This is a genomic window from Peribacillus sp. FSL E2-0159 (assembly GCF_038643155.1).
Classification (GTDB): Bacteria; Bacillota; Bacilli; order Bacillales; family DSM-1321; genus Peribacillus; species Peribacillus simplex.
On record NZ_CP152053.1, the window covers coordinates 666,887 to 782,229 of the forward strand.

General features: G+C 39.4%; 113 protein-coding genes, 2 pseudogenes and 2 riboswitches (1 of these 117 cut by a window edge). Of the genes and pseudogenes, 81 read left to right on the plus strand and 34 right to left on the minus strand.

All coding sequences use genetic code 11. The annotated features are described in order from the left end of the window. Positions 1 to 14 precede the first annotated feature (14 nt). Entirely contained in the window at positions 15 to 176 is a 162-nt protein-coding gene (locus tag NYE63_RS03290) for a hypothetical protein (protein ID WP_342604063.1), read from the plus strand. 51 nt (positions 177 to 227) lie between these two features. After that, positions 228 to 428, plus strand: a complete 201-nt coding sequence (locus NYE63_RS03295; RefSeq protein ID WP_342604064.1) for a hypothetical protein — start codon at positions 228 to 230, stop codon at positions 426 to 428. Between the two features lie 10 nt (positions 429 to 438). On the opposite strand, the gene NYE63_RS03300 is transcribed toward NYE63_RS03295, so the two are convergent. Then, positions 439 to 570: a hypothetical protein gene (locus tag NYE63_RS03300; protein WP_257790335.1), complete on the minus strand. Its 132-nt coding sequence runs from the start codon at positions 568 to 570 to the stop codon at positions 439 to 441. 375 nt (positions 571 to 945) lie between these two features. Here NYE63_RS03300 and NYE63_RS03305 point away from each other — a divergent pair, with 375 nt between their 5' ends. The 6 genes from NYE63_RS03305 to NYE63_RS03330 all read left to right on the plus strand — a co-directional run bounded on the left by NYE63_RS03305 (position 946) and on the right by NYE63_RS03330 (position 8,560). Next, complete coding sequence (locus NYE63_RS03305; RefSeq protein WP_342604065.1) at positions 946 to 2,136, plus strand: glycine C-acetyltransferase; 1,191 nt, start codon at positions 946 to 948, stop codon at positions 2,134 to 2,136. Between the two features lie 43 nt (positions 2,137 to 2,179). Continuing rightward, the gene (locus NYE63_RS03310; RefSeq protein ID WP_063234717.1) at positions 2,180 to 3,139 is read left to right on the plus strand and encodes an L-threonine 3-dehydrogenase; all 960 of its coding nucleotides are present in this window, start codon (positions 2,180 to 2,182) and stop codon (positions 3,137 to 3,139) included. Positions 3,140 to 3,468: 329 nt separating this feature from the next. Next, positions 3,469 to 4,863 carry an amino acid permease gene (locus NYE63_RS03315; protein WP_342604066.1) on the plus strand — a complete coding sequence of 465 codons (1,395 nt, stop codon included), beginning with the start codon at positions 3,469 to 3,471 and terminating at the stop codon, positions 4,861 to 4,863. A 180-nt stretch (positions 4,864 to 5,043) separates the two neighbouring features. Beyond that, entirely contained in the window at positions 5,044 to 5,337 is a 294-nt protein-coding gene (locus tag NYE63_RS03320) for an RNA polymerase alpha subunit C-terminal domain-containing protein (RefSeq protein ID WP_251431594.1), read from the plus strand. A 176-nt stretch (positions 5,338 to 5,513) separates the two neighbouring features. Beyond that, positions 5,514 to 6,434, plus strand: a complete 921-nt coding sequence (gene coaA, locus NYE63_RS03325) for a type I pantothenate kinase (protein WP_342604067.1) — start codon at positions 5,514 to 5,516, stop codon at positions 6,432 to 6,434. 620 nt (positions 6,435 to 7,054) lie between these two features. Further along, positions 7,055 to 8,560, plus strand: a complete 1,506-nt coding sequence (locus NYE63_RS03330) for a malate:quinone oxidoreductase (protein ID WP_342604068.1) — start codon at positions 7,055 to 7,057, stop codon at positions 8,558 to 8,560. A 224-nt stretch (positions 8,561 to 8,784) separates the two neighbouring features. On the opposite strand, the gene NYE63_RS03335 is transcribed toward NYE63_RS03330, so the two are convergent. Then, the gene (locus NYE63_RS03335) at positions 8,785 to 9,948 is read right to left on the minus strand and encodes an ion channel (protein WP_342604069.1); all 1,164 of its coding nucleotides are present in this window, start codon (positions 9,946 to 9,948) and stop codon (positions 8,785 to 8,787) included. A gap of 391 nt (positions 9,949 to 10,339) precedes the next feature. Here NYE63_RS03335 and NYE63_RS03340 point away from each other — a divergent pair. From NYE63_RS03340 to NYE63_RS03360, 5 genes and pseudogenes are all read left to right on the plus strand, one after another. Beyond that, positions 10,340 to 10,736, plus strand: a pseudogene (locus NYE63_RS03340) (hypothetical protein). Further along, a complete protein-coding gene (locus NYE63_RS03345; protein ID WP_342604070.1) occupies positions 10,648 to 11,985 on the plus strand; it encodes a YjiH family protein in 1,338 nt (445 codons plus the stop codon). The pseudogene NYE63_RS03340 and the gene NYE63_RS03345 overlap by 89 nt, the downstream one beginning before the upstream one ends. A gap of 698 nt (positions 11,986 to 12,683) precedes the next feature. Next, entirely contained in the window at positions 12,684 to 13,460 is a 777-nt protein-coding gene (locus tag NYE63_RS03350) for a transporter substrate-binding domain-containing protein (protein WP_251431608.1), read from the plus strand. 64 nt (positions 13,461 to 13,524) lie between these two features. After that, positions 13,525 to 14,169 (plus strand): amino acid ABC transporter permease, encoded by a 645-nt coding sequence (locus NYE63_RS03355; RefSeq protein WP_251431611.1) that lies wholly within the window; start codon positions 13,525 to 13,527, stop codon positions 14,167 to 14,169. Next, positions 14,166 to 14,900: an amino acid ABC transporter ATP-binding protein gene (locus NYE63_RS03360; protein WP_342604071.1), complete on the plus strand. Its 735-nt coding sequence runs from the start codon at positions 14,166 to 14,168 to the stop codon at positions 14,898 to 14,900. Before NYE63_RS03355 ends, NYE63_RS03360 begins: the two co-directional genes overlap by 4 nt. 246 nt (positions 14,901 to 15,146) lie before the next feature. Here the strand turns inward: NYE63_RS03360 and NYE63_RS03365 are convergent, their stop codons facing one another. Next, positions 15,147 to 17,654 carry an NEW3 domain-containing protein gene (locus tag NYE63_RS03365; protein ID WP_342604072.1) on the minus strand — a complete coding sequence of 836 codons (2,508 nt, stop codon included), beginning with the start codon at positions 17,652 to 17,654 and terminating at the stop codon, positions 15,147 to 15,149. 267 nt (positions 17,655 to 17,921) lie between these two features. Here NYE63_RS03365 and NYE63_RS03370 point away from each other — a divergent pair, with 267 nt between their 5' ends. From NYE63_RS03370 to argH, 5 genes are read left to right on the plus strand one after another with little or no spacing between them, the layout of a single operon-like run. Continuing rightward, the gene (locus tag NYE63_RS03370) at positions 17,922 to 19,148 is read left to right on the plus strand and encodes an ROK family transcriptional regulator (protein ID WP_342604073.1); all 1,227 of its coding nucleotides are present in this window, start codon (positions 17,922 to 17,924) and stop codon (positions 19,146 to 19,148) included. Beyond that, on the plus strand, positions 19,148 to 20,239 hold the full coding sequence (locus NYE63_RS03375; RefSeq protein WP_342604074.1) for an extracellular solute-binding protein: 1,092 nt from the start codon (positions 19,148 to 19,150) through the stop codon (positions 20,237 to 20,239). Before NYE63_RS03370 ends, NYE63_RS03375 begins: the two co-directional genes overlap by 1 nt. 15 nt (positions 20,240 to 20,254) lie before the next feature. Continuing rightward, entirely contained in the window at positions 20,255 to 21,367 is a 1,113-nt protein-coding gene (locus NYE63_RS03380) for an ABC transporter ATP-binding protein (protein ID WP_342604075.1), read from the plus strand. Next, positions 21,364 to 23,052, plus strand: coding sequence for an iron ABC transporter permease (locus tag NYE63_RS03385; protein WP_342604076.1), 1,689 nt, complete (start codon positions 21,364 to 21,366; stop codon positions 23,050 to 23,052). The genes NYE63_RS03380 and NYE63_RS03385 overlap by 4 nt, the downstream gene beginning before the upstream one ends. 15 nt (positions 23,053 to 23,067) lie before the next feature. Continuing rightward, positions 23,068 to 24,552 (plus strand): argininosuccinate lyase, encoded by a 1,485-nt coding sequence (gene argH, locus NYE63_RS03390; protein WP_342604077.1) that lies wholly within the window; start codon positions 23,068 to 23,070, stop codon positions 24,550 to 24,552. 595 nt (positions 24,553 to 25,147) lie between these two features. Here argH and NYE63_RS03395 read toward each other — a convergent pair. The 3 genes from NYE63_RS03395 to NYE63_RS03405 form a co-directional block, all read right to left on the minus strand. After that, complete coding sequence (locus NYE63_RS03395) at positions 25,148 to 26,626, minus strand: sodium:solute symporter (protein WP_342604078.1); 1,479 nt, start codon at positions 26,624 to 26,626, stop codon at positions 25,148 to 25,150. Next, a complete protein-coding gene (locus NYE63_RS03400; RefSeq protein WP_125161884.1) occupies positions 26,623 to 26,823 on the minus strand; it encodes a DUF3311 domain-containing protein in 201 nt (66 codons plus the stop codon). The genes NYE63_RS03395 and NYE63_RS03400 overlap by 4 nt, the downstream gene beginning before the upstream one ends. 290 nt (positions 26,824 to 27,113) lie before the next feature. Continuing rightward, positions 27,114 to 28,454, minus strand: a complete 1,341-nt coding sequence (locus NYE63_RS03405) for an amino acid permease (RefSeq protein WP_342604079.1) — start codon at positions 28,452 to 28,454, stop codon at positions 27,114 to 27,116. 205 nt (positions 28,455 to 28,659) lie between these two features. After that, positions 28,660 to 28,738: riboswitch (glycine riboswitch) on the minus strand. Positions 28,739 to 29,239: 501 nt separating this feature from the next. On the opposite strand from NYE63_RS03405, the gene NYE63_RS03410 reads away from it, so the two are divergent. Then, the gene (locus NYE63_RS03410; RefSeq protein WP_342604080.1) at positions 29,240 to 30,628 is read left to right on the plus strand and encodes an amino acid permease; all 1,389 of its coding nucleotides are present in this window, start codon (positions 29,240 to 29,242) and stop codon (positions 30,626 to 30,628) included. Between the two features lie 560 nt (positions 30,629 to 31,188). Further along, a riboswitch (ZMP/ZTP riboswitch) is annotated at positions 31,189 to 31,267 on the plus strand. A gap of 52 nt (positions 31,268 to 31,319) precedes the next feature. Continuing rightward, positions 31,320 to 32,912: an APC family permease gene (locus tag NYE63_RS03415; RefSeq protein ID WP_342604081.1), complete on the plus strand. Its 1,593-nt coding sequence runs from the start codon at positions 31,320 to 31,322 to the stop codon at positions 32,910 to 32,912. Between the two features lie 199 nt (positions 32,913 to 33,111). Here NYE63_RS03415 and NYE63_RS03420 read toward each other — a convergent pair. Next, a pseudogene (locus NYE63_RS03420) lies at positions 33,112 to 33,555 on the minus strand (hypothetical protein); the annotation flags it as partial. Positions 33,556 to 33,798: 243 nt separating this feature from the next. Here NYE63_RS03420 and NYE63_RS03425 point away from each other — a divergent pair. After that, positions 33,799 to 35,148 (plus strand): FAD-binding oxidoreductase, encoded by a 1,350-nt coding sequence (locus tag NYE63_RS03425; RefSeq protein ID WP_342604082.1) that lies wholly within the window; start codon positions 33,799 to 33,801, stop codon positions 35,146 to 35,148. 118 nt (positions 35,149 to 35,266) lie between these two features. On the opposite strand, the gene NYE63_RS03430 is transcribed toward NYE63_RS03425, so the two are convergent. Next, positions 35,267 to 35,479 carry a hypothetical protein gene (locus tag NYE63_RS03430; RefSeq protein WP_144550500.1) on the minus strand — a complete coding sequence of 71 codons (213 nt, stop codon included), beginning with the start codon at positions 35,477 to 35,479 and terminating at the stop codon, positions 35,267 to 35,269. 409 nt (positions 35,480 to 35,888) lie between these two features. Between NYE63_RS03430 and NYE63_RS03435 the strand changes: the two genes are divergently transcribed. From NYE63_RS03435 to NYE63_RS03515, 17 genes are all read left to right on the plus strand, one after another. Beyond that, positions 35,889 to 36,878, plus strand: a complete 990-nt coding sequence (locus NYE63_RS03435; protein ID WP_342604083.1) for a LysR family transcriptional regulator — start codon at positions 35,889 to 35,891, stop codon at positions 36,876 to 36,878. Positions 36,879 to 37,011: 133 nt separating this feature from the next. Then, the gene (locus NYE63_RS03440; protein ID WP_342604084.1) at positions 37,012 to 38,034 is read left to right on the plus strand and encodes an LLM class flavin-dependent oxidoreductase; all 1,023 of its coding nucleotides are present in this window, start codon (positions 37,012 to 37,014) and stop codon (positions 38,032 to 38,034) included. A gap of 74 nt (positions 38,035 to 38,108) precedes the next feature. After that, positions 38,109 to 39,443 carry an LLM class flavin-dependent oxidoreductase gene (locus NYE63_RS03445; protein WP_342604085.1) on the plus strand — a complete coding sequence of 445 codons (1,335 nt, stop codon included), beginning with the start codon at positions 38,109 to 38,111 and terminating at the stop codon, positions 39,441 to 39,443. Between the two features lie 38 nt (positions 39,444 to 39,481). Then, on the plus strand, positions 39,482 to 39,742 hold the full coding sequence (locus tag NYE63_RS03450) for a glutaredoxin (RefSeq protein ID WP_063234748.1): 261 nt from the start codon (positions 39,482 to 39,484) through the stop codon (positions 39,740 to 39,742). A gap of 136 nt (positions 39,743 to 39,878) precedes the next feature. Next, positions 39,879 to 40,412, plus strand: a complete 534-nt coding sequence (locus NYE63_RS03455; protein ID WP_342604086.1) for a GNAT family N-acetyltransferase — start codon at positions 39,879 to 39,881, stop codon at positions 40,410 to 40,412. 20 nt (positions 40,413 to 40,432) lie between these two features. After that, complete coding sequence (locus NYE63_RS03460; RefSeq protein WP_137015869.1) at positions 40,433 to 41,257, plus strand: amino acid ABC transporter substrate-binding protein; 825 nt, start codon at positions 40,433 to 40,435, stop codon at positions 41,255 to 41,257. Between the two features lie 32 nt (positions 41,258 to 41,289). Beyond that, positions 41,290 to 41,997 (plus strand): amino acid ABC transporter permease, encoded by a 708-nt coding sequence (locus NYE63_RS03465; protein ID WP_342604087.1) that lies wholly within the window; start codon positions 41,290 to 41,292, stop codon positions 41,995 to 41,997. Positions 41,998 to 42,017: 20 nt separating this feature from the next. After that, complete coding sequence (locus tag NYE63_RS03470) at positions 42,018 to 42,728, plus strand: amino acid ABC transporter permease (protein ID WP_342604088.1); 711 nt, start codon at positions 42,018 to 42,020, stop codon at positions 42,726 to 42,728. Beyond that, positions 42,725 to 43,495, plus strand: a complete 771-nt coding sequence (locus tag NYE63_RS03475) for an amino acid ABC transporter ATP-binding protein (protein WP_342604089.1) — start codon at positions 42,725 to 42,727, stop codon at positions 43,493 to 43,495. The genes NYE63_RS03470 and NYE63_RS03475 overlap by 4 nt, the downstream gene beginning before the upstream one ends. A 23-nt stretch (positions 43,496 to 43,518) precedes the next feature. Further along, on the plus strand, positions 43,519 to 44,028 hold the full coding sequence (locus tag NYE63_RS03480) for a GNAT family N-acetyltransferase (RefSeq protein WP_342604090.1): 510 nt from the start codon (positions 43,519 to 43,521) through the stop codon (positions 44,026 to 44,028). A gap of 14 nt (positions 44,029 to 44,042) precedes the next feature. After that, on the plus strand, positions 44,043 to 45,185 hold the full coding sequence (locus tag NYE63_RS03485) for an amidohydrolase (protein WP_342604091.1): 1,143 nt from the start codon (positions 44,043 to 44,045) through the stop codon (positions 45,183 to 45,185). Between the two features lie 452 nt (positions 45,186 to 45,637). Beyond that, positions 45,638 to 46,642: an LLM class flavin-dependent oxidoreductase gene (locus NYE63_RS03490; RefSeq protein ID WP_342604092.1), complete on the plus strand. Its 1,005-nt coding sequence runs from the start codon at positions 45,638 to 45,640 to the stop codon at positions 46,640 to 46,642. An 87-nt stretch (positions 46,643 to 46,729) separates the two neighbouring features. Beyond that, positions 46,730 to 47,563: a MetQ/NlpA family ABC transporter substrate-binding protein gene (locus NYE63_RS03495; protein WP_289323699.1), complete on the plus strand. Its 834-nt coding sequence runs from the start codon at positions 46,730 to 46,732 to the stop codon at positions 47,561 to 47,563. Positions 47,564 to 47,608: 45 nt separating this feature from the next. After that, positions 47,609 to 48,688, plus strand: coding sequence for a methionine ABC transporter ATP-binding protein (locus tag NYE63_RS03500; protein ID WP_283900694.1), 1,080 nt, complete (start codon positions 47,609 to 47,611; stop codon positions 48,686 to 48,688). After that, positions 48,630 to 49,280, plus strand: coding sequence for a methionine ABC transporter permease (locus NYE63_RS03505; protein WP_063234758.1), 651 nt, complete (start codon positions 48,630 to 48,632; stop codon positions 49,278 to 49,280). Before NYE63_RS03500 ends, NYE63_RS03505 begins: the two co-directional genes overlap by 59 nt. 35 nt (positions 49,281 to 49,315) lie before the next feature. Further along, the gene (locus NYE63_RS03510; protein WP_342605670.1) at positions 49,316 to 50,167 is read left to right on the plus strand and encodes a MetQ/NlpA family ABC transporter substrate-binding protein; all 852 of its coding nucleotides are present in this window, start codon (positions 49,316 to 49,318) and stop codon (positions 50,165 to 50,167) included. A 16-nt stretch (positions 50,168 to 50,183) separates the two neighbouring features. Next, positions 50,184 to 51,536, plus strand: a complete 1,353-nt coding sequence (locus NYE63_RS03515) for an LLM class flavin-dependent oxidoreductase (RefSeq protein ID WP_342604093.1) — start codon at positions 50,184 to 50,186, stop codon at positions 51,534 to 51,536. A 155-nt stretch (positions 51,537 to 51,691) separates the two neighbouring features. Here the strand turns inward: NYE63_RS03515 and NYE63_RS03520 are convergent, their stop codons facing one another. After that, positions 51,692 to 52,477: a glucose-1-dehydrogenase gene (locus NYE63_RS03520; protein ID WP_342604094.1), complete on the minus strand. Its 786-nt coding sequence runs from the start codon at positions 52,475 to 52,477 to the stop codon at positions 51,692 to 51,694. A gap of 18 nt (positions 52,478 to 52,495) precedes the next feature. After that, a complete protein-coding gene (locus NYE63_RS03525) occupies positions 52,496 to 53,347 on the minus strand; it encodes a GRP family sugar transporter (RefSeq protein ID WP_342604095.1) in 852 nt (283 codons plus the stop codon). 214 nt (positions 53,348 to 53,561) lie between these two features. On the opposite strand from NYE63_RS03525, the gene NYE63_RS03530 reads away from it, so the two are divergent. Further along, complete coding sequence (locus NYE63_RS03530) at positions 53,562 to 54,122, plus strand: thioredoxin family protein (RefSeq protein ID WP_342604096.1); 561 nt, start codon at positions 53,562 to 53,564, stop codon at positions 54,120 to 54,122. A gap of 198 nt (positions 54,123 to 54,320) precedes the next feature. On the opposite strand, the gene NYE63_RS03535 is transcribed toward NYE63_RS03530, so the two are convergent. Beyond that, positions 54,321 to 54,866 carry a helix-turn-helix domain-containing protein gene (locus NYE63_RS03535; protein ID WP_342604097.1) on the minus strand — a complete coding sequence of 182 codons (546 nt, stop codon included), beginning with the start codon at positions 54,864 to 54,866 and terminating at the stop codon, positions 54,321 to 54,323. 384 nt (positions 54,867 to 55,250) lie between these two features. On the opposite strand from NYE63_RS03535, the gene NYE63_RS03540 reads away from it, so the two are divergent. The 3 genes from NYE63_RS03540 to NYE63_RS03550 are packed head-to-tail and all read left to right on the plus strand — an operon-like array spanning position 55,251 to position 57,177. Beyond that, positions 55,251 to 55,490 (plus strand): PLD nuclease N-terminal domain-containing protein, encoded by a 240-nt coding sequence (locus NYE63_RS03540; protein ID WP_034305547.1) that lies wholly within the window; start codon positions 55,251 to 55,253, stop codon positions 55,488 to 55,490. Beyond that, entirely contained in the window at positions 55,487 to 56,392 is a 906-nt protein-coding gene (locus tag NYE63_RS03545) for an ABC transporter ATP-binding protein (protein ID WP_342604098.1), read from the plus strand. Before NYE63_RS03540 ends, NYE63_RS03545 begins: the two co-directional genes overlap by 4 nt. Continuing rightward, complete coding sequence (locus tag NYE63_RS03550) at positions 56,389 to 57,177, plus strand: ABC transporter permease subunit (protein WP_283900704.1); 789 nt, start codon at positions 56,389 to 56,391, stop codon at positions 57,175 to 57,177. The genes NYE63_RS03545 and NYE63_RS03550 overlap by 4 nt, the downstream gene beginning before the upstream one ends. 235 nt (positions 57,178 to 57,412) lie before the next feature. Here the strand turns inward: NYE63_RS03550 and NYE63_RS03555 are convergent, their stop codons facing one another. Further along, a complete protein-coding gene (locus NYE63_RS03555; RefSeq protein ID WP_342604099.1) occupies positions 57,413 to 58,804 on the minus strand; it encodes a hypothetical protein in 1,392 nt (463 codons plus the stop codon). A 230-nt stretch (positions 58,805 to 59,034) separates the two neighbouring features. Next, the gene (locus tag NYE63_RS03560) at positions 59,035 to 59,487 is read right to left on the minus strand and encodes a hypothetical protein (protein ID WP_342604100.1); all 453 of its coding nucleotides are present in this window, start codon (positions 59,485 to 59,487) and stop codon (positions 59,035 to 59,037) included. Between the two features lie 314 nt (positions 59,488 to 59,801). Here NYE63_RS03560 and NYE63_RS03565 point away from each other — a divergent pair, with 314 nt between their 5' ends. The 6 genes from NYE63_RS03565 to NYE63_RS03590 all read left to right on the plus strand — a co-directional run bounded on the left by NYE63_RS03565 (position 59,802) and on the right by NYE63_RS03590 (position 65,322). After that, a complete protein-coding gene (locus NYE63_RS03565) occupies positions 59,802 to 60,194 on the plus strand; it encodes a DUF2283 domain-containing protein (RefSeq protein WP_342604101.1) in 393 nt (130 codons plus the stop codon). Positions 60,195 to 60,540: 346 nt separating this feature from the next. Then, the gene (locus NYE63_RS03570; protein ID WP_342604102.1) at positions 60,541 to 61,605 is read left to right on the plus strand and encodes a C45 family peptidase; all 1,065 of its coding nucleotides are present in this window, start codon (positions 60,541 to 60,543) and stop codon (positions 61,603 to 61,605) included. A 218-nt stretch (positions 61,606 to 61,823) separates the two neighbouring features. After that, a complete protein-coding gene (locus NYE63_RS03575; protein ID WP_034305497.1) occupies positions 61,824 to 62,114 on the plus strand; it encodes a DUF3817 domain-containing protein in 291 nt (96 codons plus the stop codon). 178 nt (positions 62,115 to 62,292) lie between these two features. Then, the gene (locus tag NYE63_RS03580) at positions 62,293 to 63,060 is read left to right on the plus strand and encodes an ABC transporter ATP-binding protein (protein ID WP_342604103.1); all 768 of its coding nucleotides are present in this window, start codon (positions 62,293 to 62,295) and stop codon (positions 63,058 to 63,060) included. Next, positions 63,047 to 64,966, plus strand: a complete 1,920-nt coding sequence (locus NYE63_RS03585; protein WP_342604104.1) for an ABC transporter permease — start codon at positions 63,047 to 63,049, stop codon at positions 64,964 to 64,966. Before NYE63_RS03580 ends, NYE63_RS03585 begins: the two co-directional genes overlap by 14 nt. Before the next feature lie 5 nt (positions 64,967 to 64,971). Next, positions 64,972 to 65,322: a YxeA family protein gene (locus NYE63_RS03590; protein WP_342604105.1), complete on the plus strand. Its 351-nt coding sequence runs from the start codon at positions 64,972 to 64,974 to the stop codon at positions 65,320 to 65,322. Between the two features lie 58 nt (positions 65,323 to 65,380). Here the strand turns inward: NYE63_RS03590 and NYE63_RS03595 are convergent, their stop codons facing one another. Both NYE63_RS03595 and NYE63_RS03600 read right to left on the minus strand, forming a co-directional pair. Then, positions 65,381 to 66,781 carry a HAMP domain-containing sensor histidine kinase gene (locus NYE63_RS03595; RefSeq protein WP_342604106.1) on the minus strand — a complete coding sequence of 467 codons (1,401 nt, stop codon included), beginning with the start codon at positions 66,779 to 66,781 and terminating at the stop codon, positions 65,381 to 65,383. Beyond that, a complete protein-coding gene (locus NYE63_RS03600) occupies positions 66,778 to 67,488 on the minus strand; it encodes a response regulator transcription factor (protein WP_342604107.1) in 711 nt (236 codons plus the stop codon). The genes NYE63_RS03595 and NYE63_RS03600 overlap by 4 nt, the downstream gene beginning before the upstream one ends. 378 nt (positions 67,489 to 67,866) lie before the next feature. Between NYE63_RS03600 and NYE63_RS03605 the strand changes: the two genes are divergently transcribed. Continuing rightward, positions 67,867 to 69,042, plus strand: a complete 1,176-nt coding sequence (locus NYE63_RS03605; protein ID WP_342604108.1) for an MFS transporter — start codon at positions 67,867 to 67,869, stop codon at positions 69,040 to 69,042. Positions 69,043 to 69,115: 73 nt separating this feature from the next. On the opposite strand, the gene NYE63_RS03610 is transcribed toward NYE63_RS03605, so the two are convergent. The 7 genes from NYE63_RS03610 to NYE63_RS03640 form a co-directional block, all read right to left on the minus strand. After that, positions 69,116 to 69,853, minus strand: coding sequence for an amino acid ABC transporter ATP-binding protein (locus tag NYE63_RS03610; RefSeq protein ID WP_144527957.1), 738 nt, complete (start codon positions 69,851 to 69,853; stop codon positions 69,116 to 69,118). A gap of 29 nt (positions 69,854 to 69,882) precedes the next feature. Next, on the minus strand, positions 69,883 to 70,587 hold the full coding sequence (locus tag NYE63_RS03615) for an amino acid ABC transporter permease (RefSeq protein WP_342605671.1): 705 nt from the start codon (positions 70,585 to 70,587) through the stop codon (positions 69,883 to 69,885). After that, positions 70,571 to 71,395, minus strand: a complete 825-nt coding sequence (locus tag NYE63_RS03620) for an amino acid ABC transporter substrate-binding protein (protein ID WP_342604109.1) — start codon at positions 71,393 to 71,395, stop codon at positions 70,571 to 70,573. Before NYE63_RS03620 ends, NYE63_RS03615 begins: the two co-directional genes overlap by 17 nt. Positions 71,396 to 71,727: 332 nt before the next feature. Next, entirely contained in the window at positions 71,728 to 73,299 is a 1,572-nt protein-coding gene (locus NYE63_RS03625; protein ID WP_342604110.1) for an S-layer protein, read from the minus strand. A gap of 250 nt (positions 73,300 to 73,549) precedes the next feature. Further along, positions 73,550 to 74,023: a YjgB family protein gene (locus tag NYE63_RS03630; protein WP_342604111.1), complete on the minus strand. Its 474-nt coding sequence runs from the start codon at positions 74,021 to 74,023 to the stop codon at positions 73,550 to 73,552. A 266-nt stretch (positions 74,024 to 74,289) separates the two neighbouring features. Beyond that, positions 74,290 to 74,760: a DinB family protein gene (locus tag NYE63_RS03635; protein WP_342604112.1), complete on the minus strand. Its 471-nt coding sequence runs from the start codon at positions 74,758 to 74,760 to the stop codon at positions 74,290 to 74,292. A 376-nt stretch (positions 74,761 to 75,136) separates the two neighbouring features. Continuing rightward, positions 75,137 to 75,550: a GNAT family N-acetyltransferase gene (locus tag NYE63_RS03640; RefSeq protein ID WP_342604113.1), complete on the minus strand. Its 414-nt coding sequence runs from the start codon at positions 75,548 to 75,550 to the stop codon at positions 75,137 to 75,139. A 581-nt stretch (positions 75,551 to 76,131) separates the two neighbouring features. On the opposite strand from NYE63_RS03640, the gene NYE63_RS03645 reads away from it, so the two are divergent. The 4 genes from NYE63_RS03645 (at position 76,132) to NYE63_RS03660 (ending at position 79,622) form a co-directional block, all read left to right on the plus strand. Continuing rightward, complete coding sequence (locus tag NYE63_RS03645; protein ID WP_342604114.1) at positions 76,132 to 77,022, plus strand: TIGR01777 family oxidoreductase; 891 nt, start codon at positions 76,132 to 76,134, stop codon at positions 77,020 to 77,022. Between the two features lie 62 nt (positions 77,023 to 77,084). After that, positions 77,085 to 78,263, plus strand: coding sequence for an LL-diaminopimelate aminotransferase (locus NYE63_RS03650; RefSeq protein ID WP_342604115.1), 1,179 nt, complete (start codon positions 77,085 to 77,087; stop codon positions 78,261 to 78,263). Positions 78,264 to 78,674: 411 nt separating this feature from the next. Beyond that, positions 78,675 to 78,947 carry a phage holin gene (locus NYE63_RS03655; protein WP_342604116.1) on the plus strand — a complete coding sequence of 91 codons (273 nt, stop codon included), beginning with the start codon at positions 78,675 to 78,677 and terminating at the stop codon, positions 78,945 to 78,947. A 195-nt stretch (positions 78,948 to 79,142) separates the two neighbouring features. Continuing rightward, a complete protein-coding gene (locus tag NYE63_RS03660; RefSeq protein WP_342604117.1) occupies positions 79,143 to 79,622 on the plus strand; it encodes a C40 family peptidase in 480 nt (159 codons plus the stop codon). A gap of 87 nt (positions 79,623 to 79,709) precedes the next feature. Here the strand turns inward: NYE63_RS03660 and NYE63_RS03665 are convergent, their stop codons facing one another. After that, complete coding sequence (locus tag NYE63_RS03665; RefSeq protein WP_342604118.1) at positions 79,710 to 80,246, minus strand: GDYXXLXY domain-containing protein; 537 nt, start codon at positions 80,244 to 80,246, stop codon at positions 79,710 to 79,712. Continuing rightward, entirely contained in the window at positions 80,239 to 81,297 is a 1,059-nt protein-coding gene (locus NYE63_RS03670) for a DUF2157 domain-containing protein (RefSeq protein ID WP_342604119.1), read from the minus strand. Before NYE63_RS03670 ends, NYE63_RS03665 begins: the two co-directional genes overlap by 8 nt. A gap of 234 nt (positions 81,298 to 81,531) precedes the next feature. On the opposite strand from NYE63_RS03670, the gene NYE63_RS03675 reads away from it, so the two are divergent. The 8 genes from NYE63_RS03675 (at position 81,532) to NYE63_RS03710 (ending at position 90,950) form a co-directional block, all read left to right on the plus strand. Next, positions 81,532 to 81,852 (plus strand): PadR family transcriptional regulator, encoded by a 321-nt coding sequence (locus tag NYE63_RS03675; protein WP_061461705.1) that lies wholly within the window; start codon positions 81,532 to 81,534, stop codon positions 81,850 to 81,852. Further along, the gene (locus tag NYE63_RS03680) at positions 81,849 to 82,403 is read left to right on the plus strand and encodes a DUF1700 domain-containing protein (RefSeq protein ID WP_342604120.1); all 555 of its coding nucleotides are present in this window, start codon (positions 81,849 to 81,851) and stop codon (positions 82,401 to 82,403) included. The genes NYE63_RS03675 and NYE63_RS03680 overlap by 4 nt, the downstream gene beginning before the upstream one ends. After that, a complete protein-coding gene (locus tag NYE63_RS03685) occupies positions 82,396 to 83,190 on the plus strand; it encodes a DUF4097 family beta strand repeat-containing protein (protein WP_342604121.1) in 795 nt (264 codons plus the stop codon). Before NYE63_RS03680 ends, NYE63_RS03685 begins: the two co-directional genes overlap by 8 nt. Before the next feature lie 2 nt (positions 83,191 to 83,192). Beyond that, positions 83,193 to 83,381 carry a hypothetical protein gene (locus NYE63_RS03690; RefSeq protein ID WP_342604122.1) on the plus strand — a complete coding sequence of 63 codons (189 nt, stop codon included), beginning with the start codon at positions 83,193 to 83,195 and terminating at the stop codon, positions 83,379 to 83,381. Between the two features lie 180 nt (positions 83,382 to 83,561). Beyond that, positions 83,562 to 84,047: a PAS domain-containing protein gene (locus tag NYE63_RS03695; RefSeq protein WP_342604123.1), complete on the plus strand. Its 486-nt coding sequence runs from the start codon at positions 83,562 to 83,564 to the stop codon at positions 84,045 to 84,047. 50 nt (positions 84,048 to 84,097) lie between these two features. Then, positions 84,098 to 84,511: a GGDEF domain-containing protein gene (locus NYE63_RS03700; RefSeq protein WP_342605672.1), complete on the plus strand. Its 414-nt coding sequence runs from the start codon at positions 84,098 to 84,100 to the stop codon at positions 84,509 to 84,511. A 389-nt stretch (positions 84,512 to 84,900) separates the two neighbouring features. Further along, on the plus strand, positions 84,901 to 86,106 hold the full coding sequence (locus NYE63_RS03705; protein ID WP_342604124.1) for an MFS transporter: 1,206 nt from the start codon (positions 84,901 to 84,903) through the stop codon (positions 86,104 to 86,106). 173 nt (positions 86,107 to 86,279) lie between these two features. Further along, entirely contained in the window at positions 86,280 to 90,950 is a 4,671-nt protein-coding gene (locus tag NYE63_RS03710) for a hypothetical protein (RefSeq protein ID WP_342604125.1), read from the plus strand. Positions 90,951 to 92,013: 1,063 nt separating this feature from the next. Here the strand turns inward: NYE63_RS03710 and NYE63_RS03715 are convergent. Next, positions 92,014 to 92,940, minus strand: a complete 927-nt coding sequence (locus tag NYE63_RS03715; protein ID WP_342604126.1) for a hypothetical protein — start codon at positions 92,938 to 92,940, stop codon at positions 92,014 to 92,016. A 262-nt stretch (positions 92,941 to 93,202) separates the two neighbouring features. Between NYE63_RS03715 and NYE63_RS03720 the strand changes: the two genes are divergently transcribed. From NYE63_RS03720 to NYE63_RS03740, 5 genes are all read left to right on the plus strand, one after another. Next, the gene (locus NYE63_RS03720) at positions 93,203 to 93,433 is read left to right on the plus strand and encodes an excisionase family DNA-binding protein (RefSeq protein ID WP_342604127.1); all 231 of its coding nucleotides are present in this window, start codon (positions 93,203 to 93,205) and stop codon (positions 93,431 to 93,433) included. A 220-nt stretch (positions 93,434 to 93,653) separates the two neighbouring features. Next, entirely contained in the window at positions 93,654 to 94,673 is a 1,020-nt protein-coding gene (locus NYE63_RS03725) for an AI-2E family transporter (protein WP_283900768.1), read from the plus strand. A gap of 340 nt (positions 94,674 to 95,013) precedes the next feature. Further along, on the plus strand, positions 95,014 to 95,835 hold the full coding sequence (locus NYE63_RS03730; RefSeq protein ID WP_342604128.1) for a basic amino acid ABC transporter substrate-binding protein: 822 nt from the start codon (positions 95,014 to 95,016) through the stop codon (positions 95,833 to 95,835). Between the two features lie 78 nt (positions 95,836 to 95,913). After that, positions 95,914 to 96,570 carry an amino acid ABC transporter permease gene (locus NYE63_RS03735; RefSeq protein WP_342604129.1) on the plus strand — a complete coding sequence of 219 codons (657 nt, stop codon included), beginning with the start codon at positions 95,914 to 95,916 and terminating at the stop codon, positions 96,568 to 96,570. After that, positions 96,567 to 97,289: an amino acid ABC transporter ATP-binding protein gene (locus tag NYE63_RS03740; RefSeq protein ID WP_342604130.1), complete on the plus strand. Its 723-nt coding sequence runs from the start codon at positions 96,567 to 96,569 to the stop codon at positions 97,287 to 97,289. The genes NYE63_RS03735 and NYE63_RS03740 overlap by 4 nt, the downstream gene beginning before the upstream one ends. 63 nt (positions 97,290 to 97,352) lie before the next feature. On the opposite strand, the gene NYE63_RS03745 is transcribed toward NYE63_RS03740, so the two are convergent. From NYE63_RS03745 to NYE63_RS03755, 3 genes are all read right to left on the minus strand, one after another. Next, a complete protein-coding gene (locus NYE63_RS03745) occupies positions 97,353 to 97,724 on the minus strand; it encodes a hypothetical protein (RefSeq protein ID WP_342604131.1) in 372 nt (123 codons plus the stop codon). Between the two features lie 159 nt (positions 97,725 to 97,883). Beyond that, positions 97,884 to 98,765, minus strand: coding sequence for a LysR family transcriptional regulator (locus NYE63_RS03750; protein ID WP_342604132.1), 882 nt, complete (start codon positions 98,763 to 98,765; stop codon positions 97,884 to 97,886). 165 nt (positions 98,766 to 98,930) lie between these two features. Then, a complete protein-coding gene (locus NYE63_RS03755; protein WP_342604133.1) occupies positions 98,931 to 99,356 on the minus strand; it encodes a universal stress protein in 426 nt (141 codons plus the stop codon). A 164-nt stretch (positions 99,357 to 99,520) separates the two neighbouring features. Here NYE63_RS03755 and NYE63_RS03760 point away from each other — a divergent pair, with 164 nt between their 5' ends. The 5 genes from NYE63_RS03760 to NYE63_RS03780 all read left to right on the plus strand — a co-directional run bounded on the left by NYE63_RS03760 (position 99,521) and on the right by NYE63_RS03780 (position 104,868). Further along, positions 99,521 to 99,916 (plus strand): MerR family transcriptional regulator, encoded by a 396-nt coding sequence (locus NYE63_RS03760; RefSeq protein ID WP_342604134.1) that lies wholly within the window; start codon positions 99,521 to 99,523, stop codon positions 99,914 to 99,916. Positions 99,917 to 99,982: 66 nt separating this feature from the next. Next, on the plus strand, positions 99,983 to 100,750 hold the full coding sequence (locus NYE63_RS03765; RefSeq protein WP_342604135.1) for a 3-hydroxyacyl-CoA dehydrogenase: 768 nt from the start codon (positions 99,983 to 99,985) through the stop codon (positions 100,748 to 100,750). An 80-nt stretch (positions 100,751 to 100,830) separates the two neighbouring features. Next, entirely contained in the window at positions 100,831 to 101,976 is a 1,146-nt protein-coding gene (locus tag NYE63_RS03770; RefSeq protein WP_307264771.1) for an acyl-CoA dehydrogenase family protein, read from the plus strand. 27 nt (positions 101,977 to 102,003) lie between these two features. After that, the gene (locus tag NYE63_RS03775; RefSeq protein ID WP_342604136.1) at positions 102,004 to 103,155 is read left to right on the plus strand and encodes a thiolase family protein; all 1,152 of its coding nucleotides are present in this window, start codon (positions 102,004 to 102,006) and stop codon (positions 103,153 to 103,155) included. Positions 103,156 to 103,287: 132 nt separating this feature from the next. After that, positions 103,288 to 104,868 carry a fatty acid--CoA ligase gene (locus NYE63_RS03780; protein ID WP_342604137.1) on the plus strand — a complete coding sequence of 527 codons (1,581 nt, stop codon included), beginning with the start codon at positions 103,288 to 103,290 and terminating at the stop codon, positions 104,866 to 104,868. 403 nt (positions 104,869 to 105,271) lie between these two features. On the opposite strand, the gene NYE63_RS03785 is transcribed toward NYE63_RS03780, so the two are convergent. From NYE63_RS03785 to NYE63_RS03795, 3 genes are all read right to left on the minus strand, one after another. After that, the gene (locus NYE63_RS03785; protein ID WP_342604138.1) at positions 105,272 to 105,457 is read right to left on the minus strand and encodes a YfhD family protein; all 186 of its coding nucleotides are present in this window, start codon (positions 105,455 to 105,457) and stop codon (positions 105,272 to 105,274) included. 108 nt (positions 105,458 to 105,565) lie between these two features. Then, entirely contained in the window at positions 105,566 to 105,688 is a 123-nt protein-coding gene (locus NYE63_RS03790) for a YfhE family protein (RefSeq protein ID WP_081088510.1), read from the minus strand. A gap of 53 nt (positions 105,689 to 105,741) precedes the next feature. Beyond that, a complete protein-coding gene (locus NYE63_RS03795; RefSeq protein ID WP_342605673.1) occupies positions 105,742 to 106,662 on the minus strand; it encodes a TIGR01777 family oxidoreductase in 921 nt (306 codons plus the stop codon). 125 nt (positions 106,663 to 106,787) lie between these two features. Between NYE63_RS03795 and recX the strand changes: the two genes are divergently transcribed. Continuing rightward, a complete protein-coding gene (gene recX, locus NYE63_RS03800) occupies positions 106,788 to 107,585 on the plus strand; it encodes a recombination regulator RecX (protein ID WP_342604139.1) in 798 nt (265 codons plus the stop codon). Positions 107,586 to 107,660: 75 nt separating this feature from the next. Beyond that, entirely contained in the window at positions 107,661 to 107,972 is a 312-nt protein-coding gene (locus NYE63_RS03805) for a YfhH family protein (protein WP_063234815.1), read from the plus strand. Between the two features lie 40 nt (positions 107,973 to 108,012). On the opposite strand, the gene NYE63_RS03810 is transcribed toward NYE63_RS03805, so the two are convergent. Then, positions 108,013 to 108,171 (minus strand): small, acid-soluble spore protein K, encoded by a 159-nt coding sequence (locus NYE63_RS03810; RefSeq protein ID WP_342605674.1) that lies wholly within the window; start codon positions 108,169 to 108,171, stop codon positions 108,013 to 108,015. Positions 108,172 to 108,282: 111 nt separating this feature from the next. Here NYE63_RS03810 and NYE63_RS03815 point away from each other — a divergent pair, with 111 nt between their 5' ends. Further along, on the plus strand, positions 108,283 to 108,549 hold the full coding sequence (locus NYE63_RS03815) for a YfhJ family protein (protein ID WP_101225953.1): 267 nt from the start codon (positions 108,283 to 108,285) through the stop codon (positions 108,547 to 108,549). 55 nt (positions 108,550 to 108,604) lie between these two features. Here NYE63_RS03815 and NYE63_RS03820 read toward each other — a convergent pair whose 3' ends face one another. Then, a complete protein-coding gene (locus NYE63_RS03820) occupies positions 108,605 to 109,582 on the minus strand; it encodes a metal-dependent hydrolase (protein ID WP_342604140.1) in 978 nt (325 codons plus the stop codon). A gap of 206 nt (positions 109,583 to 109,788) precedes the next feature. Here NYE63_RS03820 and mutY point away from each other — a divergent pair, with 206 nt between their 5' ends. Beyond that, positions 109,789 to 110,907 carry an A/G-specific adenine glycosylase gene (gene mutY, locus NYE63_RS03825; RefSeq protein ID WP_342604141.1) on the plus strand — a complete coding sequence of 373 codons (1,119 nt, stop codon included), beginning with the start codon at positions 109,789 to 109,791 and terminating at the stop codon, positions 110,905 to 110,907. A 50-nt stretch (positions 110,908 to 110,957) separates the two neighbouring features. Continuing rightward, positions 110,958 to 111,227: a hypothetical protein gene (locus NYE63_RS03830; RefSeq protein WP_342604142.1), complete on the plus strand. Its 270-nt coding sequence runs from the start codon at positions 110,958 to 110,960 to the stop codon at positions 111,225 to 111,227. 85 nt (positions 111,228 to 111,312) lie between these two features. Here the strand turns inward: NYE63_RS03830 and NYE63_RS03835 are convergent, their stop codons facing one another. Next, positions 111,313 to 111,537, minus strand: a complete 225-nt coding sequence (locus NYE63_RS03835) for a hypothetical protein (RefSeq protein ID WP_061461732.1) — start codon at positions 111,535 to 111,537, stop codon at positions 111,313 to 111,315. A 67-nt stretch (positions 111,538 to 111,604) separates the two neighbouring features. Here NYE63_RS03835 and fabL point away from each other — a divergent pair, with 67 nt between their 5' ends. The 5 genes from fabL to NYE63_RS03860 all read left to right on the plus strand — a co-directional run. Continuing rightward, complete coding sequence (fabL, locus tag NYE63_RS03840; protein WP_342604143.1) at positions 111,605 to 112,354, plus strand: enoyl-[acyl-carrier-protein] reductase FabL; 750 nt, start codon at positions 111,605 to 111,607, stop codon at positions 112,352 to 112,354. An 81-nt stretch (positions 112,355 to 112,435) separates the two neighbouring features. Further along, on the plus strand, positions 112,436 to 112,711 hold the full coding sequence (locus NYE63_RS03845) for a gamma-type small acid-soluble spore protein (protein WP_342604144.1): 276 nt from the start codon (positions 112,436 to 112,438) through the stop codon (positions 112,709 to 112,711). Positions 112,712 to 112,871: 160 nt separating this feature from the next. Beyond that, positions 112,872 to 113,126 (plus strand): YgaB family protein, encoded by a 255-nt coding sequence (locus tag NYE63_RS03850; protein ID WP_342604145.1) that lies wholly within the window; start codon positions 112,872 to 112,874, stop codon positions 113,124 to 113,126. 232 nt (positions 113,127 to 113,358) lie between these two features. Next, on the plus strand, positions 113,359 to 113,889 hold the full coding sequence (locus tag NYE63_RS03855; RefSeq protein WP_048685440.1) for a DUF402 domain-containing protein: 531 nt from the start codon (positions 113,359 to 113,361) through the stop codon (positions 113,887 to 113,889). A 248-nt stretch (positions 113,890 to 114,137) separates the two neighbouring features. Further along, on the plus strand, positions 114,138 to 115,343 hold the 5' portion of the coding sequence (locus NYE63_RS03860) for an ABC transporter ATP-binding protein (protein ID WP_342604146.1). Its footprint extends 543 nt past the window's final position; only the first 1,206 of its 1,749 coding nucleotides appear in the window; it begins with the start codon at positions 114,138 to 114,140; its stop codon lies off the right edge, out of view.

Genomic DNA, 115,343 nt, shown 5'->3' on the forward strand with positions numbered 1-115,343 from the left:
AAGGAGTTTACTATGTGGATGAGTTATTGTTAAATACCAATAATCATTATGGTCAATATTTGGCCTTTTATATGACGAGTTTTGTAATTGGGGAAAACAATCATTCAGATGGTCCGTTACTTTACAGAATGAAAAAGGTGAATCAATATGTGAATTTTAAGTCCGCATTACTGTAGGGAGCTGGCTTAAATTTTCAACTAAATAAGGTTGTGCACAAGGTGTGGATAATGGAAGAAGGAAATAGGGGAAATCCTCATTCTTCAAACTTTCCTCCTGATAATGTGCATAACTTTTTTGTTTTTTTGTTCTCTTTGTACGTGAACGTAACTTCAATATCAGGAGCAGGTCAGCAGCTCTTTTTTTTATGTTGTAATGGACTTAAGCGTCCATTAGTACAATGTAAAACAGACAAAAAAGAGGATGATTAATCCCCTTAGTTTACTTGTCTTCATTTGTTTGTTCATCAGATTTTTGGACGATTTCTTTTAATTCCCCGATGTCACCTTTTGCATTGATAATCTCAAAAATCTCATTTAGGCCTTCTGAGGTTTTTTCATCTTCTGTTTTCACTATAACCCTCCTTAGTTGTGGTTATTTGTTAATGTCTCCAAAAACCAGAAGATAAAACATCATTTACCTAGAAAATTGATGATGATATTCTCTTCGGGTTTTCGTTGATATAAGGGCATTTTAGGCGGATGTTTATTGTAAAACTATAAAAATTCCGATTTTTTTGTCCGTACAATATGGACAACGTTAAAATTATCTATTATTATGATTGTTATAACTCTTAGTATAAAGGGATTTGCGCTACTTCCTTATGTGTTTTTGGGGAGGACACGTGTATTTTTGAAAAAAAGGAAAAAAATACAATGTTTTTTAAATAGGGGTAAAACATATAAAGATCCTGCATTTATTCCAACCATCAATGAGGGGGTATATTAAATGTCAAGTGAAATATTAAATCGATTTTTGAAAGAAAATTTGGAAGATTTAAAAGAAAAGGGACTTTACAACGTTATAGATCCGGTGGAAGGTCCAAACGGTCCGGTAATCACCATTGCAGGCAGGGAGTTAATTAATTTATCATCCAATAACTATTTAGGTTTAGCAACAGATCGACGATTAATAGAGGCTTGCATAGAAGCGACGAAAACATATGGTGTCGGAGCCGGTGCCGTTCGTACAATTAACGGAACATTGGATATTCACGTCAAATTAGAAGAAAAGCTTGCCGAGTTTAAACATACAGAAGCAGCCATAGCTTATCAATCTGGATTTAACTGTAATATGGCAGCGATTTCAGGAGTGATGGATAAACACGATGCCATTCTTTCAGACGAACTGAATCATGCTTCAATCATTGATGGATGCCGATTATCCAAGGCGAAAATTATTCCCTTTATCCATTCCGACATGGACGATTTACGGACAAAAGCACGTCAAGCAAAGGAGTCCGGGTTGTATAACAAAGTTATGATCATTACCGATGGAGTTTTCTCGATGGATGGGGATATTGCCAAGCTTCCTGAAATTGTGAAGATTGCCGAAGAGTTCGATTTAATTACGTATGTTGATGATGCGCATGGTTCGGGAGTATTAGGAAATGGTGCAGGAACGGTAAAACATTTTGGGTTATCGGATAAAGTGGATTTCCAAATTGGAACATTATCCAAAGCCATTGGTGTTGTTGGAGGCTATGTAGCAGGAAAGAAAGATTTGATTGATTGGTTAAAAGTGAGAAGCCGTCCATTTTTATTTTCAACGGCTGCCACACCGGGAGCAGTTGCAGCTAGTATAGAAGCCATCGATATTTTGATGAATAGCTCAGAACTTCAAAATAAGCTGTGGGAAAACAGCGATTATTTGAAAAAAGGCCTAAAAGAATTAGGGTTTGATATCGGGGAGAGCGAAACACCGATTACGCCTTGCATTATAGGAGATGAAGCAAAAACGCAGCAATTCAGCAAGAGGCTGAATGAAGAAGGTGTGTATGCTAAATCCATCGTATTTCCTACCGTTCCTAAGGGTACAGGAAGAGTGAGGAATATGCCTACTGCTGCTCATACAAAAGAGATGCTGGATCGTGCAATTGCCATTTATGAAAAAGTAGGAAAAGAGATGTCAATCATATAAGAGATTGCTTGTTTCGGAGTTTAAAACATGGGGAGGGATTTTGATGAAAAAGGTCTTGGTAACGGGGGCTTTAGGTCAAATTGGTTCAGAACTGACGCTGAAAATGAGAGAGATTTACGGGTCTGATAATGTCATTGCAACGGATATTCGAAAAACGGAGAGCAATGTTGTCCTATCAGGTCCATTTGAGACTTTGGATGTTACCGATGAAAAAGCGATGTTTAACATTGCCAAAAAACACGAAGTGGATACGATTATTCATTTAGCTGCATTATTGTCAGCAACAGCTGAAAAGAAGCCTCTTTTAGCTTGGAATTTAAATATGGGCGGATTGGTTAATGCTTTGGAAGCGGCACGAGAACTTAATTGCCGATTATTTACACCTAGCTCTATTGGAGCGTTTGGTCCTACCACTCCTAAAAATTGGACACCGCAAGACACGATTCAACGGCCGAATACGATGTACGGAGTGAATAAAGTATCGGGTGAGTTATTATGTGATTATTATCATCATAAATTTGGCGTAGATACGAGGGGGCTTCGATTCCCGGGACTGATTTCATATGTCACACCTCCTGGCGGTGGAACAACCGACTATGCAGTAGAAATTTACTATGAAGCGATTAAAAATAAGCGATATACCTCTTACATTGATAAGGGAACGTATATGGATATGATGTATATGCCTGACGCTTTAAATGCCATCATTACATTAATGGAGGCAGATGCCTCAAAGCTAAAACATCGGAATTCTTTCAATGTATCTGCTATGAGCTTTGCCCCGGAACAAATCGCAGCCGAAATTAAAAGACATATTCCTGATTTTGTCATGAATTATGACGTCGATCCCGGAAGACAATCTATTGCAGACAGTTGGCCAAATAGCATAGATTCAACTTGTGCAAAGGAAGAATGGGGATTCAAGGCGGAATATGATTTAGAGAAAATGACGAAGGATATGTTGGTGAAGCTGGGATTAAAGTCACTTTTAATTACCGCTTAATCAGCCTGAGCCGAATAAAAGGGTTGCAAGACTCTTTTATTCGAGTTATTTTATACAGAGGAATTTTAACGTTTAAGAGGTGAGCTTTTATAACCGATAAAAAGTAAGCGCTTTCTATGATACCTTGAACAGAATTAAGAAATAACATGAAATTTGATAGTAATCTTTCAAACTGTCAGGAATGCTTAAAAGTGAAGAATGATTTTATGAGGCAGCTTTAAGAATAGTTTAAAAAAGTGAAGCCTGCTATATCATTTCTATACTAAATAGGGAGTGTATTAAGCATCTTGGATAAAATTTCGACTATTAGTAGTGTAGGGGGAAATGGAATGGCAAACAAAGATTTGAATAGGGAGTTGAAAGGTCGTCATATTCAGATGATCGCTTTGGGCGGAACTATTGGTGTCGGTTTATTTATGGGTTCAGCCAGCACGATTCAATGGACAGGTCCGTCTGTAATGTTAGCTTATGCGATTTCTGGGATTTTTATATTCTTAATCATGCGTGCAATGGGGGAAATGTTGTATTTAGAGCCAAGTACAGGTTCATTTGCAACATTTGGTTATAAGTACATTCATCCATTGGCAGGGTATATGACTGCATGGAGTAACTGGTTCCAGTGGGTTATTGTTGGGATGGCAGAAATTATTGCAGTGGGGACGTATATGCAGTATTGGTTCCCTGATCTCCCTGCTTGGATTCCAGGTTTAATCGCAATGGTGATTCTTGGAGCAGCGAATTTAATTTCCGTTAAATCCTTTGGGGAAATTGAATTTTGGTTTGCACTGATTAAAATCGTAACGATTATTTTAATGATCGTTGCAGGATTTGGACTAATTTTCTTTGGAATCGGTAACGGAGGGGAAGCCTTAGGATTATCGAACCTTTGGGAACATGGTGGTTTATTTACAGGTGGTTGGAAGGGCTTCTTCTTTGCTCTCTCACTTGTGGTTGCTGCTTATCAAGGTGTAGAATTAATTGGGATTACAGCTGGTGAAGCAAAAAATCCGCAAGAAACGATAACCAAAGCGATTCAAAGTACCATTTGGCGTATTTTAATCTTCTATATCGGTGCAATTTTCATTATTGTAACCGTTTACCCTTGGGATCAATTAAGCACGATTGGCAGTCCGTTTGTTGCGACTTTTGCGAAAGTTGGTATTACAGCAGCAGCTGGAATCATTAATTTTGTCGTAATCACGGCTGCTATGTCTGGCTGCAATAGTGGTATTTACAGTGCAGGACGTATGCTTTACACATTAGGGATAAATGGACAAGCACCAAAATTCTTTGCGAAAGTATCTAATAGCGGTGTCCCTTTATTCGGTACGTTCGGAGTGATAGTCGGGTTAGCAATTGGGGTTGTTTTAAGCTATATTGCACCAGAAAATTTATTTGTGCATGTTTACAGTGCGAGTGTACTACCTGGTATGATTCCGTGGTTTGTCATTCTGATCAGTCAAATTAAATTCAGGAAAATTAAAAAAGATGAAATGCACAATCATCCATTCAAAATGCCTTTTGCACCTGTTACAAACTACCTAACCATCGCTTTCTTGGTTATGGTATTAATCGGTATGTGGTTTAATGATGACACACGTATATCACTTATGGTTGGAATAGGTTTTCTGGCTATCGTTGTAATTAGTTATTTTGCTTTTGGAATAGGCAAGCGTGTACAAGCCGATGCTCAGACAGAGGCTCAGGAAGATAAAGTGGGTTAATCTATAATTCACTTTGGGTTTTGCAAAGGGTTGCTGCGGCAGCCCTTTTCCAATGAAACTAAAAGGGCAGTTTTAGTTTTAACAAGAGATGATAAAATGGAATAAAATGATTGCTTCATTGTGAAGGGTGAACTTTTTATGTTCGGACTAAAAAAATCAGAAGAAAAGGAGAAGTTGACAATGACAACTTCAAAGAAAAATTTGAGGACTTGCGAAAAGGGACACAATTACTATAAATCCAGCGACTGCCCGACCTGCCCTGTATGTGAGCAAGAACGCAAACCTGACACGGGATTTCTTTCATTGCTCTCGGCACCAGCCAGACGTGCATTGGAAAACAATGGGGTAACCTCTCTACAACAGCTATCAACATATAGTGAAAAAGAGATATTGAAATTCCACGGTATGGGACCCGCTTCATTACCTAAACTTAGGGATGCTCTGGAGACAGGTGGGTTATCATTCAAAGATTAATCACCTAGAATGATTAATCTTGCAGGAATGCCTTTTATACCTGCTGTATCGATACATTCAATTTCTTTCTCAAGTTACAGGGTCTTTACGTAAATAAGGGATCAGGAACATCTTTTTTATGGTCATCATCCTTGTTAAACTGATAGTAACTCTAAAAAGTGAGGTAACGAAAAATCATGAGTTCCTATACTCCCTATTTTGAATTCAATCGAAAAAAGTGGGCATCTTTGCGAAACCATACCCCTCTTCCTTTAACTGAAGAAGAATTGGATAACTTAAAAGGAATAAATGAAGAAATATCCATTCAGGAAGTAGAAGAGGTTTACTTGCCTTTAACTCGTTTAATCAATTTATATGTTGAAGCATCTCAGCAGCTTAATACAGCCACTTCTTCATTTCTAAAAACTAATGATAAAAAAGTACCTTATATCATTGGAATTGCAGGGAGTGTTGCTGTAGGAAAGAGTACGACAGCAAGGTTACTTCAGACTTTATTATCGAGATGGGATAATCACAGAAACGTAGGTCTTGTCACTACCGACGGTTTTTTGTATCCAAATGATCTTTTAGAAGAAAAAGGACTGATGAAAAGAAAAGGGTTTCCTGAAAGTTATGATACTCAAAAATTAATAAATCTTATCGGAGATGTAAAAGCAGGAAAAAATAAAGTGGAAGTTCCCATCTACTCACATTTGAAGTATGACATTTTGCCAAATGAAGTGCAGACTATCTGTAATCCGGATATTTTAATAGTGGAAGGTGTTAATGTTCTTCAAGTTGACAAGGAAAATCAAGTATTCGTCAGTGACTTTTTTGATTTCTCACTCTATGTTGATGCAGACGTAAACGATATAGAGCGGTGGTATGTTGAAAGGTTCCTTTTACTTCAAAAGACCGCATTTCAAAGTTCCGAATCCTATTTTCATCGTTATATTGACTTGTCTAAAGAACAAGCCATTAAACAAGCGACTCAAATTTGGGAAGAAATTAATTTGAAAAATTTACATGAAAATATACTGCCGACAAAAGGACGGGCAAAGCTCATTTTAAAAAAAGGTTCAGATCATAAAGCTGAAAATATCTATGTGCGAAAATAATAATTTAAATGGAGATGATTATGTATTAGAAATAATGTTTTTTTGTAATAGCAATAAAGTAAGAAATTTTAATTATAAGGACTATGCAATAAATCTTAAAATTATGAATATTATTGATGGTCGTACCTTATATTGGTTTAATTATCAGTAATTATTGGTATTGTTATAATATCTAATAATTGGGTGAAATTTATGATCCAAGTTAAAAAGGTAGGAGTTTGGAAATTTCAGGAAGGTCATTGTTTTTTCGGGAAATGGTTACAGAAACTTCTAATTTCACTTCTGTTTTTGTCAATAAATGTGTATTTTCGTTGCTTTTTCTGATGTGTCAATATTATTTCACTAACAGTTTCTTCCTTCAATAAGGGGAAGTTGCTGAAGAAATCTTTATATGCGACTATCATGGCGGATAAGTTTAAGCTAATTTCTTCACAAAATCAATATTTTAACAAAAAAAGTAATAGTAGAATATTTTAATCTATGAAATAATAATAATAGATTATGATATAGTTATAAGGAGACAGAAAAGGTGTGTTCCTAGTTCGTGCCTGGCTTTTTGTGACACCTAAGCAGGAGCGCCTACATCTTTTTTGCAAATATAGGGGATAAGGAAGGTTATAATGAGCAACATACAGAAACAAACAGACGTTATCTTAATTGGCGGCGGAGTCATGAGCGCGACTTTGGGATCATTACTGAAAGAGTTAGCACCGGAATGGGAAATCAAAGTATTTGAGAAGCTTGCAAACGCAGGAGAAGAAAGCTCTAACGAATGGAATAATGCGGGTACGGGACACTCTGCACTTTGCGAGCTTAACTATACATCCGAAAAATCTGATGGATCTATAGATATTAGCAAAGCAATTAAAATTAATGAACAGTTCCAAGTTTCATTGCAGTTTTGGTCGTATCTAGTAAACTGTAAGCTGATTGATAATCCGCAAGACTTTATCATGCCATTGCCTCATATGAGTATGGTACAAGGGGATAAAAATGTAGCGTTCTTAAAGAAACGTTTTGAAGCGCTGTCAAAAAATCCTCTGTTCCAAGGTATGGAGTATTCCGATGACCCAGCAAAACTGATGGAATGGATTCCACTTATTATGCAAGACCGTCCATCAAATGATTCTATAGCGGCAACAAAAATTGATTACGGTACAGACGTTAACTTTGGTGCTTTAACACGCATGTTGTTTGACCACTTAAAGACTAAAAACGTCGATATCAAATATAAACATAGTGTTGATAATGTTAAACGGGCTAGCGATGGCTCATGGGAATTAAAAGTGCGTAATGTCGATACTGGTAGTGTAGAACGCCATAATGCTAAATTCGTCTTTATCGGAGGCGGGGGCGGAAGCTTGCATTTGCTGCAAAAATCCGGTATTCCTGAAGGGAAACATATCGGCGGATTCCCAGTAAGCGGATACTTCATGGTATGTAATAATCCGGAAGTTGTTGCGCAGCATCATGGAAAAGTATACGGAAAAGCTAAAGTTGGTGCTCCACCAATGTCTGTTCCGCATCTTGATACACGTTTTATCGACAATAAAAAATCATTGCTATTTGGACCATTTGCGGGCTTCTCACCGAAGTTCCTAAAAACAGGTTCAATGTTCGATTTAATAACTTCCGTAAAACCGAATAATGTTTTAACTATGTTGGCGGCAGGCGCAAAAGAGATGCCTTTGACAAAATACCTGATCCAGCAAGTTATGTTATCGAAAGAACAGCGCATGGAAGAGTTACGAGAGTTCATCCCGAACGCCAAGAGCGAGGATTGGGATTTAGTAGTAGCTGGCCAACGTGTACAAGTTATCAAAGATACTGCTGAAGGCGGCAAAGGTACACTTCAATTTGGTACGGAAGTTGTCAGTGCATCTGATGGCTCGATTGCAGCATTGCTAGGTGCTTCGCCAGGTGCTTCTACTGCTGTACAAGTTATGCTTGAGGTAATTAATAAATGCTTCCCGCAACGTATGAAAGAGTGGGAACCGAAAATTAAAGAAATGATTCCTTCTTATGGAGAGTCACTAATGGAAAATACAGAGCTTCTGCACGAAATTCAAACTTCAACATCAGAGACGCTTGGTCTAAGCAAAAAAAAAGAGCTAGTTTATAGTTAATTTTTGGATATGGAAGCAACATTGAAATTAAAAACAACAGAACCTTTAATCTATCTTTGATTGAAGGTTCTTTTTTTGTCCTAAAGCCTTATTCAACTAAGGATGCTTACTTTGAAAAAAAGGTTGCTAAGGCAGCCTTTTTCTTTTGACTAAAGGGGGCAGTATAGTTTAATAAGAAAAATCAATAAGGGATGCTATCATAGCACCCCTAAAGATTTCGGCTTCTAATGTGTATTTGGTTTTATTTGGGCAATGGTCTCCTTATCGCAAATAACGAAAAGCTGTGCATCTTCAGGAATTCGTTCATCTAATTTTTGGTTTATGTTAAGATCACCACGATCTGCTACCAGTGTGGCTCCTTTGTTAAGAAGTTCTATAAATGCATCACGATAGGTTAGCCATTCATCTTGTTTAGGAATCTCATACATAGTTTCTTCATACTTTGTGCTCATAAGTTCAGAATACATGTGGATGACCCCATGGGAAAATAATGATCGTACTGCTGCGTGGGAAATCATTTCTTGTGTAGGAATAAACTCATCCACCTTAACACGCTCGAATAAACGAATATGCTTTTGATTGATCACCTCGGCGGTGACATGAATGGACGTATTCGTTTTTTCTTCAATGGCCGTTATGGCGGTGGCAACTAATAATGTCTTTCCATCGACAAGCAACGGATCTTTTGTAGCATAATTATCTTGGGTAATTTGGTCAGCAAAAATGATAACCCCTTTTGCTCTAGGCAGGTTTGCACGGAGTAATGTTTCTTCATCGGTAGCATCCCCGCGAACATAAAACAGACGCTCCTCCATCATAGGAGCTTTTTCCAAGTTATCAATGATTACAATATCAATGGTTTCATCAGACTTGAAAATTTCTTGGAGTGCTGCTTTTGATTTATCACTCCATCCAATCAGAACGATATGATTTTTACCTGTATATTTCATTTTTCCACCAACTTTACGTTTTTCGATAAGATATACAGATTTAATGATTTTTCCAATAAAAAGACTAACAAGCCCAATACCTGAGATGTAAAGACCAATGGTAAATGCTTTTCCAAGATTGGTGACCGGTGCATAGTCCCCAAAACCAACCGTAGCAAGCGTTGTAAGAACCCAGTAAACTGAGGTTAAATATGATTCGAACGTCTGTGGCTCTATAGAAAAGGCAACATACGCAGCAACTAATATGTATAAAATGGCAAATGGTATAAAGATTCTACCTCTTAATTTAATCAGGTAATATATTATTTTTTTTACCGTAATTCTCATCATACCCATCCTAGTTTTCAAGTCATTGATTAAATTTATATTTCCCCAATTTAACAATGAATTAAACGTAAGTGTAAAAACTATTTTTACCCAAGTGGGAACAAGTAGCATATAAAAGAGAGTTTAGTTCTCTAAAGACCTGTGAAGTTCAGCTCTTTTATGAAAAAAGGGGCAGGAACGTTGAGAATTCTATTGAGTTTTATCAAAGTAATTCAACCCTATGTAGACTAGTAGTATCAGTATGCCCAAGTTTAATAGACTACACAATCAGTTTAAGTTTTTTGCACAAAACCACAGATTCTGCTATAAAATTTCACTCTAATTTAATATAGATTATAAAATGAACAATAGTAGATGAATTAATGTAAATAAATTATAAAATAAACATTAAACAATAAAAATATTATTAGAATTTTCAGTATACAATGAATGTTAAATAACAAGGAGGTCCACCAAAATGAAAGCGGATACAAAAAAATAATAATGTTATGAAGGAACAGAATTGCATATAAAAGACTGGAAACAAGAGGCAGTGTTTCGCATGTTAATGAAAAATTTAGACCATGAAATAGTTGAGCATCCAGGTGGCGGAATACGGCGGGATTGGAAAAACGGCACATAACTGGGAGTGTTTTGATTAAATTGTTCAATCATTAAAAGAGCTGGAAGAGGGGGAAGCTTTACTTGTCCAATCTGGGAAACTCGTGGTCATTTTTAAAACGCATACCGATGCACCACGCGCGAATTTGCTGACAATGATCATTTTTGTAACTGGACCCAGCATGCAATTATATAATAGGGGGAATAATTATGGGATCACCAAATGTGGCGGCAAATACGAAACAAGAGAAGCCGCAAATTCAATCAACTACGAATATACTGAAGTTTATTATATATAGTTTAATAGGAAGTTTTATGTTTTTTATTCCTATTACCATAAATGATGTTTCAAGCATACCAATCGATCATATAGTAACTTGGATAAAAGTAAACTTACCGTCAGCTGTTCCTATTTATGCGCTCCTTGTCATTCTATTGGGAGCTGTTTATCCGTTCATTTCAAAAAACTGGAATAAAGATAAGGTATCAATAGTTTTTTCTTTCTTAAAAGTAATAGGCGCTGTTGTTGCGATCTTAATATATTTCAAGATTGGACCTGAATGGTTAATGGCCCCAAGTATGGGTCCTTTCCTTTTCGAAAAACTTGTCATACCTGTTGGACTGGTCGTTCCTTTTGGTGCTATATTTTTGGCGCTTCTCATTGGATACGGGCTTCTCGAATTTTTGGGTGTACTGATGCAGCCAATCATGAGGCCGATATTTAAAACGCCAGGTCGTTCAGCGGTTGATATGGTTGCTGATTTAGCAGGTAGCTACTCTATTGGTATGCTTATTACGAATCGACTATATAAAGAAGGAAAATACACCCTTAAAGAAGCTGCTATTATTGCAACAGGTTTTTCAACCGTTTCAGCAACGTTCATGATCGTTGTAGCAAAGACTCTCGGGCTTATGGACATATGGTCCCTTTTCTTTTGGGTTTCTTTAGGGATAACGTATCTTGTCACTGCTATTACCGTACGCATTTGGCCATTAAATAAAATGAGCGACGATTATTATTCGGATAATGCGGATCCAGAAGAAGTTATCAAAGAAGGACTTTTCCGAAATGCCTGGAACAGTGCGATGGTGGGAGCAAACAATTCCGTAAGTCTTGGCAGGAATTTATGGGATAACTTAAAGGACGGTTTTCTTATGACAATGAGCATTCTACCGTCCATTTTATCCGTTGGTCTCATCAGCCTTGTATTAGCAGAGTATACTCCACTATTTAATGTACTTGCCTATCTTTTTTACCCATTTACCTGGGCATTACAAATACCTGAACCATTTTTGGCTGCAAAAGCTTCAGCTATAGGAATTGCAGAAATGTTCCTGCCGGCGCTTCTGGTAGTTAAAGCACCTCTCGTAACTAAGTTCATTATTGCCGTGGTATCTGTATCATCCATATTGTTCTTTTCAGCGACGATACCTTGTATCTTATCAACCGAAATCCCAATCAGCATTACGAAGTTGGTTGTAATCTGGTTTGAACGGACGCTCATCACGTTAATTATTACTGCACCTATCGCAATATTGCTGCTTTAGAACAAAACAATGATTAATAGATGAGAACTTAATCGATCACAAATTGAACAGTTGCCGTATTATAAGGCCGACCAGTAAAAATTACTGGTCGACCTTTTTTTTATAGAATTTATTATATCAGTTGCCAGGGTAGGACGTACGGGTGCGCGGGACATGATCCCGTTATTAATTTAACTGTCCGAGTCCTACTTGTAGAACGTCTTTGAAGTCTTCTTGGGATGTAGATTTCATATAACAAGCGAAGATAAAACACTGCATGGAGGACTAGGGGGATTGGTTAGTAAGTAGAGGAGGAAAAAACAATTACTATAGTTTATGAGCGTTCAAAATTTAATTGATTCAGGGTTTTTCTTATGCAACTAACGGGGGTAGTAAGTTGCATAATAATGGGCTTAAATTTAGTGCATATAAAGGGATATCTCCTATTGGGGATGACTAAGATCAACCTGGTGAAAACCGCCCTCTAATGGTCTTGTTTTACAGGTACTGGTAGCATGACCGGCTATTTTTATAGAGAAGATTCCATACCCTTTTGATATTTTCCATCACGTGAACAATAATAGGAAAACATCCATAAACATTATTTGAAGAAAATAATATTTATTCTAAAAATTCATATTATAATACTTTGTTCTTATGCTATATTATAGGGAGAATTATTTATTATCACGTATAATCTAAGAATTGGAGTGATTTGAATGAAGAAACTTGGTTTACTTAGTATGTTTTTGATTCTAACTATCTTTATCTCGGCTTGTGGCACCAATGATGAAAAAAATGCAGGTGAAGAAAAGAAACCTGAAAAGGTATATAAAGTTGGTGTGGATACGACTTATCCTCCTTTTGAGTTTAAAGAGGGGAACGACTATAAAGGTATTGATATTGAATTGATCAATGCAATAGCGAAAGACCAGGATTTTAAAATCAAATTGTCTCCGATGGATTTCGGCGGAATCATCCCAGCGATGCAAGCCAATCAGCTTGATGTGGCCATTGCGGGAATGAGCATTACAGAGGAAAGAAAAAAGGTAGTAGACTTCTCAACACCTTATTTTGATGCAGGATTAACGATAGTTGTTAAAAAAGATAATACAAGTACTAAAACTGTTAAAGATCTTAAAGGAAAAACCATAGCAGTGAAAAAAGGGACAACAGGTGCTAAATATGCACAGGATAATGCTACGAAACTAGGAATTAAAGTTGTTCAATTCAATGATAGTCCAGCGATGTTCCAGGAAGTGGCAAACGGCAACGCCGATGCTCTTATAGAAGATTATCCTGTTATCTCCTATGCAATCGCCCAAAAAGATCTTGGGTTGAAAATCGTAGGTGACCGCTTGAATGGTGACCAGTATGGAATTGCTGTATTGAAAGGGCAAAACGAAGATTTATTGAAGAAAATAAATGATGGTCTTGCCAATCTGAAAAAAGACGGCACGTATGATGAAATAATTAAAACGTATCTTGGTGAATGATTAATAGATTAAAGCTTAATAGGCGCGCTTAAAGCGCGCTTTCTTTTTCAAAGGGGTGAAAGGGATGGATATAATTGTTGCGGCATTGCCTATTTTATTAAAAGGACTTCAGGTGACACTTTATATCTTTGTGATTGCCATTATCCTAGGTTTTTTGATTGGTTTAGTGGTGGCTTTGCTGCGACTTGCCCCCATCAAGATCTTGAATTGGATTGCAAAGGTTTATGTGGATGCGATACGGGGGACACCGTTCATCGTGCAGTTGTTTTTTATATATTTTGGTGTGAATTCACTGAATTTGATTTCTTTGAACAGTACAACCGCTGGAATAATTACCGTTGCAATCAATGCAGGGGCATATTTTGCTGAAATAATAAGGGCAGGGATACAATCCATCGATAAAGGACAAACGGAAGCGGCAAGGTCCATCGGGTTCACTGGTACTCAAACGATGAGATATGTCGTGCTGCCGCAAGCTTTTAGAAGGATGCTCCCTACCATTACGAACCAATCGATCATCAGCTTGAAAGACACTTCTCTATTATCCGTCATTGGTATAGCGGATTTAACCCAGCAAGGCCAGATTCAGGCTTCGGCAACCTTTGAAGCATTCAAGATTTGGCTGGCTGTTGGTGTGATTTACTTTATCATCATCTATTTGTTAACCCTAATTGCTAATTTCATAGAAAGGAGGGTACAAGTTCGATGAGCATCATTACTGTAAAAAACCTGAGAAAATCATTTGGGACTGTCGAGGTTTTAAAAGATATAAATGCAGAAGTGCAGGAAAAGGAAGTAATTTGCGTAATAGGCCCTTCTGGATCTGGAAAGAGTACATTTCTGCGTTGCCTGAATCTCCTTGAGGAAGTTACGGGCGGTGAGGTGGTCATTAACGGACATGATATAACCGATCCTACAAGGAAAATCAATATAAACAAAGTCCGGCAAGAAGTTGGAATGGTTTTTCAACATTTCAATCTATTTCCTCATAAAACCGTTATGGAAAACATAACATTGGGCCCTATTAAAATTCGTGCCACCGAAAAAGCGGAAGCAGGAAGATTAGCGCTTGAGTTATTGGATAAGGTTGGTCTTAAGGAAAAAGCAAATAGCTATCCAGGGGAACTTTCCGGCGGACAAAAACAACGGGTCGCCATCGCAAGGGCATTAGCGATGAATCCAAAAATCATGCTATTCGATGAACCGACTTCGGCCCTTGACCCTGAAATGGTCGGGGATGTTTTGGAGGTTATGAAACAACTTGCTAAAGAAGGCATGACAATGGTCGTTGTTACGCATGAAATGGGCTTTGCCAGGGAAGTCGGGGACCGGGTCATATTCATGGATGGAGGGTATATCGTCGAAGAAAATGAGCCGAATGCATTATTTGGTAACCCTCAGCACGAAAGAACCAAAGCATTCTTGAGCAAAGTGCTTTAAGTGGATGCCTGTAAGAAATCATGGTAAATCATGAATGAAGTTGTGCATAAAGTGTGGACAAAGGAATGCGGGAAATGAGGGGAAGCCCAAACGCATAGACTTTCCCTTATCTTTGTGCATAACTTTTTTTGTTGTTGGGTAGAAACCTATCAGTCAGGCGATGTTTTTATTTATATTTGCTTCGATCGGGCAAACATCAAAAAAAGAAACCTATGCATTCGACAGATGCATAGGTTTCTTCTCTATTTACTTGGCACCGTAACTAATCAAGTTCGTCATGATCCGATATCCGCCTGGAACCTGGCCTTGAATTTGCCTGTATAGTACAAGGTTGGTATAGAGGTAGGTGCCATTACCGTATTTAGCCATAAGGATTCCGCCATCAAATGGTTCTTCATTTGGATCAGCCATGGAAATGAACGTTTCAAATCGATCGTCCCATTTCATTGGGAAGTACAATCCTCTTTCTTGAACCCAATTGTTCCAGTCGTCACTTGTTATTTTATTTGGATAGTTGAAAAGCGCTGATTCTGGTTTCAATACGTTTACTGTGGCTTTTTCATCGGTAACCCTCCAGCGAATGGATGGATTCCCGAGGGTAAGCGGGTATGGAGCGGTCGTCAAGGCATCCCATCCATCACCTGGTTTGTGATATTGAACGACGAGATGACCGCCGTTTTCCACATATTCAAGTAAGCGCGCGTTATTTGCCTTTAAATCTTCCCTGGATAGATAGGCACGTATGCCTGTAACGATCGTGTCATATTGGCTTAAATCACCTTCAGTTAAATCAGCTGCAGTTAACTTCGTAACGTTAAGACCTGCATTGCTTAAGTAATCTGCCACTTTATCAAATCCGCTTTCAATGTAACCCACTTTTAATGAAGCTGGCATCAAAAGCTCAAATGCAACGGTGTTGATAGCTGCTGGGTATTGGTAATAGAATGTTCCGATATGGTCATAGGAAATTTCCTGAATGGTCGAATCAAAGGTTTTTCCATTGACAGTAGCAACTGCCTTAACCTGATATTCACCATTTTGAATTGCCTTCGGTGGTCTGAGGGTGAACTTCACTTGTTTTTCTTCTGACTTTTCATTAAATGATACATTTGCATTTTTGGGTTGGACTCCCCAATTTTCAGGGACTTTTAAAGCTACCTTTGCTGATGCTTTTCCTTCTGTATAGTTTTTCAAGGTTACGCTCACTGGTATTTCCTCTTTTACATCTGCTGTATTTACGACGATATCTTCAGGAGATAGGGTAAGGCCAACGTCGGGAAGGACAGCGATCGTTCCGTCCAATTCTTCCTTGATGGCGGTTTTTGTGCTGCCGTATTTATAAGAAATGCTGGCTGTAATGGTTGACTCATCATAGGCATGGTAATAGGCTGCATCTTCAGGGACTTCTACCAGGTAGGTCATTGTCGTTGATTTATTTGGTGCTAGATTAATATCTTTAGATTTTGTTTTGGTCTTCCATCCATTAGGCACGTTCAATGCGGCAGCGACTTTTTTCAATGTTTGTTTCCCGTTATTCTTAACGGTTACGGTTACGTACGTATTTTGACCTTTCGTAAGGATCTTTGAAGCTGCTTTAGCCTGAACTTCGAGTCCTGAGGAGACATAACTAACGTTTTGCAATTGATCTTCTTTTAATGAGAGCTTATGAAGCAAGTCGTTCTTAATGGCAGGGCTTAGCTTTGCCTTTTTGACTTGCGCAGTAATTGAACGAACATTGGAGAGAGCTGTTTGGGATGTTGAAAAAACAAGCTTTTCATTTGGATAAGCCGCAATAACAGCGTCCAAATTCCGTTGCAGGTATTTAACTTCGCCTTTTAATTTTGAAGCGGAGCGAGGGAGTTTTTCAGCCCATTCAGTAAAATTGTAAGGTACACCCGCAAAGAGGTTCGACTGGCTTTTTGTATCAACCGCGCTTTGCTTCAAATCTAGATGGATCTGGCGAGGTGCTGCAGGGATATCAGAACCCATGCCTTGGCTTTTATGCAGATAGCGGGATTGTTCTCCAAGCTGTGGGTAAGTCATATTGTATATTGGGTCATATTTACCGATTTCAATCGAAGTGGTTGATTGATCTGCCGAGGAAACGGGCAAATATAACTTTTTCACTTGCCATACCGATAGACCTTGTTTCAATTGTTGTGGAAACACAGTTGGGTCGGCGGCATCCTTAAAGGCGCGTTCACTTAAGATTGTCATTGTTCGATGATGTCCATGCTGGGTATCATCATTTTGAAAGGATGGCATCAATATATCCGGCTGATACGTCCGAATAAAGCGGATAAGCCGTTCATAAGTGAGTTCTTCGCCCCATTTTTCTAATGTTTCCTCTGGTGTTTTAGAGAAGCCAAAATCATAAATGGGATCTGAGGTAGTTTCACTTAGATGATAGGCCTTAACCCCGGTGATTTTTGCAGCTTCTATCATTTCCCTCGAACGGATGATTCCAAGAGCATTGTCCAGTTCATCCCCAATTTCATTTTGTCCTCCTTCACCACGGTTTGCAATCAGGCTGGATGTCTTCACCCCTAACCCTCTGGATAGATAAGCGAGAAAGTCACTGCGTTCATCATCTGGATGGGCACCGCTGTTCAAGAATGTCACAGTCGTCTCGAGCGGCTTGACCGCATTCCATAATTCAACGTTGGTTTCATCAGGATTTGCAGCGCTACCACCAAGCGGCAAGAATGCAAGAACTAGCAAAAGGGAAAGCAACGATACCAAAGCATTTTTCATTATTCTTTTAACCTCCTTCAACTTTAATGAAACACCTAAGCTTTTGTGAAGAAAATAATGTAGGTTAGTAATATTTTCTAACTAACCAGGTGGAAAATCTTATCTAATAAATAGCATTATTGGTTATAAATGTAAATGATACGAAGTAACTATTAAAGATCTAATATTTAAAATGTTCTGAAAAAACTTGTGTGAAGAATTCTTTTAAGTTATATTTTTACTTAATTAGGAAGATTTACTAACTAAATGATGTAAGGCCGTGATGTGATGAGTTTTAAAAGAACACCCAGTCATCAAAAATATGTCAATAAAAAAAGAATCATTCAATGCATCCAAGAATGTTCACCCATTTCAAGAGCTGAAATCGCCGTTAAACTTCAGCTAAGTAAACCAACTGTTTCTCTGGCTGTGGATGAACTTATACAGGAGAAATGGGTATTTGAGAAAGGAATAGGAGAATCCTCTTCTCAAGGTGGGAGGAGGCCAATCCAGCTCTTTTTTAATGAAAAGGCTGCCTATATCATTGGGGTTGATATAGGCGGGACGAAGGTGAAAATCGTTTTAAGTGATTTAAGTGGCAACATCCTTGCCGATACTAGTTTTTCAACAAACACCTATTTACAATCAGGGCTTCTTAAACAAATGGCGATTGAAACGGAACGGTTAATTGCAAAGAATCAGATTGCGAAAGGCAGGATATTAGGGATGGGAGTCGGGATCCCTGGTATAACGCAAACAGCAAGCGGATTAGTAATAGAGGCACCGAGTTTAGATTGGGTACAATATCCGTTTATAGCCGAAGCGAAGCGGTATTTTGATTTCCCCATTTTTCTGGACAATGATGTAAACGCGGCAGCACTAGGGGAACAGTGGCTGGGCAATGCACAAAATAAGCGTAATTTGCTGTTCATTGCGGTTGGCACGGGGATAGGAAGCGGCATTATCTTGAATAACCAGTTATACAGAGGGGCTTCCAGTGCAGCTGGGGAAATGGGATATATGGTAACGGATAAAGAGGATATGAAGCGAGAGTTCAAGCCGATTTTCCATAGATACGGCTATTTGGAAAGTGTCGCAGGAGGAAAGTCGATTGGCGGTCATTTTACAAGGGAGGTCCTCAAGGATCCTCATCATTTTTTATTCGAACGGGCCAAATCTTCCGAACTATCGGGGGAGGATGCTTTTTTGTCAGCAAAAAAAGGAGACGCGACAGCTATGACCGTCATAAATGAAGCCATCGAACATTTAGCCTGCGGAATTGTCAATGCGGCTAGTTTGCTAAATCCAGAAGTGATTATTTTAGGAGGTGGTGTATTAAATTCATCTGAATACATTTTACCTAGAATTCGGGAGATCGTTGATCGATATCTTCCAAGTTTAGTAGAATTGAAAACTTCACAACTGGGAGAAAACGCAGGAGTACTAGGAGCGGTTTCCCTATTCTTAAGGGAACATGATGGCATTTTGAATTTTCGTGATGAGGGGGATTATTAATGAAAAATGGGAAAAAGTCGCTTGTTTCAGTTCTGACCTTATCGGCAGCACTATTGATTTCGGGATGTAACGGTCCAGATACGAAAACGAATTCGGATGCTGGCGGTGCCAAGGGAGAAAAGGGTGAGCTGGAAGATAAAATCGTTGTTTATTCACCGCATGGCAAAGATATTTTATCAAAGTTCGAAAAGCAGTTCGAAGATAAGTATGGTATTGATGTTGAGTGGCTTGATATGGGGTCCCAGGAAATCCTTGACCGTGTTCGATCAGAGAAAAGTAATCCGCAGGCAGACGTTTGGTGGGGTGCACCTTCCACGAACTTCAATCAAGCTAAGGATGATGGGCTGCTGGCTGCTTATAAGCCTAGCTATTCCGATAGTCTCGATGAAGGATTCCACGATCCGGAATGGTATTGGACGGGAACGAGCCAGACACCGGAAGTCATCATGTATAACAGCAAAGAACTATCAAAAGACGAGGTTCCGAAAGATTGGGATGAGCTGCTTGATCCGAAGTGGAAAGACGAAATCATCATCCGCTATCCGTTAGCCTCCGGAACGATGAGGACAATTTTTTCTGCGATGATCTATCGTACGTATAAGGATACAAATGATCCAAAAGAAGGGTATGACTGGTTAAAGAAGCTCGACCAAAACACAAAGGAATATTCAGCGAACCCTGAAATGATGTATAACAAGGTAGCAAAAGGAGAGGGCTCACTTTCTGTTTGGGCGATGCCTGATGTTGTCATGCTGAAAGAAAATAAAAATTATCCGTTTGAGTTCGTCATTCCAGAAAGCGGAACGCCAGTATTGACAGAAGGTATCGCTATCGTTGAAGGTGCCAAGCATCCAAAAGCGGCTGAAGCCTTTTATGAGTTTGTGAATTCACCAGAAGCAGCAAAAACTTTGGCAGAAGAATTTTACAGGATTCCGACCAGAAGTGATGTGAAGGATTTACCTAAATGGATCACGGAAACAGAAATTAAAACGATGGATATTGATTGGAATGCATTCCAGGAGAAAGGTGACGAGTGGATGAAATATTGGGACGAAAATATTAAAAGTGGAGATAAAGAAATTAAAGAATAAGGAAGTGTCGTTGGGATGGCGTCAATAAAAATAGAGAATGTCCAAAAAGCCTTCGGGAAAACGATAGCTGTTGACCATTTAAATCTGGAAATCCAAGAAGGTGAGTTTTTTACCTTTCTTGGTCCAAGTGGCTGCGGTAAAACGACGACGCTTAGGATGATTGCCGGTTTTTATTATCCAACAAAAGGTGTCGTCCGATTTGGCGGCAAAGATATGACGCGTGTACCTCCGGAGAAAAGAAATACAGGCATGGTTTTTCAAAACTATGCCCTCTTTCCCCACATGACTGTTTTTGAAAATGTAGCGTTTGGCTTGCGTGTGAGAAAAGTTTCTTCCGCTGACTTAAAGAAGAGAGTGCTGGATGCCCTCCAAAAGGTCAGATTGGAGAGCTACTCGAATCGTCAAGTGAGCCAGTTAAGCGGAGGACAGCAACAGCGGGTGGCCCTTGCGAGAGCACTGGTCATTGAACCGGAAATATTACTGCTGGATGAACCATTAAGTAATCTGGATGCCAAGCTTCGTGATGAAATGAGAGTGGAAATCTTAAGACTGCAGCGTGATTATAAGATTACCACCATTTATGTCACACATGATCAGGCTGAGGCATTATCCATGAGTGATCGAATCGCTGTGTTCAATTATGGTGTCTGTCACCAGGTCGGGACGCCGGCAGAAATTTATAATCGGCCGGCCAATGATTTTGTGGCGAGTTTTATAGGTGAGATTAATCTATTGCCCGTTCAAGTCGAAAAAGTTCAACAAGATAATATAGTGGTTGCCCTTAAAAATAGTGAACAACCGATTAAATTGAATGTAGAAAATCAAGCTGGGGAAGGAATTTCAATCTTACAGACTGATGATGACCTGGCTGTTTCCATTCGTCCTGAAGCAATCAGAATTCTAGATGTGACAGAAGAAGGAATGAATATCTATAAAGGTAAAATAAATTCCGTCCAATTCTTTGGATCTGTTGTGAATGTCATAGTGGATGTTCAAGACTTGTTACTAAGGGTCGACGTATTTAACACTCATGATTTTGGATACTTTTATCAAGGGAAGGAAGTGTATGTCAAGCTTCCTGAGAAACAGCTGCGTCTTATCCCTGTCATAAGCGGTGATGCTCCATGATTAAAAATCGAGATACGAGATTGACGGTTTGGCTTCTTATACCAGTTGTATTGGTGCTCGTAGCTTATGTGCTCTACCCATCGTTGAGGACCTTTATAGAAAGTCTTCAAAAAGACGGAACGATATCCCTTGGAAATTATCAGGACTTCTTCGTACAGGAATCGAAAACGAACTTAGAGGCTCTATGGAATTCTGTTTATATATCCTTATTGAGTGTATTGGTGAGTGCCTTGATCGGCATTCCGCTCGCATTCATTTTTAACCGTTACGATTTTCCCGGCAGAAGCTTCTTTTCATCAGCAGCGATTTTGCCGATTGTCCTTCCATCATTGGTAGGGGTCATGGCCTTTATGTTTTTATATGGAGAATCGGGATTAATTCCAAATGCCATCAAGGATCTGTTTGGTCTCGATAAAGTTCCATTTAAAATTGGCGGGGTATCGGGAATCCTTATCGTGCATGCCTATACGATGTATGTTTATTTTTATATGACCGTATCCGCTGCAATCAATAAAATAGATCCGTCCCTTGAAGAAGCTGCTTATAACTTAGGTGCAAATAAATTCAAGGTTTTTTGGAAGGTGACATTTCCATTATTGACACCTGCCATCGTTGCCGCTTCTTTACTTGTTTTCATGATATCAATGGCTTCTTTCAGTGCCCCGTTTTTATTAGCTGGCGGATACAGGGTGTTGAGCCTGCAAATTTATTTTTCAAAAATCAATGGTGATATGGAAATTGCCGCTACTCAATCCGTCATACTATCCATCGTTTCGATATCATTTCTATTATTCATGCGTTGGTACCAGAATAGGAAAGATTATCGCATGGCTTCGAAAGGAATTGGGGCACACAGGAGTGAAGTGAAGAACCCATTTATGAAATGGGTGATGGTCGTAACGGGTATCATCGGAGTAATCATTCTGCTTTTACCGCACTTTACGATTCTATTGCTTTCACTTGTGCCGGATGGAACCTGGACATTTCAAACGTATCCAACAGTATTTAATATGGAAAATTTCCGGCTTTTGTTTGAAGACCCTAATATCTTCAAACCGTTACGAAATAGCTTACTGATGGCGGTTATTGCAACGTTGGCGAATCTGGTGTTTGGCGTCATAGCATCCTATGTACTTGTCAAACGGAAATTCGTCGGGAAAAGCTTTGTTGATATTCTAGTCATGATTCCTTGGGCGTTGCCTGCAACGGTAATAGGGATGAACTTGATATTCGCATTCAATGAACCTAGCGTTTTTTCTTTCGGTCAAATATTAGTAGGAACATTTTGGATATTGCCACTTGCCTATTTCATCAGACATATTCCACTCGTTGTCCGTTCGACTAACGCCGTTCTGGAGCAGCTGGATGATTCGATTGAAGAAGCAGCCAGAAACTTGGGGGCAAAGTGGTTTTATACCTTCAGAAAGGTCATATCTCCGATTATTATGCCTGGTGTTTTATCAGGGACATTATTGGCATTTATCGAATCTGTGGGGGAATTCCCGACTTCGGTCCTGTTGTACACGATTTCAAACAGGCCCATATCCATTGAAATCATGAATCAGCTTCGGATGTTCAATATGGGGCAGGCAGCTGCCTATGGGATGATTCAAATCACGCTGATTGTAATCGTTCTCTTTATTTCGAACAAGTTTTTTGGAATCAAAGCGGAAAAAGCTTTATAAATTGGAGGTTCAAAGATGAGCAGGCTTGAAGAATTTATCAAAAATGAAGGTAGTACCTTTCCTGGAAAAACATATGCAGAAGAGCTTCTGATGCCTGTTTTTAATGATCAAAGAGATTACTTATTTCATGCTATGTTCGATATTCATCGGGCACATGTAATCATGCTTTCAGAACAAAAGATCATTAAAGATGAAGAGGCGAAAACCATGCTTGATGGGATTCGGAAAGTGGCCCAAACAGATCTCACGCAGTTGACCTATCAGCCCCAATTCGAAGACTTATTTTTCATGATGGAGGCAAAGGTCGGTGAGGAAATCGGTCATGAACTTGCAGGAAAGATTCATATCGGCCGCAGTCGTAATGATATGGGAGTTGCAATGTACCGGCTTGTTTTGAGAGGTCATCTGCTCCAATTGATTGGCTATGCAAACCATTTGAGTGAGGCATTCTTGGTGCAGGCTGAAAAACATACAGAAACGTATATTACAGGTTACACGCATACCCAACCGGCTCAGCCGACTACGATAGGACATTACTTTTTAGCCATTTATGATGTGCTTCAAAGGGATATTGGCCGGTTATGGGCAGCCTATGAAACGGTTAACCAATCCCCTTTGGGTGCGGCAGCGTTAACGACTACCGGTTTTCCGATCAGTCGGAACCGTACTGCTGAACTGCTTGGATTTGATTCGGTGATTGAGAATTCCTATGACTCGATAGGCGGGGCAGATTATTTATTGGAAACCGCAACTGCCATCATGACGTGCATGGTCAATACTGGAAGATGGATTCAGGATTTCCTGCAGCATGTGACAAGGGAGTTTGGTACATTTCATGTGGCGGATCCTTATGTTCAAGTGAGCAGCATCATGCCGCAAAAAAGAAATCCAGTCTCAATTGAACATTCCCGTTCGATTGCAAGCAGTTCTTATGGTGATGCACTTGCTGCAATGAATATGATCCACAATACACCATTTGGTGATATCGTCGATACGGAAGATGATTTACAGCCGCATTTATATCGGGCTTTTTCGAATGCAGGGCGTGTCATGAAAATAATGTATGCCGTCATATCGACTTTGAAAGTAAATGAAGAACATACAAAGAAAATGGCCGCAAAATCCAGTATAACGGTTACTGAATTAGCGGATACCCTATCAAGAGATTACGACATATCATTTAGAAAAGGCCATACCATAGCCAGTCATATTGCAAAACGGTCAATTAGTGAAGGCAAAGAGCTGTATGATTGGGACACACAAGAAATCAACAAGATTATTAATGAATTCGTTTCAGTGAACTTAGCAGAAGATGAATGGAAAAAAATAATCTCTCCCGAATATTTTGTGGAGATTAGAAGCATTCAAGGAGGGCCCAGCCCAAAAGAGGTTACGAGGATGATTGTAAATAGAAAACAAAAACTGGAACAAGAGTTGCAGGAATATAAGGAAATGGTCAAAGCATTGAATGATTGCAGGAAGGCTTTAGTGGATTACTGAAGGTACGGGGTAAAAAGGAAATGAGTTTAAACGGGATGTATTTTATCTGTTAACTGCGAAAGCTCATATTTCATAATAGATAGTCATTCTTTATTAGGGTGGCTATTTATTTTGGTTTTTTTTTTTGCAACTGAGACCTCACCAATGATAATAAATGTAGATTATTCCCAAAATCGATGCTATTATTTGTAAAATGTATAATATAAGGCGGAATGTTAATGTCAAATAGATCTCAGTTCGGTTTTATCCTGGTTTTAATAGCTTTCGTAATATCGATTACTTTTTGCTTAAATCCTAAATTATTACTACCTAAAGGGTATGCATTAGCTACTGATGGTCTAGTAGTAGCCAGAACCTTGATGATTATTTTTTCGTTGTACTTATTAGTTAAAATAGGGGATTTGATTATAAACAAAAAAGATTAGTAGTTTATTATGAGACATTGTTTTTTGTATTAACTTTCTATAGACACTCTTTAGAAATAGGACAGAATGACTTTGGATGTCGATAATTAGGAAGGCTCAGTCTTTTGACTGAGCCTTCTGATGTTCTTCTAATGTTTCTTTATCCAAAATAACCAGCATCAGAGAGTGCTTCATATATCGTTAACGGTTTTAGGTTCCAACTGAACCGCGTGCTTTCTGAAAGCAAGACTTACTGTGATCATCACAATGAAATTGACTGCCAATGCGATGATTCCCACATTCAAATCCTTCGCTGCTTGCGGCAAGGATGGAAACAAGGTCCCTATTGTCGAATGACTGAGTGTAATGCAGATTACGATGGCCAATCCTGTGATGATGCCGGCGATTGCGCCAAATTTATTGATCGGATTATTCCTTTTCAGACTAAAGAGAAGGGATGGGAAAAGCTGTGTGATGAGACTGTATCCCATAAGAATTAATGCTGACATCGTTTCGCCGCCGTTTAAGGTGAAGTAGACGGCTATAAGGGCGATGACTGGAACAAGGAACTTTGCCAATCGTACAACGTGGCGATCGGATACTGCAGGTGCAAATTCCTTATAGACGTTTTTCGCTAGCAGTGTAGCGACGCTCATCAAAAGCATGGATCCCGGCACCAATGCGGTCAACAATCCAGCTCCGCCGATTATACCTATAAACCATGGATCAAAGGTCTCGATCGAAAGGCGCAGCAATGAGAGGTCTGCATCTGCCCCAACGAGTCCGGGCACTTTCAATATAGCTGTAAACCCAACGAAAAAGACGAATAACAGCATGAGTGTATATAAAGGGCTGATGATGGCATTTTTTCGAAATACCTTGCCGCTGCGTGCTGAATAAACAGCACTGAAAACTTGGGGCCACATATAGAAACCGAATACGAGCAATATTACCGTGGAGATAAACCATGATACGCTAAGACCCTGATCAGGGAACTTTAGAAAACCAGGCTTGACCGCATCAATCGCTTCAAACATCGGCTGAAATCCGCCAAAGTAATGAATCGGCAGATAAATCCCTAAGAATCCTATTATGGCGACCATCATGATATCTTTAATGACCGCTGTCCAAACTGAACCGTGTATACCTGAGATCATCACATAAATGGTAAGGCTGATTGCCCCCATCCAAACTGCCTCAGACATTGAGATGGCACCATAAGATGCTTCTGAGACAATGATCCCCAATCCTTTCAGCTGCACGACGATTACTGGAATCATGGACACCACACCGACAAGCGCAGCCAAAATTCCTAAACTGGGACTCTTATATTTGCTTACAAAGAAATCGGATTGAGACATCAGTTTATTTTCTTTGGCATATCTCCATATTTCCGGTAGGAGCCAATAGGATAATACGTAAGACAAAGTAATGTAAATTAGAACATATAGAGCGGGTGCGCCCTTGCCATAAGCCCAGCCGCTGCCGCCAAGGAAGGAGAAGGTCGTATAGATTTCCCCGGCCATCAGCAGAAAGACGAAAATCGCACCAAAACCACGTCCGCCCACCGTCCATTGTTCCAAGTCCATATCTTTCCCTTTTGAAGAGCGTATGCCTAAAAATATCGATAGGAGTAAAAATGCTAAAATGATTAAGAGAGCAATATTCATTCCTGGTCACCTTCCCGATTCCTGGGATCCAGTTTATACATGATGCCCAGTATGGCAGAGGTAAGGACCACCCACATAGCCATCCAGAACATATTGAAAGGCATCCCTAATACATATGGTTCTATTCTATTAACAAAAGGTAGAAATCCTAGTATGCCTATAAAAGGAACTAGAGTAAGAATATATATAATCTTCATTAAACAAACCCCTCCGTTTTAAATATAGTGAAACGTCCACCAATGGGGGTTTATTCTTCAATGCCACTGATGGATGGGTGGACCAAACCGGGATGAAAAATTCATACATGAAGGATTGACCTTCTTTTAAGAAGGATAATATATATTAGCTTACACTATTTTGATATAAAATTTAATGCAGTTACCTGATATATTTTAGCAACAACGCGCAGACAGCCGAACCCTGACGTGTTTCATATGACGGATAAAGCCTTGAATTCATATTGAGTTCAAGGCTTTATTTCCATTAGCTATCTTTTTTTTCGATAATTATAGAGTATTACCAAGAGTATGAACCAGATTGGGGTCAAGAGCAGTGATAGTCGTGTAGCTTCAGCGAATAGCATAACAATAAGGATGAACAGGAATAATCCTAAAATGGCGTAATTGACAAAGGGTGTAAATGGAGCCTTGAAAGTAGATTCGGCTCTTAGGTCAGGCCTTGTTTTCGAATACTTGATATGGGAGATCAAGATAATGCTCCATACCCAAATGAAACAGATGGCACTGATGGTCGTCACGACGGTAAATGCCTGTTCCGGTATCAGCTTGCTTAATAATGCCCCTATTGATACAACGATTGTAGATGTTAATAAGGCATTGCTCGGAACAGCCTGTTTATTTAATTTTTCCAGTTTAGCAGGGGCTTCGCCATTCCTGCTTAACGTATAGAGTATTCGGCTTGTTGAAAATAAACCGCTGTTGCATGCTGAAGCAGCGGATGTCAAAACGACGAAGTTGATGATCCCTGCAGCGACTGGAATGCCGATTAAAGCAAAAACCTCTACAAATGGGCTGCTTGTGGCATCAAGTTGTGTCCATGGGTTGACGCAGAGAATGACGAATATGGCACCAACATAGAAAAGTAAAATCCGGACAGGGATTTTATTGATGGCAGATGGAATGTTCTTTCTCGGGTTAGCCGTTTCTGCTGCGGAAACCCCGACCAATTCGACACCGACAAATGAGAAGACTACTAACTGTAAAGATAATAGGAATCCGGAAATGCCATTGGGGAACATGCCACCATGATTCCATAGGTTCGTTAGGGAAACCGTTCCGGTATTGGTATTGAAGCCGATGATCAAAAGAAAGATTCCAACGATGATCAAGGCGATGATCGTGATTACTTTAATGATGGCAAACCAGAATTCCAATTCGCCAAATATCTTAACGGTCAATAGGTTCAATCCTAACAGAATGACCAGGCATATTAGTGCCGGAATCCATTGAGGGACATCAAACCAATATTGTATATAGACACCCACAGCTATGATATCGGCCATTGCGGTCATGATCCAACAAAACCAATATGTCCATCCTGTCACGAAGCCAGCCCATGGACCGACATATTCGGTTGCGAATTCAGTGAATGATGCATACCCTGCATTGGATAAGAGCAATTCCCCTAAGGCCCTCATCACAAAAAACAAGGCAATCCCTATTATCAGATAGGAAAATAATATGGAAGGCCCTGCTAATTGTATAGCTTTTCCGGAACCTAAAAATAAACCGGTGCCAATGGTTCCTCCTATTGCAATCAGTTGTACATGTCGATTTTTTAAATCTCTTTTTAATTCCTGTTTAGCCAATTCGAACTCCCCCGTCTTTTATAGTCTTGGTAGTGAATGATTTCAACCTGCATGGTCTTGGAGAGAGGGACTGATTTTTTCGCCCAGCTTGCCTTTCCCATTGGTTTTTTAGTTGTTGGTTCTAGTCCAATCACAAAATGGACAATAAAAAAAGAGATTGGATAATACCAATCTCTTAAAGGGTTCAGAATAACAATTTATCATTCGTTACTCTTCTGTCCTTTTGCCTGAGATTGTGAATCCTTCGGCGCTGCATCTTGTACAGTCTCTCCAGAAGCTGCTCCTGCTATAGTGTCATCCATAGCATTCATCGCTTGCTTTTATGCGGTTGTGAAGAAATGTCAGTCAGTGATAATCTTCCACTGCTGAATCATTCATTATACTTATAAAATAATATTGGAATTCTATCATCTATTATTCGGTAGGTCAACAAATTTTTTGAAGTGAAACAGGCTTATTTTATAGTGAACGTTTTTGTAAAGGTTAGCACTAATGATAGTTTTCCACTCATTTTGAAGTATCACTATTATGAAATACTGAACATCATTTTTTTAAAATGATATTTTTAGATTGGGAAAATCGCCAAGATATATTTGGTAACTGTTTTTTTCAAAAATACAATTGTATTTTTACAGAATATTTACTATTATAAGATAAGAAAATAAAATTGAAGTGTTATGTAATATTGATTACGTTAAAGCATTTCTAATCGCAATAATTAATGGAGAGTCATTCGTGGTAAAGATAGAAAAGCATTACCGATATTGCACCTGGGGGAGTTAATCATGTCGAACAAGGAATTAAAGAGAGGGCTGGAATCAAGACATATTCAAATGATAGCTTTGGGCGGAACCATCGGGGTCGGTTTATTCATGGGTTCTGCGAGCACGATCAAATGGACTGGGCCCTCTGTTATGCTTGCTTATGCAATCGCAGGTATTTTTATATTTTTCATCATGCGTTCCATGGGTGAGATGCTATATTTAGAACCGACTACAGGTTCTTTTGCAACCTTTGCAAGCAGCTATATACATCCCTTGGCAGGTTATATGACTGCTTGGAGCAATTGGTTTCAATGGGTAATCGTCGGAATGTCCGAAATCATTGCGGTTGGGTTGTATATGCAATATTGGTTCCCGGAATTACCTGCTTGGATACCAGGTGTGGTCGCCATGATCATCTTGGGGGCGGCAAATCTTATTTCGGTTAAATCCTTCGGGGAATTTGAATTTTGGTTTGCCCTTATAAAAATCATAACGATTATATTGATGATCATTGCCGGCCTTGGCCTTATCTTCTTTGGAATAGGGAATGGCGGGGATGCAATTGGATTATCGAATCTTTGGGCACATGGCGGCTTCTTTACGGGAGGCTGGAAAGGATTCTTCTTCGCGCTTTCCCTTGTCGTGGCTGCCTATCAAGGCGTTGAGCTTATCGGCATCACAGCCGGAGAAGCGAAAGATCCAACGAAGACCGTAACAAAAGCGATCCAATCAATCATATGGCGTATTTTAATTTTCTACATTGGTGCCATATTCGTCATCGTGACCGTCTTCCCTTGGGATCAACTGGATGACTTAGGCAGTCCATTTGTTTCAACCTTTGCCAAAATAGGTATCACTGCAGCGGCAGGCATCATTAATTTCGTCGTAATCACTGCAGCAATGTCTGGATGCAACAGTGGGATTTTCAGTGCAGGGCGTATGCTTTACACACTGGCATTGAATGGCCAAGCTCCGAAAATATTTGCAAAAGTATCTAAAAATGGAGTGCCGGCATATTGCACGATTGCAGTACTTTTAGGATTGGGTATCGGGGTTATCCTGAATTACCTTGCACCGCCGCAATTATTCCTTTATGTGTACAGTGCGAGTGTATTGCCCGGGATGATTCCATGGTTTGTCTTACTTATCAGTGAGCTTAAATTCAGAAAGGTGAATGCCGCTCAAATGGAGAAGCATCCGTTCAAAATGCCGTTGGCCCCTTACAGTAACTATGCGACAATTGCCTTTTTACTGATGGTGCTGGTCGGTATGTGGATTAATCCTAGTACAAGGATTTCCTTGGTTGTGGGGATCGTTTTCCTAGCCTTGGTTGTGGCAAGTTATTACATGCTGAAAATGGATAAACGAACACCATTGGATGTTAAATCCGATGATGAGATTTCCAGTTAAGAAGCCTCATGCCATTTCAATAATAAGATGAGTGATACGAGTTATTTACTTAAATATAATAGACACTAATTAAAGTTGTGCATAAATTGTGGACAAAGCAAAGAGAGATAAAGAGAGATCTTCTTCCCTCAGGCATTTTCCCAACTTGTGCATGACTTTTTTTTGAGGAAGAAAAGAACAGTTATTGTAGAAAAATGCTCAATAAAGGTATGGATGATTTCAAGGATTTCCTCTGTTAGATCCAATAAAATTTTAACTAACTGGTGCATTACCTCTATGTAAATGTTTGGATTTAATTGGAAATATGAACGGATTATTTTGCGCATATAAGCTCTTAAAGATTTTTAAGTATAATGTTAAAGGGAAAATGATTATATTGATGTAGCATGTGTTCTGGAAATCGAATGTTTGTTTTTTGACCTTAATTCACCTATTTTTTTCAAATTAAAATGAATATTGATAGGAAATTACGAAAAATAAATAAGGTTATATATGAAATATAAATATTTTTCAAGTATTGTGAAATTTAAAATAATCCTATATACTAAAAAAAAAGATATTTTCCTATATGTAACTGGCGCAACATGGAGAACCATGGGGGAGCATATAGAGTATAAGCCGCGCGCCTGGGCAAACACTTGATTTATAGATCAAGTGTTTTTTATTTTCCTAGGAAGAGGTGTAGGTAGAGATGAGTAAAATGCATAGAAAGATGGGGACTTTTGCTTTAACTATGACGGGTATTGGTTCTATTATCGGCTCAGGTTGGTTGTTCGGCGCATGGAAAGCAGCCCAGATTGCAGGACCAGCAGCTATTTTTTCTTGGATTATCGGTATGGTTGTAATTTTATTTATCGCATTATCTTACGCAGAGCTTGGGGCAATGTTTCCTGAAGCTGGAGGAATGGTTAAGTACCCTCAATATTCGCATGGCTCTTTTATTGGATTTTTAGCTGCGTGGGCAAATTGGATATCTATCGCTTCGACTATTACCGTTGAGGCAATTGCTTCAGTACAATATATGAGTACGTGGCCTTGGGAATGGGCCAGATGGACTCATTCTTTAGTTGATAACAATATCTTAACGAACAAAGGATTATTCATAGCTTCTTTACTACTATTGTTCTATTTCTTCGTCAACTATTGGACAGTTAACCTTTTTGCTAAGGCAAATTCATTTATTACTATTTTTAAATTAATTGTTCCAGGTGTAATGGCAGGATCGTTATTTTTTGCTGGATTTCATGGTGAAAACTTTACAAGTTCTCAAGGGATCGCACCATATGGTTGGGCAAGCGTTTTAACAGCAGTAGCTACTTCTGGTATCGTGTTTGCGTTTAATGGATTTCAAAGTCCCGTTAATATGGCAGGAGAAGCGAAGTCGCCGAATAAGTCTATACCTATTGCTGTAATTGGGTCTATTTTAATTGCAGGTTTTATATACGTTATATTACAAGTTGTGTTTATCGGTGCAGTTGATCCGTCTATGATCGTGAACGGATGGAGTCATCTGAATTTCAATTCACCTTTTGCTGATTTGGCAATTGCTCTTAGTCTTAATTGGTTAGCGATTGTATTGTATGTAGATGCGTTTGTATCACCGTCTGGTACAGGTGCTACTTATACAGCTACAACTTCGCGTATGCTTTATGGAATGCAGAAAAATGGGTACTTACCGAATATCTTTGGTACATTACATCCACTTTATGGTGTTCCTCGTCCAGCGATGTTATTAAACTTAGGAGTATGTTTTATCTTTTTATTTTTATTCCGCGGATGGGGCGTACTTGCTGAAGTGATTTCAGTTGCTACACTTATTTCGTACATCATGGGTCCAGTTGCATTGACAACATTAAGACGTACAGCTTCTCATTTTAATCGTCCATTCCACTTAAAAGGCGCTTCTATTATTGCTCCTTGTGGATTTGTTTTTGCCTCCCTTACTTTATACTGGGCGCGTTGGCCATTAACAGGAGAAGTCGTTTTCATCATTGCCATTGGACTTCCTATTTACTTTTATTATCAAGCTAAAAATAAATGGAATGGATTCAAAAAACAATTTTTATCAGGTGTTTGGATGCTGCTTTACTTAGGTTGTATGATTTTGATTTCTTATATTGGAAGTGAGAAGTTCGGCGGAAAAAATATTCTTACATTTGGCTGGGATATGGTGGTCATCGCATGTCTGGCACTTGGCTTCTATTGGTGGGGAGTTAAGAGCGGGATTAAAACTGAATACATGGCTGAGGCCGAAAAAATCAACAAAGAATTTATCAATAAATAGCTATTAGTGTAGACACAGCTATTTGAGTAAAAAGAAAACATGGTTGCTTTATGACCATGTTTTTTTATTTATTAAAAAGTGTTCGCAAATTGGAACACCTGACAATATTAATGAAAAATTTAAACTTTTACCACACGTTTATAGCGAATCTCGCTGAATGAGGGATTGGCAGGAAGTACAAACATTTCATCTCCCAAGTCTAGTCGTATCGGATGAGAGAAAATGTCTCCGTTATATACGAATGAGTGATATTCACCAAACTCACCACATGGACCAACATCCTCTGGTAATCTTCCATAAATTTTTGGTCCAGATCTCGTCGTAAAAAAGAAGGATCGAGCTTATCTAAACGAATGCTGACAATTTTCGCTTTATACCCTAAATTAATAAATTCCTGGACTAACTGTTTCGTGTTGATTCCCGCTAAAGGAAGGATTAGCTCATAATTATTAGACTCCACTAAATTCTTTTTGTATTGGATACAATCCTCCAAAAACAGATCTCCAAATGCAATTTTTGAAACACCTTGATCGCCAAAAAAATTCATGGCGTCAATAAGGCCTTTTTCAAAACCTTTTCCATCATATAAAGGATATTGAATTTTGTATAATGGAATTCCAATGGATGCTGCTTGAGCTTGGGTCTTTTTTTCGTCTTTGCGAGTAAATTGGTGGAATTCACGAGTAAATCATGAAAACTTGCGAGTTAAGTATGCTCTATCATATTGAAAAAAATTATATCCTACTTTTAAAGGTACGGATATTGGAGTAAAAGTATGAATTATATTATTTGAAACCCTTTCCCGCCTATAGAATGTGTCTTTTCCTAAAGATTTTTCATAGTATATATCATCTTCTCTGCATCATCGGAGAAAGGGGGTTATATTTTGGAAAGAACAAAGCTTACCGGGCGTATCGTAACACCAAATGATGCTGAGTATGAGCATGCCAGAATAAATAATAACTTGAGTTTTTCTAAATTCCCAAAGGTCATTGTGTTTTGTCAAAATTCCAAGGATGTGTTGAATTCACTGAAGTGGGCCCGGGAAAATCATACACCTTTCCGGGTTAGGAGCGGAAGGCATAGTTATGAAAATTTTTCATTAGTGAATGGCGGTCTAATTATTGATATTAGTGAAATGTACAATATCAAGGTCAATCGTGAAAAAATGATCGCAAAAATTGAAGCCGGAGCTGATTTAGGCCGAGTATATAATAAGCTATGGAACAATGGCACGACGATTCCGGCAGGGACCGAAAGCAGTGTTGGTCTTGTAGGTCTTACGCTCGGCGGTGGAATAGGTATGTTAACGAGGCGCTTTGGACTGACTTGTGACAACCTTCTTGAAATAGAAATGGTAAGGGCGTGTGGAAAGAAGGGCGCCAAACTCATTAAAGCAAATAGGAAAATTAATAGTGATTTATTTTGGGCAAGCTGCGGTGGAGGAGGGGGAAACTTCGGGATTATCACTTCTCTTACTTTCAGGGTACACCCCGTATCAAGGGTATCCGTTTTCTCAGTCACATGGGGGTGGGAAGATTTCGAAGCGGTGTTTGAAGCCTGGCAGGATTGGGCGCCTCAGGCTGATGAATGCTTAACTTCAGAAATAGAATTCAAGGCAAAGGAAGTAAACGAAATTATTGCTAAAGGTGAATTTGTGGGAACTTCACAAAGATTGAAGCAGCTTTTAAAGCCTTTGACAAAAACTGGTTCACCAATAAATGTCATGATAAAGGAAGTCCCATACATTGAAGCCGTAAGATTCTTTGATTATCCAAGTGGAAATCAACCGGCTCATCGAAAGAGGTCAGGATCTTTCATTGAAAAAGCTTTTCCACAGCAAGCAATCATGACCATGAAACATTTTTTGGGAAATGCTCCAAATGAAAATGCGGCCATTTGGCACCAATCCCTGGGAGGAGTGGCGGGCGTTAAAGATCCAAAGGAGACAGCTTTTTATTATCGCGCTGCCATCATCGCCCAGGAGTATCAGGCTACATGGACCAATCCAGAAGAAGAACGGCAAAATATTCGGTGGATCAAGGACCTGAAGCACGCTTTGTCACCATTTACTACCGGTGACTACGTAAATTGGCCGGATACACTCATTAAAGATTGGCCAACTGCATATTATGGAGGAAACTTTAAACGGCTTCGAGAAGTTAAAACTGCATATGACCCATTTAATACGTTTAAATTCCCTCAAAGCATCCCGCCTTATAATAGTTGGTTTTAAGAAAACAGTGACGTTCCCATTTTATAAGGTTTGATAAACTGTGAGTAACTAAAAGGCCTATTCCGCTTAAGGATATAGGCCTCTTAACATATAGCTTATATGACATTCTGTTCTTAATTTACTCCGTTTTTTGAGTTTGTGCTACACTGTATACTTGACTTACATATGATTGGGCTTGTGCGATTTCCGAAGCAGCTTGTTTAATTGCTTCCTGTGCCAAAGTTGGGTCCGACGAAGATTTTTCAATGGCTTGACTAAGTAAAGTTTGTGTAAGGGTAACGTTTGCTTTTGCTTGGTTTAATTGATTGACATCAATTTGTTGTTGAGGCATATTGCTTCGCTCCTTATGTCATTATTTGAACTACTCCATTAGGATGACCCTTCTTTTCTTTTTTATAAGGAGAAAAAAATATAACGTAGACAGGATGGACTGAAACGGCTAAGTCCATTGGGATAAACAATTTTAAAAAACTATGCAAAATGATGGACAATACAAATTCGTATACACCCTTAGGAGTGAAAAACAGGCAGAAAGAGAATGAAATTATTAGTTTTATTTACTTAGAATCCTTAAATTTTCATCTGCATAAATTGTATTACGTTCCTTGAATATCATGTTATATGAAATCGCAATAAATACATCGTGACTTGTTGGTTGTTCAATTAATTAAATTACACTTTACTTATTGGTTTTATAGGATTAAAATCGGAGAAAGAATCATTATAAGAGGATGAGCTGATTGGACAACCAAAAGCTCCTGAACGCGATAAGCGAACAGGAGCTTTTTGCGTTCATTTTGGAAAGAGGAGTTGGCAAGATGAATATTGATCATATTGAAGCTTTTATGTATGTTGTTCACCTTAATAGTTTTCATAAAGCCGCAGAGGCAATGTTTTTATCACAACCGACTGTTTCGGCAAGAATTAAGACGCTTGAAAGTGAACTCGATACAGTACTATTTGAGAGGCAAGGGAGAGGGATTATTTTAACCGAAAAAGGGAAAGCCTTCATTCCATTTGCGGATCAAATTATTCGTACCTTTCACCAGGGGAAAAAGCAGTTGAAAACAGGAAGCGAACTGGAGGAAATAACGATAGGGGCTAATATCATTACATCGCAATACTTTATTCCATATGCTCTTCCGCTATGGAAAAAGGAAAACCCCAATTTACGCTTTAAATTTATTTCAGCAACAAATGATGCATTAATGGAAAAATTGCTTCAGAAACAGGTTGATATAGCCTTTATGAAGGATGTTACACATAGTGGTCTGCAAAATTACAAAACCCTTGATAATTCGATTCGTTTAGTCGTGTATCCAGGACATCCATTTCAACTTCAAACTGAGCTAACAGTACAGGAATTAGCAATGGAGCCGTTGGTGTTTTTTGAGTGTGGTGCGTTTGACTGGAACCACGTTCATAAAATTTTTGAAGTATCTAATGTAGAGCCGCGCATTGAATTTCAGGTTGATCACCTGGAAGTGGCGAAGTCGCTAATTCTTAGCAGAAGCTGTATCGGATTTTTACCGTACTTATGTATTAAAAAAGAGTTAGAACAGGGCACTCTGGTTGAAGTGGATGTGTCACATTTAATCAAGATAAAGCAGCACATCTATCTAACGCATTTAAATCACGGGTTGGAATCACCCTTACTATGGAAAGACATTCTTTTATCAATTCGGAAATTTGAGAAAAACCATCAGCAATTACAGATACAATCGAATTGATAGATATTTTCTATCAATACAATATTTTTTTCTATTAGTTAAACCATTGCCATTAGCATGTTTTAGGTGATAGGATAAGTCAAAATATAATTATTCGCATAAGCAAACTTTGAATTAAAGCGGAGGAGAGAATATGAGTTATAAGCTTGGCATTTTAGACCAGAGCCCGATATTTCCAGGAGCTTCAGCATTTGATGCACTGCAGCAAACCATTAATCTGGCTAGACATGCAGAAGAGTGGGGCTATACCCGTTTCTGGGTCTCAGAACATCATCATGCCGAACAGCTAGCGGGGTCCTCCCCGGAAGTATTGATTTCTTATTTATTATCCCAAACAAAATCGATTCGGGTAGGGTCCGGAGGTGTTATGCTTCAGCATTATAGTCCATATAAAGTGGCGGAAAACTTTCACGTGTTATCAAATCTTTCGCCAGGCAGGGTAGACCTTGGCATCGGAAAGGCACCCGGTGGTCTCCCCTTATCAACAAAGGCACTGCAGTTTGGAACTGTGAATGATGGAAAAGATTTCGAAGAGCGGTTATCTTTCTTGCAAAAAATAATCGAAAATTCAGTTAATGAAACTCACCCGCTTGCAGGCATTCAAGCGACACCACTCCCTTCCAAAAAGCCAAAGATGTTTCTGCTTGGTGCAAGTGCTGACAGTGCCAGGCTAGCGGCCGAACTTGGTATAGATTATGTATTTGCCCGGTTTATCAATAGCAATGAGACTGTACTAGAAGATGCTTCACGCATTTACCAAAGTATCTTTCCAACTGGTAGCTTTAAGGTATCGGTTTCAGTGATTGCCGCTCCTTCACAACAGGAAGCAGAACAGTTAACAGGTGATCAGAAGATTGTGAAAGTTCATCTCAAAAGCGGTCGTTCTGTCACGGTCCAAACACAGGTGCAAGCAGAGTTATTTGGGAAGCAATCTGGGGAGTCTTACGAAATAGAAGAACAGGATTCCAATATTATTGCTGGAACTCCCTCTTATGTAAAAGAAGTCTTAGCAAATTTACATGAAAAGTACGGGGTAGATGAGTTTATCCTACATTCGCCGATTTTAAAGGAAGCAGAAAGGTTCCGATCTTTCCGATTGTTGAGTCCACTTAAATTGGCTTTATCTGAAGAGAAACACGTTACAAGCCAAAATTAATAAGTCTTCAGTAATTAGGGAAGAGGCTAGATGTCAGCAAAGCTAAATACCGATTAATTAAAGGAGGAGTATTGATGTCTGAGCAGAGAAAGTTGAAATTTGGAGCGCTTATTCATGGAGTTGGAGGGAGTATATCTGGTTGGAGACATCCTGATATTCAAGCAGATGCAAGTGTAAGTCTTGAATTTTATAAGGAGCAGGCCCAGAAGGCTGAAGAGGGAAAGTTCGATTTACTTTTCATTGCTGACGGTTTGTTTATCAATGAGAAGTCAATTCCGCATTTTTTAAATCGATTTGAACCACTTACCATTTTATCCGCACTCGCTGCTTTTACATCAAGAATAGGGCTTGTCGGAACAGTTTCCACCTCATACAGTGAGCCATTTACTGTAGCCCGGCAATTTGCTTCACTTGATCACATTAGTCAAGGTCGTGGCGGATGGAACCTTGTTACTACCCCTCTTGAGAGTACAGCCTTGAACTATAACAAAACGATTGAAGAACACCCTGATCATGCCAAACGCTATCGGATAGCATCAGAGTATATACAAGTTACCAAAGGGCTTTGGGATTCGTGGGAGGATGACGCGTTTACTCGGGATAAAGAGTCCGGTGAGTTTTTTGATCCGTCTAAAATGCATCAATTAAAACATAAAGGAGAATTTTTCTCCGTGCAAGGACCACTCAACATTGCTAGATCTAAACAGGGGAGACCTGTCGTTTTTCAAGCAGGTTCATCAGAAGCAGGAAAAAATCTTGCGGCTAAAGAAGCGGATGCAATCTTTACCGGTCAACCAACTTTGGAAGAGGCCAAGATTTTTTATCAAGATGTAAAAAACAGGGCTATTGCATTCGGGAGAAAACCTGATGAAATCGTTATTCTGCCAGGTATCGCGCCAATCATTGGTGCAACTGAGGAAGAGGCTGAGCACAAATATCAAGAACTCGCTAACCTGGTTTCTATAGATAAGGCGCTTGACTATTTGGGACGATACTTCGATCATCATGATTTTACCCAATATGAACTGGATGCACCTTTTCCAAATCTAGGAGACGTTGGAAAAAACAGTTTCCGAAGTACGACTGATCGAATTAAACAGGAGGCCAATGAGAAACAGTTAACGCTCCGTCAAGTAGCACTTAAAGAGGCTACACCCCGGACTTCTTTTATTGGCACTCCAGAGAAAGTGGCGGATTTGATTCAGCAATGGTTCGAAGAGAAGGGTGCGGATGGATTTATCTTTGCTTCAAGTGTTCCAAATGCTTTAAGTGACTTTGTATCTTATGTGATTCCTATCCTTCAAAAAAGGGGAATATATCGTACTGAATATGAAGCAGAAACATTAAGAGGCAACTTGGGACTTCCATTCCCGGAAAATCGTTATGCGAAAGAAAAGATTAATCAATAATTGAAGTATTATTTTAAAAACTAAAGGAGGAATAAGAAATGGGAGAAGCGTTATCTGTCGTCGTTTGGTCAAAACAAGGTTGTCACTATTGCGAAGAAGTTAAACAATACTTAAAAGAAAAGGAGATCGCTTATCAAACGGTGGATGTTACCAATCATGATGAAAGGCGAGATATTTTAGAAATCAAATACGGTGTTCGGTATGTGCCTATTATTGAAATTGGGAGAGGTAACGTATATGAGAGTGTTACGGAAATTGGCATACCCTATCTTGAAAAAGTACTCGAACGCTTACAATAACAAAATTTAACGGACTTAAAAAGATGACTTAGAACATAATGAAATAGAGCTAGAGCGAGTGAATTAATGGGAAATTGCAGATTTAAATCCGACTATTCTTGTGTAAATAATATGTTATAGAAACGAGGAGTTAATCATGTCACAGCTAATCCGTCTTGCCACTGTAAAAGATGCTCCCGAAGTGCTAAACGTTACACTTCGGGCTTATGAACCAATTAGAGAACTGAATATTAACTTTCTGGCTGCGACTGCTGATTTGCAGCTAGTGACGAATAATATTAGGCGGAATCTCACTTATGTTTTAGAACAGGAGGGCCAAATTGTTTCCACTGTGACAGTTCGTCATCCATGGAATGATCTTGATCAGTTCAGTCGTTACCCATTCATTTGGTGGTTTGCAGTCGACCCCCTATACAAACAAAAAGGTTTTGGCTCGACTTTGTTAACCTGGGTGGAAGAAAACATACTTCGGAAACAGGTGAAAGCGCCGGCCGTCTATTTGGCGACAGCTGAACGTCATCCTTGGCTTGTTTCCATTTATGAAAGAAGAGGCTATGAGATTTTTGCTGAAAGAGATCACGATGGAGAAAAAATTGTGTATCTTCGTAAAATTCTAGATGAAACGCTGTATCGCATTATTGAAAATAAAGAACCAATTGTTAGTAATTAAAAACGTCGGGGGAATTTGAGATGAAAAAAACATTATTAATTGTTATGGCACTGCTACTTACTTTTTTGGGAGCTTGCTCTTCGAAAGAAACAACGAGTACAGCAAAATCGAGTTCTGGAGATTCAAAAGATAAAAAAGTTCAGAAAATCATTGTCGGAACTGGGACGCAATTCCCTAATATTTGCTTTTTGGATAGTAATGGTAAGCTGACAGGGTATGATGTCGAGTTGGTTCGTCAAATCGATGAAAAGTTGCCTGAATATGAATTTGAATTTAAAACGATGGAATTTTCTAATCTATTATTAAGTTTAGAAACGAACAAAATAGATTTTGTTGCTCACCAAATGGAGGTGAATGATGAACGAAAAGAAAAATTTCTATTTAATAAAGAACCATATAATGTCTTTCCCCTTCAAGTTACAGTTCATCAGGACAACAATGATATTCACTCCATTAAAGATCTAAAAGGAAAAAAAGCGATAGTGAGTGCAACGAGCAATTCTGCTGTTTTTCTTGAAAAGTATAATAAAGAAAATAATGCCGGTATTGAAATTGTCTATTCTGGCCAAGGCGTAGATGATACGAAGAATCAAATCAAAACTGGTCGGGCGGATGCTACCATTACTACACCATTTGCAGTCGACTTCTTAAATAAACAAGCAGATGCACAGCAAAAGGTTGTGGGTGAGCCACTTCTTAATTCAAAAGTATATTTTTTGCTAAGAAAAGACGAAACGCCTTTACAGAAGAGAATTGATGAAGCACTTGTGGAGCTGAAAAAAGATGGGGTAGTTAGCGAACTAAGTAAAAAGTGGCTGGGCGCAGACTATTCAGTAGGATTTTAATTTGATAGTAGTAAGCGCGGAGGTGCTAAAGCATGGGGAAAGCATTTGATCCTTCATTAATCGTCGATTTCATTCCGACGTTAATATATTTTCTTGGAGTAACATTGCAAATTCTAGCAGCATCCGTTTTATTAGGAATGTTCATCGGGATAGCGGCAGCCATCCTGAGATTATTTCGTATCCCTGTTTTGAATCAATTTGTCATTTTGTATATTTCATTCATTCGGGGAACGCCTATTTTAATACAATTATTTCTAGTTTTTTATGGACTGCCTGCAATCCTTTTATTCATTAATATTGATATTTCAAGAATGGATGCTCTGTATTTTGTCATTATTACTTATGCATTAAGTAATGGGGCGCATTTCGCAGAAATATTCCGAGGAGCGATTAAGGCTGTCGATTATGGGCAAACGGAAGCAGCCTATTCTGTTGGTATGGATAATAGTCAAAGTTTTTTTCGAATTGTGCTTCCTCAGGCAATACGGATTGCTTTCCCGAATATCGCAAACTCAATTATCGGATCCTTGAAGGATACCTCACTTGCCTTTACCATCGGCGTAATGGATATGATGGGTAGGGGAGAGACATTAATTGCTGCAACTGCACATGCTCTCGAAGTCTATCTCTCATTAGCTGTTATCTATTATGCAGTCGTGCTATTGTTTGAGAAAATTTTCAGACTTTATGAAAACCGCATTAATCGGCATCAAACTGTTGATGTGTCTGTTACTGGATAACAAAGAGAGGAGGGAAAGACTTGACGATTGATATTCTATTTATTTGGACTGCTTTTAAGGAGATTATTAAAGCACTTCCGATCACACTTATCTTAACGATACCTCCTCTTCTTGCAGGTTTTATTATCGGTCTCGCTGTTGCCTTGATTAGGATATATAAAGTGAAATTTCTATGTAAAGTTGCAAATGGTTATGTTTCCTTCTTTAGAGGAACACCGATTATCATGCACATTATGCTCATTTATTTCGGTTTTCCATTATTAATCGATCAAATCTCTAAGAAATTTGATTTGGGTATACAATCTAATTCCATTCCGATTATTTTATTCGTCTTAACAGCCTTATCGTTGAGTGCGGGTGCTTATTTATCAGAAATATTTAGATCGGGAATTATCAGTGTCTCCAATGGCCAAATGGAGGCAGCCTATTCCGTGGGTATGAATTCGTTTCAAGCCATGACGCGAATTGTTTTGCCACAGGCCATTGCTCAGTCCATCCCGAATTTCACGAATATTTTCATTGGATTTCTGCATACGTCTTCCATTGCTTTCATTGTATCGCAAAAAGAAATGACAGGAGCAGCCAATATTGTTGCATCCACCAATTTGAAATTTTTGGAGTCTTTTATCGCTGCTGGTTTAATTTATTGGGGTCTCACAATCATTGCAGAGGGGCTTTCGTTTTTAATTGAGAAAAAGGCCACTGCCTATAATCGAGGAGGAGTACAATGATTTATTTAAAAGATATAAAAAAATCATTTAACCAGCAGCCAGTTTTAAAAGGAATTAATTTGAAAATAGGCAAGGGAGAAGTAGTTACCATTCTAGGACCAAGTGGATCTGGGAAAACCACCCTGCTTAGATGCTTGAATTTTCTGGAGAAACCAGATGAGGGTATCGTTCAAGTGGGAGATATACAGGTGAAGTCCAAGAAGGCGACTAAAAGGGAAATCTTGTCCCTTAGAAGACAATCGGCGATGGTTTTTCAGCATTATAACTTATTTGCTCATAAAACTGTTTTGGAAAATGTAATGGAAGGGTTAATTGTTACAAAAAAATATAAGAAAGCTGAAGCGAAACGGGAAAGCGAGCTGTTATTGGAAAAAGTAGGTTTGGGAGATAAGCATAATTATTTTCCTTCGCAATTGTCAGGAGGTCAACAGCAACGTGTTGGAATTGCCAGGGCACTTGCTTTAAATCCGGAGGTCATTCTATTTGACGAGCCAACGTCGGCACTCGACCCTGAGTTGGTTGGGGAGGTGCTTTCTGTCATAAAAGCAATTGCACAGGAAGGCATCACGATGGTGATTGTAACCCATGAAATGAGCTTTGCTAAAGAGATATCGGATCGCGTTCTTTTCATGGATGGCGGGGTCATTGTAGAAGAAGGGTCACCATTGGAAATTTTCAATGCCCCAAAGGAGGAGCGAACAAGACAGTTTTTAAACCGGATTTCAAGAGGTTTTTCCGTACCGTTTTTAGAAGAAAGGGCCAATTAAAGAAAGGGGCCAAAGGAGGACGTATGATTAATACAATAGTAGTCGATGAATTGATTGAAGAAGATAAAGAGACGGTTCGCCGCTTATTGGTAGAAAGTTATCAACAATATGAACATGAATATTCGAACCCGGAAGCTTGGGAAGGATATTTAAAAAATATTGAATCCTCGGTGGATAATCCACATGTTGATAAGGTGTTGGTTGCAAAGTGCAATCAGGATATCCTTGGTACATTACAGCTTTTTCAGTCCTCTGAAAAAGCATATCAAAAGCCGGAACTTGGGATTTTTTCACCAATCATTCGGTTGTTGGCCGTTCATCCCGAATCAAGGGGACGCGGTATCGCGCAGGAATTATTAAAAGCTAGTGTAAATTATGCAAAATCGCAAGGTGCGTCCAGTTTGTATCTACATTCTACTGATAAGATGCATAAAGCCATTAAACTATATGAATGGTTTGGCTTTAAACGGGATCGAACGAAAGAATTTCAAAATCATGATATTTTAGTTAAATGCTATCGCTTAGATTTATAGAAGGAGGCGACTGTATGAGTCGAGAGCTGGAAAAGCGCTTAATATCGATACGGCGCCATTTACATCAATATCCGGAGTTATCAAATGAGGAATTTGAAACGACAAAATCAATTCAAAATTGGCTCGAGGAAGAGAGCATTGAGATCCGTCATACAGGATTGAAAACCGGTGTTTTTGCAGATATAATGGGTGGCAAACCCGGACCGACGGTAGCTATAAGGGCGGATATCGATGCTCTTCCGATTGAGGAACGAACCGGGCTTCCATTTGCTTCGAAAGTAAAAGGAGTGATGCATGCTTGCGGCCATGATTTTCATACGGCAGCTGCAATAGGTGCTGCCTACCTTTTAAAAGAAAATCAATCAGAGTTGTGCGGGACAGTGCGATTGCTTTTTCAACCCGCAGAAGAATTAGGTGGCGGAGCGGTGCATGTTATAAAAGATGGTCAAATTGACGATGTAGCGGCTGTGATTGGGCTGCACAATAAACCCAATTTGCCTGTAGGCACCATTGGGATAAAAGATGGTCCGTTAATGGCGGCAGTGGACCGTTTTCATATTGTTCTTCAAGGAAAGGGGAGCCACGCGGCAATCCCTCAAAACGGAAAAGATCCAATAGCGGCAGCGGCCCAGCTTATTACCGCTCTTCAAACTATCGTCAGCCGGAATGTATCCCCATTAGAGAGTGCTGTGGTGAGTGTTACGAGAATAACAGGTGGAAACACTTGGAATGTAATTCCGGGTGAAGTAATACTGGAAGGAACGATTCGGACCTTTGAATCTACAATCCGCGAAGAAATAAAGGATAAGTTTTATTCGATTGTGAATCATATTGCAGCTGCTTTTTCACAGGAAGCTGAGATTGGTTGGTTTCCTGGACCGCCCGCGCTTCTTAATCATCCGGCAGTCACAGAGATGGCACGCAGGTCTGCTTTGGAGCAATCATTACATGTAATCAATCCTGAACCTTCAATGGGTGGTGAAGATTTCGCTTATTACCTTCAACATATCCCCGGTACCTTTGCCTTTTTTGGTACAAACGGAAACGAAGATTGGCATCATCCAGCTTTTACTGTTGATGAAAAATCCATTATTAAAGCCGCTCATTTTTTATCTGAAAGTGCCAAGGATTTATTATATAACCATGGTAAGTGGTGAACATACATGACAAAGGTGCCAGACACGATTTCGTGCCTAGCACCTTTGTTTTTATAATTCCAAAGACTTCATTCCAACTTGATTTCAAGCTTAGTCATGATGCGAACATTCCCCCCATTTTACCTACCATACATAGCCACTCTTCATTCTTTCATTCTAGCTTTTCATAGACTCCTCTCTCCTTTTCTCTTCCTCTCATTGATGAATCCTATTCTGATAGCGGTAAGAAGAATAGATCTCAAACCATGATAGTCGGGACCTTGGTTAATTATTAGGCAAAGGCATTCCAAGTTTATAAGCAATTGATAGAATTTTTTTATCAATTAAATAAATTTTTCTATCAAATAAGGTGTTGTCAAGTGCTTGTTTACAATGTTAGGATGAATTTCAATCACATTAAAACAACTAATTCGATTTGTTAACTCGGTATTAATGATTGGAGGGAAAGTCATATGAGTTTTAAGCTTGGAATATTAGATCAAAGCCCCATTTTTCCTGGGAATTCGGCAGTTGATGCACTTAAGCAAACCATAAACCTAGCTCAAAAAGCTGAAGAATGGGGATATAGCCGTTTTTGGGTATCGGAACATCATCATATGGAACAAGTTGCTGGATCTTCACCGGAAGTATTAATTTCTTATTTATTATCGAAAACCACATCCATTCGAGTAGGTTCGGGAGGTGTCATGCTTCAGCACTACAGTCCATATAAAGTCGCTGAAAATTTTCATGTTTTATCCACTCTTGCCCCGGGCAGGGTAGATCTTGGCATTGGTAAAGCACCAGGTGGATTTCCTTTATCAACAAAGGCGTTACAATTTGGAACTGTGAATGATGGAAAAGATTTTGGGGAACGTGCATCCTTATTGCAAAAGATAATTGAAAATTCAATCGATGATGATCACTTGCTCTCTGGTATTCAAGCAACACCGATACCTCCTGAAAAGCCAGAAACCTTTCTGCTAGGTGCAAGTTCAGACAGCGCTCAACTAGCCGCTAACCTCGGAATGGATTTTGTATTCGCCAGATTTATTAATAGTGATGATACCATGCTGTATGAAGCGTCTTCTGCTTACCGAAGCAAGTACCCAGAAGGTCGCTTTATCGTATCAGTAGCGGTTGTGGCAGCTCCTACCCAACAAAAAGCAGAGGAGCTGGCAAGCGAACACAAACTATTTAAAGTTCATCTACAAAGTGGACGGACGCTGACAGTTCAATCACGTGAGCAGGCTGAGTCATTTGAGAAGCAGGCTGGTGAAGCTTACGAAATAGAAGAGCAGACCGCAAGTGTTATTGCTGGGACTCCAGGATATGTTAACGGGATTTTAAAGGAACTTCAGAAAGTTTTTCAAGTGGATGAATTTATTTTGCATACACCGCTTCGAAGAGAAGCAGAACGGATCCAATCCTTTCAGTTGTTGAGTCCGCTTCTCTTAGGGGAAGAGACTATCATATAGAAGGAAAAGAAAAGATCCAGAGGGCATGAAGCAGCTGATAAATATTTGTTATTCCAATATAAAAGGATAAAAAAGGAGCGAGAAACATTGAAGAAAATTAAATGGCTGTCCGTAACGGTTTTAACAGTAGTATTGCTGATATTGGGTGCTTGTGGAAGTAATGAGCAAACATCATCGGAGAGTAAAGGAGACAAGAATGAGGAAGTGACTTTGAAAATTAGTGCAGCCTCAATACCACATGCAGAAATTTTAGAGTTTATTGCACCGGATTTAGAAAAACAAGGCGTGAAACTGGATGTAGTGATTTCTACGGATGGTATTCAAACGAATCAACAAACAGCAGACAAAGAATTGGATGCAAACTTCTTTCAACATACCCCTTACTTAGAGCAAGTAAATAAAGATAGTGGTCTGAATTTGGTTAATGTGAAGGGTGTACATATTGAACCATTTGGTGTCTATTCCAAAAAAATTAAGTCTATAGGTGAATTGTCAGACGGAGCGAAAGTAGCCGTACCGAAAGATCCAGTAAACTTTTCGCGATCGTTACAGCTTTTTGCGGCAAATAATATCATTGAGTTGGAAGCTTCCAAGTCAGGTGATTACACGATTGAGGACATTACAAAAAATGCTAAAAAAATAGAATTCATTCCAGTCGATTCCCCTCTTTTAGTTCACTCGCTAGATGATGTGGAAGCATCGGCCATTAACACAAACTATGCTCTGGAAGGAGGGTTAAAACCTCTCGATGATGCACTGATAATTGAAGGGAAGGATTCACCATATGTTAACATTTTAGTTGCTCGTCCAGACAATAAGGACGATAAAGCGATCCAAAAGCTTGCGAATGCATTAACGACGGAAAAGGTCAAAGAATTTATTTTAGATCAATATGAAGGAGCCGTCGTGCCCGCGTTTTAAGGGTGGCTTCTATACCAAGCTAATTAAAAAGAGGAGGTGGCCACTTTGATAGAATTTCGTCGGGTTTCAAAAGTTTTTGATGACGGGGAGAAGAAAATTGAAGCGTTAAAGGAGATTAATATAACCGTTGAAAAAGGGGATATATTTGGGGTTATCGGTTTTAGTGGAGCCGGAAAAAGTACACTCATCCGAACTGTGAATCTACTGGAATATCCTACATCAGGTGAAGTGATTGTAGAAGGAAAAAATCTTGCCAAGATGTCTGAAAAAGATTTGCGTGAAGCTAAGAAAAATATTGGCATGATTTTTCAGCATTTTAATTTACTTAATTCCAAAACAGTCTTTGATAATGTGGCGATGCCATTATTGTTAAGTAAAAAAAAGAAAAAAGAGATTGAAGAACGAGTTAATGAGATTCTCCGCTTTGTTGGTCTAGAAGACAAAGCAATGAACTATCCAAATCAGCTTTCAGGTGGACAAAAGCAGCGTGTCGGGATTGCCCGTGCTTTGGCCACAAACCCTTCGATTTTATTATGTGATGAAGCAACATCGGCATTGGATCCACAAACAACAAAATCAATCCTGAATCTGTTGAAACGGATAAATGAAGAATATAAAATTACCATTCTAATTATCACGCACGAAATGGAAGTGATTAAAGAAATTTGTAATCGGGTTGCAGTGATGGAGGATGGGAGCGTGATTGAATCAGGAAATGTAATCGATATTTTTGCCCGTCCGCGAACAGAAACAACTCGTAACTTCATTCGATCGGTTGTTCGCGATGAAGTGCCATCAAGTGTTTATGGATTGCTCAATGAGGATGCCTATTTCAGCCGGATTTTTAAAATTGATTTTTTGGGATTGAGCTCTGGGCAGCCTATCGTTTCAAAAACAGCGAAGAGGTTTAATGTGGAAATAAACGTTCTGTTCGGCAATATTACTGAGTTACAAGGCATCCCATTTGGTAATTTAATTGTTGAAATAATAGGAAATGAAGATGAAATTGATCGGGCATTACAGTTTATAAAGAATCAAAATGTCAAAGTGAAGGAGGTGACGAAGGATGGAAGTAAGCCAAGAGCTCATTTTAAACGCCTTGTGGGAAACGCTGTACATGGTTAGTATTTCACTTTTTTTTGGAAGCATCATTGGAATATTCTTAGGCATTTTATTGGTTGTAACAAGAAAAGGTCATATTTATGAAAATAGATTTATTTTTTCTATAGTGAATCCGATTGTAAACATTTTCCGGTCGATTCCGTTTATTATCTTGCTTGTGGCGATTATTCCATTTACAAGACTAATTGTTGGTACGTCGATTGGTACGACAGCAGCAATTGTGCCACTAGTGCTTCATATTGGCCCATATATCTCAAGACTTGTGGAGAATTCATTATTGGAAGTGGATGAAGGCATTATTGAAGCCGCGAAAGCCATGGGAGCAACGCCGTTACAAATTATTTTCAGGTTTTTAATGCCTGAAGCTTTTGCGTCATTAATTCTAAGTATAACAACTGCAACAATTGGTTTAGTGGGCGCTACAGCAATGGCAGGAGCTATAGGTGGCGGTGGACTTGGAGATGTAGCGATAACATATGGCTATCAACGCTTTAGCACTATTACGATATTCGTCACCGTTGTAATTCTAGTAATTGTTGTTCAGGGAGTACAAAGTTTAGGAAATATTTTCGAACGGAAAATTAGAAGAGTGTAGTTGCGGTAGTATACAGAGGGAGAGTGTAATGAATGATGAAGAAATGTATTTTACCTATACTGCTTATCTTGGGGGTGTTATTGGCAGGTTGCTCAAGTGATTCAACGAATGCAGGAGGGAAACAAACGAAAGTGAAGGTAGGGATTAGAAATTCTGAACTTCGAACATGGGAATTTTTAAAGGAACAGGCTGAAAAAGAAGGGGTGGAAATTGAAATTGTTAATTTCTCATCGGCTTATGATCCGAACGAAGCGCTGGCAGAAGGGGATATTGATATCAACGCCTTTCAACATGTTGCCTATTTAGATTCATTTAATGCGAATAATAATACAGACATCGTTCCAATTGGGACTACAATTATTGCTCCTCTCGGTTTGTATTCAAGCAAATATAAATCGGTGGAAGAGATCCCAAATGGTGCACAAATTGCTGTGCCCAATGACCAAGCTAACTGGGGAAGAGCTTTATTGTTATTACAAGAAGCAAAACTCTTAAAGGTTGTTGATGACTTTGACGGGAATGGTGGACAGGACAAAATAAAGGAAAATCCGAAGAAAATCAAAATTGTTCCTGTCGATGGTGCCAGTGCCCCACGTGTGATGGAAGATACAGCTGGTTCGGTGATTAATAATGGAGTTGCGGTAGAAGCGGGACTAAATTTAAAAGATGCTCTTATTTATGAAAGTAGTACTGCAAAGCCTTATATTAATATCATAGCGGCTAGGAGTGAAGATCAAGACAATGAAATTTACCGAAAATTAGTTGATCTCTATCAATCAGAGAAAACGGCTAAATTTATTGAAGAAACTTACAATGGAAACTATATTCCAACATTCATTTCCTTGAAAGAATTGAGCAGTTATAAAGAGATATATTCTAATAAATAAGGAAGGAGAGGTTAGAATGGCTCAAGACAGAAAGATGAAGTTAGCTGCTTATCTGATTGGAACAGGTATGCATGTTGCGTCGTGGCGGCATCCGGCATCAAATCCGAATGCAAGTATTGATGTGAAAGCTTTGCAAAGACTCTCAAAAATTGCGGAAAAAGGGAAATTTGACCTTGCCTTTGTGGCAGATAGTTTGGCCATTAATCATGAATCGCATCCTCAAATACTAAATCGATTTGATCCGATTGTACTAATTACAGCATTAGCTGCAGCGACAGAAAAAATCGGCATTGGGGCGACAGCTTCTACAACGTACAGTGAACCATATGTACTCGCTCGCCAATTTGCTTCTGTTGATCATATAAGCGGCGGACGGGTGGGATGGAATGTTGTTACTACAGCTGATGCGACCGGAGAGACGGCCTTGAATTTCAGTCGTGATAAACATTGGGCACACGATCATCGTTATGAACGAGCGGAGGAGTTCCTCGACGTTGTCCAAGGGTTATGGGATTCGTGGGAAGATGATGCGTTTGTGCATAACAAAGAAACTGGACAATTTTTTAATCCTGATAAAGTGCATGAGCTTCGGTATAAAGGCAACTATTTTTCAGTAAAAGGTCCGTTGAATATTGCACGTTCGGCGCAGGGGCAGCCGGTTATCATTCAAGCGGGTGCGTCAATACCAGGGCAGCGATTAGCCGCTCGAACAGCCGAAGTCGTTTTCACACATTGGGATAACATTGAAGAATCCAAACGATATTATCAAGAATTAAAATCGTCTTTAATGGATTTTGGAAGAAGTGTGGAAGAGCTCCACATCCTTCACGGCATTTCCCCTATTATCGGTGAAACCGAGGAAATAGCCATTCAAAAATACAATAAACTCCAAAGTCTCGTCGACCCTTATGAGAGTTTGAAATTCGTTTCTGGTTATATGGGCAACGTAGATTTTTCAAAATATTCTTTAAATACACCAGCGAAGGATGTTGAATTTCCATCAGTAAATAGCATACAAAGTAACTTTAATGAAATGAAGAAAATTATTGGTGAAGAAGACATAAAAGTGGGTGAATTATATGCGAGATTTTTCAGTCCTGCCAGACGAGATAGATTTGTCGGTACACCAACTCAAGTAGCTGATGAAATGGAGGTATGGTTTACTGAAAAAGCTGCAGATGGCTTTATGCTTCAATTTCCACTGTTACCAGGCGACTTAGAGGATTTCGTCGAGAAGGTTGTTCCAATTTTACAAGAGAGGGGTTTGTTCCGTTTGGACTATGAAGGAGACACTCTCCGTGATCACCTTGGATTAAAGAATCCAAAAAATCGCTTTGCTAATGAAGAAATAGCAAATTATTTCGAATAAGGGATATCTAGCATTTTCATTAGAATCTATTCAAATAAGGTCATATATATGGTGAGGACAAAGAAAAGAGAGACTAAGGAGAAATCCCCAGTCCCTCAAATTCTTTTCTCCTATCCATATACATAAATGTTTCTTGCTAATAAGCTAAGTAAAGTTCAACCTTTTCCTGCTTGGAATCCTGGATATTTGGTCATTCCGCCATCAGCGTATAAGGTCATTCCCGTTACGTAGCTCGATTCAGCTGAGGCTAGCCAAGCAGCACAAGCGGCAATTTGTTCCGGTTTACCGATATATCCCATTGGAATTAAGTCGATGACTTCTTGTTTAGCTTTTGGGTCATTGAACTTCTCGGCATTGATGGGTGTGTCGATTGCCCCAGGTGAAATATTATTAATGCGAATCCCTTTAGGAGCATATTCAAGTGCAAGGGTTTCCGTCATCATCTTCACCCCGCCCTTACTTGCTGCATAGTGGACAAAATGAGGCCAAGGTATCCGGTCATGAACGGAAGACATGTTAATGATATTGCCCTTAATACCATGATCGAGCATATAACTGATTGCCTCCCTGCTTGCCAGGAACATCCCCGTTAGATTTACATCGATGACTTTCTGCCAATCTTCAAGAGTCAATTTTTCGCTGGGCACTTCATTTTCAATGCCAGCATTGTTGATCATGATGTCAATTGTACCAAAGGTGTCCACAGCGAATGAAAGCAATTTCTTCACATCCGCTTCCTTTGAAACGTCGCCTTGAATGGCTGCGGCTTTCCCGCCTGAAGCTTCAACCGTTTTGATGATTTCCTTATGGTCGCTATTTTCAGTGTGATAATTTAATACGACATGTGCTTTTTCTTTACCGAACCTTTCGGCCATGGCTTTTCCTAACCCTTTTGCCGCCCCAGTGATCACTACCACTTTTTTCTCTAAATCGTCATACATCATTTATCTCCCCTTTGACTATTCTTTTGTAAAGCCGATCATGATTCCGCCAGCAATTACGAGTACACACCCGATGATGACGAAGGCCAATTGCTTTTTGGATTTTTTCTCTCCTAAAAGAAAGATGCCGCCTAAAGTGGAAATGACGATTCCCATTTGGGAAAATGAAAATGCGATGGCAACGCCCACTTTAGGATTAGCGAGCAGGAGGCCGATATTACCGACTGCCCACATCATTCCGGTTAGAATATTACGCCTAGCATATTCATTAAACGGTTTATGTTTGATGGATAGGAGCAGGGCAGCTAGGAACATGCCAATTGCTTGCGGCAGGATCGCCGACCATCCGTCCACTTCATTCCATCTGACAACAATGACATATGTAACATAACCCACTGTTGAAATGGCAAGGTAAAAAAACCCTTTTTTCATGCTTCCTTCTTTTTTGTTATCACCATCGCCGTAGCTCGTCAGCAAGACACCTGTAATCAAACAGACTATTGCCACAATGCCGATGATGATTGTAATCTTGTCATTCCATTCCCTGAAAATGATTACCGCAAAAAATGTATTTCCTAGAATTTGCAATCCTGTTGAAATTGGAACGGTTTTCGATACACCGATTTCCTTGACGCTATTGAATTGAAATAACTGCCCGAATGCCCAGCCTATCCCGGAAATGATGCCGACAATCCACACTAGACTGCTCCATTCCGGCGGATTGATGAAAGACATCATGATGGCGAACAGTAATGAACCGATTGTAATGCCAAGTGTTTGATTATATGAGTTACCCCCGAGTTTTTCGGAAACAAGCACTAAGCTGCCCCATGTCAATGCAGGGAGTAGCGCAAAGAGAAAACCTTCCACAAAATTTCATCTCCTAAACTAAAAAACAATGTTTTATTGAATATAAAATAGGTAGTTAGCAAGCTATTGAATGTATTTAGAGTTTTCCCTTTCCACGGGAAAGAAAAACATGGTTTTAATTTACCAATTTGTCATTTTATTTTTCAGTGTGGAAACAATGAAATAATAAGTGGTTTATGGTACTTTTAATTTAAAAATAGTTAGGAGAAATAGTATGACGACACTGAATGAATGGTTTGAAAAGGGGATTCCTGCTAAAGAATTTGTATCTTCGATGAAGGTTCATAAAGAAAACTTACAATCAATCCAAGAGGGTTTTTCCATTTCTGCAGAGGACCAAGTTTTTTTTGATGAATTAAAGACGAAGGAACTTCGAGCCATTGTCATTACTGAAGACTGGTGCGGAGACGCAATGATGAACATTCCAATACTGCTGAATATATCTGAAGCGGCAAATATTGAAACTCGCATGGTTTTACGAGATCAAAATCTTGAACTGATGGATCAATACTTAACGAATGGAACAGCGCGTTCGATTCCCATTTTTATATTCATTGATAACAATGGTGAAGAAAAAGCTGTTTGGGGACCTCGTGCACCAAAGGTACAAGAATACGTAATGGAGTTAAGGTCTGACCTGCCGGCCAAGGATGATGAACGTTTCGAGGCAGAGCAAAAAGCAGTTATTAAAAAGATAACTGCGGCTTTTGCTGAAGAAAAACACCTGTGGGACGAAGTATACAGCAGTATCAAGGAAGCATTGGCGAGCTGCTGACAGCGGGTATATCCGTTTTTGACCTGTCCAAAAACGGGTGGTAAGCCCCTTTTGGAATTTCTTCCATAATGAAGCGCTGTTTCAAAACGGAGACTGGAATCATTTTGGCTGGTGAATATACAGATATGTTTCCTAACAGTTTTTTCTATATTATTCACGGTTCTTGAGTCCATGGTTTTGGAACAGCCTTTTCATTTTTTAAGATTCTGGAATAATTGTAACGCCGATTGTTCGAATAGGAGAGTCTTGTTTAGCACTTTGATTCGTAGCTTTGTAGTATTTTACCATTAAATCGTTCAATTCATTTTGGAAGTTAATAAAGCTTTCATCATCAAGCCTTAGCTCTAAAAGGGAAAAGGTTGAACCATCTTCCGCGCAGTCTCTTTCTTCTAATTTAGTAAGATAGTTTTGATATTGAGTCATAAGGGATAATTGATAATAAGAAAAATAGTTCACCTTTTTCTCATTAGAAGATTTTTTCCATTCTTCTCCGCTAAGTCGTGCTTCTTCTTCATTTAAAACATAGTATTTTTCGGAAACGGATCTCACTTTTTTCTCTTTTACAATGCGAATGACCCCTGAATCCAACAAAACCTGTATATGTCTATATAATGTTGCTTGGGGTACATCTTTAATGATTTTTAACATTTCTAATGGTGTTAAACCATTTTCCCTGTTTCGCATTAAAGCTTGGGAAATCTTTATTCTTACAGGGTGCATTAAAATTTCAGCTTTATTAATCATCTTATTCTCCTCACATTGGAAATTCTTTAATCAATTTTAATGTTGGTCATGAATAATAAGTTTAATTCATCATATATGGTAATGTTTGAATCATTTTCATTTAAATAAAAATGAAACGGTTCGAAAAATAATATTACAGAAATATTTTTTCGAAGTAAATAATAAGCATTTTCAAATAAGTGGAAAAAATAACAGCTTCATGAAATAAAATTAAATAAATAACACTATATTTTTATTATTATTCATTTTGATAATATTATCATTATAAATAACAATAAAAATTAAAACAATATTTTATAAAAAAAAATAGGTGCAAAATTCCATTTTACATGTTATCGTTATCGATAATGATAATAACATTTTGTTTTCAAAGGAGTGGTATATATGGAATTGCATTATGGATGGAACGAATTGAAAGATATTGATTTCATGTCTATTCTGCCGATTATTTTACCGGTAATTGCTATTGGAATGATTTTAGTCCTTATAGCATTAATTGATTTATACAGAAATCGAAAAACGAGGAAAAATGTTTTATTGTGGACACTTATCATTATTTTTGCAAATACTATCGGTCCAATTCTGTACTTCGTTATTGGTAGAAAGGACAGTGAGAGAATATGAAATTAGAGATTAAAAATGTTACAAAAAAATTCAAAGAAAAAACAGCGGTCAATAATTTTTCAATGGAACTGCAATCAGGGGAATGTGTTGGATTGATAGGGCCAAATGGGGCTGGTAAATCGACACTAATAAAAGTGATTGCAGATATTATAGATCCAAGTATGGGAGAAGTATTGCTTGATGGTAAGAAAATTTCAAAAATGAAAAAGGAGATAGGCTACTTACCACAATACCCTAACTTCTTTCAATGGATGACTGCCAAGGAAACCCTCACTTTCATGGGCCAGCTCTCGGGTATCAAGAGGGAAGAATTATTAAGCGGCATTCCAGAGATTTTGTCGAAAGTGGGGTTGAGCGGGGAAGAGAATTCCAAGGTGCGGACTTTTTCAGGCGGAATGAAACAAAGGCTTGGAATTGCACAGGCACTGTTACATAAACCGGCATTGATTGTCATGGATGAACCGGTCTCGGCATTGGATCCAATCGGCCGGAGAGAAGTGTTGAATATCATAAAAGAGATAAAGAAAGATACGACAATTTTATTATCGACGCATATATTAAGCGATGCAGAAGAAATATGTGAGAGGTTTGTCATAATAAAAAGTGGTGAAAAAATAGAGGACACAACAATGTCTGAATTATTAAACAGGAATAGCGGAAATAAAATCAATGTCGACATAACCTCTAAAAGTCAAAAATGGATTGAAAACGTTAAAAGCTTGAACTTTGTCAAAGGTGTAGAGGTAATGGGGAATAAATTGAAGATAGAAGTGGAAAATATTGAGTCAAACAAGAATATGTTACTGGCAAATGCTTTGGAGCATAATGTTGATCTTGTAAGGTTCGAAATAGATAACGATACATTGGAAGAGATATTCTTAAAATTGGTGGTGGGAAAATGAATAATTTTGCCGTTTTAGCTAAAAAGGAATTTGTTCAGATGTTACGTGAATATAAAGTGATCTGGCTGCCGCTTGTTTTTATATTTTTAGGAATAACTCAACCAGTCGTAAGCTATTATTTACCTTCGATATTAGAAGCACTTGGCGGGGGCCAAGGGATCACCATTGATCCAAGCATGGCTGCCCAAAAAGGCGGCGAAGTTCTTGCTAGTACCTTAGGGTCTCAATTCGATCAGCTAGGGGTCATGATCATCATCGTTTCCATGATGGGGGTCGTACAATCCGATAAAGCAAATGGTATGCTGGCTTTCATTCTTACAAGGCCCGTGACGGTTGGATCTTATATAAGCGGGAAAATCATTTCCAATTATCTTTTTGTTGCCTGCAGTGTAGCGATAGGATATGTGGTTTCATATCTGTATGTAGTTTTTTTGTTTACGAGTGTTGATTTTGCGGATTTAGTATTGGCTTTACTATTCTATCTGCTGTGGATCCTATTTATCGTTTCATTCACGACGATGATCAGTACCATTTTTAATAGTCAGGGTATTATTGCATTAATTTCGATAGTATTTCTCCTCGGCTGTAGAATCATAGTTGGGTTAAGTCCGGTTATAGACAATGTGAATCCGGCAAGCATGAGTAAACATGCCATGGAAGTACTGATTTTAGGCACAGTCAATTCACAGGCGATTTGGGGTGCAATAGCTGCACTTGCGTTGACGGCAGTAACGATATTGGTAACGAACATATGGATTTCAAAAAAGAAATTCAATAACGAGTAAATTGGGGATGAAGGAAAAATATATCGACGAAGTCTACAGTTATATCTCCGAAAATAGGAATATATCGACGAAATCTACAGTTATATCGACGATTGCATTGCCGGATTAGCATGACAACGATTTTTATTTAAAAATGAAAAAGGACTGATTTTTTACTCAGTCCTTTTTAAATATTGGAGTGGAAATTGAGATGCCGTTCGGTGCTTTAGAGTCGATAAACATCGATGCTGATCGATTAAATGAGAAACATCGCGACTATCGTAGTCACTGCTAAACCAATGGATACCGGCAGCAGATTCCGGCGGGCAAGTTCAAAGGGACTGACGTTACATATTGCAGCGGCTGGTATCAGTGCCCATGGAATCAAGGTACCTCCGCCAACCCAAATCGCTGTTATTTGCCCGAGTGCAGTCAAGGTGGCGGTTCCGCTTCCGATTGCCGTGCCAAAAAGTTTGGCGACAGATCCCGCTAAAGAAATGCCTGAGAAGCCCGATCCATCCAAGCCAGTGATGGCACCGATGCCGGTTAATGTGACGGCAGCTATTTCTTTCGTTAAAGGAACGGAGACCGCTAAGGCGGCACCGAGATCATTGACGATGCCGAGTGACGTTTTTGGTAAGTAGTCACCGATGATCTGATTGAATCCAGAATCACCTAAATAGAAGAATGCAGCGATTGGGATGACGGGTCCGAATACTTTGAAGCCAAATTGAAAACCTTGAATCAAATAGGCCGTTGATTTTTCAAGTCCTTGTTGTTTATGTGCGACAAGGGATAAAATCAGCAAAATGAAAACGGCTGTACCGCCAACCAAGGCTGTTGCATCTCCGCCTTGCAACTTCAAAATCGACAATGCCACAACATCCAACAGAAAGGCGATCGGAATGAAAACGGCAAAAAACTTCTTTTGTCCCAGTGTGAGCAGATCTTCACTGATTGTTTGATCTTGGACGATTCCCTCATTATCCGCCGCCTTGATTCTTCCAAGCTTCATATCCCGCTTTAAAAGGATAAAGGCGGAGAGGGTGGTGACGACCCCCATTGTAATGACAAGGGGGATGCTTGCAGCGATGACATCACCGACTGGTATGGAAGCGGCATCACCCGTTAGTTTAGGGGCAGCCTGAATGATGAAATCCCCTGATAATGCTATTCCGTGACCAAAAAGGTTCATCGCCATCGCCACGCCGAGGGCAGGTAAACCAGCCCTTAATGCAACGGGAAGCAGAACAGCCCCAAGTAAGGCAACGGCAGGTGATGGCCAGAAAAACCAGGATATCACCATCATTACGATTCCAATTACCCAAAAGGCAAGTGTAGGGTTTTTAATGAATTTCGCAAACGGTGCAATCATGACATCATTAATGCCGGACTTCGTTAAAACCGTGCTCATGGCAACGATGATTGAAATGATTAAAATCGTGGACATTAATTCCGTGATTGCGAAAATGAAGCTGTTGAATATCCCACTTATGGAGGACGCTAAACTGCCTGTAGCCACTAAAGCCAAAAGGAAAATACCAATTATACAGATGAGGGTAGTATCACGACGTTTTACCATAAACCCGATTATCAATGCAATAAATACAACATAAATCCAATGGAGTGCCGTTAATTCCATCTCCATGATCCGTCCCCCTCATAAATGTGCCTAGTTACAGATTATGAGGGAGGTATGGGGTGGTGAGTTGTTTCAAAAATTTAACTGCTTATCTTCTTTATTTTCACTTTTGAGGTAAATAACAAGATCAAGAAGACTACATTATCAGAAAAAGTGATTCGAAATGAAGAAGGTACGCAACAACCTCATAAACGAATTGATAAAAGAAGGGGATTTTTGAAAAGGATAAAACTAAGTTATTTAGCTTTAGTACTTTCTAGAGCTTTTTTGTATTCATTATATTTTTCTTCAGGTAAATCTCCATTTAATTGAACTAAAATATTGTCTTTTTTTAGTGTCCAAGAAAAGAGTATTGCACTTTCCTTACCCATTTCATCATAATAGGCTTTTGTTTGTTGTAAATCCTCTTCATTATCAAAAGAAAATATCCTACCTCCGCAGTCCTCACACACAGAAGGTAATAAAACAATTTTTGCTTCTTCAGCTTTCATTGGGGCCAGTCCATAATCATCTTTAGTCATTTTTCGTGGTTCTTCAGCATCTAAACCTTCCTCTTGGAAAGTATTGATTACATCATCAACAGTGACCTCTTTCGGTTCTTGAGTAGATGACTTTTCGGGTTTTTCAGAACATGCAGCCAACCCCGTTGTAAATAATAAAGCTATCATAACGCTTAAATATTTTTTCAAACCTCTTCCTCCTTATATAAATCGTTGACCCTCACACGTTATAATTTAACTAATTTGAAAACTAAAATTAAAACTAATATAACACAAAAAAATCGTTTAATTTCCTTACTTATGAAGATATCGAATGAGAAGGGCGCCTTGTATTGATAATCAATGCAGCTAACCTTTAAAACCGTCCGTTTCTCTTTTTTCGGGATAAGAGGTCTCACCCCCCCATCTAGCTGAACTTATGAAAGAGGAATTTCACAAGTACTAGTATATATTGCAGTAACAAAAGGTAGTTTTTAACCTAAATCAATAGAAGTAGGGATAAAATGAAATCTAGGATTACATATGATAAAGAAGCAAAGTTAGCATATTTATATACTTTACCCTCATCAGTAAAGTATAAGATAGTGTCTACTATTGAATTAGAAGTAAATGAATATTTAGAGTTAGATATTGATGAAGAAGGTAGAATAGTAGGGATAGAGTTTTTTGGTCCAGTAACATCAAAGTTGTCTAAAATAGCTGGACGCAGGAAAATTTATAAGGAAAATGGAGAGGGATTTTCATTCCGCTTAACGGAAAAAGATATAAAAAGTAAGTTCAGCTTTAAAGGAATTGACTTTTGTTTCGCGGACAATGATTATCAAGAATTTGTGGGCTTTGATGTAGTTGATATAAAGAAGTACAATGAGGAATCTTTGAAATTCATTACAGAATAATTCTAAAAGACAATAAATATTGAGCTTAATACATTAATTTCACATGAAATTCTGATAGAAAAAGTTAAAAATGTTAATTAATAACTGGAAGTTTTGCTTCCAACTTCTTAGTATTTTGAGTCTGTTTATTTTATTGATTAGTTCTGTAAACTCATCAAAGATTTCAGGCAGAATCTGAAGAAGATTCTATTGTTGAATTAGAAGGATTAAGACCCGGAAAACAACGGGGAGCAGAACAGGACCAAGTGAATTGCTTCATAAATTAAAAGGTTTATCTTCTTTATTTTCAACAATACTTCAAGTATCCTTAATTTGAATAGCAACTACTGTAAATGAGGGATAAGCGGTGAAGCAAATATATAGTGATGTCATACAATTTCGGGGTACACATTATGAGTTTGGATACATGCAAGGGGAGGAATTAAAAGATTCTCTAACAGTAAAAAATCGTGAAGATCAGTGGAAGATTAGGCAGCCGCGGTTTACGGTTGAAGAAGAAGAGGTCAAGAAAGCAATTACACAATTCGCCCCTGGAGTTTGGGAAGAATTACTGGGGTTGCAAGAAGCGCTGAAATGGCCAATTGACCGCGTGCTGCAAGAATTCGGTGGATACCGATTGGATTATGTTCGGTCGGGCTGTTCCATCATGACAGGCGATGATTATCTCATTCGCAATTATGATTACCACCCAAAGACTTATGAAGGACGCTATGTCTTATTCCAGCCAACCGATCAAGGGTATTCAAGCATCGGCCCGAGTCAGCGAGGGACTGGTCGGATGGATGGAATGAATGAAAAAGGGTTGGTGATAGGCTATAACTTCATGAATCGCAAGAACCCTGGTGATGGTTTCATTTGTTGCATGATTGGCAGACTGATTGTTGAATCTTGTGCGAACGTTCAGGAAGCGGTCGCGATGTTGAAGGAGATCCCACATCGCCATTCGTTCACTTACGTCGTCTATGATAAAAGCGGTAGTACCTATATTGTAGAAACCTCTCCGAGAAATGTAGAGGTGCGCACCTCAAATGCCTGTACCAATCACTTTGAAATCATGAAAAATGAAAACCGTAACCATCTTATTGATTCGAAACGCCGATTGGAGATTATACAAGATCATGAAGGGAGACTTTCATCTGCCTACGATGCTTATAGGTTGTTTAATGATACCAACCAAGGAGTCTTCTCGGATTTATATAGCAGCTGGGCGGGAACGATTCATACATCCGCTTATTTACCTAAGGAGATGAAAGCTTGGATTGCATTGGGAGGGAACCAGGAGCCGACTTCAATAGATTTTGCAAAATGGCTCGATGGAAAAGATGTTGAGTTAGAACGAATCAAAGGTGTAATTGATACGGATATTCCATTCGTGCACATGGATGAGGGAGCGAATTGGTTTCGGAATTGAACGTATTTAAGTAAAGTTGAACCCTTTACGTTGTTAACAGGCCCAATCCATGGATTGGGCTTTTGCTGTTCTAATTTTAGGCAAAAGAATCCTGGTACTATTTATTAGTGGATCTTCCAGTAATATAATATGATAGAGTAACATATTTTGGATTGAGGACAAGAAGCTGGAAGTCTGCTTGTGTGCCGTAATTGTACAATGAATAAGGGGATGAGCGAATGTTTTCGACAGCTATTGGTTGGTTTCGGTTTATTACAATAATTGAGGGAATCTCATATGTTCTATTGCTTGCCATTGGTATGCCCATTAAGTACATATTGGATATTGGGGAAGCAACACTCATTTTAGGCAGCATTCATGGTTTCTTATTTGTCGTGTTTGGGCTTTTATTACTTTATGTGAGCATCATATCAAAATGGTCCTTTTTAAAAATGGCGATGATTTTCATCGTTTCATTCATCCCATTTGGGAATTTTGTAATCGATCGCAGGCTATTGAAGCAAAGTTAAGATAATGAACCATGCCCTGATACTTTTACTTTTGAAAAATCCATAATAAAAACGTCTTTCTATTTAAATGGAAGGCGTTTTTTTTATGGATTTAAGCTTGCTGTAAGGTTGGCACAAAGATGCTGTAAGAATGAGCATGTAAAGTATAAGTATCAACAATACTGAAGAGGTGAAACAAATGGAACCATTATTAAAAGTGGAAAATATTAAAAAAACGTATGGTAAATCAAGCGCTGCCTACACAGCGTTGGAAAATATATCTTTTGACATTCATGCAGGGGAGTTTGTAGGGATCATGGGACCTTCTGGAGCGGGGAAATCGACGTTGCTCAATATGTTAGCAACTATTGACTCGCCGACCGAAGGGGAAATTTTCATGAATGATACGAGCATTCACGATATGAAAGGGACTGACTTAACGGATTTCAGACGTGATAATCTTGGTTTCATCTTCCAGGATTACAATTTGCTAGACTCATTGACTGTGAAGGAAAATATATTATTACCACTGGCGATTGCGAAAATTCCAGCGAAAGAAATTACTAACTTGGTGAATCGTATTGCTAAAGCATTTGGGATTGAAGATTTATTAGCTAAATATCCATACCAAATCTCCGGTGGGCAAAAGCAAAGAACAGCTGCAGCCAGAGCGCTTGTGACAGAGCCTGCATTGATCCTGGCTGATGAGCCAACAGGTGCACTTGATTCAAAATCAGCAACAGGTCTGCTGGAAAGCTTAAGTGAACTAAATGAAAATAATAATTCCACCATCATGTTGGTGACACATGATGCATATGCCGCAAGCTTCTGCCGGCGGATCATCTTCATCAAGGATGGTACGCTTTCAACAGAAATTTATCGTCGTGGCCAATCACGTAAAGCTTTCTTCCAAGAAATTATGGATGTCCTTGCAACAATTGGAGGTGAGGTAGATGACGTTATTTAGTCTAGCGAGAAAAAATATTGCTAGAAACCTCTCCCAATATTTTTTATATATCGCATCCATGGTATTTAGCATTATCATCTACTTCACATTTGTAACATTAAAATATAGCGATACAGTTGCAGAACAAACGGCTTCATCACAGAAATTGGATTCATTAATGAGTGGTGCGGCAGTTATCCTGATTTTCTTCGTTGCCATTTTCATTGCCTATTCCAATTCATTTTTTATGAAAAAACGTAAAAAAGAAGTGGCCTTATATGCATTGCTTGGCGTACGTAATCGTCAGATTGGTATGATGCTCTTCTTTGAAAACCTATTGCTAGGTTTGGTTTCATTAGTTGTGGGGATTTTACTTGGATTTCTTTGTTCAAAAGGGTTCATGACGATTTTGATCTATTTAATGGGCTATGATGTCATAGCACCATTTACATTTTCGGGATCTGCAGCTTTGAACACCTCAATCGTATTTCTTATTATTTTCTTGGTGACATCATTCCAGGGCTATCGTTTGATTTATCAATTTAAATTAATAGATCTCTTCCATGCATCGAAAAAGGGGGAAGCTGCTCCGAAGCCATCGATGACTGTAGCCTTACTGGGAATTTTCCTGATTGTCATCGGTTATTGGTTGGCGATGCAAGATCTTTTTACTTCTAAAGTGTGGGAAAAAGTCGGCTTTTTAATGACGGCACTCATTATTTTGACAACTGTTATTGCCGGTACATTTTTATTGTTTCATAGTGTGACAGGCTTTGTGCTAGCTGTGATCAAGAAAAATGAAAAATGGCTATGGAAAGGCCTGCATCTGATGACGATCTCGCAACTGCTATATCGCATTCGGGGCAATGCACGTACATTGACCGTAATTGCGGTGTTAAGTGCTACAACGGTAACGGCTGGCGGTTCGGTTTATGGTCTTTATTACAACGCGAATGACCAAGTTATGACCGTTGATCCGAATACCTTCATGTATCAGCAAACGGATGCAAAAAGCGATCAACGAGTCAGCGCTGAATTGCCAGGTACAAAGTATGATGAAAATGTCGAAGCATTATCTGTCACATTTAATACGAAAGAATTAAACAAGGGATCGGCATTCGATAGCTCGGATAAAAGGATTTACACGGTTATCGATGAAAGAACATATAACAAATTAGCAGAAGTACAAGGCAAGGAAGCACTGCATGTGAGTAATGACAAAGCAGTCATTTTAGATATTGGATATGACAAAAGATTCTCACCTGAATACAAGGACAAGACCATCAGGACAGAAAACAACACGGCAATCACATTCCAAAGCTTTAAAACACAAACAGTATTAAATGCCGGAACAGCAGGCATTTCAGTGGTCGTATCGAATGATCAATTTAAATCATTGCAAAAAGAAGGGGAAGCGCTAAAATATCGTGTCATCGGTGTTGATCATGCTTCCGCGGATTTATCTCGAAAAATTGCAAAACAAGTACCTGAAGAAGCGCTATTTTCCAGTGCCCCTCAAGATTTCCAAACAAGCATCGAAAGTGTAGGCTCATTGCTCTTTATCGGAAGTTTTCTTGGTCTGGTTTTTTTAGCGGCAACAGGCAGTATCATTTACTTTAAAGTTCTAACGGAAGCAGAGGAAGATAAATCACAATACAATATGCTTCATAAATTGGGTGTTAACGCAAAAGAAATGCGGAAATCCATTGCATCACAAGTGTTTGTAATATTTTTCGTTCCACTGGCAGTGGGGTTATTACACAGTGCGGTTGCTTTAAAAGCCTTCTCGGGCTTATTGATGATGAATCTTGCAAAACCTGTGTTGATCTGGATGATCGCTTATACGGTTATTTACGGTCTGTATTATATCTTAACGGTAGCTTCCTATAATCGTATTATCACACAAAATAATAAAACAGAAGGATGATCGAGATGAAGAAATTTCTTATGGTAGTTGGCATTTTGTTTATACTGGGAGCGGCAGGAGTCTTCGCGCTTACTAAAATAGACTTTAACCGCATGAATGCCGATAATTATTATTTGCAAATTACTGAGGATGGGGTACAACATGAAACCAAACTGGATGATGGTTCAGTGATGACTTATTATTCTTATAAACTGGACGCCAAAAATGCAGATGGTGAAACGATACCGCTTGAATTCACGGCACAAAAAAATCTTCGAAAAGATGCTTACTTAAAGATGTACGTGAAAAATGGTGATGTTTCGTCATATGATGAAGTGAAATTTGAGGATATTCCAAAAAAGGCACAAACAAAATAAATAGGAAAGAAGGGCTGTCTGTAAGTTATGGACAGCCCTTTCTCTGTAAGAAAAATAATTATAAAAGTATCTTAATTGTGGTTCCCTTATTTTCAATGCTAGTCAAATCCAGTTTACCTTTATGAGCCAGAATAATGTCTCTTGCAATGGCCATTCCTAAACCGGTCCCATGTGTACTGGTAGTATTCGTACCCCGATAGTAGCGTTCAAAAACCTGTTCTAAATCTTTGGCGGGAATACCGCGGCCATTATCGGCAATCGTAATTTGGGTATGCAGTTCTGATTGTAGATGAATATCATCAATTTGTATTTTCAAAACGACATTTTCCTCGTTATGCACGAGTGCATTATAGATAAGGTTAAAAATCGCCCGTTTCAGTAATTTTTTATCCACTTTATGTATTGCTTTGTCCACATTTGCCACAAACTCAACCTGTTGATCACCAAATTGTGAATCATTTAAAAGCTCGATCGTCATTTCTCTTATAAACCCAACGATATCAACATCTTCAAATTGCAAAGGAAGTCGCTGGTTGCGCAAACGCATCGTTAAATTCAGGTCATCCAACAAATCTTTCATATAAACGGACTGTCTATTAATAATGGATGTAAACTCATACAATTCATGTGGTGTTAATTCAGTGGCGTTATCTTTCATCAATTCTGTATAACCATGGATGGAAGCAAGTGGTGTCTTCATGTCATGAGAAACATTGCTAATCCATTCCTCACGCATTTGGTCGAGTTGATTACGTTCTTTTTCATACTGATCCAATTTCACCGATAGTTCATTCATATTGCGAAATACATCTTCATAAACGCCTTTTGGTATGCCCATCTTTTTAAAGCGCCGCTCCCTAAGCTGCTGAATTCCTTCTATTAATATGTTAAGCGGACTCGTTAATCTTTTACCAAATAAGAATCCAATGACTAATGCAATAATGATATCCACGATTAAAAATATTACTAGTAAGATGTTAAAGTTTTTAAAAACTTTTTCATAATCATAAGTTATTACATAACGGCCAATTTTCTGTTCCTTAACTCCTACAAAATAGCTGAAATTATGGGCTTCGCCGACAAAAACAGTCGTCTCTGCATCAATTTCCTTATACTTATACATTTGGACGATTTCAACAGGAGAATATACGGTTTGCAATTTTTGAGGTGTATAAAAGGCTGCAACTTGCTCACCCTTATCATTCAAAAATTGTATCCAGGCGTTATTGTTCCGCAGTTTTTCCAGCCCTTCTTCATTTACGATTGGTTTGTTATCTATTAGTTCCACATATTGTGAAAATGTTCTGCTAAAGTTTTCTGCAGATACTTCTTCTGCCTCGAAATTATGCATGGCTCGATAAAAGAGGAGAGATAAAAGTAAAATTGTATTTACGATCCCTACGATTACAACAATTGTCACAACGGATCCTAAAAAGCGCCGTGTCAATTTCCACTTCATCTTGATTCACCCTTGGTTTGTAATTTATAACCAAGTCCTTTAACGGTTATTAAAAAAGAAGGCTTTGAAGGATCTGCCTCGATTTTTTCGCGTAAACGGCGAATATGTACCATCACTGTATTATCAGAGCCAAAGAAATCATCTCCCCAAACATGTTCAAATAAAGTTTCCTTGCTCAAAATCTGATTCGGGTGATGCATAAAACAGCTCATCAGTCCGATTTCTTTAGCTGTAAGCTCAAGAGTTTTGCCATCCTTTTTCACTTCATTTTCATTTGCACTAAGCTCAAAAGGACCAACTTGAAATTTTTTCGGAGTCGCTTTTTCCTCTGAAAAGCCCGCACGTCTCAGCTGCGCCTTTACTCGATATGCCACTTCTTTCGGACTGAATGGTTTGGTAATATAATCATCCCCGCCAATCGCTAACCCTAAAAGCTTATCAATTTCCTCATCCTTTGCCGACAAAAATAAAATGGGCACATTCGACACTTCACGAATTTGCTTGCATAAATCATAGCCTTCACCATCTGGCAGCATAATATCTAGCAAGACTAGTGATGGATCGAACTTCTGAAACTTCTCCCACCCATCAGCAATCGTCCCCGCCGTAACAATATTCGGAATACCTTCTTTATGTAAAACTGTCTCCATTAGACGTGCCAAATCTTCTTCATCGTCAATTATTAAAATCCACTGATCATTAGACATTCTTCTACCTCCCAAACATCAATCATACCCTACAGTATAGAGTACCCCTTAAGAAAAAATAAGGGGAGGAAAAGATTTTTAATGAACTCATTCCATTATTTTCACGAAACAGAGTGGGAAAGACGAAAGTACCATCACATGAAAAATTACTGTAGAGATCCGGATTCTGATGCCTGGTTCTTATTTTGTTAAGGGAGTTTCCGAAAGAAGATCGTGCTTCATGCTGATTTGGTAAAGGTTGTATGATAAACTGTTTAAAGTATTGTTAGGAATATTATGCTAAGTTATATGATTAAGGAATTCGTTGCTGTTCTTTTGACCAAATCTTTCTATAAAAAGTATGTAGCGAATGTGGAAGAATAAAAGGAGAAAGATATAATGGAAACAAAAAAGGTGTTACCCGTTCTTTTTTTAGTGATGTTTTTAGTCATGGTCGGGTTTGGGATCATCATTCCCGTCATCCCGTTCCTTGCTGAAAAGGTTGGTGGCAGTCCTACAGAGCTTGGTCTTTTAATGGCTGTTTATTCACTGATGCAATTATTTTTTGCCCCGATGTGGGGACGTATATCTGACCGGATAGGACGTAAGCCTGTCATGATTATCGGGATTGCTGGACTGGCCCTTTCGTTTTTCATCCAGGCTTCGGCAGATTCCTTGTGGGTATTATTTGTAGCCAGAATCATTGGTGGGATTTTGTCATCGGCAAACATGCCAACCGCAATGGCGTATGTTGCTGATATCACGACACCGGAAGATCGGGGAAAAGGGATGGGAATTATCGGGGCCGCTACAGGGCTTGGATTCATCTTTGGACCTGCGATTGGCGGGGTATTCTCCAAATCAAGTTTGAATTTACCGTTTTACATTGCTGGAATTTCCTCTTTGATTACTTTATTCTTAGTGATTGCGATACTGAAGGAATCACATACAGTTGAAAAGAGGGCCCATCAGTCAAAAAATAAAGAGTCGATGTGGAAAGCCTTTAAAGGGCCTCTTAAAACCATGTTCTTTCTGCAATTGATCGTCACTCTTTCAATGGCAGGACTCGAAACAACTTTTGCCTATTTTGCAGCCAAAAAGGCTGATATAAGTCTTGTACAATTAGGCTATATCTTTATGATCATGGGGTTTGGCAGTGCGATCGTTCAAGGTGGATTAGTGGGTAGGATGACGAAAAAATATGGGGAAGGCGCTGTCATCAGAATGGGAATCATCGTATCGGCAGTCGGTTTCATACTGATCCTGTTTTCTTCCGGTTTTTGGACATCGGCGGTCTTCCTGACGATTTTCGGAGTGGGTAATGGGTTCATCCGGCCGGCAATTTCGGCACTGCTGACCAAAAGTTCAATGACAGGCCATGGCAGTGTCACTGGACTGCTATCTTCATTCGACTCGTTCGGCAGGATTGCAGGTCCTCCGATAGGCGGTTGGTTATTTTCGATTTCGATTGATTTACCATTTATATCGGGCGCGATCCTTTCCGTTTTTGCTTTGATTCTTTTTCAGTTATACCATGTAAGGACACAGACAAGACAGGTCCAAGCATCTCATTAATTTAATGATGGGCAAAAACCCCCATTTCTATAAAAATGGGGGGCCGCGAGCGGTGCTTGAATAGCACCGTTTTTTATTGAATCATATTGAGGAATTTACGTGTACGCGCTTCTTTAGGGTTTGTAAAAATCTGCTCGGGTTTTCCCCGCTCCATTATTTTTCCTTCATCCATGAAAATGACTTCGTCGGCGACTTCACGGGCGAAACGCATTTCATGGGTTACCACGATCATTGTCATCCCTTCTTCTTTCGCCAGGTCTTTCATGACCTGTAACACATCTCCAACCAGTTCTGGATCTAAAGCGGAAGTGGGTTCATCGAATAGCATGACCTTAGGCTCCATGGCCAGGGCCCTTGCAATTCCGACTCGTTGCTGCTGTCCGCCGGACAATTGAAACGGATAAAAATCGATTTTTTCACCTAAGCCCACTTTTGTAAGAAGGGCAGCAGCCGTTTCTTTCGCTTGATGTTTGGCTATGTTTTTTACAATGATGGGGCCTTCCATTACATTTTCCAATGCTGTTTTGTGGGGGAAGAGGTTATAGCTCTGGAAAACCATCCCTGTCAAACTGCGAAAAGATGTAATCGATTTTTTTCTAACGGGTTTTTTGAAGTCCATTACCGTTTCATCGATTTCAATCGTCCCGTCTGTTGGCACCTCAAGGAGATTCAAACACCGAAGAAAGGTTGTTTTGCCTGAACCCGAAGGACCGATCAATACAATGACTTTACCTTGCTCCACTTCCAAATCGATGCCCTTTAAAACTTCAAGGTCACCAAACGATTTATGAAGATTCTTAATGTTGATCATTTTAAAATCTCCTTTAACTACTGCGGTTCTTATTTTGCTACATAACGATTAAGTCTGTCTTCTAAACTTCCTTGTATGAAAGATAAAATGGTACACAAAATCCAATATAAAGCAGCCGCTTCCATGTAAAGTAGTAGAAATTCATAGTTTTTTGCAGCGATCTCTTGAGCTTTACGGAATAATTCCGTTACAAGAATGAGTGATGCAAGCGATGTATCTTTTAAAAGGCTAATGAACGTGTTGGATAATGGGGGAACGGATACACGCGCTGCTTGCGGCAAGACGATCCGCTTTAAAGCTTGGGTATATGACATCCCGATCGAATAGCCCGCTTCCCATTGCCCTTTAGGTATGGATAAAATGGCAGCTCTTATAATCTCCGAAGCGTATGCTCCAACACTTAGTGTGAATCCGATTATAGCCGATATAAAAGGACTGATGGTTACACCTAAATTTGGAAGACCATAGAAAATGATAAATAATTGCACAAGTAAAGGTGTCCCGCGGATGATTGACACATATACTCGCGCAATTATTTGAAAGATCCTAATGGAAGATAATCTAGCCAATGCTGTGAGTACAGCGAGAATAAGGCCGAGAACAAATGAAATTAGCGTTAGTGGAATCGTATATTGAATAGCTCCCTCTATCATCGGATAGAGGGAGGTTTGAGCGATGGAAACAAGTTGGTCCATACGCTCGGGGTCGGTGAAAATATTACTTAGGAGAAACATCTTCACCGAACCATTTATCCGAAATTTTTGCGTACGTGCCGTCGTCTTTCATTGCTTTTAATGCTTTGTTTACTTCTTCCACTAATTTGCCGCTGTCTTTTCTGAACATTAAGCCACTTGCAACTCCGCTTTCTTCCTCATCAGCGACTTTAATAGGTGCATCCGGATGTTGCTTTTTATAATCAAGGTACGACAATTTGTCATTGATCGTCGCATCTACACGTTTAGAACCAATAAGCTGTACAGATTGAGAAAATCCTTCAATACCGGTAACTTCAGCACCATGTGATTTGGCTAGATCATTGTAGTTACTCGTTAAAGATTGTGCAGAGGTCTTACCTTTCAAATCATCGAAGGATTTAATATCCGAATTATCTTTGTGTACAAGCAATACAGCTCCTGATTGAATATATGGGTCAGAGAAATCATATTTCTTTTGACGGTCTTCATCGATGCCAACTTGGTTTGCGATCATATCAAAACGTTTTGCATCCAATCCTGCAAACATGCCGTCCCATTGTGTTTCCTTGAATTCAGCTTTCACTCCAAGGCGTTTTGCCACTTCTTTAGCAATTTCGACATCAAACCCAGTTAGTTTATCTGAATCATCGTGGAATGTGAAAGGAGGGTATGTACCTTCTGTTCCAACAGTTAATACGCCGTCTTTTTTGACTTTATCATATAGATTTTCTTGTGAAGAAGATTTATTGTCGGTATCGTTTGCCTCATTTTTTGTATTCGTACCACAAGCGGTAAGTACAACCGTGAAAGCTAACAATAGCGATAAAAGTGCAACCATTTTTTTCATTTGGGTAAACCTCCTAGTAATCTGATAGGGATTGATACTCTGTGATACTATACAAGAAAAGGAAAAAAGTCAATGAAAATAACTTATATGATTAGTGTTAATGAAACTTGGTGAATTATACGGATTTTTCACTCATTGAAATGAAATAATACTAAAACAAAGGTGTATCGTTATCCGAGGAAGGATTTTAAAGAAAGGGAAGGGATCATTAAGAATCTAAGGGAAAAAAAGCCCCTCATCCACGTCGATTATTATCTAAGTGGATGAGGGGGCTTATTTGGAACATACAGAACTATTGCAGAATTTTATTTAACTTAGTGTTTATCATGATTTCAATCCTCTACGCTGACGAAAATAGGGTTCGAATAGAACCAAAGGTCTTTATAGTTACGTTTGTTTATTTCTGAAAAACGCGTTTCGTTATCCTCGATTTCAGTCTTTGTATCGATCAGCGGTTCACCGTTTATCGTTTCTCCAGAGACATTTTCCCCTAGATTCGTGCCACGCAAACGGAAATATTGATCCTTATTTGCTTTGACTTTGTAAGTGATGGTATGAAAACCATCGCGATCGGTTTTCCAGTCTTTATTTGTAAAGCGTTTAACTACTTTTGTCGTATCATTGGTGGCTTTATTATAAGCAGGTGTTCCAGGCACTGCTTTCCCGGTTACTTCCCCGGAAATTAGGTCCACGTGATCCACCTTGACGGGATCCCCGTTGTTGTTCTTTTGGGGGCTCTTGAATCGGATGGTGATCTTGACCTTCTGTCCTTCCTTCACTTTAAGGTCCCCGCCCATATCAACCTTGTTGTTTCCGTTTTTAGCTTGGAAATCAAGGGCATCTATCAAGTCACCAAAAACGGAGAAGGATTTCCCTGAACGCATGCCATCAAGGACGGATTTTATTGATGAGCCATTTACCCATGTATAATTCTTGGAATATTCTCCTGGCCAGTAACCGCTGGAGTATAAGCGGTTTTCACTGATTTCAAAATGGGAGTCCGAATTGGAAAAATTCCAGAACTTACGACCTTCCCCAAGAAGCGCATCCCATGCGCCTCCTACCTTAGCAAGCATGTAATCCGAACCGCCGTAGGTCCGGTTTTCCGGTGTTGTCAGATTTAAACCGCCTCTATCTGGCTCCATCTGGTTACCCGGCATACCTTCAAACCCGAACATGACATCCGGGGCGATATTGTTGAAGTCGCGAAAATCAGATATGTTGTACACCCTTTTTCTTGATGGGTGGTTCAATATGGCATAACTTGTATTCTTATAATTTTTCTCAAGCCATGCCAATGCTGTTCGAGCATCCTCGGATGTCTTATTGGCTCTTTGATCCTGTGTTTTCCAGACAGCTACATCCTTAGGATCAAACATCTTTTCATCTTGGTTGGTGAACAGATATTCGAACTGATTGCCAGCCTTCAGACTTTTAGGTGAGCCCGGCTGATCTCCCAAAATGCCTATGCCGACATGCTCGTATGTGGGCATGTCCCATTCGAAGCCTGAAAAGATGACTTTATTTTTAAATTTGCCCTCTTTTTGCAGTTGTTCTATTTTCGGAACTTGATATTGAATGATTCCCTGAGACAGCGGTATCGGCCCGCCTGGAATTAAATGTCCCTCATCATCCCTTGAAGACAATCTCAAATGGTCGGAAATTCCCATCCAATCCATTCCATACTTATCAAATGCGTTATTTAGCAAGCTTTCAAGGCTCTGTGATCCTTCGGTATCATCGGACTGAGTGGTATGGGCATGATATTCCCCCTTCATCCATCTGCCTCCCGGATTTTTCTGATTGTCTTCTGCATCTTTTGCAGCAACTGCGACCGGAAGTCCCTGAAAAAGGATGGCTATGCTTAGAACCGATACTGTGAAAGTCCTGAACTTATTAATCATCTTACCTACACCCTCCATATATTGAAATAATGTTGAACAAGCTAATTTTATTGTAAAAATATTAAGAATCCGTTTGGGGTGAGTATGTTTTATGTAAATGAAATGACCGGTTTGCTTCCATTATATGTTTTGGGACGGTGACAGCGGTTTGGAAGCTGAAAGGGAAAGAAGGGGGAGGGGCTGAAACAAAAAAGGTTGCAGAGAAAATTTTCTTTCTCTACAACCTGCGGCGACTATTCTGCCGTAAATATTATTTAGCTTCGAGTAGATTGATATGATCTACAGTTTGATTTTCGCCGACAATGAATTGCAGTTCATAATTCCCTGTCTTGTAAATGTAGTTGATTTCATTCGTACTGGAAATATGGCGTATTTCGTCAGCACTGCCGAGTTGTTTCCCTAAAACTTTAGGTGTGATGCTTCCCAGATTATGGTCCCGTTCTACATTTGTCCCAAAATATCGGATTTGTGAGATGGTCTTGTCATCGTTATAGGCAAATGCAAATCCTGGATGCCCCATTTCTGCATGGTAATAGTCAAAAGTTTCATCTGTGTTACCTGGTTCAGGGGGGGAACCAAATGTCTCATATACTTCTTTTTGTGTGTTTTCATTAATTTTTAAACCCATGGCAGTATAAGGCATTTCTCCTGAAATAGCTTTGTTGTATATTTCAGATAAGGTGGTAAGAGCGGGTTCCTTAGCTATTCCAGAAGCGGAATCCAATGTAGATGCAGCTTCAACCGGCTCTGTTGAAAACGGTGCACCTGCCCCTAAAAGAGAACCTACGGGAAAAGCGCGTCCAGGGGGAGACCCCGAAGGCCCAAAGGCGCCGCGGGCGGACCGCCCGCGGAAAGCGAGTGCCTGTAGCGGAAATCAACGTCCAAATTGTACAAGTAATAAAAAAACTGTAGGCAAACTCGATTTTCATCGAGTTTGCCTACAGTCTGGGTGCTACACCATGAATGAAACACCCTTTGAAAATGAAGTGATTAATCCCAAACGTTAATTCTAGGAACTCCAGCAGTTCTTAAGTAGTCTAATAATTGACCAGTATGTACAGACTCATGATAAGCGATTCTTAGCAACATGTCTCCTAAATCCCTGATATATCCCATATTTGAGCGATCAATTTTAATATTGGATAAGTCTTCTTCGCTGAAGGATATGATCGTTTCCAAAAAATCACGCCTGTAAGGTTCGGCAAAGTTTAATTCCGCTTCAACAGAGATGAGTGGCTGTTTTTCAAATGGTGATTCATAAACTGGTAAGCTACCTTGATTTTTAATAGATAAATGATAGTAATGCTCACTATCAAGGACATGTCTAACCATTTCTAAACAGCTCATTGCCTTGTCGTCTGGTTTCCAATGGAGTGTGCCTTTAGGTATTGAAGTCCATAGTTTAATGTTTCTTCTTCTAACCTCTTCCAGATTTAAGATGATTAGTTCTATCGATTTCATGATTTTCTCCCCTTTTAGCAGGTATACACACACTATAGCATGATTGAATGCTGAAAATATGGAATACTTTTGAAAATACAGAAAATTCAATGATTAATTTGAGGTAGTGAATTTATTGCGTATTCCTACTATTATTTATACAGCTCCTGCCAAAAGAGAGTACAGGGAAAATGCCTATGAATACGTGCAGAATTTACAGGCGATTTCATTCCCTGGTTTGTATGAAGGAACACATGATTCATATATCCGTATAAACCTAATATCCCTTATTAGTATTAGTATCAGACCGAGAATTCCAGTTATTGAAGGGTAAAATAAAATGTATTTTAATCGATCTTTCTTCTTACTTTACGCTATAAGCGCTAGGAGACCCTCTTTAAATCAGTGATTGAATTAGAATGTCATCATGATAAATTAAAATCGGTTTAAAACCAAGCGCTCTAAACTTTTGCAATGCTTCAGGGTTATTTTTGTTCACGAAACCGGACACTACAAGGATTCCTTTTTTTCTCACATATGCTACTAATTCTGGTAAAAGGGATTGCAGAACTCCCTTTCCTCTATATTTCTTGTCAAGGACTACATAATTAATATGAGCCACTTTATATAAATAAAGATTATAACAAAGAAACCCCACTACTTTACCTTTATCATTACAAATCACAAGTACCTTGTGTGACTTTTGCAGAATTTCATTCACTTTATCGGACGAAACCCGAAAATTTTTTACCGTAATATCCGTTAATTTCTTTATATCCTTTTTAGGTTTCCAGTCTCGAAAAAAATACATCATAACTTCTCCTTTATCTCTATTAGATATAACAGTTATTCACTAGAAATATATAGCTGGTACATGTAAATACATAACCAAATTCAGAAAACAGGATACAACACGGAATCCCTTTAGATTAGTCCAAAGGGATTCCATGTTAATCTCAAAAAAGCAACCTTCTAATTTTCAAATTCTTTGACAGAAGTGGGTTTCTTGATGGAAGTAGGTTCCTTAATTGAAGTACCTCTATTATTGGCTAATAAATTTTCTAAGACTCTTCTCAAGGCTGACCTAAGGCTGCTATTTCCACTTCCGGAATTGCCATTACTTGAACCACCATTACTAGAACTAACAGTTCTTCTTAGTCTTTTGTTTGACACTGACACTGAAATCATCCCCTTTGTTTTATAAATTTCCACATTACTAATTTATGTGTAATTTTCCCTTTTGCTTGGACAAGTTCACCAATTGTTGCACAGCGGTAGGAGTTGCTACTATTTAATGTAATAATATGGTATAATCCATGTGAATTACTTCACATAAAAAGCACTAGTTATTTATTCGTACTATTAACTCATAAAAGAAAGTGGGTTGGTTATATGCTGAAGAAAGTGGTTTTAGCTGGCGGGACTGGTTTTGTCGGTCAATACTTTGAAAAACATTTCAGGAATTTGGGGTATGAGGTAAGGATCATCTCCAGGCAAACCCCGCATACTGGCTGGGAAGATAAAGAAGGAATAAGGGAAACGATCGATAATTCGGATATGTTAATCAACCTAGCAGGAAAAACGGTCAATTGCCGCTACAATGCCAAGAATAAGAAAGAAATATTGGATTCACGAACTGATACGACTGAAGTGCTAGGTAAGGCGATTGAACAATGTGAAAATCCTCCTTCCTTATGGATAAACTCAAGTACGGCAACGATATACAGGCATGCTGAAGATAAACCAATGACGGAGGAGGATGGTGTAATCGGTTCAGGCTTTTCCGTTGATGTTGCGAAAGCGTGGGAGCGCTCATTTTTCGATTTCCGATTACCCAAGACGAGACAAATTGCTTTACGGATCGCCATTGTATTGGGAGAAGGGGGCGTGATGACCCCATATAGGAATTTGGTTAAATTCGGACTGGGAGGCCATCAAGGATCAGGAAATCAGAAATTCAGTTGGATACATATAGAAGATTTATTTAACATTGTCCTTTTTCTGAGAAAGAATCAGGAGTTGAGCGGGGTGTTCAATTGTTCATCGCCACATCCAGTTACAAATCGTGAATTGATGGCTCATTTGAGAAAGCTCATGAATATTAGGATAGGACTTCCCTGTCCAACACCCATGCTTGAAATGGGGGCTTTCTTTATGGGGACTGAAACGGAATTGATATTAAAAAGCCGTTGGGTCATACCTGAGAGATTGGAAAAGGCGGGGTATGCATTTAAATTCCATCATCTTGAAGACGCTCTGGAACAGATACTGATAAATTCTTAAAATACTCGAGATTGATTGCTATAATGATAGATAGAAAATCATTAATGGAGGGGAATCGTAGAATGAATATGACTCCATCTGAAAAAGTCGGAAGATTCACAACAGGGATATTTTCGGAGTTGGCGACCCGCAAGCAGGATGCAATGAAACGAGGAATGGATGTTATCGATTTGAGTGTAGGAAGTCCGGATTTACCACCGCCTGATTTTGTAATGGATACGCTTGTGAAGTATGCGAAGGATCCGAATTCCTACGGGTATACTTTAAAAGGTACGCCTGAATTCCATGAGGCAGTCCGTTATTTTTATCGGAAGCGTTATGGAGTGGAGCTGGATGCAGAAAGGGAAGTCCTTCAACTGATGGGATCGCAGGATGGCCTTGCACACTTGGCAACGGCGATGATAAACCCTGGAGATTATGTGTTGGTGCCAGATCCGGGATATCCAATTTATGAAGCAAGTGTAGAGCTTGCCGGCGGAATCATCTATCCGATGCCGCTTACTGCCGATAATGGATTCCTGCCGCAGCTCAACAGAATTCCGGATGAAATAGTGAAAAAGACCAAAATGATGATCATCAGTTATCCAGGAAATCCTGTCACTGCCCTTGCTGATGAAGCTTTCTTTACGGAAGTCATATCATTTGCGAAAAAGAGCGAGATTATGGTGGTTCACGATTTTGCTTATTCCGAGTTGATTTTTGATGATCATCCGCAAATTAGTTTTATGTCCATTCCTGGTGCCAAGGAAGTGGGGATTGAATTTAACTCACTTTCCAAAACCTTTAATATGGCCGGCTGCCGCATTGGGTATGCGGTGGGCAATCGAGAGGCGCTGAACATCCTGGGAACATTGAAATCACATATCGATTATGGGGTTTTTTATCCCATCCAAAAAGCTGCCGAGATGGCGCTTACTTCCAATCTTTCACTGCTATCCGAACAGGTTAAGGAATACCAGTCCCGACGTGATGCCTTGATATCTGGTCTAGCGGAAGGGGGATGGTATGTGCCGAAAACCTCTGCTACCATGTTTATTTGGGCCCAGATTCCTGCTGGCTGGAAATCACGGGATTTTGCCTATGCATTGATTGAAAAAGCAGGGGTTACGGTCGTCCCAGGCGATGCTTTTGGGAAGCAGGGTGAAGGGTATGTTCGGTTGGCCTTGGTCCAGCCGGCTGAGAGATTGACAGAAGCTGCTGAACGGATCCGTATGTTTTTGGAGGGGAAAATTGAAGTTTGAAAAAACTAGCATTCAATATTTTCAGGTTAAAAGAACGCTCGATCACGGATCGAACGTTCTTTTTTTTTGCTTTTTCCCGCTTATAGGGGATGGTGACTACCAATTCACCTATAGAGGCAGAAGCTTATTTTTTAAAGGAAGGAATCAACTGGCGCGCTGAGGAGTATATAGAGCTTGGGGAAGTTGTTATTTACTTGTTAAAGTGAGGCGCTCTCTAGTGTTTTAAAAAAACTACTTTGAAGTTTAAGAGAAGGTCCATCCTCGGATGGACTTTTTTATTGTTATGAAAACTAGAACGATAGATTATTAATGTAATTTCCGAACGTAAAAAGGACAAGCCGCATAATATATAGCAAGTCCGCTACCATCTTCAATGAAGCGGACTTAATTTGATAGAGAGGGGGAAAAGCAATGATCAACTGGAAAGTGCGTCTTAAGAATCCTACGTTTATATTCACGGTACTCCTTCCTGGGCTTTTATTATTGGCGCAGATGGTTGCCGCGTTCATAAACAATTACATTACCCCTATAGGCTTTACCATTACTGATGATGCATTGAACGGGGCTTTAGGCATCATTAACTTCATAGCGCTTACATTCTTTGGGGTCGGCGGTGTGGTCGATCATACCACTAAAGGTCTAAGCGACAGTGAGCATGCTCGACAATACAAGGACCCTAAGTAATGGGCACTATTCTTTCATCTATTGAAGAGTAGAATATACCAGATAACACCGTACTAGTTACAAAACGGTGTTATCTGGTTATTTGTTTTTGGCAGAGATGATGATGGCCGAATTAAAAAAGATTTTTGGTCTGAAAACCGAAATGCAACATACATTTAAAATTGTGGTTCATTTTCAGTTTGGGGAGGAAAAAAGATGAGTTATAGTTTACCAGTTTCAAAATGGCTTGCAGCCATAGTTTTAATCGGAGCATTATTGACGGCATTCATATTCAGTCCGGCTAATGCTTCAGCCTCTATTAATTATGGTGATGAAGTTGCCGCTTTGGCAAAGAAGCAGGTGGGAAGCAAATATAAATATGGGGGGACGACACCAAAAGGGTTTGATGCTAGCGGTCTTACCCAGTATGTATATAAAAATGCCGCCACAGAAATGAAGATTCCAAGAACGAGTGCGGAACAGTATAAAACCGGAAAGGCCGTAAACCAGAAAGATTTAAAAGCGGGAGATTTGGTCTTCTATGCGACAGGTAAGAAAGGGCAGGTCTCTTTTGTGGGAATCTATTATGGAAATGGTACATTTGTCGGGACCACCACCAAAGGGGTCAAGGTGGTCAAAATGAATGATAAGTATTGGAAAGAAAAATATATAGGGGCAAAACGAGTCCTTAAGTAGCAATCTGATGTTCATATGAAAAAAGTCCAGCAAAAAAAGAGCATCGAAAAACCGATGCTCTTTTTGCCAGTCATATCCGGGGGTCATTCATTCAATGATGATATCCGTTAAAACAACATTGCCATTACGAACCTTTACCACGGCCACTGAAGGATTGGCCAATGCGTCCTTCTCCATTTCCTTTGCCTTTTCTTCGGATGCGAAATAATTGTCCAGACCGTATCTGATCTGAATGGTTTCAGCTTTTTGCAGGTCATATGGGATTTCCAATTCCCCTTTTAGGTAAACGCCTTTGGCGGGTTTTTCTTTCGTTACGTAATCGACATCGTATAGTCCATCAGTGTTTTGTTTTAAACGTACATATACCTTTTTATAATCACCCATATTTCTTGTATTGAACTCGGTTTTAATCGAGTCATCGATTTGTGATGGCTTAACTGATTCAATATCGTATTTCAAAGCTACATAGCTGCCCCTAAACAAGTCTGTCGGGTCGACCGGGGCTGTTTTGATCTTGATTACATCCCCTGTCATTGTTGTCCAGACCGGAGGAAACGCCAAGACTAACAGAATCAAGACTGGAATGGAAAATACGATGAGTGGCCGGAATGATGGATTACTCATTGAGTTCCCCTCCTTTTTTTCGTTGATTTTCAAAGAAGAAGCCAAAACCGATAAGCATGATTCCGCCGATGATGAATGTAAGCGATTTTGGCAGGAAGTCAAAGGAGTAGATGTAATATCTGAAAATCAGTGCACATATTATCACGATGCTGGTCAAACTGCCTTTTAGAATGAGATAAAGCAGAAAAACGAAATAAGCTAAAGGAAACCAGATTGAAAAATCAAAGGTAAGGAAGAGTGCGGTAATACCATGTAAGATATGCCCTTGTATGTGGGTGATGTTTTGTAATTTGGCTCTTACCGGGATATAGGCAAGCACGATTCCCAGCACAAACAGAATGGAAAGCACAATCGTATTCGAATTTTCAAAACCGGCCTTCGGCACGAATTCCATTAGAAATAAGGCGATTGTATTGATGGCTAAAGCATTAATGAAAAAGGTCAGATATTTAGGGTAATCGAATTTCTTTAACAGAATGTATAAAGCCGGTAGAAATACAAGAATGGCAAGCGGATAAGATGTTTCATCAGCGAATATACTTCCGTTAATATAAATGAAAAGCAGGAAAGATGTAAAAAGGAGGATGAAGACATCCTTTAAATAGTATCCGATGAATACCGTTCCGATTGCCCATAATAAAAAGGAACTGTTGAAATTTATCGTGATATTAAACATCTGCTCGATTAGAAAAATCCCTGCACCAAAAATCAGAATACCTGCATAATGCAAACTTCGTGACGTTTTGGGAAAGCGTACCCGCAATTTCACGCCAGCAAAGTTCACTCCGATGAGGCATGCAATGATGAGCAGGAATTTAACCGTTTTACTTAAATAGATCCAGTTACTGGCTACGAAGGTCAATACGCCTAAACCTAAAAGAAGTGCCCCAATGGATAATAGAATAGTGATGAAGCTCAAATTACCTTTTACATCATAGGAACCTAACATCCTGACTTTCTCTTGATGGGAGATGACTCCTTCTTTTTCAAGGTAATTAAATTCATGTTCAAGAAACTCGAATTGCTTTTTCGTTATTTCTTTGTTGGCCAAAGTAACTCCCCCTTCCACATTTTACTATTATACATCGTATTCTCTTGCAGCTTTGAATATAATGTTAATTTTCTTCTACCCTAATTGGAATGCATGTAAGACCAAAAAAATATTTTTCAGTACCTTGCAATGAACAGTACCATGTGGTAAATTATTTACACAAGATGTATTGTTCGATGTTCAGTACTGTTTATTGAACTATACTAAAAGACTCTTGGAAGGAGTGATGGTGCTATGAATGTACAATTTAAAAAGGGTGTCCTGGAACTGTGTGTACTTGTCTTATTGGATAAGCAGGATCGTTATGGCTATGAACTTGTACAGAAGATTTCGGATCAAATTGAGATATCTGAAGGGTCTGTATATCCACTTTTACGACGATTGACGAAGGAAGAGTACTTTACGACTTATTTGCAAGAATCAACAGAGGGGCCTCCGCGCAAGTATTATAAGTTAACCGACAAAGGCCGGAGATACCTTCAAGAGCTGCTGACGGAATGGAATGAATTTTCCAATGGTGTCAACCAATTAATCAAGGAAGGTGTGAACCAATGAATAAGGAACAGTTTTTAAAACAATTGAATGACTCTTTAACCAGACTTTCCTTAGAGGAACGGGAAGATATCCTCCAAGATTACGAAGAGTATTTCGCAATTGGAATGGAAAAAGGGAAGTCAGAGCAGGAAATCTCCACATCCCTCGGGAATCCTAAACAAATTTCCAAGGAGCTGATGGCATCCTATCATCTTGGCCAGGTAGAACAATCGACTTCTGCCGGTAATGTAATGCGGGCAGTTTGGGCAGTCATTGGTTTAGGATTCTTTAATTTAGTGATCGTTTTGGGACCTTTTATAGCATTGATCGGAGTTGTCATTGCAGGATGGGCTTCGGCGATAGCGTTCATTCTGGCTCCGTTTGGCGCTCTGTTTAACCTTGCGATAGGTAACTTTCAATTATTCGATCTGTTCTTCGCATTGGGACTATGCGGGATTGGCATTTTCATTGCCATGGGAATGTTTGTCGCTACGAGTGCTTTAACTAAAGGATTTATTCGCTATTTAAAATTTAACGCTTCCCTTGTGAAAGGCGGTTTGAAAAATGATTAATGTAAAAAAATTATCGATCATTGCACTTGTTTTGTTATTGATCGGAGTAATAGGAAGTCTGTTTACGTTTTCCCAAGTGACGGATCAGAAAGCGACTACAGAGGAAAAAACGATTTCGGAGATCGTGACGGACATTCAAATCGACACTGACAATGCAGCTGTAGAGATTATTCCAACGAAGGATAAGGAGATCAAGATAGAGTTGGTTTCAAAAGGGGTGGAAGTTTCCAAGTTGGATTTCACTGCAGATGTGGAAGGAAAGAAGCTTTCGGTAAAATTAAAAGATCGACGTACCTTTAGCTTTGGTTTTCATATTCAATCCTTACACTTAAAGGTGTATGTACCTGATGAATCTTATAAATCCTTTGTCGTCGAATCCGATAATGGTAAATTGCAGATATCAGGATTGACAAGTAAAAATCTAATTGTAAAATCACAAAATGGCCGAGTTGAACTGAATGATATAATAACGGAAAAAGTTGAAGTGAAATCTGCTAACGGAAAAGTAGATCTTAATAATGTGGAGGGAAAACTGATTGGGTCATCGAATAACGGTAAAATCACATTGCTCACGAAAGACTTGGATAGGGAGATCGACTTCGAAAGTAATAATGGTAAAATCATGATCAAAACGGAGAATGAACCGACAAATACAACTTTCGATGTTCATGTTGACAATGGGAGAGTAGATATCCTTGGTAAGTATGAGGGCAACACTGTCATTGGAAAAGGGGAAAACTTAATTAAATTGGAAACGAATAATGGGAAAATCGAGGTAACGAAATAGTCGTGAAGCATGAAAAAGCCGATCCAATTGGGATCGGCTTTTTCAGTTATGCGACCATTTTATCTTCATATACAGATGCCAATATTTATTGGAATATAGTACCGATCGGCTGGAGAGGAGTAGACGAGTTTCCAATAATAGAGAAGATGCTAGTCGTTTTTCATTTTATCATAGCGTGGGTAATTTGGTAGAAGAGGTCCCCCTTCTAAGGAAATAATGAAAAACATTTTAATGTTTTTCATTTTAGATGTTTTTGGAATTAATATAGAAAAAAATTATGTTAAAAGTAATGAATGAACCGTGTAAGTCCGCCATCAAATCTAAGGAAAAGATTTTAATGAAAATGACTTCAAAAGTATGGGGGCTGTAGAATGAAATTCAATAAATTATCATTAGATATATTTAAACGTACGATCTTCACTCGCAAGAAAAGGGAAAATCTGAAGAAAGGATTCGAAGAGCAAAAAAAGGTTTTTAATATAGTGGAAAGTTCAAAGGATATTATCTATTGCTACGAATCAAGTTCAAGTTCCAAGTTCAGGTATCTAAGTCCATCCATCAATACACTTTTAGGTCAAGGCGTCCTGGAAGAAGCATACAATGACCCTTTCTCGCCATTTGAAAGGATTCATCCTGATGACTTTGAAATCCTAAATGAAAAGATATACGTTGGGATTGATTATACTAAGCCGGTCATTCAACGCTGGAGAAATATCGAGGGGAATTATTTGTGGTTCGAGGAATATGCTACACCTATATATGAAAAAGAGCAATTGGTAGCCGTTCAAGGAATCATTCGGAATATCGATGAAAGAGTGAGATTCATACAGGATATTGAATATCAAATGTCCCATTAACGAATATCCATAATCGCCAATTTTTCGATAATATTTCTGCGAAATCCAATCTGGATTTTGACACTCCGGTTGCCATGATATTGTGTGATTTAGATGAGCTGAAATTTATGAATGATACGTATGGCCATAAGAAAGGGGATGAATTGATTAAAGAAGCGGCAAATCTATTGAAACGGATTTTCTCGGACATCGCTGTTGTATCAAGAGTGGGAGGAGATGAGTTTGCCATTCTGCTGATAGATAGAAGCAAGCGAGAAGTAGAATCTCTTTGTGAATTATTAAAGGAAGAAATCCTTCTGCAAAATCCCCTAAAAAAAGGACCTCACATCTGTATGTCATTCGGGCATGCTTACCGTTCGCATTCCAAAGGGAATATGGATAGCTTATTCATGGAAGCGGATCAAAAAATGTTTCAAGATAAACGGCGAAAAAAAGAACAGAAACTCGTTCGGGCGGGTAGATGAAAGATATGGGATACAATAAGGCTACCATTCCTTACTAGCAGATGGTTGATTCCTGGGTTGTTTAATGGAATTTTGGATTTCAGGAAATTATTCCATTAGATTGGCGGGATTCGTTTCAACTAAATGGATTCGGAGTCGTTCGGCTGTATGAATGATGAATAGAAGCAATGGTGTTTAGTATTTCAGCATGGCGAACCTAGATTGTTAGTTTGCATAGGAAGGTAAGTTGTTATGTCAGCTTTTCATTATGAATGTTAAAGGGGGAGCCTAGTGTCATACTGGGCTTTTATTTATATATATATATTTAGGTACACGAAATAAATCATTCGCTTATTTAAACCAATTTTAGTAAACTGGCAATAACTATTCTAATTAGAAGGTGAAGGGATATGAGGGAAACCTTAGTGGATGAACGGGTAAGAGGGAATGATAAAATCTGGACACGTGATTTCATCATGATCTGTTTGGCAAATATGTGCATCTTCATGGGGTTTCAAATGACGATGCCGACTCTGCCTCTGTTTGTAGAACAGCTTGGCGGTGATGACCGCCTAGTGGGGGCTGTCCTTGGAATCTTCACTTTTTCGGCCTTGCTTGTTCGGCCAATTGCCGGCAGGTTATTGGAGACGAAGGGAAGGCGCATCGTTTTTCTTGCGGGGTTGGCCATTTTTGCATTGTCGGTGGGTTCCTTCGGTTTTATGGGAAGCATTGGATTGTTATTCATGATGAGGATTGTGCAGGGCGTCGGCTGGGGGTTTTCTTCAACGGCTTCAGGAACGATTGCTTCCGATATAATCCCTGCGAAACGGCGTGGAGAGGGGATGGGGTATTACGGATTATCGGGTAACTTAGCACTGGCATTCGGGCCATCATTGGGTCTTTTTCTAGTTACGGTCCTTCCTTTTCAAGAGTTGTTTTTGATCTGCTCATTATTAGGATTGTTTGCCATCATTGCAGCATCACTTATTCGGTATCAAAAAGTGGAAAGTGATCCTTCGGCGGCTGTCAGAGCCAAAAGGTTTGATATATATGAAAAAAGTGCCCTTCAGCCATCTTTGCTCATTTTCTTCATCTCCGTTACTTTCGGTGGAATTGCAACATTCCTTCCTCTGTATACAGCGGAAAAAGGTGTAGATGGAATTCAGTGGTACTTTTTAGTATATGCAATGGCCCTCATGGTCACGAGATTATTCGCGGGTCGATTATATGACCGAAGGGGACATCGAGCCATATTTGTGCCTTCAACAGTACTTATCATGGCTGGGATGCTGCTGCTTGCGTGGATGCCGAGTGAAGCGGTCCTTTACATTGCGGCAGTGCTTTATGGATTTGGATTCGGTTCTGTCCAGCCGACGCTGCAGGCATGGTCGATTGAAAAGACGGCACCCAATCGGAAGGCGATGGCGAATGCAACATACTTTTCATTTTTCGATCTTGGAGTGGGCATAGGTGCCATCGTGTTCGGGCAGATAGGCTTCCTCTTCGGCTATAGGAGCATCTATATCACGGCAGCCGCTTCGATTTTCATTTCAATGATTGTTTATTTATGGATTATCAGGAGCGAGGATAAAGTAAAATCAATGGAAAGACGTTGAATGGCTTCATTGGAAGTCATTCTTTTTTTTTGGGTCAGGAGGAATACACTGGCTTCGTTGTTTCATATACGTATCATCCTAAATATTTAAAAAATGGAAAAACTTTGTTATTATCGAAAAGAGAATATACATAAGATGATAGAAGGTCTATTTGAAGGAAGGGGAATCTTGGGATGAATGATTCTTCAAATGAAGAAATGACATTAGAAAGAAGGAAGCGTATTTTCCAAGAAGAGCTGGATGTTTTATGGGAAAGGCGGCTCATCCCTAAATCAGAATATATCCGGATTAGCAGGGCATACAATCGGCATTTCCAATTAGCCCTCCATAAACAAAAGCGCCTAGAGCATGAAAAAAAGAAGTCCATCCATGCACATGAAACGATTATCGGTGAAAGTGCCGAGATGAAGGTTCATGATAGCCAGATTGAAGAATCTTCATTGAAATTACGGGAATCTGGTAAATTGAAAGAGTCGATAATGAAGAATGAGAAGGCCGGGTATGATCCTATTGAATCCGTTTTGGAGGATAGTCCTGAACCTGTCAAGGAGATCACAGATAAGAAACCGGTTATTGAACAGCTGGCCATCAGGCGGGAGAAACCGGTAAAATCGGCAAAGCCGAAGAAAACACCTGAGCAAATCAGGGAACGGAATATCTCTGTCATCCTGCTCACTGGGGTCATATTGCTTCTGATTGGCGGGGTGATTTTAGCAACCTCTTCATGGGGAGATCTGAATGCGGTCCTGAAAGTTTTCTTCATTGGAATGGTATCCGTCATTTTTACAGGGATGGCCTTCATCGCTTCGAAGCTGAAAATTAATCAGACCGCTTTTGCTTTCCTGACGCTAGCATGTTTATTCATTCCGATTACGATTTTATCAGTTTCATATTATCGGATTTTTGGAGAGTACCTTTCACTTAATGGTGGGGGGCGGGGGCTTCTGGGTTTTCTTGGGGGGGTACTTTGCTTATCCATTTATTGTAAGGTTGCTGACTACTTTAAGTCGAAAATATTCATTTTCATTTCGATATTCACGTTTGGCGTTACCTGCTATTTCGGATTGGCTTTTGTGACGCCGACTATCGAGTGGATGTTTTTGGCGATTGGCATTCTTAATTTAATACTATTATGGAATATTGAGCAATTGAAAAATCAAAAAGCATTAACGTTATTCAAACCATTCATTTTTCAATTCATCCAGTTTAAAATCATCGTGGAAGCCTTTGTGATACTGACGTTATTTTCAAGTAACTTGGTGTATTCGCTAACGTTGATGGTCTTTTCTGTTTTGTTTTTTATTTTTTCGGTCAAATTCCAAAAAAAATATTATGAAATGGCTTTTAGCGCCGTATTCACGTATGGATATATCCATTTTATTTTTAACTCATTTTTAAGTGAGTACATGATCATTGCTTTTGCATTTGTACCAATCATTTTTACTGTGCTATCGAAATATCTGGCTAAATCCAAAATGAATAAGCTTTCCAAGAACTTCATGTTCACCAGTTTGATTGAGAGCGGGATCGTTTTCTTATATAGTAATGCGATGGTGTACCAGGAGAACTATGCGCAAATATTCATCGCGCTCATGATAGTATCCGCTCAGCTTGTCTATGTTTCCCTTCATTCGAGAAATTCAAGCTTCACGTACCCGGCTGTGGTTGTTTTCGACTTAGCGTTCCTATATCTTTTCTTTGCCTTGCCAGTCTCTTTTTCTACCATTTTAAATCTGTTTTTTGTTGTACAGGTCATTCAATATCTTGGAGTATATTTATATAACCGTCACCCAAGGTACAGCCTGTTTAAGAAGAGTATCTTACTTATCTCCCCAATGATCATGTTAGTGATACTGACCAGTAAATTCAGCGAAATGGATTGGCTTGCAGTTAGTGCAGCGCTCGCCATGATCTCTGGGCTTTTCTTCATCACATATATAAAAGACGAATCAAAGCATATGAAGGAAAACGCCATATACGGATTTCCAATCACTTTCGTACTGGCTTTGGTCGCTTTCTATCCATATTTGTTGGAGAGTTTAGAGTGGGTCCGATCAAATATAATGTTCAGCGTCTATTTAATGGGGGTTTCACTAATTTCCATCGGTGCAGCTTATACATTTAAAAAGGGATATCATAAATTCTTTCCCGTTTTTGCATATAGCGGACAGATTCTTTCCTTCCTTTCCTTGATATCGATTCCATTCGATTCACTGAATCCTTTGGAGGCAAGCGGAGCCATTGCCATGGCTACTGTAATAAACGGCTGGTCTGTCCATATACATCGGAAGCACATATTCTGGGTGCCTGTCGTGATTACAAGTGCGGGCCTATACGCTTCACTCTACGATGTTTTTGATTTTGGTTCAATGGTGTTGAAGATTGCGTTTGTGCTGCTAGGTCCTATTATCTTTTTCTTTTTAGGAGAATGGCTTGGGAAATATTCGAAAAATGGGAAATTGTACTTCCAATATACTAGTCACCTTGCCAATTTACTGGCGATTCCCGTTGGATATTTGCTCATTGTTTATACGGAAAGTTCACCGTTCCTATATGTTGCACAACTGTTTATTTATATTTTGAGTGCTTTAAGGGCACATGTGAAATGGGAAAAATACGTCTTTACGTACCTAGGTTTTTCAGCCCTTTTCCTGCAGGTCCATTTATTTTTAACAAACGTGGGGCAAATGGCATTCATTACATCAATATGCATGATGATAACAGCAGGACTCATAACCATTCTGTGGTCGGTTTCCAATAAGAATTGGAGAGGCATAATGGAGTATTATCTTATTCCATTCATTCATTTAGGAATAAGCATATCTATATTGGAAACTGCAATCCGGGATTTTCCGCTTAACAGGGAATTGGTCTGGGTAGGAGTAATGACTGTACAGATCTTGTTTGCCTGGTATCTGCTCATGAAAAGGAATTGGCGGAACTATGCTGTGGTTCCTCTAAGTCTGGCGTTCATCTTCTATAATATGTATGTAAATATATTACCTTTGGTTATGGCGGTTATCGTTTTGCTTGTATGTATGGCTGTGATGGTGATGGCTAGCAGACGCCATTTCAAAGGATTGCTCAACCAAGAGGGAACGAAGAGAGTCATTGATTATTATCGGATTTTTGGCTTGTTATATCTGTTTACTCTGAATCTGGAAGTGTTTATGAGCGATACAGATTCTGCGATTTTGGGGATATTTGTTACCCTGCTGTTACCTAGCTACTTCATCCTTATGGGAAGATTCACGATCTATAAGAAAGAAAAAAGCATTTACTCGGGAATAGCGGCCATCATCGGCCTTTTCCCGTTCATCAATATCATAGACTATGCCCATACACTCCCAATCGTCACGAGTTTGGCAGTTCTTTTTGGCTGTATGGTGGGAATGTTGTTGTTAAGCAGGCTGTATTCCAGCGGGTTACTCAAGAAAAATGGATCAGGCATCATCAACTTTGATCCTTTCAGGATTTATGGTTTATTCTTTTTGATCGATATGAATGTGGAGGTTTTTAATGATACTAAGCATCAGTTACTCCAAGTCTTTGTATCGCTTCTGTTAACCGCTTATTTCATCTTCCTGAGAAGCTTGACAGCGGAAAATCCAGAAAGGAAAATCTATTCCAATATTGCTGCACTAGTCAGTCTGTATCCCTTCCTAATCATCGTCGGCTATGCCGACAGCTTATCGGTTGTAATGGGATTGATATTCCTTTTTGGCTGTATGTCAGGGATGCTGCTTTTAAGCCGGCGTTATTTCGATGGTTTAATCAAAAGGGAAGAAACAGGTATTACCATCGATGCATACAGGATGTATGGTCTGCTGTTTTTATTGGCCATGAATCGGGGAATCCTAGTAAATGAAACATTGACCCAGTTACTCGAAGTTTTTGTATCACTCTTGATCACGGTATACTTCATCTTGATTGGAAGTTTCACAAAGGATGTAAAAGAAAAAGGCATCTACGTTTGGCTGACGGGAGTTCTCAGTTTGTATCCGTATTGGACCATCATCATGTACGCGGACACATTACAGCCTTTTGTTGGAGCGGCAGTCCTTTTTGGGTGTATGGCCATAATGGTACTGCTAAGCAGGAAATTCTTTAAAGGCTTGCTTGATAAAGGCGGGGCAGTCCTTCAATTGGATTTTTACAGAGTCTATGGTCTGCTGTTTCTTCTTGCCATGAACATGGATGTTTTGACGGGGGGACCAGCACATTTCATTTTGGAAATCTTCGTGGCACTTCTGATTCCTGCCTATTTCATTTTGATAAGAAGCACGACTACAGGCGTGTTGGAAAGAAAATCCAAGTTGGCTGCAGCGATATTGTTCAGCCTATATCCGTATTGGGTCATTGTCGATCAGCTCACGATACCTCCTGTACTTGAGGAAGAGGTAAATATTCTGCCGTTGTTCATTGTCAGCACCACTCTGCTGAGGAAAATCTTTGTTAAAGGCAAAATCACACAATATATCGAGAGTGGTATTGTTTTCCTCTTATTTTTAGCCTTGATCATTGATGCAATGGCAGGTAACACCTTATATGATGCCCTCATTATCGGCACGGTTTCATTGGCAGCAATGCTCTTTGGATTCATGATGAAATACAAATCCTATTTCATCGCTGGAACTGGGACCATTTTATTCAATGTCTATATGAATACCAATTCGATGTGGGGCGAGATGCCATGGTGGCTGTATTTAATCATCGGCGGAGGTCTGCTTATTGGAATTGCATCTTTCTTTGAATGGAAAAAACAAAAAGACAACCGGACATCTAAGGAGGTTCTTGAGAAAAATAAACAAAGGATCAAGAATTGGTTCAATCGGTGGAATTAATGAAGAAGGAAATGGAATGCGTCAGACGACTTAAAAAATTTCCGGTGAATTTGGAAAATAGAGCCAATTGGACGTGGCAATGTCTAATAATGGCCTAAAAGAGTGGGCTTGCAGAGCCCCAATCTCTTAACTTGGGACGAAAATTCAAAGGGGATCTCAAAAGGGGTTCGGAATTTATAAATTCCGAACCCCTTTTGTCTACAAACTGAGAGCACTTAAAAGCTCTCTTTCTCTTCTTCTATTTTTTTTATTTCCTCTTGCCAATCATGAATTTCTATTTCCCACTGATCTATATTAGTTTGCAAAACATTAATTAAAAATGGTGAAAGGGAATTCCTGTATTTTTCTAATTCTTCAATTAATTACACTCGATCTTCAGTTAAACCTTGTACTAATTTTTTCTTGTTTTCCAAATTTGCATATACAAAAACTGATCTGAATTTTCGTATCTCATTATCATGCATATCAGTTGTAACTCCTTAAAATAAGCTGAGGGTGTTACTCAATCAACAATTAAATCACGATTAAATACTTATTTAAAAAATGCTGGGGTACCTTCTAAATATTGCTGTTGGGAATAAAACAACAGTTAATATTGATGAAGATGTAAATATGACTAATGAATATTCAACTAATACAGCAGATTCAATGTTTAACAATTCATATGAATTTGCTATAAACTAAATGTTGGAGTAATAGTGGAAAAAATTGAAATCGTTACTAAAATTTCTGAAAAATGTTTTTTTATTTTTTCTTCTCCTTTTAATTAATAATCTAAAAGCTATAAATTAAATTCTATAAAAATTAATAGAGGACATTGTTCCAATTTTGGTTAATATCTTTTCAATTTTGAATTATCTTCTGAAAAAACCAAACTCATAGTAGAATCTTTCTTACTTTACATGGAGCTGGTTTTGAAGACTTTCAAGACATCTGAGATAAAGTTTGTGAAGAATTAGTAGAAATTCATTATGAGAACATCATCAAAATCACAAAAAACCACTCTGAAAGCATACAGAGTGGTTTTTTCACGTTTATTCAAATGTTTTTCCAAGCGAAAAGCTCAAGACGAACAAGAACTGCATGAAGAACAGCTGGAAGAGGAATCAGAACTGCCGTCATGGGAACTGTTATGATCACCATGACCAGCATGGCCGGATCCAGAGGAAATTGAGTTCGATTCATTCCCGAAAATATCTTTAAATTCGCTGTCAAAATCATCGGTGCTTGCATAAGTGAAATAGGCAGGAGCTGCGTAGTCCGTCTGGTCGTACGTTTTCCGCCAATTCAATTCTGTCGTGGGGCGGTTTTCTTTAAATTGGGAAGTGAAAGATTCAAAGGTCAGTTCCGCTTGTATACTTGTCGGGTTCCGCATATATTTCTCTTTTAACTGCTCCAGCTCCAACGTTTCAAAATCGCGGAGAAGCGTTTGCCCTTTATCATGCTTGAAAAATTTGCCCCATTTTTGAATGGAATGGGAGTCCACCGTAAATAGCTGTACATAGTAAAAGTCAAAAAGAGTGCGCTCTTCGGGTTTGAAAACAGGTTCTGAATGAGGATGGTGCTGAATGGTCCTACCGATGAAATCTTGGCAAAACTCATCATATTCCTGTCTATATTTCAGCATGATATGCCATAACTCATCGATGACTGAATTAAACATTTCAACTTTTCCAAACACTGCAGCCATAATCAAATAGCGTTTCAATTCACGCCAAGCCTGATTGACCTTTATCTGTGAGTCCCGTGGATGCGTCAGTCGGAATTCAGCATTGACCTTTTCCATATAACTAAAATCCAGTGCTTTATTAAGCTTTTCAATCAATGCTTCTGAAACGATTTCCGTTGCATGCAGATCTAAAGTTTCCGTATGGTATTTACGGAATTCATTTTGATAGCGTACTAATTTAGCCGGTTCACTTAGCCTTTTAACGAAATTGACCAGGAAAACAGCAAAAATTGCCGCAAGAATGACATAAAAGAAGGTCATTTTTGTCCACTCCTTTTAATATATGGATATATTACTTTAACATTATCTTACATGTTCTTGGAAGGGATTGTAAGTTGTTGTTTGGAATTTCGTGCAAAATGTTCCATTTGAGGAAATCGATTAAGTTGGGGAGGTTACATGCCAAAAACCTTGAATCCGGTTTCGTCCTTTCCTTGGCATTGAAGGGATTTTCAATCAAAGATCAAGCACTTCAAATAAAGCCTCATATCTAGTATAGTTAGAGAGGAAAAGGGGTGAAGGCATGTACTTAACAGTAAAAGAGACTGCGGAATATTTATCAATGCCGGAATCTTATATAGAAAGTTTGATCGTTCAAAATAAAATTCGCACCGTTCATGATGGTGAGCAGCATTTGATTTTTAAAGATCAGTTTAATATGCATCTTGAACAGATGGAGAAGTATAAGAAGGAATTAGCGGATTATAATAACGAACCCATCCCCGAAGATATCGATGTGAAGGATGAAGATTAGCATCTGCCGATTTGGCAGATGTTTTTTCATGCAGAAATTGCTTGGGATAAAAGATTGAATTTTTCGAAAACACCTTAACGGCGTCTTCAGCATGGGTTTTACTGATCATGCAATTAATTTTGTTGTCAATGGAAGGTAATTGTAGTAGAATTCCTCAATTCCGTGTAAAATGAAAGGTAAAGGAATTATAACGGCAGAACGGTAGTTAGGAGATAGGTAAGTGGTAAAAGAGTATTTGCAAAGCGAAGGTTTTTCAAGGTTAATTACATTAATTGTATTAGTTCTCTTTTTAATAAGCATCGGTAGTATGGTTAATATCGTGTTATTCACATTTGTTTTCACTTTCCTGATGGGAAGGCTGGAGCAATTTATCATGATTCGGCTGAATAAAGTGATGCATATCAACTCTAAGGTTGTTATAAGCTTTTTATATGCAGTCGTCATTTCTTGTTTAGCCATCGTTCTTTATAAATATCTACCGGTCATTACGCTGCAATTCACGGAATTAGTGACACAGATCGTTTTCTTCTTTCAACATCCACCAGATAGCAGGGTCATTCAATATGCCATTAATATAATGAACGAGCTGCGATCGCCGCTCGATCTTCAAACACAGATGAATACACTTTATCTTTATATATCCGATTTCGGTAAACTGGCATTTCAAATTTTCATTTCCATGTTGCTTAGTCTATTTTTCTTATTGGAAAAAGATAAAATCATTCGTTTCACTTCTAAATTCAAGCGGGCCAAATTTAAATCTTTCTTTATAAACTTAAGCCACTTTGGCGTCAAATTCATCAATTCATTCGGAAAGGTGATTGAGGTCCAGTTCTTGATAGCCATCACGAATGCTGTCCTATCTGTAACTTTCTTATGGATTCTTGGCTTCCCGCAGTTACTCGGTCTAGGGATCATGATTTTCTTCCTGGGTTTGATTCCGGTTGCAGGGGTTATCATCTCCCTCATTCCACTTAGCATGATTGCCTATAGCATCGGCGGCATGCCCAAAGTGATTGCTGTATTAATCATGATTGTTGTGATCCATGCAATTGAAAGCTATATTTTAAATCCGAAATTCATGTCGGCAAAAACAAATCTTCCAACATTTTTCACCTTCATCATCCTATTGTTTTCCGAGCATTTCCTTGGAATATGGGGATTAATCATCGGAATACCGATCTTCATCTTCCTGTTGGATATGTTGGATATTGAAGAGGGGAATATGGAAGTCCCATAATAATCATTCGAGCAGCGGCCACGCTAACATGGCTGCTGCTTATTTTTGTTCTATTAAACCTTTTGAAAGATGGAGCTAACTGTTTTCAATATAATATCTATCAATTCGAGTAAAGGGGAAAAGGGTGCATCTTTCCCTATTAGAGCATAGTTGCGTTTTTGATTTACCGAGTTAATTGATTAAAATTTTATTTTACTAAAGTTATTTGTCGACTTTTTATTGCATAAAAAAACAAATAAACGTATAATATTCTTAAAAGAATATACTGAAAGTTCTCTAAAGTTAGATTTATCTGTTTTTTTAAAAAAAGAGAGTTTACGAGAGAGAAGAGGGGATTATTTTGAAAAAGGTTTCTTTTTTAGTGTTTGCCATGGTTGCTTCTTTGTTACTAGTCTTGACAGGATGCGGGAAGGATAAGGAAGTCTCGACAACTGGTAAAGAAGAAGAGTCCAATGGGAAAACACTCAGGATCGTGACGGATGCCAACTATGCTCCATTTGAATATCTTGAAGGAGATAAGATTGTAGGATTCGATGTTGATTTCATCAATGCCGTTGCAAAAGAAGCGGGTTATGAAGTTAAGTTGGAAAGTGTTGGCTGGGATCCGATTTTTGTTGAAATCGAAGGTAAAAGAGCGGATGTCGCCATATCTGCGATTACAGTGAATGACGAAAGAAAACAATCTTATGACTTCTCTGTTCCGTATTTCTTATCCACAAACAAGATTCTCGTTCCTGAGAATAGTGATATAAAATCAGGAGATGAATTGAAAGGAAACGTCATTGCCGTTCAGACCGGTACTACTGGACAGGAAGCGGTAGAGAAACTCCTTGGAAAGAATCACAAGGATATCAAAAAATTCGAAAATAATAACCTGGCCATTCAGGAATTACTAAAAGGCGGAGCTTCGGCTGTCGTAGCTGATAATACGGTTGTTGAAGAATATGTGAAAAATAATCCCGATCAAAAACTGAAAGTCGTTGAAGATAGCAAAAGTTTCAATGAGGAGTTTTATGGTCTTATGTTCCCAAAAGGCAGTGAATTGAAATCGGAGTTCGATAAAGCCGTGAATGCCATTTATGAAAATGGGAAATATGCAGAAATTTATAAAGAGTGGTTTGGTACTGATCCAGATATTGAAACGTTGAAAGCACAACAATAAAAACAAATGGATAGTAAAAGATTGCGTAACTTTACGTGTGAAGTTACGCAGTTTTTTTGGTCTTAGGAGGGAAACAATATGAGTTTTCGCTGGGATATTATTTTTGAATATGCTCCTTTCTTATTAAAAGGAACCTTGCTTACTATAGGGCTGTCGGCTTCCTCCATCCTCATCGGAACCTTTTTGGGGTTATTGATCGGTTTAGGGAAAATCATGAGAAACAAAGTGCTTGCCTTTCCATTTTACTGCTATGTCACGGTTTTTCGCGGAACACCGCTTTTAGTTCAAATCTTTTTAATCCATTTTGGAATTGTGCCCTTTTTTACCGGGGAAACGAATGCAGTAACTGCCGGTGTCATTGCTTTATCTTTAAATGCAGCCGCATATATAGCCGAAATTTTCCGGGCGGGCATTCAATCCATCGATAAAGGGCAAATGGAAGGGGCACGTTCATTGGGACTGACCCATATCCAAACAATGATACATGTTGTATTGCCTCAAGCTTTCAAACGAATGATTCCTCCGTTAGGAAATGAATTCATCGTATTATTGAAGGATTCATCCCTGCTTTGTGTCATTGCTGCCCCGGAATTGATGTATTGGGGAAAAGCGATGGGGAGTCAGTACTTTAAAGTGTGGGAGCCATACTTGGCGTGTGCCTTCATCTATCTATTCCTGACCCTCATTTTAAGTTTCGTATTAAATAGACTCGAAAGAAGGTTGAAAACAGAATGATCAAGGTGGAGAATCTAAAGAAGTCATTTGGCGAAAATGAAGTATTGAAAAATATCAATGCAATCGTTTCCCCTCGGGAAGTAGTCGTGGTAATTGGTCCTTCTGGGTCGGGTAAATCCACTTTCCTCAGGTGTATCAATCAACTTGAAACGATAACGGGAGGCCATATTTTCATTGAAGGGCTTGATACGACAGACAAGAAGGTCAATATCAATAAAGTCCGGACGGAAGTTGGCATGGTATTTCAGCATTTTAACTTATTTCCACATAAGACTGTTCTTGAGAATATAATGCTTGCGCCTATAAAGGTCCGCAAGTTATCCAAAGAACAGGCTTCCCAAAGAGGGATGGAACTGCTTAAGAAAGTGGGACTTAGCGAGAAAGCGAACGCATATCCAGATTCATTATCGGGGGGACAAAAGCAACGCGTCGCAATTGCCAGGGCGTTAGCGATGGAACCCAAAATCATGCTATTCGACGAGCCGACTTCCGCTCTAGATCCTGAAATGGTCGGTGAAGTCCTTGAGGTAATGAAGCAACTGGCTAAGGAAGGCATGACCATGGTAGTTGTGACCCATGAGATGGGGTTCGCAAAAGAAGTTGGAGATCGCGTGATTTTCATGGACGAAGGTTATATTATTGAAGAAAATATTCCTAGTGAGATTTTTAATAATCCCCAGCAGGAAAGAACTAAAGCCTTTTTGAGTAAAGTGCTTTAATTACACGTAAAGAAAAAAACCTTCCATTAAGGGAGGTTTTTTTTCGGAGAATATCAGGGGGCTTCATTTGATGTATGAGGCGCCTAAAAGCGATTCAGGGCTTTTACCGAGCACAAGCATACTGATTTTGGCATATCCAATATTTTTATTTTGGGAGAAGGTCTGAAGTAATACCTGGATATTCGGATCATCCTTTAACTTTTGAACTTCCTCTATATATAATCCGATAACGGAGGGCATAACGAATTCAGGGGTGTATTCGTTAGGGTTTTCATCCATGATTAATGTGCCCATAAATTGATATTTAAATTGAAGAGCCCGTGTTAAGGCAACGACATGGAACAGTTTATTAAATAGTTCGGGGTATGAATATTTAATTTTCTCCAGAGCTGATTCTGTTGCCTGTAACTCATCGACACTAGATAAAGTGATCATGAATTTCTCCTTTTGTAATATATGGAATATCAGCATTTACCATGCTTTTTACTCATACTAGTCTACCCCCGCCGTAACGCATTGTAAAATGGTTAGATGTTATCATGTGCATAACCCAAATCTATGATAGTGCTTACATCAATCTTGCCGAATCATTCACTACTTATGAGACAATGCTTCCTTCGTATATTTCAGCCATTCTTTTGCAGCGTATGAAAGGTAATGGTCCTTACTCCAAATAAATCCTAAATTCCAACTAATGGAGGGATTTTTAACCTTGATTGTCTTTACGCGCTCATCATGACGGCATAAACTTTCAGGTAATAGAGCAACGCCAAGTTTACAGTAAACCATTTCCTCAATAAAATCCCAGCGTGAGCTTTCCGTTACGATATGTGGAGAAAAACCAGCTTCATTACAGGATGAAATGATGAGATCTCGAAGGACGTAATCTTTATTGAATAAGATGAAAGATTCGTTTTCCAGGTCGGCCAAATCGATTTCTTCCCCATAAGCATGCGGATGGGAGGGATGAACAATCAAGTTGATGTCTTCTTCCAAAAAAGCAAAATGATGAAAAAGTGCGGTGTTGGTCGGCAGGACTATTACGCCTATATCAATTAAGTCATTTTGGACGGATTCTTCTATTTTCTTTGAACCATCCTCTACTAATTGAAAGGTAATATTGGGATAGTCCTCGTGAAAACGGCTAAGAATTCGGGGGAAGAAAGAAGCGTCGATGATCGGCGGCAGCCCGATGCGTATATGTCCCTTTTTTAAACCTAATAAATTGTCCATTTCCGTTTCTAAATTGTGAAAGGCCTTATCAATCAATTTTGCCTGCTCTAAGACAACCCTGCCTGCATCGGTCAAGATCAGTTGCTTACGTGAACGATCAAAAAGCTCAACACCTAGCTCGGTTTCCAGGTTTTTAATCATCTTGCTGATGGTCGGCTGAGTAATGAATAAATGGTCGGCAGCCCGAGTGAAGCTATTGAAATTGGTTACCTCTATAAAGTATTGCAAATGTTTAATATCCATTGCGTCACCTGTTATCCTCGTTTAAAATTAGTTTCATTTTACCCGTAAACGGAAGTGTTTGTAAAACATGATAAGTTTTGATAGAGTTCATGCACGGATAAATAAGCTGGATTCCAAAGGGGAACCCAACTTATGAAAGGTGACAAGAATATCTGCCGTAAAATTTTATTTGACCAATAAGACGGGTACTGGGGAATGTTGAACGATATAGTGGCTTACGCTACCCAGGAATTCTTTGAAACCACTCAATCCGCGACTGCCCATGATGATAAGGTCACAATTCTGGGATTTTGTATGTTCCAATAAAGTCGTGATGGCTGAACCCTCTACGACAAATGTCTGGGATGCATTCGGGATTTCGGATAAAAGCGCTTCCGCTTTTTTAATCACTTCGTTGCCAAACTTGAGCATGGATTCTTCAATTTCCTGAAAGGCATTGCCATATATATTTGGTTTGATTGGCAGCGTTACAGCGTGAAGCACTTGGATTTCGATAGCAGGATCCAGCTTTGCTAATTCAATCGCTTTTTCTAAAGATTTAAGTGCCAATTCGGATTCATCATAAGCAACTAATATTTTTGAACATAGCATTGATCGATCAGTCCCTTCTATTAAAGAATATACCTCTAGTATATCAATTTAAATCTTTCATGCAGTTTCATATATTATAAATTTTGTGAATATTTATTGAAGTTTACGTTAACGTCAATGTTAAAATAAAGGTAATTAATCCCTTTGCAAAGTGTGGTTTTAACATGTACACCATTTCTGAGTTAGCAAAAGAATTCGGATTGACGACAAGGACCCTCCGATATTATGAGGAACTGGGTATGCTTAGACCAAAGCGTACCGAAACGGGAAAAAGAGTTTATGGAAAGAAAGAATATGCACAGCTCAAAATTATAATGCGCGGTAAGAAGTATGGTTTTTCGTTAGTGGAAATAAAGGATATAGTCCTTTTATTCGATAAGGATAGGACAGGCATAAAGCAATTGGAAAAAACGATTGAAACTGCAGGACAGAAGTTAAACGAAATAAATGAACGCATTAAAGAGCTGGATGGGTTGAAGCAGGATTTTGAACTGGTAATAAAAGGCTTTACCGAAACCCTACATGACTTGAAAGTGAACGAAAAAACAAGCAAGCGGTGAAATTAATCTTGAAAATAGGTTTTGATGATAGTGAAAGATGAATATATATACAAATGGGGTGAGGATTTGGAAATTCAAGAAACCATTGCAGTAGTAACAGGCGGGGCTTCAGGTCTGGGAGCCGCGACAGTAAGAAACATCATTAAAAAAGGTGGAAAAGCGGTTATTTTTGACCTCTCTGAAGAAAATGGCGCTAAAATGGCACAGGAATTGGGAGATTCAGTCCTGTTTATTAAAACGGATGTAACTACTGAAGAAAGCGTAGCGGTAGCATTGGATGAAGGAATAAAAAAATTCGGGAGCATTAATACGGTCATCAATTGTGCAGGCATTGCGATTGCCGAGAAGGTCATAGGCAGAAAAGGTTTACATGAATTGAAAGCGTTCTCAAATGTCGTGCAAATCAATTTGGTCGGTACGTTTAACGTTATCCGGCTTGCGGCGAAAAAAATGGTCGAAAATGAACCGAACCAAGAGGGGGAGCGTGGGGTCATTATCAATACAGCTTCGGTAGCTGCCTTTGAAGGACAAATCGGACAAGCTGCATATAGTGCCTCTAAGGGAGGGATTGTTGGTATGACTCTGCCAATCGCTAGGGAGCTTGCCACCAAAGGGATACGTGTCGTATCGATTGCACCCGGTCTATTCCATACTCCGATGTTCGATTCGTTACCTGAAGAAGCGAGGACGTCATTAGGTAAAACCGTGCCATTCCCATCAAGGCTCGGGTATCCCGAAGAGTACGCTAAACTAACGGAAAGCATCATAACGAATCCGATGTTGAATGGGGAAACCATCAGACTTGATGGGGCCATTAGAATGTCACCCAGGTAAATTGTTAATTTCTTTCAGGGCAATCCATAAAAATCTAGAAAAAGAGCCTCCGACAAGGAAATGGAGAGGAGAAAAAACAGATGAAGCATCCATACCTAAGTGAAGATCATGAAATTTTCCGTAAGTCATTCCGAAAGTTCTTAGAGAAAGAAGCAGTTCCCCACTATGAACGATGGGAAGAAGAGAGGATCATTCCCAGGTCATTTTGGGTGAAAATGGGGGAACAGGGTTTTTTATGTCCGGACCTTGAAGAAGATTATGGGGGTTCCGGGGTAGATTGGGGCTTTGCGGTCATAATTAATGAGGAATTGGAAAGAGTTGGTTCTGGTTTCATTGGTTTCGGACTTCACAGTGACATCACCGTTCCGTATATTTCCGCATACGGAAATGAGTCGCAGAAACAGCGCTGGCTTCCTAAATGCACGACAGGAGAAATCATTACTGCAATTGCCATGACAGAGCCTGGCACAGGCTCGGATTTGGCCAATATTAAAACGACTGCCATTTTAGATGGAGATCATTACATATTAAATGGCCAAAAGACATTCATCACAAATGGCATTCATTCGGATTTGGTCATCGTTGCCTGTAAAACGGATCCAAGTGCCGTTCCGAAACATAAAGGTGTTAGCTTAGTCGTGGTCGAAAGGGATACACCCGGGTTTTCCAGGGGGCGAAAACTGAAGAAACTTGGCCTGCACAGTCAGGATACAGCAGAACTCATCTTCGAGGATTGCCGTGTTCCAAAGGAAAACTTGCTAGGTGAGGAAGGCAAGGGGTTTACTTACTTAATGGAAAAACTGCAGCAGGAACGACTTGTGGTGGCAATTTGTGCTCAAACCGCATCTGAGGATATGCTGGCCGATACGATTGAGTACGTGAAGGGCAGGGAAGCATTCGGAAAGTCCGTAAGTCAGTTTCAAAATACTCAATTCAAAATCGCGGAAATGGCAACGGAAATCAAAATGGGGCGTGCCTTCCTAGATCAATTGATCGCCAAACATATGGCTGGTGAACAGGTTGTAACGGAAGTTTCGATGGCAAAATGGCGTTTGACGGAGACTGCCAGAAAAATATCTATTGAATGCATGCAGCTCCATGGCGGCTATGGATATATGGAGGAATACAAGATTGCCAGAAGGTATCGGGATGTTCCGGTAGCAAGCATCTATGCCGGGACAAATGAAATCATGAAGAAAATCATTGCTAAGAATCTGGGCCTATAATAACAGGATGAGAAGGGAAGAGAGTATATGCGGGAAGTGGTTATCGTTGAAGGGATTCGCACGCCGGTAGGCAGAAGGAACGGTGTCTTGAAAGACGTTCGCCCTGATGATCTGGCAGGGGAAGTATTGAAGAAGCTGATTGAAAAGGCGGGCATCGATCCGGCTGTTGTAGATGATGTCATTTTAGGCTGTGTTTCACAATCGGGCGAACAGGCCGGTGATATAGCAAGGGTTGCTGCACTGATTGCCGGATTTCCGATTGAAGTGCCGGGAACGACGATTGACCGTCAATGCGGATCAAGTCAGCAGGCAGTCCATTTCGCTTCCCAGGCAATCTTGTCGGGTGATATGGATGTGGTAGTGGCCGGTGGAGTGGAAAACATGTCACGAGTTCCCATGGGGTCCAATTATCAAGGTGCTGTAACAAGCCAAAAGTATATGGACTTGCATGAGGTGATCAACCAAGGTTTATCAGCTGAGAGAATCGCCGATAAGTGGGGAATAACACGTGAAGATTGTGATCAGTTTTCCGTTGAGAGTCATACCAAGGCAATACGTGCTCAAAAGGAAGGGCATTTTAACCGTGAAATGATATCAGTAACGGGTACTGATAAAGAAGGAAATCAAATCGAAGTTACGGAAGATCAAGGCCCAAGGGGTGGAACTACGCTTGAAGTACTTGCTGGATTGAAACCGGTTTTTCAAGAAGGCGGTTTAATCCATGCAGGGAACTCAAGTCAGATCAGTGACGGTGCTGCCGCTTTATTATTGATGGAACGCAGGAAAGCCGAAGAGCTTGGTTTGAAACCGCGCTTTAAAGTGCATACACGGGTTGTTGTCGGGTCAGATCCGACCCTGATGCTAACGGGACCGATTCCCGCCACCCAAAAAGCTTTGGAAAAAGCAGGTCTTACAATTGATGATATCGATATCTTTGAAGTGAATGAGGCTTTCGCTCCTGTACCGATTGCCTGGCTAAAGGAAACGGGGGCAGACCCCAAGAAGCTGAATCCAAATGGCGGGGCAATTGCCTTGGGTCATCCTCTTGGCGGCAGCGGGGCCCGATTGATGGTGTCGATGATCCATGCGTTAGAAAGGACGGGCGGCCGTTATGGGCTGCAAACAATGTGTGAAGGCCACGGCATGGCAAATGCCACCATCATTGAAAGATTGGACTGAAGCTGGACTATCCATTTATGAACATTCGTAATTCACACGAAAGTAAAAGCTGAAAAAGGGATGATGCCGACCATCGGCAGGCTTTGCCTGAACTCTTCCTGTTGATGGTGGTTACTTGAGGAGGAACATGATATGTCAGTAACGATTAAAAATATCTTTGATCAGACGGTTCAGAAATTCCCCATTAAAGAAGCTATCTACGACGTGAGAAGAAATATCCGCTATACGTACATTCAATGGAATGAACAGGTGAATAGGTTGGCGGCGGCCCTTCAAGCGGAAGGGGTGCGAAAAGGGGACAGGGTCTCTACGTACCTTTACAACAATGAAGAGCTTGCAACAGCATTTTTTGCCTGTGCAAAAATCGGTGCAATCTTTAATCCAATCAACTTCCGTTTAATGCCGGAAGAGTTGGCCTTCATCTTGAACGACGCTGCTCCTAAGGTCGTTTTATTCGAACACGAATTGGAAACGAACGTTGCCGCGGTTGAAAAGCGATTTCCGGAAACGGCCTTCTGGTATATTGATGATGATGTGCCTGGGTATGCCAAAGGTTACCGTCAGAAAATGGCCAGTATCTCATCAAAGCCAGATGAAGTGGACGTTCACGAAGATGATATCTATGCCATCATGTATACGAGCGGGACAACCGGACGTCCCAAAGGGGTCATTCACCTTCATAAAGACATGGTCAAACAAGCCGAGATTTTAATAGAGGCCTTGAAGTACGAACGCTCTGATATCGGCTTGATTACTGCACCGATGTTTCATTGTGCTGAATTGCACTGTTCCTTTTTACCTCGCGTACAGGTCGGTGCCGCAAATGTCATATTACATCAATTTAATCCCAAAAAGGTCATGGAACTAATTGAATCCGAGGGGATCACCAAGTTTTTTGCTGCACCTACGATGTGGAACATGCTCATCCAGGAAAACTTGGAAGAGTATAAATTCCAGAGTTTGAAGCTAGGGCTTTATGGAGCAGCCCCGATGGCTCCATCACTTGTACGTGCCTGTCAGGAAAAACTCGGCATCCAGTTCATCCAAGCTTATGGAATGACTGAAATGGGTCCCGCCATCACTCTTCTATTGGAGGAAGATCAAATTAGGAAAGCAGGTTCTGCCGGCAAAGCATGTTCCGGTCATGAAATCATCATTGCCCGTCCGAATGAAGAAGGGCCATCGGATCCCGAGGATATGCTGGAACCTGGTGAAACAGGGGAAATCCTTGTGAAGGGTCCGTGTATCATGCAGGGTTACTTTCAAAAAGATAGAGAGACCGAAAAGGCGCTTTACAAAGGCTGGTACCATTCCGGTGACATCGGTTTCCTGGATGAGGATGGATATCTGTGGGTCAAGGACCGGGTGGACGACATGATTATTTCTGGAGGAGAAAATATTTATCCACGTGAAGTGGAAGATACACTATATGAGCATCAAGGGGTTCTCGACTGTGCAGTTCTTGGTCAGCCAGATGATCAATGGGGGGAAATGGTAACGGCCTTCATCGTAGCCAAAGACCCTTCGCTAGCGGAAACCGATTTAGAAACCTGGTGTAAGAACAGTAATACTTTGGCGAACTATAAACGTCCAAGAAGATATATCTTCTGTAATGAGCTGCCTCGAAACGCAAGTGGGAAGATACAAAAATTCTTACTTCGTAAACAATTGGAAGAAAATGCTGATGGCAAAAGTTTGGGGAACCTTCTTTAATGCCGGGGTCAATAGTGATAAAACTACTAACAAGTTACGGTTTTGAAAAGTCATTATTGCTTGGCATGCGATAATACATGGAAGGAAGAAATTTAATTAAGAACGTAACAGATATAGATGAATTATTATATAAATAATAATCCTGTGGAACAAATCAAGGAGAGAGAATAGTTATCCACAGTAATAATACAGCCTGGTTAGTGAAACATCCTCTTTATCCACATAATCCACAGGGTTATCCAGAAATAACATTATTTTCATGTTAATAAGGATAATAATTGCACCTATTTCTTGTCAGTATTTTCTGAATATATCCACAATATACACAGGGCTGTGGATAAGCTATATAAATAAAGAAATTATAAGGGGCTGATTTACAGCCCCTTGCTTTGGTTTCTCCTGCTTATAAGCGGCGATTATGAGCACGGCGGTCAGCCGCATTTGCCCGGGCTTGTGCCTCAATATCTTTCTGGTCAGCCAGTTCGGAAGAATATTCAACGTCAAGTCCGTCACTTTTCAGGTTTTTAGGAACCTGAGGAAGTTTCTGTTTGTTCTTATCTCGATTATGGTTTATATTATTGCGTCCCATGTTAGCGCCCCCTAGAATAAAAAATAAGCTGGAGATGAATTCATTAATCATCTCCAGCTTATTTTGTGTTGAGTGGCTGTTCAAAATGTACGGGAAAAAACTCCAAACTTAACGACGGGATTTCTTTTCGGTATATCCCCCAGCTCGATCTGCTTTTTTAAATTCGCGAGCATAAAGAATCGCTTGCGTACTAGTTAAGTTACTTTTCTCTTTATCGTGTTTTTTGAGCAATTAGATCATCTCCATTCCACTTAATATCCCTATTTTTTCCTAAAATGACCCTTTCATACGTGAGAATCTTCTTTTAAGATATTTTGTAAAGCTTCTTTAAGGGTTGGAAAGGAGAAGGTGAATCCTTCCTCTTTAAGTTTAGTGGGAAGGACATTTTGCCCTTCAAGTACAAGTATGCTCATTTCCCCTAGCAGTTTCTTGAGGAAGAAGGGAGGTACGGGTAACCAATGGGGCCGATGAAGGACAGCTCCTATCGTTTTCCCGAATGTATCCATTTGAACGGGGTTCGGTGCCGTAAAATTGACTGGACCTTCTATCTGCTGATCGTTCATGCAAAAGATGATTGCACGGACCACGTCATGGATATGAATCCAGGAAAGCCACTGATTCCCTTTGCCCATCTTTCCTCCGCCGAGAAGTTTATAAGGGAGGACCATCATTGGCAGTGCGCCGTCTTTTTCTCCCAGAATCACCCCGAATCTTGTTAGGATCAACCTTTTACTGTAAGAGCGTGATTTGGCGGCTTCCTTTTCCCATAGTTGAACAGTACGGGCCAAGAAATCATCACCAATGGATTCAGAGGTTTCGGTAAAGGTCTCAACGTCCGAAATACCATAATATCCGATTGCACTTGCATTGATGATGACGGACACTTTATCGGGCAGAATGGAAATGATCCGGTTCATCTCTTTGGAAGCTTCGACCCTGCTTTCGACAATGCGGCGTTTTCGTTCAGGTGTCCAACGCCCGCTGTTCAGAGATTCACCAGCCAGGTTAATGAAAACATCGAGCCCTGACAAGTGCTTTTCCGGCTTTGCCTCCTTGGTTAACCAGCCGATATATGTCAAATTAGTCTGTTTTTTAAATTTTTCGGGATGACGGGTCAAAATATATATATCATGATTTTCTTTTGATAATTCATCAATAAGGGCTGTGCCGACAAAACCGCTTCCACCAGCAATGGCTATTTTCACGAAAACCACTTCCTTTCCCTTTCTTTCCTTCACTTTAACATGCCCTTGTTCTTTTTTCATTTTTAGACATGCTATATATAGAAATGGTAAACGTAAAGGGGTAAAGTAGGGGTGGGGGTGGATTTATGCCAAACATAACAAAAATAACAACCCAAAAGAAACGTAAAGATCGTTATAACATTTTCGTCGACGAAAAATATGCCTTCAGTGTAGACGAAGAAGTGCTATTGAAATTTCATCTGAAAAAGGGTACGGAAATTGATGACCTGCTTTTGGTAGAAATACAATTCCATGATGAAATTCAAAAGGCATTTACCGATGCACTTAATTATTTATCATACCGGATGCGCTCCGAGTCGGAAATTCGCCTTTATTTAAAAAAGAAGGAAACGGAAGAGCCGATCATTAAGGAAGCGATACATAAACTATACAGCTTTAACTATTTAGACGACCTTGAATTTGCGAAGGCTTACGTAAGGACCCATGTGAACGGAGGCAATAAAGGGCCCACTACCCTTAAGCTCGAGCTTAAGGAAAAAGGGGTGCAAGAAAAGTTGGTTGTCGAGGCATTGAAGGAATACCCTCTTGATAGTCAAATTGAACATGCAAGGAAACTTGCTGGAAAAGCGGTCAAAAAGGAAAAAAACATTTCCGAACGAGCTTTAAGGCTGAAAGTTGAACAAACCTTGTTACGGAAAGGTTTCCCTAGGGATGTCATCCATGAAGCGCTTGAAGATGTGACGGTTGAAAAGGATGAAGATGAACAATGGGATTCTCTTTGTCACCATGCCGAAAAAATGCAACGCCGATATAGAAACCATGAAGGCTTCGAATATGAACAAAAAATGAAGCAGGCATTATACCGAAAAGGTTTTCCAATAGAATTGATTGAGCGTTATCTTTCCAATCCTGATGGTGATTAAGTGCATCAATAGCCAAATCACAAAATTTTGTTTAATATAGAAGTAAATTAATATTTCATTTAAGGAGTCATATCTATGAGTGACGTAAGATACAGCAAGTTGTCCGCCTATGAACTACAACAGGAAATTGCAGCGTTGACTGAAAAAGCGAGAAAAGCAGAGCAATTGGGAATGGTTAATGAATTTTCAGTATTGGAACGAAAAGTAACGATGGCCAAGGCCTATTTATTAAATCCGGATGATTTCAAAAAAGGTGAAATATATCAAATTGACGGAGATCCCGGTGTCTATTTCAAAATTGATTATATGAACGGCGTATTCGCCTGGGGTTACCGCTTAGGTGGAAGCGGTAAGGAAGAAGCACTCCCGATTTCAATGTTGAAATAAAAAGGAACCGGGAAAGACCCGATTCCTTTTGATGAATCTTTTAATTCGATCGCTCGTTTGATGCTTTCATTCTTTCTTGAGGGTGTGTATTAATACTGCCATCTGCACGCTTTGAAGCATATCTTGACTTTGCACGAGGCTCGCCTTGGAATTTATTATTGTTTTGGTTAGGGAATCCTTTTTGTTTATTTCGCAAAATTTTTCTCCTCCAAGCATCAGATTAAAGAAAGAAGCGTTTCCGCTTACCACTAGTATGGGTATGGGACAGTATAGTTCATTCTGTAAAAATATTGGCAATGAGGTGGTTCTAATGAATGATTACCATGAAAGATTAACCAAGATACTGCTTGAGAAAAATGAACACATCACGTATGAGCAAGCTTTGACTTGGGTGGAATTATTATGGGAAGATTTCGAAGCGACCTATGCAAAGGCTGGGCATGAGTATGCCGGAGAAGAAATGACATCGCGCGTTGTAAGGACCTGGATTGATAACTACGGTGAGCAATTCCACGAATTCATTGCAAAGAACCCTAAATATCAACAGTTATTAAATCAGCAGAATCGAGTACATTAAAAAAGCTGATTCCAGAGGGGTTCCCTGGAATCAGCTCTTTTTCAATATGCAGCGATTACAAAATAATATTCAATTTCTTCTGCAGTTTCGCTTCGCTAAAGATCCAACCGGTATAAGAATTCAAGATATTCAATTCGCTGTCTAAATGGACAACTGCCACAAACGGGTAATATCCATTGCTGCGGTATCTTAAATCGATAAATCGGACTTCATAATATTCTTTTATCTGTTCGATTTCAAAGCGGTAAACCGGAGAAAAGGATAGAAAGGCTGCCAAGTTAATATCCTTCTTGGCGGCTTCGAGAATTTCACTTTCAGGCAATGGCACTCGATCGAACTTATCTAGAATCGTCACATACCCATTATCGGCCCGTGCCACATAATAATTCTTTTCGGTAATCACCGCAATTTTCCAGCGGTGAAAACGCATGGTCGGTGATAAAAGAATTTTCCTTGCTCCAGGAATTTGCCGTTTGACCACTCTTTTTATAAAAGTTTGTTCCCTGAATCTGGAAATATAATAAATGACGAGTATTCCGTAAATGGAAAGGAATAAATAGCCTGGAGGAAATCCAAAGCCCCATAATATCAGGCCGGCAACATGTATTCCAAAAATGAACGGGTCAAATGTATTGATGACCCCTAAAGCTACCCATTTTGACGAAATCGGCCTAAGAGCCTGAGTCCCATAAGCATTGAATATATCCACGAATACATGAAGGAATACGGCTAAAAAGGTCCAAAGCCAAAGATGAAGGTAATTTGCTTCAGGTATGATGGCGAAAAGTGCTCCGCTGATAATCAAGGGCCAAAGTAAAACAGCGGGAATGGAATGAGTGATTCCACGGTGATTTCGTATATATACAGCGTTATTCCTTAATTTTAAAACGGTGTCAATGTCTGGAGCTTGTGATCCCAATATCGTACCTGCTATGACTGCACTTGCAGTGACTGGGCTCTGCGCAATGACAGGATCTAATGTGGCAAGACCTCCAAGAGCAATTCCCATGACAAAGTGAGTACCTGTATCCAAAAATCTAACCTCCCTGCCACAATTTGAAAAAAATGGTCTTCTCTCATCATACCGTATTTATATATTAACCATCAAATGAATATAATTTTACTTTTTTCCGTGCCCTGTTACAAATAAATGAATATGAACATGATATTAAAAAAAGAATGGCCTACTATAGGTATTCCCATTTTTGATAGGAGTGTAACATCTTTGGAGGAACTGATGTGAAAGAAATAATGATACCGACAATAGAAAAAATAAAAATCGATGGATTTCAAAAAGATTTGGTTTCCTGGTTTCTTGAAGAACAAAGAGAATTGCCATGGAGGGAAAATAAGGACCCGTACCGTGTTTGGGTTTCTGAAATAATGCTGCAGCAAACGAGAGTGGACACGGTTATTCCTTATTTTAACCGGTTTGTGGAATGGTTCCCGACACTAGAGGATTTTGCTAATGCCGATGAAGAGAAAATCCTAAAAGCATGGGAAGGGCTGGGATATTACTCACGTGTAAGGAATCTGCATAGTGCCGTTCAGGAAGTGAAGGCATCCTATAATGGGATTGTACCGGATGATCCAGAAAAAATTTCCAAATTGAAAGGTGTCGGCCCTTATACAGCTGGTGCGATTCTTAGTATCGCATACGGTAAGCCGGAACCAGCTGTTGATGGAAACGTCATGCGTGTTTTATCAAGGATATTAATGATATATGAAGACATAGCAAAGCCAAAGACAAGGAAAACATTCGAAGCTGCCGTCAGAAAGCTGATCGATCATGAACATACCTCAGCCTTCAATCAAGCCTTGATGGAACTTGGAGCATTAATCTGCACACCAGGTAAGCCTGCCTGCCTATTATGTCCCGTTCAAAGTCATTGTCTAGCATTTGAAGCAGGGGTTCAGTCGGAATTGCCGGTAAAAATCCAAAAGAAAAAAACGCGGGATGTACCAATTGTGGCTGCCATTTTAACGAATGATAAAGGTGAATTTTTAATTCACAAGCGAGCATCAGAAGGATTGCTAGCTAATCTTTGGGAATATCCGAACTTCGAAAACCATTCATCCCTTTTGCATAAGAGGGAATTCTTCGAGAGTCGGTTTCAGGAAATGTATGATGTCAAACCGGAAATCACTGAATCACTTGTGAGAATTGAACATGTTTTCTCACATCTCGTTTGGAAAGTGGACACGTATATCGGAGTGGTCAAAGAAGCCATCAGTGAAGAGACACTAAGAGAACAGCAACTTAAGTGGGTGAGTGAAGCTGAGATGGAGGAGTTGGCATTTCCGGTTTCCCACCAAAAAATGATGAAGGCGTATAAAGAAAAAGTAAATATTGAATAAAGGATTTTATTTGATTATATGGTAATATAAGGGTGTTGGGAGGTGTGGGAATGAGGATAGTCATTCAAGCATTCCTGGGTTCAATCATCATACATGCTTTATATTTTGGGAGTGCGATAATGGTTGGCTTCATAAAAACAAGCCGATATAAACCGGACATTGTAAATGCGTGGGGACAAGCAGGGGCACTTCAGAATGAAACAGTATTCGGTAATGTAATTTCACCTTCTTTATATTCGATGACATTTTTGGGGACAGCCCTGATTTGCGCAATGGCTATAACGTCTTATAATAAAATCGTGATTAAAAAAAGGCGCTAGTGATATTTGGTATATGCATAAAAGAGGATATCCGCTAAGATATCCTCTTCCTTTTGTTGATTTTTAAAGCCATATCCGTATAAAATCAATCGTAAATGGTTTTCGTTCCATGAGTATAATCGGCTTCCTGCCTATTAAGTCCGCCTCTATTTTCAATTTCTTTGACGATTTCGCTATGGATACTCTGTCCTTCTTGGTTTAAATAAGGTACCATTTGTTGAAGGGAGTGATGAAAATAGGCTAGTTCACTATTTTCCCAATCCGATTTTTTCATCATCGACAACTCTGTCATATCACGTCCAACATACATAACAGTAACACTCCTTAAAAAAAGATTTTTATTACTCGGTGTTTACTCAGAAAGGATGAATAAACGAATGGAACAAAAAGTGGCACTCGTTACAGGTAGCAGTAAAGGTTTAGGCAGAAACACGGCAATAAGGCTTGCGGAGGAAGGTTACGACCTCGTTATTAATTATGCCCGGAGCAAGTCGAAAGCATTAGAAGTGGCAGCCGAAATTGAAGCGTTGGGGCGAAAAGCCCTTGTAGTTAAGGCAAATGTCGGTGACGTTGCGAAAGTGAAAAGCATGTTCGAGGAAATCGATGCTTATTATGGACGTTTGGATATTTTCATCAATAATGCGGCCTCAGGAGTGCAGCGTCCGTTGATGGAGCTGGAGGAATCCCATTGGAACTGGACCATGGACATTAATACAAAAGCCCTCCTTTTCTGTGCACAGGAAGCGGCGAAATTAATGGAGAGGAATGGCGGAGGGAAAATCGTCAGCATCAGTTCACTAGGATCCATTCGCTATTTGAAAAATTATACAGCTGTTGGAGTTTCCAAAGCTGCGCTTGAAGCCCTGACAAGATATTTAGCGGTCGAATTGGCTGCAAAAAATATTTGTGTCAATGCCGTTTCAGGCGGTGTGATCGATACGGATGCCCTGAAGTCTTTCCCGAATCGGGATGAAATGCTTGCTGAGGCGGCAGAACAGACTCCGGCTGGACGGATGGTCGAGGTGGAAGATATGGTAAATACCATCCTGTTTTTAATTTCCGATGGAGCCAGTATGATTCGTGGACAAACCGTAATAGTTGATGGGGGCATTTCATTGCTTGTTTAATATAACTGGAAAAATTTAAATGTTTTTAGTTGGATAACACTCTTGGATAATGGTTATCTTATTATCGTGGAGGTGATATCAATGGCTAATAACAAAAATAAATCACAAGCAGGTACAAACGCTCAACAAGTGAGACAGCAAAACGCGCAATCTCAGCAAGGACAAGGCCAATTCGGTACAGAGTTTGCTTCTGAAACTAACGTTCAAGAAGTGAGACAACAAAACGCGCAATCTCAGCAAAAAAAAGGTCAAGGTCAAGCACAAGGCCAATTCGGTACAGAGTTTGCTTCTGAAACTAACGTTCAAGAAGTGAAACAACAAAACCAAAAATCTCAAAGCAATAAAAGCCAAGGCTAATTGCCGATGAAAAGCATCCTTCTTTTGAAGGGTGCTTTTTTTTGCCTACCAATAGATTCGACAAATGTTTCGTCTTGTTTACATTTTATGTCAAAGGAAAAAACGGATAAAAATAGAATATACATACTATAGAAAAAATACAGATTAGGAAGGTGCATTCATGGAGGAATTTAACCGGCTTATAAACAACCAGTTGAAAACGATGGATAAGCTTTTACTTTTACAATCCGAAATCGAAAGATGCCAAGATATAGAGAAGCAACTCCTTGCCCTGGAAGAGGAGATTGAAGCAGTCACCATTCAGGAAGAGATTCAACTCAAAAAGCAGGAATTGAAAAGTATCCATGATATGTTCGAAAAGCAAACGGAAGAAGTCATCCGCTATTTTCAGCAAGGACAGGCTGCCATACAATAAAAACCGGCTAATTTCTAAGTTAAAATGGGTGGATGGTCAGACTTTTTCGACTTATTTACACATTTTCACTGGGAGATTAGCCACTTTTGTTTTAAATTTATGAATAAATCGCTATAATATAGGAATATAGGGTAAATGGAAAAAAGTATATATTTTAAATACACACAACAACTGCAAACGGAATAGGGCACAGTACGCTGTCAGGGTGTCTATAGAAAGTAGGGAGAGATAAATGGGGATTGTTCCTGCCGAAGGAGGAAAAATCCAAATCCATAGCTATAAACATAATGGACATATCCATCGTATCTGGGAAGAGACGACCGTTTTAAAAGGGACCCAAAATCTGGTGATAGCAGCGAATGACCGTACTATGGTAACTGAATCAGATGGAAGGACCTGGATTACGAGAGAGCCGGCGATTTGCTATTTTCATTCAAAGTATTGGTTTAATGTTATTGGTATGTTGAGAGAGGACGGGGTTTATTATTATTGCAATATCAGTTCACCGTTCACATACGATTCGGGAGCATTGAAATACATTGACTATGACCTGGACATTAAAGTATTCCCAGATATGACGTTTAATTTGCTGGATGAGGATGAATATGAAAGGCATCGGAAAGAAATGAATTACCCGGATGCCATCGATTCAATATTGAAACAGAACGTAGACTATTTGATTTATATGATACGCCAGCGAAAAGGACCATTCTCCGCAGAGTTTATTGATAGTTGGTATGAACGCTTTTTAACCTATCGATGATAGAAAAGGCCTGCTGCTTAATTGGCAGGCTTTTTCATTGTGATTCAATCTTTCAAGAAAGCAGGAACGATTAGTAACTTTAAATCCTTGCCCCCTATAAATTGTATGATTGTTAGTGAATGAAATCCTTTTGATAGTTAATCTTCGAAAAGGAAAATATAATTGAATAGTGCATATAAGATTCTAAATTGACTGTTATGGACTTTTTTTATCATTTGGATTTAATGATTCAGAAAAGGAGGGATTCCGTGGGGAGCATTAAGAGATATTTGCAATTCGTCAAACCATATAAATGGCAGATAATCGGGACGGTACTGATTGGATTGCTAAAGTTCGCGATTCCGCTTTTGCTTCCATTGCTCAGTAAGTATATAGTGGATGACATCATCGGGAATGGTGACCTGTCCAAAGCCGTGAAATCTGAACGCCTTTTATGGGCAATGGCCATCATGATATTCATTTTCGTTGCAGTTAGACCGCCGATTGAGTATTACCGTCAATATTTCGCTCAATGGACCGGAACGAAAATCTTATATGATATTCGTAATGATTTATTTACTCATATACAGAAACTGAGTTTTAAATATTATTCCAATACAAGGGTGGGCGAGGTCATTTCAAGGATGATCACGGATGTGGAACAAACGAAGAACTTTGTCATCACGGGTCTGATGAACCTTTGGCTCGATATCGCAACGATCATCATAGTGATAGTCATCATGTTTACGATGGACGTGAAGTTAACCATTGTATCCATTATCATGCTTCCATTTTATGCATTTTCGATTAAGCATTTCTTTGGCAAACTGAGAACCTATACAAGGATTCGGTCCCAAGCGTTAGCGGATGTACAGAGTCACCTTCATGAACGGGTTTCAGGGATGTCAGTCATCAAAAGCTTTGCGATAGAAGACAGGGAACAGGAATTGTTTGCGAAGCAGAACAAGAATTTCCTCGATAAGGCCCTAAAGCATACGAGCTGGAATGCTAAGTCATTTGCTGTCGTGAATACGATCACGGATATTGCCCCCTTGCTCGTGATAGGCTTTGCCGGTTATCAGGTCATTCATGAACAATTGTCACTGGGCACCATGGTTGCTTTTGTCGGTTTCATAGACCGGTTATATAATCCTCTCAGACGTTTAGTTAACTCTTCGACGACAATGACCCAGACATTGGCGTCCATGGACAGGGTTTTTGAGTTTGTGGATGAGAAGTATGATATCGATGACGAACCAGGGGCGAAAGAGCTGAAGCATGTAGATGGCCGAATAACCTTTCAGGATGTATCGTTTGCTTATGACGAGAAAGAGGCACCCGTTTTGAAACATATAAATTTGGATGTTAAACCAGGGGAAACCATTGCACTTGTTGGGATGAGCGGCGGTGGGAAATCCTCGATCGTCAGTTTGATTTCCCGTTTCTATGATGTGACGGAGGGAAGGGTATTATTG

Excerpts from the sequence above, each read along its gene's own strand:
- NYE63_RS03295 (WP_342604064.1), top strand. The coding sequence starts at position 228 with ATGGAAGAAGGAAATAGGGGAAATCCTCATTCTTCAAACTTTCCTCCT.
- NYE63_RS03305 (WP_342604065.1), top strand. The coding sequence starts at position 946 with ATGTCAAGTGAAATATTAAATCGATTTTTGAAAGAAAATTTGGAAGAT.
- NYE63_RS03310 (WP_063234717.1), top strand. The coding sequence starts at position 2,180 with ATGAAAAAGGTCTTGGTAACGGGGGCTTTAGGTCAAATTGGTTCAGAA.
- NYE63_RS03315 (WP_342604066.1), top strand. The coding sequence starts at position 3,469 with ATGGCAAACAAAGATTTGAATAGGGAGTTGAAAGGTCGTCATATTCAG.
- NYE63_RS03320 (WP_251431594.1), top strand. The coding sequence starts at position 5,044 with ATGACAACTTCAAAGAAAAATTTGAGGACTTGCGAAAAGGGACACAAT.
- coaA (WP_342604067.1), top strand. The coding sequence starts at position 5,514 with ATGAGTTCCTATACTCCCTATTTTGAATTCAATCGAAAAAAGTGGGCA.
- NYE63_RS03330 (WP_342604068.1), top strand. The coding sequence starts at position 7,055 with ATGAGCAACATACAGAAACAAACAGACGTTATCTTAATTGGCGGCGGA.
- NYE63_RS03335 (WP_342604069.1), bottom strand. The coding sequence starts at position 9,948 with ATGCTACTTGTTCCCACTTGGGTAAAAATAGTTTTTACACTTACGTTT.
- NYE63_RS03345 (WP_342604070.1), top strand. The coding sequence starts at position 10,648 with ATGGGATCACCAAATGTGGCGGCAAATACGAAACAAGAGAAGCCGCAA.
- NYE63_RS03350 (WP_251431608.1), top strand. The coding sequence starts at position 12,684 with ATGAAGAAACTTGGTTTACTTAGTATGTTTTTGATTCTAACTATCTTT.
- NYE63_RS03355 (WP_251431611.1), top strand. The coding sequence starts at position 13,525 with ATGGATATAATTGTTGCGGCATTGCCTATTTTATTAAAAGGACTTCAG.
- NYE63_RS03360 (WP_342604071.1), top strand. The coding sequence starts at position 14,166 with ATGAGCATCATTACTGTAAAAAACCTGAGAAAATCATTTGGGACTGTC.
- NYE63_RS03365 (WP_342604072.1), bottom strand. The coding sequence starts at position 17,654 with ATGAAAAATGCTTTGGTATCGTTGCTTTCCCTTTTGCTAGTTCTTGCA.
- NYE63_RS03370 (WP_342604073.1), top strand. The coding sequence starts at position 17,922 with ATGAGTTTTAAAAGAACACCCAGTCATCAAAAATATGTCAATAAAAAA.
- NYE63_RS03375 (WP_342604074.1), top strand. The coding sequence starts at position 19,148 with ATGAAAAATGGGAAAAAGTCGCTTGTTTCAGTTCTGACCTTATCGGCA.
- NYE63_RS03380 (WP_342604075.1), top strand. The coding sequence starts at position 20,255 with ATGGCGTCAATAAAAATAGAGAATGTCCAAAAAGCCTTCGGGAAAACG.
- NYE63_RS03385 (WP_342604076.1), top strand. The coding sequence starts at position 21,364 with ATGATTAAAAATCGAGATACGAGATTGACGGTTTGGCTTCTTATACCA.
- argH (WP_342604077.1), top strand. The coding sequence starts at position 23,068 with ATGAGCAGGCTTGAAGAATTTATCAAAAATGAAGGTAGTACCTTTCCT.
- NYE63_RS03395 (WP_342604078.1), bottom strand. The coding sequence starts at position 26,626 with ATGAATATTGCTCTCTTAATCATTTTAGCATTTTTACTCCTATCGATA.
- NYE63_RS03400 (WP_125161884.1), bottom strand. The coding sequence starts at position 26,823 with ATGAAGATTATATATATTCTTACTCTAGTTCCTTTTATAGGCATACTA.
- NYE63_RS03410 (WP_342604080.1), top strand. The coding sequence starts at position 29,240 with ATGTCGAACAAGGAATTAAAGAGAGGGCTGGAATCAAGACATATTCAA.
- NYE63_RS03415 (WP_342604081.1), top strand. The coding sequence starts at position 31,320 with ATGAGTAAAATGCATAGAAAGATGGGGACTTTTGCTTTAACTATGACG.
- NYE63_RS03430 (WP_144550500.1), bottom strand. The coding sequence starts at position 35,479 with ATGCCTCAACAACAAATTGATGTCAATCAATTAAACCAAGCAAAAGCA.
- NYE63_RS03440 (WP_342604084.1), top strand. The coding sequence starts at position 37,012 with ATGAGTTATAAGCTTGGCATTTTAGACCAGAGCCCGATATTTCCAGGA.
- NYE63_RS03445 (WP_342604085.1), top strand. The coding sequence starts at position 38,109 with ATGTCTGAGCAGAGAAAGTTGAAATTTGGAGCGCTTATTCATGGAGTT.
- NYE63_RS03450 (WP_063234748.1), top strand. The coding sequence starts at position 39,482 with ATGGGAGAAGCGTTATCTGTCGTCGTTTGGTCAAAACAAGGTTGTCAC.
- NYE63_RS03455 (WP_342604086.1), top strand. The coding sequence starts at position 39,879 with ATGTCACAGCTAATCCGTCTTGCCACTGTAAAAGATGCTCCCGAAGTG.
- NYE63_RS03460 (WP_137015869.1), top strand. The coding sequence starts at position 40,433 with ATGAAAAAAACATTATTAATTGTTATGGCACTGCTACTTACTTTTTTG.
- NYE63_RS03465 (WP_342604087.1), top strand. The coding sequence starts at position 41,290 with ATGGGGAAAGCATTTGATCCTTCATTAATCGTCGATTTCATTCCGACG.
- NYE63_RS03475 (WP_342604089.1), top strand. The coding sequence starts at position 42,725 with ATGATTTATTTAAAAGATATAAAAAAATCATTTAACCAGCAGCCAGTT.
- NYE63_RS03480 (WP_342604090.1), top strand. The coding sequence starts at position 43,519 with ATGATTAATACAATAGTAGTCGATGAATTGATTGAAGAAGATAAAGAG.
- NYE63_RS03485 (WP_342604091.1), top strand. The coding sequence starts at position 44,043 with ATGAGTCGAGAGCTGGAAAAGCGCTTAATATCGATACGGCGCCATTTA.
- NYE63_RS03490 (WP_342604092.1), top strand. The coding sequence starts at position 45,638 with ATGAGTTTTAAGCTTGGAATATTAGATCAAAGCCCCATTTTTCCTGGG.
- NYE63_RS03505 (WP_063234758.1), top strand. The coding sequence starts at position 48,630 with ATGGAAGTAAGCCAAGAGCTCATTTTAAACGCCTTGTGGGAAACGCTG.
- NYE63_RS03510 (WP_342605670.1), top strand. The coding sequence starts at position 49,316 with ATGAAGAAATGTATTTTACCTATACTGCTTATCTTGGGGGTGTTATTG.
- NYE63_RS03515 (WP_342604093.1), top strand. The coding sequence starts at position 50,184 with ATGGCTCAAGACAGAAAGATGAAGTTAGCTGCTTATCTGATTGGAACA.
- NYE63_RS03520 (WP_342604094.1), bottom strand. The coding sequence starts at position 52,477 with ATGTATGACGATTTAGAGAAAAAAGTGGTAGTGATCACTGGGGCGGCA.
- NYE63_RS03530 (WP_342604096.1), top strand. The coding sequence starts at position 53,562 with ATGACGACACTGAATGAATGGTTTGAAAAGGGGATTCCTGCTAAAGAA.
- NYE63_RS03535 (WP_342604097.1), bottom strand. The coding sequence starts at position 54,866 with ATGATTAATAAAGCTGAAATTTTAATGCACCCTGTAAGAATAAAGATT.
- NYE63_RS03540 (WP_034305547.1), top strand. The coding sequence starts at position 55,251 with ATGGAATTGCATTATGGATGGAACGAATTGAAAGATATTGATTTCATG.
- NYE63_RS03545 (WP_342604098.1), top strand. The coding sequence starts at position 55,487 with ATGAAATTAGAGATTAAAAATGTTACAAAAAAATTCAAAGAAAAAACA.
- NYE63_RS03550 (WP_283900704.1), top strand. The coding sequence starts at position 56,389 with ATGAATAATTTTGCCGTTTTAGCTAAAAAGGAATTTGTTCAGATGTTA.
- NYE63_RS03555 (WP_342604099.1), bottom strand. The coding sequence starts at position 58,804 with ATGGAGATGGAATTAACGGCACTCCATTGGATTTATGTTGTATTTATT.
- NYE63_RS03565 (WP_342604101.1), top strand. The coding sequence starts at position 59,802 with ATGAAATCTAGGATTACATATGATAAAGAAGCAAAGTTAGCATATTTA.
- NYE63_RS03575 (WP_034305497.1), top strand. The coding sequence starts at position 61,824 with ATGTTTTCGACAGCTATTGGTTGGTTTCGGTTTATTACAATAATTGAG.
- NYE63_RS03580 (WP_342604103.1), top strand. The coding sequence starts at position 62,293 with ATGGAACCATTATTAAAAGTGGAAAATATTAAAAAAACGTATGGTAAA.
- NYE63_RS03585 (WP_342604104.1), top strand. The coding sequence starts at position 63,047 with ATGACGTTATTTAGTCTAGCGAGAAAAAATATTGCTAGAAACCTCTCC.
- NYE63_RS03590 (WP_342604105.1), top strand. The coding sequence starts at position 64,972 with ATGAAGAAATTTCTTATGGTAGTTGGCATTTTGTTTATACTGGGAGCG.
- NYE63_RS03595 (WP_342604106.1), bottom strand. The coding sequence starts at position 66,781 with ATGAAGTGGAAATTGACACGGCGCTTTTTAGGATCCGTTGTGACAATT.
- NYE63_RS03600 (WP_342604107.1), bottom strand. The coding sequence starts at position 67,488 with ATGTCTAATGATCAGTGGATTTTAATAATTGACGATGAAGAAGATTTG.
- NYE63_RS03605 (WP_342604108.1), top strand. The coding sequence starts at position 67,867 with ATGGAAACAAAAAAGGTGTTACCCGTTCTTTTTTTAGTGATGTTTTTA.
- NYE63_RS03610 (WP_144527957.1), bottom strand. The coding sequence starts at position 69,853 with ATGATCAACATTAAGAATCTTCATAAATCGTTTGGTGACCTTGAAGTT.
- NYE63_RS03615 (WP_342605671.1), bottom strand. The coding sequence starts at position 70,587 with ATGTTTCTCCTAAGTAATATTTTCACCGACCCCGAGCGTATGGACCAA.
- NYE63_RS03620 (WP_342604109.1), bottom strand. The coding sequence starts at position 71,395 with ATGAAAAAAATGGTTGCACTTTTATCGCTATTGTTAGCTTTCACGGTT.
- NYE63_RS03625 (WP_342604110.1), bottom strand. The coding sequence starts at position 73,299 with ATGATTAATAAGTTCAGGACTTTCACAGTATCGGTTCTAAGCATAGCC.
- NYE63_RS03635 (WP_342604112.1), bottom strand. The coding sequence starts at position 74,760 with ATGAAATCGATAGAACTAATCATCTTAAATCTGGAAGAGGTTAGAAGA.
- NYE63_RS03640 (WP_342604113.1), bottom strand. The coding sequence starts at position 75,550 with ATGTATTTTTTTCGAGACTGGAAACCTAAAAAGGATATAAAGAAATTA.
- NYE63_RS03645 (WP_342604114.1), top strand. The coding sequence starts at position 76,132 with ATGCTGAAGAAAGTGGTTTTAGCTGGCGGGACTGGTTTTGTCGGTCAA.
- NYE63_RS03650 (WP_342604115.1), top strand. The coding sequence starts at position 77,085 with ATGAATATGACTCCATCTGAAAAAGTCGGAAGATTCACAACAGGGATA.
- NYE63_RS03655 (WP_342604116.1), top strand. The coding sequence starts at position 78,675 with ATGATCAACTGGAAAGTGCGTCTTAAGAATCCTACGTTTATATTCACG.
- NYE63_RS03660 (WP_342604117.1), top strand. The coding sequence starts at position 79,143 with ATGAGTTATAGTTTACCAGTTTCAAAATGGCTTGCAGCCATAGTTTTA.
- NYE63_RS03665 (WP_342604118.1), bottom strand. The coding sequence starts at position 80,246 with ATGAGTAATCCATCATTCCGGCCACTCATCGTATTTTCCATTCCAGTC.
- NYE63_RS03675 (WP_061461705.1), top strand. The coding sequence starts at position 81,532 with ATGAATGTACAATTTAAAAAGGGTGTCCTGGAACTGTGTGTACTTGTC.
- NYE63_RS03680 (WP_342604120.1), top strand. The coding sequence starts at position 81,849 with ATGAATAAGGAACAGTTTTTAAAACAATTGAATGACTCTTTAACCAGA.
- NYE63_RS03685 (WP_342604121.1), top strand. The coding sequence starts at position 82,396 with ATGATTAATGTAAAAAAATTATCGATCATTGCACTTGTTTTGTTATTG.
- NYE63_RS03695 (WP_342604123.1), top strand. The coding sequence starts at position 83,562 with ATGAAATTCAATAAATTATCATTAGATATATTTAAACGTACGATCTTC.
- NYE63_RS03705 (WP_342604124.1), top strand. The coding sequence starts at position 84,901 with ATGAGGGAAACCTTAGTGGATGAACGGGTAAGAGGGAATGATAAAATC.
- NYE63_RS03710 (WP_342604125.1), top strand. The coding sequence starts at position 86,280 with ATGAATGATTCTTCAAATGAAGAAATGACATTAGAAAGAAGGAAGCGT.
- NYE63_RS03715 (WP_342604126.1), bottom strand. The coding sequence starts at position 92,940 with ATGACCTTCTTTTATGTCATTCTTGCGGCAATTTTTGCTGTTTTCCTG.
- NYE63_RS03720 (WP_342604127.1), top strand. The coding sequence starts at position 93,203 with ATGTACTTAACAGTAAAAGAGACTGCGGAATATTTATCAATGCCGGAA.
- NYE63_RS03735 (WP_342604129.1), top strand. The coding sequence starts at position 95,914 with ATGAGTTTTCGCTGGGATATTATTTTTGAATATGCTCCTTTCTTATTA.
- NYE63_RS03740 (WP_342604130.1), top strand. The coding sequence starts at position 96,567 with ATGATCAAGGTGGAGAATCTAAAGAAGTCATTTGGCGAAAATGAAGTA.
- NYE63_RS03745 (WP_342604131.1), bottom strand. The coding sequence starts at position 97,724 with ATGATCACTTTATCTAGTGTCGATGAGTTACAGGCAACAGAATCAGCT.
- NYE63_RS03750 (WP_342604132.1), bottom strand. The coding sequence starts at position 98,765 with ATGGATATTAAACATTTGCAATACTTTATAGAGGTAACCAATTTCAAT.
- NYE63_RS03755 (WP_342604133.1), bottom strand. The coding sequence starts at position 99,356 with ATGCTATGTTCAAAAATATTAGTTGCTTATGATGAATCCGAATTGGCA.
- NYE63_RS03760 (WP_342604134.1), top strand. The coding sequence starts at position 99,521 with ATGTACACCATTTCTGAGTTAGCAAAAGAATTCGGATTGACGACAAGG.
- NYE63_RS03770 (WP_307264771.1), top strand. The coding sequence starts at position 100,831 with ATGAAGCATCCATACCTAAGTGAAGATCATGAAATTTTCCGTAAGTCA.
- NYE63_RS03775 (WP_342604136.1), top strand. The coding sequence starts at position 102,004 with ATGCGGGAAGTGGTTATCGTTGAAGGGATTCGCACGCCGGTAGGCAGA.
- NYE63_RS03780 (WP_342604137.1), top strand. The coding sequence starts at position 103,288 with ATGTCAGTAACGATTAAAAATATCTTTGATCAGACGGTTCAGAAATTC.
- NYE63_RS03785 (WP_342604138.1), bottom strand. The coding sequence starts at position 105,457 with ATGGGACGCAATAATATAAACCATAATCGAGATAAGAACAAACAGAAA.
- recX (WP_342604139.1), top strand. The coding sequence starts at position 106,788 with ATGCCAAACATAACAAAAATAACAACCCAAAAGAAACGTAAAGATCGT.
- NYE63_RS03805 (WP_063234815.1), top strand. The coding sequence starts at position 107,661 with ATGAGTGACGTAAGATACAGCAAGTTGTCCGCCTATGAACTACAACAG.
- NYE63_RS03815 (WP_101225953.1), top strand. The coding sequence starts at position 108,283 with ATGAATGATTACCATGAAAGATTAACCAAGATACTGCTTGAGAAAAAT.
- NYE63_RS03830 (WP_342604142.1), top strand. The coding sequence starts at position 110,958 with ATGAGGATAGTCATTCAAGCATTCCTGGGTTCAATCATCATACATGCT.
- NYE63_RS03835 (WP_061461732.1), bottom strand. The coding sequence starts at position 111,537 with ATGTATGTTGGACGTGATATGACAGAGTTGTCGATGATGAAAAAATCG.
- fabL (WP_342604143.1), top strand. The coding sequence starts at position 111,605 with ATGGAACAAAAAGTGGCACTCGTTACAGGTAGCAGTAAAGGTTTAGGC.
- NYE63_RS03845 (WP_342604144.1), top strand. The coding sequence starts at position 112,436 with ATGGCTAATAACAAAAATAAATCACAAGCAGGTACAAACGCTCAACAA.
- NYE63_RS03850 (WP_342604145.1), top strand. The coding sequence starts at position 112,872 with ATGGAGGAATTTAACCGGCTTATAAACAACCAGTTGAAAACGATGGAT.
- NYE63_RS03855 (WP_048685440.1), top strand. The coding sequence starts at position 113,359 with ATGGGGATTGTTCCTGCCGAAGGAGGAAAAATCCAAATCCATAGCTAT.